This is a genomic window from Streptomyces sp. NPDC005784 (assembly GCF_042871525.1).
GTDB lineage: Bacteria > Actinomycetota > Actinomycetes > Streptomycetales > Streptomycetaceae > Streptomyces.
This window is the reverse complement of sequence record NZ_JBIAIQ010000003.1, coordinates 457,010-564,290: the sequence shown is the minus strand read 5'-3', so window position 1 is coordinate 564,290 and position 107,281 is coordinate 457,010. Positions and strand designations below refer to the sequence as shown.

Genomic DNA, 107,281 nt, shown 5'->3' with positions numbered 1-107,281 from the left:
GTGATGCCCTCCTGGGCCGGCACGGACAGGGTCACGATCTGCATGTTGACCTTGCGCAACCGGTCCACGAAGGGCACGACCATGGTGAAGCCGGGCGGGCGGACCTCTCCCGCGAGCCGTCCGAGGCGGAGCACGACCCCGCGTTCGTACTGCTTGACGACCCTCGCACCGGCCGCGACATAGACCACACCGGCGGAAGCGGTCACCGCGATCGCCGCGATGAGTTCCTGGATCATCAGGACCACCTTCCGGGTCGCCCGATTTACCTGACATTTCCACTTTACGTCGCGGAAGCGCGGTCCTTGCCGGGCCTGCCCGCGGGGAAGAGGGCAGGCGGGGCGCCAGGAAGAACGTTCGGTGGAGTGCCTGGAACCGGGCCCAGTGGAGGGCGGGCGGGGGTGGTGACACCCGCTCCTCGCGGGGCGGATCCGCAAGGAGGACGGATCCTAGGATCCCCCGCCCTCCACGAGCACCTTGGCGTCGCGGGCGAGCGCGGTCAGGCGGGAGATCGCGCGGAAGTACTTCTTGCGGTAGCCGCCGTTCAGCATCTCCTCGCTGAACAGCCGGTCGAAGGGCATTCCGGAGGCGAGGACCGGCACCTCGCGGTCGTACAGCCGGTCGGCGAGCACGACGAGCCGCAGCGCCGTCGACTGGTCCGGGACGGGCTGGACGTCGGTGAGGCAGACCGCCCTGATCCCGTCGGTCAGCGCGCCGTACCGGCTGGGGTGGACGCGCGCCAGGTGGTCCAGCAGATGCGGGAAGTCGTCCAGGGACGCGCCGTCGGTGGCGTACGCGGCCTTGGTGACCTGCTCGTCGGAGAACGGGGCGGGCGCCTCGGGCAGCCCGCGGTGGCGGTAGTCCTCACCGTCGATGCGCAGCGGGCGGAATCGAGCCGACAGGCCCTGGATCTCCCGCAGGAAGTCGGCGGACGCGAACCGGCCCTCACCGAGCTTGCCCGGAAGCGTGTTCGAAGTGGCCGCGAGTGCGACACCCGCGTCGACCAGCTTGCCGAGGAGTGTGGAGACGAGGACGGTGTCGCCCGGGTCGTCGAGTTCGAATTCGTCGATGCACAGGAGGCGGTGCCCGGAGAGGGTCTGCACGGTCTTCTGGAAGCCGAGCGCGCCGACCAGGTTCGTCAGCTCCACGAAGGTGCCGAACGCCTTGAGCGAGGGCTCCGCCGGGGTCGCGTGCCACAAGGAGGCGAGGAGGTGGGTCTTGCCGACGCCGTAGCCGCCGTCCAGGTAGACACCCCGCGGGCCGGCCGGAGTCTTCGGGGCCCTGCCGAAGCCGAACAGCCTCCGCTTGGGGGCGCCGATGGCGTGGGCCCCGCCGAGCCCGCCGGCGAAGTTTTCGAGGATGCCCACGGCCTCGGTCTGGCTCGGCTGGTTCGGGTCCGGGATGTACGTGGCGAAGCGGACCGAGTCGAAGCGCGGCGGCGGCACCATCTCGGCGACGAGCCGGTCGGCGGGGACGTGCGGCTCGCGGGCGCACAGGGACAGGGGGGCCGCTTCGGCTATCGGGTCGATCGCGGAGGCGGTGGAGGTGGACGACACGGTTCCCCACTCTATGCGCCGTGCCACACTGCACGGATGCGACGCCTGTTCCCTGTGACCTACGAAACAGCAGCCCAGGCCTCCGCCCAGGCCTCCGCCGAGGCCTCCGCGACGGATGTGGCGGAGCGCGAGTGGGAGCTCGGTGAACTCGCGGAGGCGTACGCCTACCCCGAGGTCCGGGAGCCCTGGCTGCGGGCCAACATGGTGTCGACGCTCGACGGCGCCGCCCAGCACGACGGGCGCTCGCAGCCCATTTCCAACGCCACCGACATGCGGATCTTCGGTGTCCTCAGGGGGCTCGCGGATGTCGTGGTCGTGGGAGCGGAAACGGTGCGGCAGGAGGGATACCGGCCGGCACGCGCGCGTGAGGCCTTCGCTGCTCTCCGGGAGGCCGCCGGGCAGGGCCCCGCGCCCGCGATCGCGGTGGTCACGGCGAGCCTCGACCTTGACTTCTCGCTGCCGCTCTTCACCTCGCCCCTGGTGCCCACGCTGGTGCTGACCGGTGCCGCGGCCGCCCCGGACCGCATCGCGGCGGCCGAGCGGGCGGGCGCGCAGGTGGTGATCGCCGGGGACGGCACGGGGATCGATCCCGCCCGCGCCGTACGGGCCCTGGGCGACCTCGGGTACACCAGGCTGCTGACCGAGGGAGGGCCCCGGCTGCTGGGCCAGCTGATCGCGGCCGGTGTGCTGGACGAGATGTGCCTGACGCTGGCCCCGATGCTCGCCGCGGGCGACGCGCAGCGGATCGCCGGAGGACCCTCGGTGCCGGTCCCGCGGCAGTTCGAACTAGTGTCTTTGCTGGAAGAGGCCGGGTTCCTGTACAGCCGATACCGTCGGCCCTGACCGGCGGACGGAACAGTCGGTTCCGTTTATCTTCCGCCGGGCACACTAAATCGCGCAGTACCCGTGCGATCACGGGGCAGGATGGTTTCCGCAGGGGCCGGGACGGCCCACGGACGAGAAGGGCGCCTGTCGTGTTCACAAGCGTATTGATGATCGAGAAGGCCCTGACGTCCGCCGACGTGGAGTTCGTCACGACCTTGCACGGTGACGAGGCGGTCGCCTTCCACGTGCTGCTCCAGCCCCGGGGCGACCAGGCGGACCGGCTGCTGCGGGCCATCGACGACGTAGCGCTCGGCGAGATCGACGAGGCGACACGCGAGGGCAGGACGCCCGAGGGCGAGGCGGCCGCCAGTCAGGGCGAGCAGGCGCTGGAGGTGTCGCTGCTGGCTCTGCGCGCGTCCGGCAGCACGGCCGAGGGACGGCTCATCGAGGACCACCCGCTCGACGCGCTGAAAGGCCTGGTCGACGAGGTGGAGGCCGATGAGGTCATCGTGCTGACCGACCCCCACTACGTGGAGGAGTTCTTCCACCGCGACTGGGCCTCCCGGGCCCGCCACAAGGTCGGCGTGCCGGTGCTGAAGCTGTTCTCGCACAGCAAGGTGTGAGCCGGCTCCGGATTCCGGGCCCCGTGCGACGCGTGAGTGCGGCGCGGTGCCGAGCCCCCGGGCGTGAGTGGCGTACCCCTGAGTCCCGGGGCCGGGGGGTACGCCCCGGGTGGTCGGGGCGCGTCCGCCGGTGTCCCTTGTGAGGCGCTGTCCGCCGCACCCAATAGGCTGGGTCCGCGTTCTCTTCGGGAGAGCGCGCCCACCTTCGTACCGGATCTTGGGGAGATACACGCATGGCACCCGGCCTTCCTACCGCGATGGACCGACCGCACTTCATCGGCATCGGCGGCGCCGGGATGTCGGGCATCGCGAAGATCCTCGCGCAGCGCGGAGCCCAGGTGGCGGGCAGCGACGCGAAGGAGTCCGCCACCGCCGAGGCCCTGCGCGCGCTGGGCGCCACGGTGCACATCGGGCACGCGGCCGACCACCTCGCCCCTGACGCCACCTGTGTCGTGGTCTCCTCCGCGATCCGCGCGGACAACCCGGAGCTCGCCCGCGCCGCCGAACTCGGTATCCCGGTGGTCCACCGCTCGGACGCCCTCGCCCGCCTGATGGACGGCCTGCGCCCGATCGCGGTCGCGGGCACCCACGGCAAGACGACCACCACGTCGATGCTGGCCGTGTCCCTGTCGTCGCTCGGCCTCTCCCCGTCGTACGCCATCGGCGGCGACCTCGACGCCCCCGGTTCGAACGCCCTGCACGGCGAGGGCGAGATCTTCGTCGCCGAGGCCGACGAGTCGGACCGCAGCTTCCACAAGTACGCGCCCGAGGTCGCGATCATCCTCAACGTCGAGCTCGACCACCACGCCAACTACGCGTCCATGGAAGAGATCTACGAGTCCTTCGAGACGTTCGTGGGCCGCGTCACCGAGGGCGGCACGCTGGTGATCTCCGCGGACCACGAGGGCGCCCGCGAGCTGACCCGCCGGGTCACGGGCCGTGACGTGCGCGTGGTGACGTACGGCGATGCCGCCGACGCGGACGTCCGGGTGCTCTCCGTGGTCCCGCAGGGCCTGAAGAGCGAGGTGACGGTCCTGCTGGACGGCGCCGAGCTGACCTTCGCGGTCTCGGTCCCCGGCCGCCACTACGCGCACAACGCGGTGGCGGCACTGGCCGCGGGTGTCGCCCTGGGCATCCCGGCCGCCGAGCTGGCCCCCGCGCTCGCCTCCTACACCGGCGTCAAGCGCCGCCTCCAGCTGAAGGGCGAGGCGGCCGGCGTCCAGGTCGTCGACTCCTACGCGCACCACCCGACCGAGATGACCGCCGACCTGGAGGCCATGCGGGCCGGCGCCTCGGGCCGCATCCTCGTGGTCTTCCAGCCGCACCTGTTCTCCCGCACCCAGGAGCTGGGCAAGGAGATGGGCGAGGCCCTGGCGCTGGCGGACGCCTCGGTCGTCCTGGACATCTACCCGGCCCGCGAGGACCCGATCCCCGGTGTCACCAGCGAGCTGATCCTCCAGGCCGCACGGGCCGCCGGCGCCGATGTGACCCCGGTCCACGACAAGGCCGAGGTGCCGTCCGTCGTCGCGGGAATGACGAAGCCCGGTGATCTCGTTCTCACCATGGGCGCGGGCGACGTGACGGATCTCGGACCGGAGATCCTCGCCCGGCTGTCCGAGTGACCGTGGCCCCCAGTGGGCCTCCTTGAGCGTGAGGGGTTGAGCTTCATGTCGTACGACATCGAAAAGCCGGACGAGCAGTGGCGCGCGGAGCTGACCCCGGCCGAGTACACGGTGCTGCGCAAGGCGGGCACCGAGCCCGCCTTCACCGGTGAGTACACCGACACCAAGACGACGGGTGTCTACTCCTGTCGCGCCTGCGGCGCCGAACTCTTCACCTCCACGGAGAAGTTCGAGTCGCACTGCGGCTGGCCGTCCTTCTACGACCCGAAGGACTCCGACGCGGTCGAGCTGATCCAGGACAGCTCGCACGGCATGGTGCGCACCGAGGTGCGGTGCGCGCGCTGCGGATCGCACCTCGGGCATGTCTTCGAGGGCGAGGGGTACGCGACGCCGACGGATCAGCGGTACTGCATCAACTCGATCTCGTTGCGGTTGGCTCCGGACGAGACGTGAGGATTTGAGAGCAGGTGAAGCGGGGTCGGCTCCAGCCAGGGCCGACCCCGTCGCTGTCTTCCGGTGCTGGATCCGTCGGCAGCCCGTGATCACGGTCGGGCCGGAGTCGATCGCGTTGTCAGTCCCCTCTGCCACTATCCCGCCATGCTGTACGACGCCTTGGTGGCCGAATCCCGTAGGAACGACTCACTCGACGACGTGAGGTCCGCCGCGCTCGACCGGGTCCGCTGGCTCGTCGACCTCCTGGAACGTCAGCGGACCGAGTTCCGGCGATCCATCTACGACGACCACCGGCGATACGAGGCGGCAGGGGCGGCGACCCGGGCCGAGATCGACGGGCGGCTCGCGGTCTGCGCGGACGAGGAGGGCAGGGCCGCGATCCTGTGCCTCATACTGGCCGCCTGCCTCGACGACACGAGCTTGTGGCAGTACGACGCCGAGATCGGGCCTCTGATCTCCCGGGTGCGCGGCTGGACGCCCGACGAGATCGCGGTGATGCTGCTCCGCGCCACCGAGTACGGCATGGGCTTCTGGTTCGCCGATTCGCTGGGGCTGGTGCTGAACGCCGCCGGCCGACTCGACGCCGACGGCCGCCGTGCTGTCATGCCCTGGCTGCGGCACGCACACACGGAACTCATGGAAACCACTGTCGACGCGCGCCTGCGCGCGTCGCTCGCCCAGCGCCTCCGCGCGCTGCTCGCGAGCGTGGACGAGGCGCACATCCCCGAGGGACTGATCCCCGCATACGCTCCCTGGGCCTCCCCGCTGAGCGACCGTGCGAAGACCTCTCCGACTCCGGAACTGGCTGGTTTCGTGCGGCACTTGGCGAGCCTGTCGGGGCCGCGCCCCACGCAGAGGTGGCGGCGGACGTGCCTCGAACTCGCGGACGCGGCGTCGGCGCGGGACCTCGTGGCCGACGTCCTACGGGCGCTGGCCGAGGACGATCCGCTGTGCAGCGGGGGAAGCGGTGCGCACACCGGCCTGCCCCACGGCGATCACTGCTACCACTACGTCGTCCACCGGAACGACGGTGACCTGGCGCGCGGCGTCGTCTGGGCGGCCGCGCTGACCGGCGGACCGGCCGCGGTGCGGCACCTCGACGCGCTCGCCGTCCGGACCGGCCGTCTCGGAACCGGCGTGATCGAGGACATCAAGCTCGCGGGCGCGGCGATCAACGCGCTGGCCGAGACCGGCGATCCGGCCTCTCTGGAGGTCCTGTGGCGGTTGCGGTCCCGGATCAAGCACCGGGCTCTGCGCAAGCAGCTCGACACCGCGCTGGTGACGGCAGCCGGGAAGCAGGGCATCACGGCGGAGCAGCTCATCGAGCGCAGCGTGCCGGACCACGGCCTGGCGCCGGACGGTTCGCTGGCACGGGAGTTGGGCGGACACCGGGTCCGGGTGGCGATCGAGGAAGCGGCGGCCGTGCGGCTCACCTTCACGCGCCCCGACGGAGGGACGTCCCGCACGGCTCCGGCGGCGGTGAAGGACGGCTTCCCGGACGAGCTCAAGGAGTTGAAGGCCCTGGCCAAGGAGGTGCGGGCGACGCTGTCCGGTGAGCGGGCCCGCGTCGAGGCGCTGATGTCGGCCGGGCGCGAGTGGCCGTACGACGAGTGGTGCCGCCACTACCGCGACCATCCGGTCACCGGGGGTCTCGTCCGCGGCCTGATCTGGGAGTTCCAGGACACGGACGGCACACGGCGTGCGGTGGCACCGACGGCCGAGCCGCCCGGACGGCCCGAGCGCGTCCGGTTGTGGCATCCCATCCGGGCGTCGACGGACGACATCAGGGCGTGGCGGGAGCGGCTCCTCGCCGAACGACTGCGGCAGCCGTTCAAACAGGCCTTCCGGGAGATCTACCTGCTCACCCCGGCGGAGGAGGAGACCGGTGTCTACTCCAACCGGTTCGCCGCCCACATCGTCCACTACCGGCAGCTCTACGCGCTGTTCAAGGAACGCGGCTGGCAGGCCAACTTCCTCGGCCGGCACGACGGCGGCTACGACGGGGAGGCACGGGCCGAGTTCGGCGACGGCGAGTGGCGGGCCTGCTTCCACCACGAGCCCGCCGCGGACGACGACGGCAGCGGCTACACGCCCGAGCACGCCGCGACGGACCAGGTCCGATTCGAGCGGCGGGACGGCCGGCGTTGGCGGGAGGTCCCGCTGGCGGAGGTGCCCCCGCTGGTGTTCAGCGAGGCGATGCGCGACGTGGACCTCTTCGTCGGCGTGACCTCGATCGCCGCCGATCCCGACTGGACCGACCGGGGCGGGGACCGCTACGCCGGGTACTGGCGGACGGCCACGTTCGGTGCGCTGACGGCGAGCGCCGAGGTCCGCCGCGACGCCCTGGAACGGATCCTGCCGCGCCTGAAGATCGCCGGCCGGTGCACGCTCGACGGCCGCTTCCTGATCGTCCGCGGTGAGCTGCGCACGTACAAGATCCACCTGGGCTCGGCCAACATCCTGATGCAGCCGGACGACAGCTACCTGTGCATCGTCCCGGCGCGGCGCTCGGGGGACGGCAAGGTGTTCCTGCCGTTCGAGGACGACCGGCTCTCCCTGATCCTCAGCAAGGCGTTTCTGCTCGCCGCCGACACCGAGATCACCGACGAGTCCATCCTCAGGCAGATCAAGCGAGGTGCCTGATGGCCATCGCGACGTTCCGGGAGGAGACCGCGACGGGCAAGCCGCTCACCGAGTGGGAGGTCGCGCGGCGCCCCGAACGGATGACCGTGGGGAGCTGATCGCCCGCGGTGATCCGGCGCGCCCCGCGGTGGTGGTGGCGATCGCCCAACGGCTACGCCCGTTGTCGGCCGGGACGTTGGTGTGGGCGGTGTGGGCGGCCGACGGTGATCTTGTCTCCAGCTCCCGCACCGACCTTGATTCACAGCACCTTGCGGTGGACCAGGGCCGAGAGGACGAGCGTGCCCGGGAGCAGCGGGATCCATACCGTCAGGACGCGATAGCCGATGACGGTGGCCGTCGACAGGCCCATCGGGGCACCCAGCGCGACCATGGTGAACACCAGGGCCGCGTCCACCGGGCCGATACCGCCCGGCGCGGGCACGGCACCGACGGCGGTACTGGCGATCAACAGCGCGAACACCACCTGCGCCCACGACAACGGAAGCCCGAGCGAGAAACCGACCGACGCGATCACGCTTCCCTGGAGCAACGGGGTGGCTGCAGACCCGCCCCATAGGGCGAGTACGCGGCTGGGCCGGGTGTGCAGGATCCGTACATCGGTCAGCGCGGTGCGAAGGAAGTCGACGGCCGGGCGGCGCAGCGGACGGACGACCGCCAGGAGCAAGGAGGCGGTCGCGAGGCCGAGCGTCACGCTTCCCGCCGCCAGGAGCAGCGTCCAGCGGTCCGGGGCCAGTCCGCCGAGCTGGAGGGTGTCCTCGAAGGCCACCAGGAAGAGGATGAGCACCGGCATCTTGGCCACCGGCTTGGCCAGCGAATACAGGGCGAGCGAGGCGGTCGCGCGAGCCAGCGGTATGCCTCGGCCCTGCAGGAAGCGCAGAGTGACCGCGTGGGCGCCGATGCTCGCCGGCAGCACGTGGTTGGCGGCGCCGGCGGCGAACTGCGACGCCAGCAGCAGGCCGGGCGGCAGCCTTTCCGGCAGGGCGCCCTGCCGGACGCACGCCGCGGCCACCCAGCCCAGCAGGGTGAAGAAGACCCCGGCGAGCAGCCACCAGGGATCGGCCGCACCCAGCCGAGTGACGCCGTCGCGCAACGCGCGCCAGTCCACCGCCGCCCACGTTCCGATCAGCAGCAGGGGGAGCAGAGCCAATACCAGGCGCGTGAGGGATGTGAGGCGGGTGGTGGAAGGGGGGTGGGTGGTGGAACGGAGGGTGGCGCAAGGTGAATCGCCGGGTGCGGGTGCGGGTGCGGGTGCGGGTGCCGGGTCGGGTGCCAAAGCGGGTGCGGGGACGGATGTGGTGACGGACGTGGCGACGGAGGCAGGTGTGGGCGTGGGGGCGGGGAGGCTGTCGAGCGGGGGCAGGGACACGGCGCACGTTGTCCTTCCGCGTCACGCCCGCGTACGGACGGACGGATCCAAGGCGATGCGACGGGGACAGGGGAAACGTTCCCGTTCGATGTGACGCCACGGTGTCCGGCAGTGGAAGGGGGACCAGCGCGTGCGCGACACGGCCGGAGGCGCCCCACCCTGACGGCGGAAGGACGCCCGTCCGGGCTCCCCGGGGTGGCCGGGACGGCCGAAGACGGCCGGGGAGCCCGTACGGGTGGTGGGGCCGTGGGGTCACAGGCGGTCGAGGATGCTCCGCAGTCGGCTCACCTCGGCGGACTGGCCGGTGACGATGTCGTCGGCCAGCTTCTTCGTCTCGGTGTTCTTCCCACCGCTCCGCTCGGTCTTCGCCATGGTGATCGCGCCGTTGTGATGGTCGATCATCATCCGGGCGAACATCGTGTCGAACGCCCGGCCCTTCAAGGCCTTGAGCCGCGTCATGTCCTTGTCGGACATCATGCCGTCGCCGCCCATGTCCATCCCGCCCATCCCGTCCGTTCCGGCCATGGAGCCCCCGTTGGTGGGCTTGTTCCAGGACTTCAGCCAGCCGGTCATGGTGTTGATCTCGGGGTCCTGGGCCTTCTCGATCCTGCCGGCCAGGTCCTTGATCTCGGCGTCGGCGGCGCGGCCGTCGGCCAGCTCGGCCATCTCCACGGCCTGCCGGTGGTGCGGGATCATCATCTGCGCGAACGTGACGTCCGCGTCGTTGAAGCCACCGGAACCGGCTGCCCCGGCGGTGGCCGTCGCCGAGCTCGTGTCGCCGCCGTGGTGCATGCCACGCATGCCTTCGTCGTCGCCGGCACTGCCACAGGCGGCCAGCAGCAGGGCTCCCACGGCCACGAGCCCGACGGCAACCACTCGGTGACGGGCGGGCGTGCGGCGGGTGGGCATCGGACGGGTGGGCATCGGACGAGCGGGCAGGTGGTGCTCAGTGTGCGAGGCGTGCGGGGCGCGCGTGAGGGTGGTCCGCCGGAATGCGGTCATGGTCGATTCACCTCGTGTGTCGGTCGTTCTACGGCTGTTTCGGCGTACGCGTCGTCGCGGGGCCGCGCGTGGAGCGCGTCCGCGAAGGCGTTCGGCCTACTGCCGCAGGACCGACAACCGGGTCGGGTCGGGGCCGCGTGGCGGAGGGTTCGGCCGCAGGGAGACCGGCGCGTCGGCGAGGAAGTCAGCCCACCGGTCCGGCCGGCGTCCGAGCGCTGTCCTCAGGAGCGCGGCGAGCACCCACACACCGAGCAGCACCGCCATGCACAGCGACATCATGTCCATCGCCATGGCGGGCCCGTGGGGGCAGGACGGGTGTCCGCAGTCCTCGGTGTGGCCGCGTTCCCGCGACGCGGGGGCTCCCATCGGGTCGTGACCGGCGGACGGCACCCGGGACGCGTGCGACGCGGCGGCCGTCCCATGTCCGGACGATCCGTCGGGATGCCCCAGGGTGTGCATCACGAACACGCCGAGCGCGAGCACCACGATCAGCAGCAAGTGCCCGAAGGTCCCCGCGACCCGCTCGTGTCGGCTCACCCGCACCCGGTCCGCTCCGTTCGCCCGTTGACCACTCCGGTCCTGTCCGGTCCCGTCCGACGGTACCGAACGCGGCGACCGCCATGGCGAAGGGGGTGCCGCCGTGGCGGCGGGAGTTGACGACGCGTCATGACCGGGCCGTACGAAGGTGTCCGTGACCCGGCGCGCCCTGGCCGGGTCACGGACGGCACCTTCGTACGGCCACACGGTTGACCTGCATGCCGCGACCGGCCGTACGTCCATGGCGTGAACCGGTCCGTCAGGATTCGGCCGTACACCCCGGGTGCGAAGCCGCGGCCCGCCGCCGGGGATTCGGCGAGTCGCCGTCCGTGACACCCGCGCACAGCCGATCCTGACGTGACGCGCGGCCCCGGACTCCCCGGCCGGGGGCGCGCTCCCACCGCCGCTCCCGTGCCGCCCCGGAACCTATGGAGAACCATGGACGCCGACAGCAATCACCCCGCGGACGACGGCGCCGAGGACGCCACGGGCACGGGCAGCGCAGACGCCACGCGCACCGGCGGCCGTGGCGGTTCGGACCCCGGCCGCGGTGACCGTGCCGATGCCCCCGCCCAGGCGCGCGCCTCCGCGCTCCTGCGCCGTCCGAAGCTGTGGCTGGTGCCCACCGTGCTGACGGGGCTGCTCGCGCTGCTGCTGTCGTTGCTCTACATGGGAGGCATCGTCAGCCCGAACCGGCATCTGCACGACCTGCCGATCGGCCTGGTCAACGAGGACACCGGCAAACCGCCTCCGGGCCAGCGGCAGAACGTGGGCACCCAGGTCACCGCGGCCGTCGTCGCGAGCGACACCTCCGGCACGGCCGACTGGCGCAGACTCACCAGCGCGCAGGCCCAGGACGAACTCTCCTCCGGCAAGATCTACGGCGCCCTCGTCGTCCCCAAGGACTTCACCGACTCCCTGACCGCGCTGACCACCGCGAACGCCAAGGTCCGGCCCACCATGACGGTGCTGACCAACCCCGGTATGGGCAGCCTCGGTTCGTCGCTGGCCGGCCGGATCACCACGGCGGCCGCGCAGCAGGCCTCCGCGTCCATCGGCAAAGAGCTGACGGCGTCGCCCGTGACCGCGAAGACGGACTCCACCACGCGGCTGCTCCTGGCCGACCCCGTCCAGGTCGTCACCCGGGTCGGGCACCCCATCGGCGAACACAGCGGTCTCGGGCTGAGCGCGTTCTACTACACCCTGCTCCTGGTGCTGGCCGGCTTCCTCGGCGGCAACCTGATCAGCACCGGCGTCGACACGGCCCTCGGCTACGCCGACAACGAGATCGGCCCCTGGCACACCCGACGCCCGACCGTCCCGATCAGCCGCACCCAGACCCTGCTCCTGAAAATGGCCATGACCGCCGGGATCACCGTGCTCACGGTCTCCCTGGTCATGGTGGCCACCGTCGCGATCCTCGGCATGGACGCCACCCACCTGCCGTTGCTGTGGATCTACTCCTACTGCGCGAGCCTCGCCGTCGGACTGGGCGTCCAGGCGATCAACGCGGCGTTCGGCGGGATCGGGCAGCTCGTGTCCATGTTCGTGTTCATCGTGCTGGGCCTGCCGTCCTCGGGTGCCACCGTGCCGCTCCAGGCAGTCCCCGGCTTCTACCGCTTCCTGTCCGTCTTCGAGCCCATGCGCCAGCTCAGCGACGGGGTGCGCGCCATCCTCTTCTTCGACGCGCGGGCCGACGCCGGTCTCGCCCGCGCCTGGCTCATGATCGGCATCGGTACCGTGCTGGCCCTCCTCTTCGGCTTCGCGATGACCCGCTACTACGACCGCAAGGGCCTGCACCGCCTGACCCCCCAGCCCGCCTGACCCCCCAGCCCGCCTGACCCCCCAGCCCGCCTGACCCCTCGGCCCGCCTCACACCTCCGCCGGATCCGCTCGACCGGCACCCCGCCCCCACCGAACCGATGGAGCAGGCCCTCAGGTCATGTGGCGTAGCAGTGCGGTGACCGCCGGCGGGGTGTCGCCGCGGGGGTGGACCAGCATGATCTTCCAGTGGGGCGCGTGCCGGGCGAAGGCGTGGGTGCTGAGGTCGGGGAACTGTTCGGCGATCGAGGCGGGCATGACGCAGACGCCCAGGTCGTTCCGGACGAGTTCGGCCGCGGCGACGATGTCGTTGACCTCGAAGGTCGTCTCCCGTTCCACGGCGGCGGCACGGAACGCCCGGTCCACTGCGAGGCGGACGGCCCAGCCCGGGGTGAAGTCCACCAGCGGCAGCCGGGCGGTCTCGGCGAGCGTGACCGTGCCGCCCGGTCCGGTTCCGGTGAGCGCCCGCCGCGGGGCGGACACCAGCACCATCTCCTCGTACGACAGCAGCCGGGTCACCAGACCGCGCTGCTGCTGCCGGTCGAGGGCGACCACGGCCAGGTCGACGGTGCCCTCGCGCAGCGCGTGCCGGATGTCGGTCACGGACGCCTGTCGCAACCGCACCACCACGCCCGGATGCTCGGCGCGCAGCGCGGCCAGCGGCCGGTGGAGGTCGGCCCAGACGCCCTGCGTCGTGCCGATCGTTATCCTGCCCCGCAGCTGTCCCCGGACCAGGTCGACGGTCGCCCGCGCCTGTTCCGCCGCCCGCAGCGCGGCGCGCGCCGCCGGGACGAAGACCTCGCCCGCCGGGGTCAGGAACACCCGGTGCGTGGTGCGGTCGAACAGGGGGGTGCCCAGCTCCCGTTCCAGCGCGAGGACCGTGCTCGACACGGCGGACTGCACCACGTGCAGCCGCTGGGCCGCCGCGGTGAAACCGCCCTCCTCGGCCACCGCGACCACGACCTCCATCTGCCGCAGATCCATCTCCACTCCCGTAGCAGCAGCCCGTCTCCGACCGAGAACCCGTCCTTCGTCGATTGTCCCAGGCCGCGGGCGTCGGAGGGGGTTCCGGCGAGGTGCCGACGGGGGACAGGCCGACGGTGGGCCCAGGGGGCGCAGACGGTTGGCCCACTGGGGACGCGTGGACGGCGGGCCGACGGTGGACCGGTGGACGTACGGGCGAGGGAGGTCCGGGGGAGCGCATGGTCATGTCCCGCGGACACCGTTGCGCATCTCCCGTGGGCTCACTCCGAAGCGCTGCCGGAACGCGGTGCTCAGGGCGCTCGCCGACGAGAACCCCGAGGCGTAGGCCAGATCGGTGATGGTCAGGTGTTCGCAGTCGCCGCACTGGAGGCGTTCGCGGACCAGGCGCAGGCGCTCCTCGCGGATCAGGTCGCGGGGGGTGGTGCCCGCCTGCTGCAGGGCCAGTTGGACCTGGCGCAGCGACCAGCCGAGGGCGCGGGCCATGGACGTACCGGTGAGGCCGGGGTCGGCGGCGTTCTCGCGGACGTGGCGGCGGACCACCGTTTCCACGTCGGACAGGTGGCGGGCGCCGTCGGGGCGGTCGTCGCCGGTGGCGAGCATGCACAGCAGCTCGACCACGCGGTCGGACACGGCGTTGAACTGGGAGTCGGTGAGGTCGTCGCGCTCGGCGTACAGACCGTCGAGCATCGAGCGGACGACGCGGCCGAGGCCCCTGCTCAGGTCGAGGCCGGTGGCCAGCGGCGACTTGCGGTTCAGCGGGCCGTCCACCTCGCGGGCCGGGATCGTGAGGACGAACGCCTGGGCGGAGGCGTCCTGGAGGCACTGGAAGGGCGACCCGAAGGAGACGAGCGTGCCCGTCCCCGGGGTCAGCCGTGCCTCGTGGCCGTCCTGGCGCAGGACGATCTCCCCGCTCAGTGGCAGCAGTAACCGGTAGTCCCCGTCCGGGTCCTCTCGGATCTGCCGCGCGGTCCTGCTGTACTCGATCTCGTCCGACCGGAACCTGACGAGCTGATACGCCTCCGTGCGCTGCCGCACCGTCTCACCGCGGAAGTCGTCGGTACGGCTGTACCGGTAGCCCATCCGGGACTGGTACGACCCGATGTGCTCGCTCCAGAAGTCGGTCCGCTCCCACGGTTCCACCGCACCCGTCGACCGGGTCTCCACCAGGTAGTTCCGCGCAGGCAACGACACCATCGACTCCCGCGTGGGTGAGGGTAGTTACGCGGTGTCAGCCTAGTGCACACAGCCGGTGCGCATGACGGCAACTTCCTTGCGCGCCGGGGCAAGCGCGGAGGCCGTCGCGCGGCTACCGTCATGCGCCGCGCCAACTCGCGTCCCACCCCTCACTTTTCTTACTTTCGCCCCAGCAATGCGTCTCTGCATACGAGGACTTGAGGACCATGACCGAACGGATACCGGAGGCCGCGTCCTGGTGCCTGGCCGCCGGCCTGCTCGCCGTCACCGTGCTGCTGCTGCGCCAGCGCGGGATCAGTACCCGGCAGCGCCGCCGGACCGTCGTGCTCGCGGAGGACCTGCGGGTCCGCGACGAGGAGCTGCGCCATCTGGCCGAGGTCCGCCTGGCCGCCCTGGAGGACGCTCCCCACCAGCACGTTCCCACGGGTGTCCCGGCCGCAGGCCTGCTCGACGCCCGGCTGGCCGGCACGGACTTCGCGAAGCACCTCGACAATGTCCTCGAACGTTTCTCGGAAGCGGTGGGGCACGCGCAGGCGCGCGCCGACCAGTCCGCGAAGTCCGCGCTCAAGGCGTCGATGCGTTCCATCCAGGCCCTCGCCAATGAGCAGCAGGTGTCCATCGCGGAGATGCAGGACCGGCACGACCACCCCGACGTCCTGCGCGACCTTCTCGAAATCGACCACACCAACGCCCAGTTCGGCCGTCGCGCCCAGGCGATCGCCGTCCTGTGCGGCTCCTGGCCCGGACGGCAGCGCAGCACCTCCGCGCTGATCGATGTGGTGCGCGGCGCGACCTCCCGTGTCCGCGACTACCAGCGCGTCCGCGTCAACGGACAGGTCGACATCGCCGTCGAGAGCCGCGTGGTCGAACCGGTGGTCCTCGCCGTCGCCGAACTGCTGGACAACGCGGCACGCCACTCGCAGCCCAACACGACCGTCGAGGTCACCGTCCAGTCGGCGCACAACGGCGCCTGCGTGGTCATCGACGACGCCGGTGTCGGTATGGACGGCCAGGCGACCGACCGGGCCGCCGCGCTGCTGACCGGCCGCGACCAGGTGGACGTGACCCGGCTCGACGATCCGCCGCAGTTCGGCTTCGCCGTCATCGGCGTACTCGCCGCACGGTACGGGTTCAGCGTCTCGGTGGACACGCGGTCCCCGTACGGCGGGGTCCGCGCCGTGGTGTTCCTTCCGGTGGCGCTGCTCACGCATCTGGCCCCGACGGTGGAGGTGCCGCCGCGGGCCGAGCCCCCGCGGACGGCCGGGCGGCCGGCGGGTCAGGGGGGTCCGGGGACGGCGCCGGTGCGTCCCACGCGTCGGGCGGCCGAGCCCGTCGAGACGACGACGGCCGGTGGCCTGCCGAAGCGGCGGCGCCGGGGCCCGCAGCTCGCGGCCCCCGCCGAACAGCCCGCCGCCGTGCCCGCCGAGGACGTCAGCGCGCGGTCGGCCGAGGAGAACGCCCGGCGCATGGGCGCGTTCGCCCGCGGGACCCGCTTCGGCCGCGCGGAACGGGACACCACCGGAACACCTGCCGCCCCGCAACCGCCTGCAGCCCCGCAACCACCTGCCGCCCCCGGAATCCCGGAAGCCTTCGCGCCGACGGACGCCGTCGTGACTTCGTACGGAACACCCCACGAGATCGAAGGGAGCACACAGGGATGACCGCGCCCATGACCAACGAGCTGGGGTGGATGCTCGACGAGGTGCTGAAGGTGCCGGAAGCGCGGCACGCGATCCTGCTGTCCGCCGACGGCATGCTCCGCGCCCACTCCGCGGACATCGGCCGGGACGACGCCGAACGGCTGGCCGCGGGCCTGTCCGGGGTGCAGTCGATCAGCCGCAGCACCGCCGAGTTCTGCGGCAGCCCGGACACACCGTGGCGGCAGACCCTGATCGAGTTCGCACACGGGTACGTCTTTCTCGTCGCCGCGGGCGAGGGCACCCATCTCGCGGTGTCCACGACCGAGGACGTCGACATGGAGGCGGTCACCTACCGCATGCACAAGATGGTCGACCGGCTCGGCAAGGAGCTGACCAGCCCGGCCCGGCAGGACACCGGCAGTCCGGCATGACACCGCCCGGCCGTCGTCCCGGGGAGCGGCTGGTGCGGTCGTACGTCGTCACGGGCGGCCGCTCGCATCCGTCGCGCAACACCCTCGACCTCGTCACGCTGCTGATCGCCGCCGGCCCGCCGCTCACCGGACTGAGCCCCGAGAAGCGGCGGCTGATGGAGCTGTGCCGGCCCGGGGCGCTGTCGCTGGCCGAGGTGGCGGGCCATCTGGAGCTGCCCGTCAGTGTCACCAAGGTGCTGGTCGCCGACCTGATGGACAGCGGTCACCTCGTCACCCGCACGCCGATCCCCTCCGCCGGGCCGCCGACCGGCATCCGTATCCTCCAGGAGGTGCTCGATGGACTCCGCTCCCGCCTCTGAAACCATGTATCTGTCCGAGGGAGTGCGGACCGCGGTGAAGCTGCTGGTCGTGGGCCACTTCGCGGTCGGCAAGACCACGTTCGTCGGCGCGCTGTCCGAGATACGGCCGCTGCGCACCGAGGAGGTCATGACCCAAGCCGGCGCGCTCGTGGACGACTTGGCGGGTACGCGGGACAAGACCACCACCACGGTCGCCCTCGACTTCGGCCGTGTCACCCTCAACGACAGCCTGGTGCTGTACCTGTTCGGCGCCCCGGGACAGCGGCGTTTCACCCGGCTCTGGCAGGACCTGACGCGCGGAGCGCTCGGCGCACTCGTTCTCGCAGACGCCCGGCGCCTGGACCAGTCCTTCGAAGTCATGGGCGTGCTGGAGGAGTTGGATCTCCCGTACGCCGTCGCCCTGAACGACTTCGCCGACGGGCCGGGGCACAGCCTCGACGAAGTGCGCGAGGCCCTCGACCTGCTGCCCTCCACCCCGCTGCTGCGCTGCGACGCCCGCGACCGCGTCTCCGCCACCGAGACACTGATCGCCCTCGTCGCCCATCTGCTGGCCCGCACCGGCGAACTGGAGCACGCGTGAACGCCGTACCGCCCCCCGGCTGCCCGGCCCACCAGTCCCTGTACGGACCGGAGTTCGCCGCCGATCCCGCGGCGGTCTACCGGCGGCTGCGGCAGGCCGGACCGACCGCGCCCGTCGAACTCGCGCCCGGCGTCCGGGCCACCCTGGTCACCGGGTACGAAGCCGCCCTGCACGTCCTGCGCAGCCCGGAGACCTTCTCCAAGGACCCGCGGCACTGGAAGGACCTGGCCGACGGCACCGTCCCGATGGACAGCCCGGTCGTCCCGATGATGATGTACCGGCCCAACGCCCTGTTCACCGACGGCGAGGAGCACAGCCGGCTGCGCGGCGCCATCACCGATACGCTCGCCCGCGTCGAGTCCAGCACCCTGCGCGGCTGTGCCGAGCGCAGCGCCGACACGCTCATCGACCGGTTCGCGCCGCTGGGCACGGCGGATCTGCTCGGCGAGTACGCCCAGGTCCTGCCCCTGCTCGTCTTCAACCATCTCTTCGGCTGCCCCGTCGGCCACGGCGTCCGGCTGGTCGAGGGCATGTCCGGGATGTTCGACGGGGTGGACGCCGAGAAGGCGAACGAGCTGCTCACCACCACCCTGCTCGACCTGGTCGGGCTGAAGCGGCGGCGGCCCGCGCCGGACATGACGTCCTGGCTGATGGAGCACCCGGCCGCGCTGACCGACGAGGAGATGATCCACACCCTCGTCGTGCTGATGGGCGCGGGCACCGAACCGCAGCAGAACCTGATCGCGAACAGTCTGCGGCTGCTGCTGTCCGACGACCGCTTCGCGGGCGACCTGTCCGGCGGCACCCTGCCGGTCGAGGACGCCCTCGACGAGGTGCTGTGGACCGACCCGCCGATCGCCAACTACGCCGTGCACTACCCGCGCCACGACGTCGTGTACGAGGGCGCGCTGCTGCGCGAGGGTGATCCGCTGGTGGTGAGCCTCGCCGCAGCGAACACGGATCCAACGCTGACGAGCCGTCAACGAACCGGCAACCGCGCCCACTTGGCGTGGAGTGCGGGCCCGCACACGTGCCCTGCCCAGGGTCCGGCGCGGCTGATCGCGGCCGTCGCGGTCGAGAAACTCCTCGACCGGATCCCCGACATCGAACTGACCGTTCCCGTCGAGGAGTTGCGATGGCGTCCCGGCCCGTTCCACCGCGCTCTCGCCGCGCTGCCGGTGAGCTTCCCGCCCGCCCCGGCCGTCGGTCGGTCCGAGGACGGACGGCCCCGGGGCGGACGGTCCGGGGGCGGGGGCCCCGAGGGCGCGTGGCAGACATCGGCCGAGCCCTCCGCGGCGCCGGCCGCGGAGCCCTGGGCCCCCGCGCCCGACCGCCCGAGGAGCGGCTGGGCGCGCTCGGCGGCCTGGTGGCGCGGGGAGTGACCTGACCCTGGGCGCCCGGAGACCGGACGTCAGAGATCCGGGCGCGAGGAGATTCCGCGCCCGGAGATCCCAACAGGCCCGAGACCGGGACGCGAGGAAATGCGGGCGTCCGGGGATTCGGAACGCCACAGGAGTCCGGACGTCAGAGGAGCCAGATCCTAGGAAATGCGGACCGGAAGGGCGCGGTGGCCGTTGGAGATGAAGGAGTCCACCGACGTCAACTCCTCCGCCGGGACCGCGAGTCGCAGGCCGGGGAAACGGTCGAACAGAGCCGGGAGCGCGATCAGGGCCTCCAGGCGGCCCAGTGGGGCCCCCAGGCAGCGGTGCACTCCGTGGCCGAAGGCGAGGTGTTCCTTGTCGGCGCGGGTGACGTCGAACTGATCGGCGTCCTTCCCGTGGCGCCCGGCATCACGTCCGGCGGCGGCGTACGCCGCGAGGATCGCCTCACCCTTGGTGATCACGGTCCCCTCGGGGCCGCCGAGCTCGGACAGGACGATGTCCTCCACGGCGTACCGCAGCGGCAGGCTCGCGACCGGCGCGTCCGCGCGCAGGGTCTCCTCGACCACGTCGTCCCAGCCGGCGCGGCCCTCCCGGACGTGCGCGAGCTGTTCGGGACGGGTGAGCAGGGCGTGCACGGCGTTGTCGATGAGGTTGACCGTCGTCTCGTGACCGGCGCTGACCATGAGCACCAGGGTGTCCAGCAGCTCCTGTTCGCTGAGCGCGGTGTCGTCCTGATCGTCGCGGGCCGCGATGAGCCCGGAGGTCAGATCGTCGCCGGGCGACTCCCGCTTGGCGGCGACGAGTTCGGTCAGGACGACGCACAACCGCTCGTAGGCTGCCGTCATCTCACCCGGGTCGGCGGAGGTGTCGAAGACGCGATCGACCAGCTTCCGCAACTCGGGGCCCCGCTCCTCGGGCAGTCCGAACAGATCACTGATCACCTGGATCGGCAGCGGATAGCAGAATTCCTCGCGCAGGTCGACGACCTGGAAGCCGCGCCCGGCCTCTTCCACGCGGTCCAGCAGCTGCCGGGTGATCTCCTCGACGCGCGGCTGGAGTGCGGCCGTCCGGCGGGCGGTGAACGCCTTGGAGACCAGAGCGCGCAGGCGCCTGTGTTCACCGCCGTACGCGGTGAACATGTTCTGCACGGCCACCCAGGCGAACAGCGGCCACTGAGGCGTGATCTCGCCGCTCGCGAGCAGGGGCCAGTGCTGCCGGGCGTCCTTGGACACCCGGGGATCGGTGAGCAGCCGCTTCAGCAGCTCCGGACCGCTCACCGCCCAGGCCTGGACGCCACCGGGAAGCTCCACCCGGGCCAGCGGTCCGCTCTCGCGGATCCGGGCGGCCTCTTCGTGGATGTCGCGTCCGGTCGCGTCGATCACTAAAGGACGTGGATCTTCCATCAGGAGCCTCCCGGCAGTCGAACCTCGATTCGGCATACGCCGCGCCACGCTACGCGAGGACACGGGTCCGCCGAGATGCGTCCGGCGCCGGATGCGTACCTTGCGAACTTCCCTGCGCGTACAGGCAAGTCGGACTTGCCCGCGCGTACGGGAAGCCGGACGTCCCCGCGCGTACGGGAAAGTCGGTGAACGGTCCGGTTCCGTGCCGTGCCGCCCGCCTCAGACGGGCTCGCGACGCAGCAGCCGCCTGCGCGGCTTCTGGTCGGGGAGCCAGCCGAAGGCGAGGCAACTGCCGACGGCTCCGAGGAGCAGACCGACGAAGAAGCCGCCGAGGTTGGAGGTGAGCCAGGTGCCCAGGGACAGCAGGATGCCCAGCAGGGAGTAGAACAGGCGCTGGGCCGGGTTGAAGAGGATCAGCAGGCCGCACAGCAGCATCATGGTGGGGAGCAGATAGCCCGCCAGGCCCTGCATCCCGATGTGCAGGACGACCTTCAGCGACGCCTTCTCGGTGAGCAGGATCTCCGCCCCGGCCAGGGTGAGCAGCAGCCCGCCCCAGAAGGGGCGGTGCGCACGCCACTGCCGGAACGCGGCCCTCAGGTCCCGGGAGTCGTCCGTCGGCGCGTCGGCGCTCATCAGCAACCCTGGTCGCTGAAGCGGAGCTTGAGGCCGGGGAGCTTGAACACCGCCGCCGTCGTCGCGTAGTTGGTCTGGCGCAGGTTCGCGATGCGCACGGTGTCGGCCTGCTGACTGAACACGCCCTTGGGTCCCTGGACCCCGGCCTTGTCGAGAGTGCTGGCGTCGTTGCCGATCTCGATGTTGTCGAAGGAGGCGTCACCGGACAGTTCCGTGGAGTCGGTGGTCAGGTGGGTCGCCTGCACCTTGTTCGTCCCGCTGCCCGCCGTGATGAGCAGGTTGGTGCCGCCCAGGTCGACGCTCTGGCACAGGTGGTCCAGGGTCGCGTTCTTGATGGCCGAAGTGACGATGAGGACCTGGCCACCCGTGTCGCCGGCGTTCGGGCTGTCCTCCGCCATGTTGTCGAGGCCGCCGAACTGCTCGAAGCCGGTGCCGTTCAGTTCGGTCGCGGTGACCGTGAACGGCATGCCGGAGATGGCGAACTGGACGCCCAGGGCGCCCTGGGCCGTGAGGATCATCAACCCCGCGGCGACCGCGGTGGCCGGCACCGCCATCACGGCGGCGCGACGCAGACGGACCCGCCCGCGTCTGTCCTGCCCGTCGGCGGCTGAACCGCTTTCCGGGGTCTCGGGCGTGGAACCGTTGGACGCCGTGGCGTCCGGGGACGAGGCCATGTCTGCTCCCTGGGCACGTTCGATGCGGGTCTCTATGCGGGTTGGGCTCCAGTGGCGCGTTGTCCTGGCGCGGACAGCGGCTGCGGCGCACGCCTCCTCGCGCCTCCCGGCGGATGCAAGGGCTTTCTCGTTACGCAGCAGTAGCCGTCGAGGAAGTTACCGGGGGTTACATCTACGGGTCAAGGTGCGTGTGGGAAAACCGTGCCAGTTGTGCCCCACCTGTGAACACGCGCCGACGGAAGTGCCTCGCTGACCTTCAACTTCCTTACTGCGCCTTGACGTTGACCATTCATCAGGTCTACAACTCTCCCTGTTTCCCCGGATCCGTGGCGCCGGATCCGTCGGTCGACGCGCCCGTCACCTCCCGGACCCCGTTCTGCGCGGGGCGGTCATGGCGCGTTCCGGAGCGGCCCTGGCGCGTACGCCGAAACGGCGCGCTCCCTGGGCCATTCCCCGTTCCCGTGGCACCGGCGCGGTCGCCTTCCCCCCGAGGGCCGTGCCGGTCGCCCGGCTGTCGTTGCCGGCCCGTGGCGTACGGAGAAGGCGTCACGGACCGGCAGCGGTCTCTCCTCGCACCAGTCCCGCATCACGCGCTCAGGCGTCTCAACGCGCCATCGCGCGCGGCCCGTTCCACCCCGCACACCCGCGCCACCTTCTCGACCCGCACCGCCGCGCCCCGGCGCGGTCAGGCACCCACACCCCCATCGGAGAAGAGGCACCCCCCATGCGTACTCGATCCCTGCTCGCCCTTGCCGGCGTCGTCGCGGCCCTGTCGGCGTCCGCGGTCCTCCCCGCCTCCGCGGACGACGTCCCGGTGCTCACCACCGGCAGTGCCGCGGGAACCCCCGTCGCCGTCGGCGACGTCCTCGCCGCCTCGCTGGCGACCGGCACCACGGCCACGCTCTACTCCAGCGCCACCGGCACGAGCGGTGTCTCGTGTTCCGCGTCGACCTTCACCGCGACCGCCGCCGACAACCCGGCGTCCCCCGGCACGGCCACCGAGTCGCTCACCGGGCACACCTTCGCCAGCAGCTCGTGCAGCAGCAACGTCGTCGGCGTCCTCGGCGTCACGAGCATCACGGTCGACAACCTTCCGTACAGCACCGTGGTGGGCTCCGACGGAAGCGTCACGGTCACCCCGGCCGCCGGCTCCACCATCCAGACCACGGTCAAGCTGCGCTCCCTGCTGGGCACGCTGACCTGTGTCTACCGGGCGGCGAGCCTGTCCGGCACGGCGAGCAACACCGACAACAGCATCACCTTCACCAGCCAGCAGTTCACCAAGTTCTCCGGCTCGTCCCTGTGCTTCAGCAGCGGCTACTTCACCGCGAAGTACGCCCCCGTGACCGACACCAGCCAGCCGGGCAGCCCGGCGGTCTACGTCAACTGACGCACACCGGACACGAATTCACTGCCGGCGTCGCAGAGTGACAGCGACGCCGGCAGTGAGAAGCAGCGCCGCCGCCGCTCCCCCGGCGACCAAGGGGAGGGCGGGACCGCTGCCCGAGGTGCTGTCGGCGGCGGGCGTCAGATGATCGGGACCCGTCTCCCCGGTGGATGAACCGACCACCGGGGAAGGCGAGTCGGTGGCCGGGGACGCCGGCTTGGGGCTGGGCGGCGAGGTCTCCAACTTGGTCGACGGGGAGGGGCCCCCAGTGCTCTTGCCACCGGAAGTGCTTCCGGTGCTTCCCGAGGCCGCGGCGTTCGGAACCGACTTCGACGCCCCGCTTCCGCCGGAGAACACCACGTCCGAGCACGAGTAGTACGTGTCCGTCGTGCTGGAGTTCTGCCAGATCGTGAACAGCATCTGGCGGCCGGTGCGCCCGGACGGCAGCGTGGCCTTGATGCGGTAGGCGCCGTCGACCATCGCCGGGTCGGTGGCCGTGGCGAACGGCTTCTCCGGCAGGTCGGACCACTTCAGGGGGCGCGTCGCGCTGTAACCCTGCTTGGTCAGATAGAGCTTGAAGGTCCCCGTGTGCGCGATCGTCGAACTGTACTTGAGGGTGAGGGCCGCGCCGGACGTCAGACGCGTCGACGGAAAGTCGGCGCGGGCCAGGTCGAGGCCCTTGTAGGCGGGCAGGCCCCCGCTGCACAGCTTCCCGTCCGGTATCACCGAGCGGTCCCGGCCGTTGACGTCGGCCACCCGCAGGTTGTCCCACGCGGTGAACGGCGCGCCGTTCGCGGCGATCGCCGCCCGGCAGGCCGACGTCCGGATCAGACTGCCGCCCTCGGGCGAGCACGCGACCACCCGGCTGACCGGGGACGTCGGCGCGCCGTGCGCCGATGCGGTCCCCGCGGCCCACGTCGTGAGCAGCAGCGGAGCCGCCAGGGCGACAGCGGCCGCGGTGGCGGTGCGGTAGGCGGTCATCCGGAAGGTCTCCTCGATGCGTGGGCGAAGCGGCGTGCCACCGAGCGCGGCCGGGACGCACACCTCGCACGGGGCACCGTGAGATACGGGGCCGGAGCCCCGGATGTTCAGATCCGCAATCCGCGCGAAACGGGACCACCTCGCCGAACTGCGGGCGGGAAAGGGCCGAACGGCGGCCGGATCGAGGGTTTTCCCGCTATCCCTCCCGCGCGCGGCCTGCCTATCGTTCAGCGCGACCGTCGGCGGCAGCCGACCACGCCGTGTCCAGGACAGGGCCGCGCAGGACACCGAGGCGGTCGACAGCTCGAAGCCGACCGACCTAGGCCGACCGCTGGGCTCTACGGGGGGAGGGGCCGCCCGGCGCGCAGCGCGTCGGACGGCCCCTTCTGTTCAGCCGGTACGGTGAGCCGCATGCCCGATCCCGCCGCAGCCGCCCGCTCCGCCGCCGATCCCGACGACGCTCCGGTGGTCGTGAGTTCGGTGCGGGGCTCGTTCCCCCGGAGCGTGCTGGCCGAGCGGCATCCCGCGCTCATCCGGAAGGTGCGGGACGCCTTCCCGTACGGCCCCGAACAGCGCCACGCGCTCGACGCCCTGCTCCGGAACTGCGCCGACGGGGTCGTCGAACCGCTCGCGGCGCCGGCCGCGGACCGCGGGCAGTGGGATGCCTGGGGCGGTCGGGAGTACTACGGCCGGTCCTGGTTCGACGTGCCCTTCCTCTGGTCCGAGAGCTATTTCTACCGCCAACTCCTTCAAGCCGTCGGCTACTTCGAGCCGGGCCCCTGGCAGGGCATCGACCCCTTCCGCCCCTTCAAGCTCGCCGAACTGGACACCCCGGAGGCCGACGAGGAACTCGCCGCGCTGGACGACCTCGCGCGGCAGCCGGCCGAGGAGCAGGAACAGGCGCTGCTGTACGGCTCCCTGTGGGGCAACCGCGCGGACCTCGGATTCAAGCTGGCGCGCGCCGAGGGCGGGACGGCGGCCGAGTCCCAGCTCGTGGCGAACGACGGAGAGGTACTGCGATCGTTCTTCACCGGCGGCACCCTTTGTCTCGTCGCGGACAACGCGGGCCGGGAACTCATCCCCGATCTGCTCCTCGCCGACCACCTGCTCCGGCACGGCCGGGTCGAGCGGACCGTCCTGCATGTGAAGCCGTACCCGTACTACGTGTCCGACGCCACGGCGGCGGACGTGCTCGACGCCCTGCGCCGCCTGACCGCCGCGAAGGGAGCGGCCGGCGAGGCCGGGCACCGTCTCTGGGCCGCCCTGTCCGAGGGCCGTCTCACCGTCCGGGCCCACCCCTTCGCCTGTGCCCCGCTGCCGTACGCCGACCTGCCCGACGACCTGCGCCAGGAGTTCGCCGCGGCCGACGTGACCCTTCTGAAGGGCGACCTGAACTACCGCCGTCTCATCGGCGACCGGCTGTACCCCGCCACCACCCCGTTCGCCGTCGCCACCGCATATTTCCCCGGTTCGGTCGCGGCGCTGCGGACCCTCAAGTCCGATGTCGTCGTCGGACTGACCTCCACCGTCGAGGCGGCCCTCGACGCCGCCGAGGGCCACCGCTGGCGCACCGGCGGCACCCACGCGCTGATTCAGGCGAGGCGCTGACGGCCCAGCGTCTCTGGTTCATCCGGTTCCTTCGGCTCCTCCGGCCGGGCCACGGGGTGATGATCGTGTCGGCCCCGATCCGACGGAGGCGCCGTCGGGTGTGGCTTTCGCCCCGGTTCACGCGATGGTGTGATCATGTCCTGGCCTGCGGATGTCCGCGCGGGGCCATGGGTAGGGCCCGGCCATGACGCAGCCGTTCGAACTCCCGCACTTCTACATGCCGTACACCGCCCGGCTGAACCCGCACCTCGACGAGGCGCGGGCCCACTCGGTCGAGTGGGCCCGCGGAATGGGCATGCTGGAAGGCTCGGGCATCTGGGAGCAGTCCGACCTCGACGCCCACGACTACGGCCTGTTGTGCGCGTACACCCACCCCGACTGCGACGGACCGGCCCTCTCCCTCATCACCGACTGGTACGTGTGGGTGTTCTTCTTCGACGACCACTTCCTGGAGACCTTCAAACGCACCCAGGACCGCGCCGGAGGCAAGGCGTACCTGGACCGGCTGCCCCTCTTCATGCCGCTCGACCTGTCGACTCCCGTACCCGAGCCCGAGAATCCGGTCGAGGCGGGACTCGCCGACCTGTGGGCGCGCACCGTGCCCTCGATGTCCACCGAGTGGCGCAGGCGGTTCGCCGTCTCCACCGAGCATCTGCTCAACGAGTCGATGTGGGAGCTGTCCAACATCAACGAAGGGCGGATCTCCAACCCCGTCGAGTACATCGAGATGCGCCGCAAGGTGGGCGGCGCCCCCTGGTCGGCGGGGCTCGTCGAGTACGCGACCGCCGAAGTGCCCCCGTCCGTCGCCGAGTCGAGGCCGCTGCGCGTCCTGATGGAGACGTTCTCCGACGGCGTCCACCTGCGCAACGACCTGTTCTCCTACCAGCGCGAGGTCGAGGAGGAGGGTGAACTCAGCAACGGCATCCTCGTCCTGGAGACGTTCTTCGGCTGCACGACACAGGAGGCCGCCGAGACCGTCAACGACATCCTCACCTCACGCCTCCACCAGTTCGAGCACACGGCGCTCACCGAGGTGCCCGCACTGGCTGTGGAGAAGGGGCTCACCCCTGAGGAGGTCGGCGCCGTCGCCGCGTACGCACAGGGTCTCCAGGACTGGCAGTCCGGGGGCCACGAATGGCACATGCGCTCCAGCCGCTATATGAACAAGGGTGCCGTCGAGGAAGCGCGGCCCCTCGGCATGAGCGGGTTCGGTACCTCCGCCGCGGACGTCGGGGCGCTGCTCTCCGCGGCCGGCGCGGAGCGGCTGCGCGCGTACACCCATGTCCCGTTCCAGAAGGTCGGACCCTCCCGACTCCCCGACTTCCACATGCCGTTCGAGGTCACCCTCAGCCCGCACCTCGCGGGCGCCCGGGACCGCCTCGTCACCTGGATGCACGCCACGGGCATGCTCCAGGAGGGCGTCTGGGACGAGGACAAACTCATCGCCTACGACCTGCCGCTCTGCGCCGCCGGCATCCATCCCGACGCGACTCCGGAGGCCCTCGACCTCAGCTCGCAGTGGCTGGCCTGGGGCACCTACGGCGACGACTACTACCCGCTGCTCTTCGGCAACCGCCGCGACCTCGCCGCCGCCAAACTGACCACCGTGCGCCTCTCCGCCTGCATGCCCCTCGACGGCGAGGAGGTCCCCGTCCCGGCCAACGGCATGGAGCGCGGCCTGATCGAGCTTTGGCGGCGCACCACCGCGGAGATGACCCCGGACGCCCGGAGCACCCTGCGCGCGGCCGTTGACGTGATGACGGAGAGCTGGCTGTGGGAGCTGTCCAACCAGATCCAGAACCGCATCCCGGACCCGGTCGACTACCTGGAGATGCGCCGGGCCACCTTCGGCTCCGAACTCACCATGAACCTGTGCCGCCTCGGTCATGGCCCCGAGGTCCCGCCGGAGGTCTACCGCAGCGGCCCGGTCCGGTCCCTGGAGAACGCGGCCATGGACTACGCGATGCTGCTGAACGACGTCTTCTCGTACCAGAAGGAGATCGAGTACGAGGGAGAGGTCCACAACGGCATCCTCGTCGTGCAGAACTTCTTCGGCTGCGACTATCCGACCGCGCTCGGCATCATCCACGACCTGATGACCCAGCGCATGGAGCAGTTCCAGCATGTCGCCGCCCATGAACTGCCCATCCTGTACGAGGACTTCAAGCTCTCGGAGGAGGTGCGCGGGATCATGCAGGGCTATGTGGTGGAGCTGCAGAACTGGCTCGCCGGAATCCTGAAGTGGCATCAGGACTGCCGCCGTTACGGCGCGGCGGACCTGGCCCGGCGCGCCCACGGCTTCGTACCGGACCAGGCGTCCGCGCTGCCGTTCGCCTGGCGCGCGGAACCCGTCTCGCTCTGACCGGTTCCGGAAGTCCTCCGGATACCGGCGGACCGGTCGCCCGCGTCCCGCGGACGGGTTCACTCCGCGCTCCCGCGGACCGGTTCATTCCGCGGGGCTGTGGACCGGTTCACTCCGCGGGAGCGTGGACCGGTCGGCCCCCGCTCCCGCCCACCGGGCACCCTGTACGCCCCGGCGGGAGCGGGAGTCACGGCCGGACGGGTGGATCGCCGCGTGGAGCGGCGACGGCGACGGCGGAGTCGCTTCTCGAGCGAGGATCACAGTCTCACTCGTTAGGGGATCGTCGCGCGCCGGAGCGAGGGGTAGATCAGGAGCCGAAGGCGGTCCGTAGAACATCTGCCGGAGGCGATTCATGGAACAGACCGCGTTGCGTCCCAAGCCGATGCCCGGTCGGAACCCGGGCGGCGGCGGCGCGCGTCCTTCCGACGGCGACCGTCCCTCCGACGGCGACCGTCCGCCCGGCGGAACCCGGCGCCCGCACGCCGCGCGGCGTCGCGGCAGGCGGCTGGTCACCCTGCTGTTCGGCCTGTTCGTCGGGACGGTCCTCGTCCTGTCCGGCGTGGGCCTCGGCACGGTCGGCGTGACCGTGATCGGCATGGGCAGACTGGCGGACCTTCAGAAGCAGGCCGGTGCAGCCGAGCACGCACGGCAGCCCTCCGTCGGCTCCGGCGCGCCGCGGACCGGGGGATCCGGAGCCACACGACCCGGCGCACCGCGACCCGGTGGCTCCACGACGGAGTCCGGCAGCGGCAGTCCGAATTTCTCGGGGGAGTCCGAGCGGCAATCCGCACGGGGGACCCTCGGGGTCGAGGCGGTCGACGCCCCCGGCGGCGGAGGCGCGTTGATCGTCGCCGTGCACATCCCCGGCCCCGGCTACACCGCGGGCCTGGTACGCGGTGACGTCCTGCTCGCCTTCGGCGGGACCGAGGTCACCTCGGCCGCCGACCTCGCGCGCGCGGTGGCGGCCGCGCGGCCGGGCAGGGAGGTCACCCTCCGCGTGCGCCACGCGAACGGCAGCCGACGGCACCTGTCCGCGATTCCGGGCATCGTGACCTGAGGCGACCCGACCGGACAACCCGTTCGCATGCCCCGGCGCCCTGCGGGTGCGGCTCCCCGTTCTGCCGGGTGCAGTGGAAAGGGGCTGGTCAACCGTGCCGCGGACCGTCACGATGGCCGCATGCTGAGCACCCTCGTCGCCTTCCTAGGCGCCTGCACCCTGATCGCGGCCTCGCCCGGACCGAGCACCGTGCTGATCATCAAACGGTCACTGGGCAGCAGGCGGTCCGGCTTCCTGACCGTGCTCGGCAACGAGACGGGGGTGTTCCTGTGGGGCGCCGTCGCAGCGTTCGGCCTCACCGCGCTGCTCGCCGCCTCCGAGATGGCGTACGACGTCATGCGGATCGTCGGTGCCGTCGTGCTCGTCGGCTTCGGGGTCCGGACACTGTGGCAGGCGCGCCGCTCCAAGGGCGCCGCCGACGGAGGCTGGGAGGGCGCTGAGAGGAGCGGCTGGGCGTCCTACCGGGGCGGGCTGCTGCTCAACCTCGCCAACCCGAAGGCGGCCGTCTTCGCGATGTCCTTCCTGCCGCAGTTCGTGCCCGAGGGCGCCCCGCACCTGCCCGCCATGCTCGGCCTCGCCGCGCTCTGGGCGGTCTACGAGGTGGGCTACTACGGCCTGTACGTGTGGTTCGTCGGCCGGATGAAGACCGTCCTGTCCCGGACGGGCGTACGTCGGCGCCTGGAGCAGGTCTCCGGAGGCGTCCTGCTGCTCCTGGGCGTCCGCCTCGCCCTGGAGGGCTGACCCGGGCCGGCGCGACCGGCTCGCGCACACCCCACCGGAAGGGCAGGATGCTGCCGTAGCCCCCTGGGGAACTCCGGACACGGAGGCATGGATGACCGCCGCCACACCCGCGCCCTTCACCGCCGACGACTACGAGGCCCGGATGCGGCGCGCCGCCGAGGCCGCGGCCGATGCCGGGCTCGACGGCGTCCTCGTCGCGCCGGGGCCCGACATGGTGTGGCTGACCGGGTACCGCCCGGTGGAGACCGAGCGGCTCACCCTGCTGGTGCTGCGGGCAGGAAAGGACCCGGCCCTCGTCGTGCCCACCCTGGAGGCCCCCGACGCGGCCAAGTCGGCCGGCGCGCCCGCGCTGACCCTCCACGACTGGACCGACGGCACGGACCCCTACGAAGCGGCCGCGCCCCTCCTGGAACGCACCGGCCGCTTCGGTATCAGCGACAACGGCTGGGCCCTCCACCTGCTCGGCCTCCAGAAGCGGCTGCCCGACAGTCGCTACTCCGCGCTCACCGACGCCCTGCCGATGCTCAGGGCCGTCAAGGACGCGGCGGAACTGGAGCGGCTCGCGGCCGCCGGAGCCGCCGCGGACGAGGCGTTCGAAGAGATCAGGAAGGTCCGCTTCGCGAGCCGCCGGGAGTCGGAGGTCTCCCGCGACCTCGCCGACCTGCTGCGCCGGTTCGGGCACTCCCAGGTCGACTTCACCATCGTCGCCTCCGGCCCCAACGGAGCCAACCCGCACCACGAGGCCGACGAGCGCGTCATCGAGCAGGGCGACATGGTGGTCCTGGACTTCGGCGGCCTCAAGGACGGCTACGGCTCCGACACCTCCCGCACGGTCCACGTCGGTGAGCCGGACGACGAGGAACGCAAGGTGCACGACATCGTGCGCGAGGCTCAGGAGGCCGGGTTCCGTGCCGTGCGGCCGGGAGTCGCCTGCCAGGACATCGACCGCGCGGCGCGCGCCGTCATCAAGGACGCCGGGTACGGCGAGTACTTCATCCACCGCACCGGGCACGGCATCGGCGTCACCACGCACGAACCGCCCTACATGGTCGAGGGCGAGGAACAGCCCCTGGTCCCCGGCATGTGCTTCTCCGTGGAGCCGGGCATCTATCTGCCCGGCCGCTTCGGGGTCCGTATCGAGGACATCGTCACGGTCACCGAGGACGGCGGACGCCGGCTCAACACCACATCCCGCGAGATGGTGATCGTCGACTGACGTGCGTCCACCGACCGCGCGGCAACCGCTTCGCCCCCGCACCCGGACGACAAGGGCGCGACCATGAGCCAGACCCCGACCCCGACACCGACACCGACCCCGGAAACCGTCCGCCGACTGGTCCGCTCCCTGCTCGCCGACGACGCCGCACCGGGCCCGGGACCGGACGTGCGGCCCGTCACCGAGGAAGGCGGGCACTTCACGTGGTGGGTGGGACGGCGCCATGTGCTGCGGCTCGCCCGGGACCGCGAGGCATCCCTGCGCCAAAGCCGTGAGCTGCGGCTGCGCGATCTGATCCGCCCGCACATCGGGGTCGCCGTCCCCATGAGTGTCGCGCGGGGCGAGTGGGCGAGCGGACTGAACTACACCCTGGACACCTTGGTTCCCGGCGCGTCCGGCGAGCAACAGGCCGTCTCGGCCGTCGGCGAGGCCGACCTGGCGGGGCTGCTGACAGGGCTGCGCGAGGTCCCCGTACGCCAGGCCGAGACGCTCGGGGTGCCGCGCACCCCGCCGCGCTCCCTGGCGACCCTGCGTGCCGCCGCCGTACGGGCCGCCGAGCGGCTCCCCGCCGAGGAGTTCGACCCCGCGCGGTTCGACCAGCTCGCCGCGCCCGCCGCCGTCCAGCTCGGCGCGCAGACCGGCGCCGCGGTCCTCGTGCACCACGGCCTCCTGGGCGAACACCTCGTGGTCAGCCCCGACGGGCGGGTGCGGGGCGTTCTCGACTGGACCGGCGCGGTGATCGGCGATCCCGCCGAGGACATCGCAGGGCTCGCCGTCGCCGTCGGCGCCCCCGCGGCCGTACGCGCCGCCACCCTCGCCGGATACAGCGCCCGCCCCTGCCTGCGGGGCCTGTGGCTCGCCCGCTGCGACACCGTCGTCCGGCTCGCCGACCGTCTCCGCGGCCGTGACGACAGTCGACTCCCACTCCTGGAAGCCCAGTTGGGGCACTCCTGGGAGTCGATCCTGCTGGAGCGGGTCACGGACCTGCGCGACGGAACGGAAGAACTGCCCTAGGGGCGCGCCCTGCGGGGAGGCCTGTGGGGTGCTGCGGGCCTGCGGGGAGGCCCGCGGGGAGGACGCGGCCCGCGCCGGGCTGCGCCCCGGGTGTCTCAGGCCTGGGTCAGCACCACGCACGACTCGCCCGGCACGTTCAGCACCCCGTCCGGGCCCGATGCCTCGACCGGGTCCCAGGCCGCGAGGACGCGCGTGTGACGGATGCCGAGGGGAATCGCCGCGGGGTCCTTGGCGAGGTTCACGGCGATCCGGACGTCCCCGCGCCGGACGGCCAGCCAGCGGGCCGCCGGATCGATCGCGACCCTGACCGCCGCGAGATCGGGATCCGAGAGGTCGGCCTGGCGGTGGCGCAGGGCGATCAGTTCGCGGTACCAGGCCAGCACGCGCGCGTGAGGGGCCGCTTCGGGCTCCGACCAGTCGAGACAGGAGCGGTCCCGGGTCGCCGGGTCCTGCGGGTCCGGCACGTCCTCCTCGGCCCAGCCGTGTGCCGCGAACTCCCGCCGCCTGCCCCGCCGTACGGCCTCGGCGAGCTCGGGGTCGGTGTGGTCGGTGAAGAACTGCCAGGGCGTGCCGGCACCCCACTCCTCGCCCATGAAGAGCATCGGCGTGAACGGCGCGGTGAGCGTCAGCGCGGCGGCGCAGGCCAGCAGCCCGGGCGAGAGGGAGGCCGAGAGCCGGTCCCCCTGGGCGCGGTTGCCGATCTGGTCGTGGGTCTGCGCGTAGCCGAGCAGCCGCTGCGCCGAGACACGCGCACGGTCGAGCGGGCGCCCGTGATGCCGCCCGCGGAAGCTGGAGTACGTGCCGTTGTGGAAGTAGCCCGACGTCAGCGTCTTGCTCAGGGCCGCGAGCGGGGCGTGCGCGAAGTCCGCGTAGTAGCCCTGCGCCTCGCCGGTCAGCGTGGTGTGCAGCGCGTGGTGGAAGTCGTCGTTCCACTGCGCGTGCAGCCCGAGGCCGCTCTCCTCGCGGGAGGTGATCAGCCGCGGGTCGTTGAGATCCGACTCGGCGATCAGGAAGAGCGGCCGGGCCAGGTCGGCGGCGAGCGCGTCCACGGCCGTCGACAGCTCCTCCAGGAAGTGCAGGGCACGGGTGTCCCGCAGCGCGTGCACCGCGTCCAGACGCAGTCCGTCGAGCCGGTAGTCGCGCAGCCAGGCCAGGGAGCTGCCGACGAGGTACGCGCGCACCTCGTCCGAGCCGGGCGCGTCGAGGTTCACCGCCGAGCCCCAGGGCGTCTGATGGGTGTCCGTGAAGTAGGGCCCGAACGCGGGCAGATGGTTGCCGGACGGGCCGAGGTGGTTGTGCACGACGTCGAGGACGACTCCCAGGCCGAGTTCGTGCGCCCGGTCGACAAAGCGCTTCAGCGCCTCGGGACCGCCGTACGGCTCGTGCACGGCCCACAGGGAGACCCCCTCGTACCCCCAGCCGTGCCGGCCGGGGAACGGGCACAGCGGCATCAACTCGACGTGTGTGACGCCCAGTTCCGCCAGATGTCCGAGCCGCTCCGCCGCGGCGTCCAGCGTGCCCTCGGGCGTGTACGTACCCACGTGCAGCTCGTAGAGGACCGCGCCCGGCAGGGCGCGGCCGGACCACTCGGCGCGCCACGCGTACCGCCCCTGGTCGACCACGGCGCTCAGTCCGTCGGGGCCGTCCGGCTGCCGGCGTGAGCGCGGATCGGGCAGAACGGGACCGTCGTCCACCGCGAACCCGTAGCGCGTCCCTTCCGGCGCCTCCGCCTCGCCCGTCCACCAGCCGGCCCGCCCGGGATCCTGTTCCAACGCGCTCGTGACACCCGCGCAGTGGATTGTCATCCGGTCGGCCCGCGGTGCCCACACCTCGAATCGCACAGCCGGTTCCCCCTTGTCAGTTCGCCGTGACCCAACCCGTCCATGGTGCTTCACAGGAGATCAATTCGCTTCAGGATCCACCCTTTTGCCGCGTGTTCGTCGCCCTTTGGTCGCGCGAACGGCCGCAACCGGCCCCACCAGCCGTTTCCGGGTCTTCTGGACACCCCGTCGTTACTGCCCGACAATCACGAACGTGACGTCGTCCTTCGAGTTCCACACGTACCCCGCGCGGCTGTCCGACGCGGAGCGCGACCGGGCGCTCAAGTCCCTCCGCGACGGCGTCGCCCTCGGCCGCCTCTCGCACGACACGTTCATCCACCGCATGGAGCTGGCACTGTCGGCCCGCCGGTCCGAGGAACTCGCCGTGCTCACCGCCGACCTGCCCACCGGCGACGAGCCCGCCGGGCGCCGCTGGTCGAAGCTGGTGTTCGGCACCGTGGAGGCCGTCTCCGGCTTCACGGTACGGCTGCGCAGGGCCTGGCAGGCCGAACGGCTGCCCAAACTGCAACTGCCCGACGCCGGCAGCCCCTACCCGCTGCGCATCGGCCGCGACCCGGCCAGCGGACTGCGCCTCAACCACGAGACGGTGTCCCGGGTGCACGCCGAACTGCGTCGGCAGGGCGGCGCGTGGGTGCTGCGCGACCTCGGCTCGACCAACGGAACGACCGTCAACGGACGGCGTGTCATCGGCGCGTCCGTCGTGCGGGACGGCGACCAGATCGGCTTCGGCCGGATGATGTTCCGCCTCGCCTCTGACTGAGCTTTGCGTCTGGCTGAGCGCGCCTCTGGCTGAGCGCGCCTCTGGCTGAGCCGCGCCTCTGGTTGAGCCTCGCCTCCGACTGAGCCGTGGGTGCGGACTGAGCCGCGCCTCTGGTTGAGCGCGCCTCCGGCTGAGCCGCGCCTCTGGTTGAGCCTCGCCTCCGACTGAGCCGCGGGTGCGGACTGAGCCGCGCTGACGTGCGGCGTGGCCGGGGAGTTCCGGCGTGTCAGGTGACCGGCCCCCGGACCGGGGTTCACGCGTCGATCCCGTCGATCCCCCAACATCCGGCGCGGCCCGCGGTGTTGACGTACCCCCTCAGCCGTGACTGACTGTGCGTACGTCATGCACATCAGGTGAACCGACGGCGCCGTCCGAGTGGAGGTGTGCTCTGCCGCCCCTCCGCCGCTACCCGACCGTGGACGAACTCGCCGTCCGAGCCGCCGCGCTGGTGACCCGGCGCCCCGACAGCGCCCGGCTGCGCCGCGTGGGCACCTCCCGGGCGGGCACACCGATGCTGCTCCTGTCCGTCGGACACGGAAGCCGCCAGGTCCTCGTCGTCGCCGGACCGCACGCCAACGAACCCGTGGGCGGCGCCACGGTCCTGCGGCTGGCCGAACGGGCGCTCGCCGACCCGAGGCTGACCGAGGGCGCGGACGCCACCTGGAACCTGCTGCTCTGCCTCGACCCCGACGGCTCCCGCCGCAACGAGGCCTGGCTCCGCGGCCCTTACACGCTCGGCCACTACTTCCGGCACTTCTTCCGGCCCGGCTTCCTGGAACAGCCCGAATGGCTGCCCGAGGGCGCGGACGCCGCCGTCCTGCCGGAGACCCGCGTCCTGCTCGGCCTCCAGGACGAACTGAGGCCGTTCCTCCAGTGCTCCCTGCACGGCGTCGACGTCGGGGGCGCCTTCGTCGAGCTGACCCGCGACCTGCCCGGCCTCGCCCAGCGCGTCGCGCACAGCGCGGCCCGCCTCGGCATCCCGCGCGAACTCGGCCCGTACGACACCCTGTACTGGCCGACGCTCGGGCCCGCCGTCTACCGTGTCCCGCCGCCGCGCGGCGGAGATCTGGCCGCCGCCATCACGGAGGCCGCGGTCGATTCCACCTGGTTCCACCCGCAGCCGCACGGCACGGTCACCGCGATCGTCGAGGCGCCCATGTGGGGTGTCGGCGCCGTCGAGGACCCGGCGCGCCCCGCCGATCCCGACGCGGTGCTGCGCTCCGTCAGCCGTACGCTGCGGCACGACACGGGGGTCCTGGAAGACATCCTGGCCCGGGTCCGGCCCGGCCTCGGCAGCTCGCCGGACGTGAGCAGTCTCCTCGCGCCCGTCGACGACTATTTACTGGTCGGCCCCGGACTCGCCGACTCCTGGGACCCGGACGTGCGGGACGCCGGGGCGCGCGCCCTGCTGCCGCTCGACACCGCCAGGCTCACCGCCCTGCGCCTCGCCGGGCGCCGGGTCGCGCTGCGTACGGCCGGGCTGCTGCACCAGTTGGTCACCGCCTCCGCTCAGGACCCGCGCGACGCGCTGCCCCAGCTCGACCGGCTGATCGACGCGTGGTGCGCCGACTACCGCGACGGCTGCGGGGCGCGCTGGATACCGGTCGCACGCCAGGTCGAATACCAGGCGCGCGTGGTGCTCGCCGCGTTCGAACTCGCGGGGCGCGGCACGAGCATGCGCAGCCGTTCGGGTGACTCCGGCTGGACCGCGCAGGCCGCCGTGCCGATGCACCTGGAATGACGAAAATCTTTCAGGCGATCCGCGCCGGCCTGCTCGTCCCGCTCGCGCTCCTCGTGGCGGGCGCGGCCCCGGCAGCCCACGCGGCACCCCGACACGCCCTGCCCGGCAACTGGCTCCGCCTCGCCGTCACCAGGGGCGACGCCCGTTCCGGCGACACCCTCGACACCCTCGGCGTCCTGCTGCTCTGCGACCCGCCCCGGGGCCACGCCCACGCGGCGCTGGCCTGCGGGCAACTCGGCGCCGCCGGGGGTGACTTCGGGCGGATCCCGCGCCGGTCCGGCGTCATGTGCCCGATGCTCTACGCACCGGTCACCGCGTCGGCGTACGGCGTGTGGGACGGTCGCCGGGTCGACTACAGGCACGCGTTCTCGAACTCATGCACGATGGGGGTCGAGACGGGCGCGGTGTTCGACCTGTCGAGTTGACTCAGGCGGCGCTGTCGCGCGCGTGACGGGCGGCCGCCACCACCGTACGGGCCTGGTGCTCGACCTGGTTCTCCAGCGGCACCCAGCGCGCGCGGAAGCGTTCGGCGAAGGCGTCGCTCCAGCCGGCGACCAGCTGTTCGAGGTGGGGTGCCTCGCGGTCGTCGGCCTCTCGCAGCACGCGCAGGAGCATCGAGGCGGCCCGCAGCGGGATCCGCCGGCCGAACGCGTCGACGCTGCCCACGTACGCCATCGTCGTGTCCACGGGGAGCGGCTGCGACCAGTCCGCGGCGAGCCCCGGAACCAGCGCCAGCGCCCACTTCGCGGCCCGCAGAAGGGGCCCGTCGGGTCCCCGCAGCCGGGGCAGAGCCCGTCCGAGCACCGCCTCCACCTGGTACGCGTCCGCCAGCAGCCGGTGTGCCAGGCGTCGCATCGCCGCCGTGGGGTCGGGGTGCGGCGCCGGATCGTCCACCAGATCGCTGGCCCACATCGGCACCTCCACGACAGCGGTCAGTCCGCCGTACCGGTGGGCGTGGTACCAGGTGCTGTGCCGGGCGTCGTCCGGCATGCTCGGGTACGCCGTGTCCGAGCCGGGCGCCGGCATCACATGCACCCCGGGCCCGGAGGCGGGCCAGCCCGCGGCGTCCGACGCGGCCGTCTCGACCGGGATGCGCAGCTCCGCCGCGGACTTGGCGAACGGCTCCGCGAGGCCCGGGATGTCCTTGGTCAACTGCACCCAGCTGCCGCCGAGATCGGTCCCGTGGAGCGTCACCTGGAGGTAGGGCCGCACTTCGTCGATGACCCCGGTCAGCGCGCGGGTCTCCGGCGGCAGCCGGTCGGGCGGCAGGACGGAGGGCGACCACTCCGGCTGCTCGGGGCCGGCCGGGCGGAAGAAGCCCAGGTGGTAATCGAGCAGGGTCCGCGGCGCGGGCGTCACATGGAGGCTCGCTCCGTCGGGGTCCGCGCAGAGCAGAAAGTGCCAGGAGGTGTCCCGTCGCAACTCCCGCTGGTGGAGCACACGTTCGGCCAAGGACAGGAGCGTCGAACCGCCCGTCGGTTCGTTGGCGTGGGCCCCGGCCACGACGAGGACCGCGCGCCGGGCGTGGCCGACGGACAGCAGGTGGAGGGGCCTGCCCGCACGGGAGGCGCCCACTTGTCTGAGAAGGCAGAGGTCGGGTCGATGGGCCGCCAACGCCCAGGCGGACGAGACGATTTCGGTCACACTGGGGTAGCGCAACTCCGGCAGGTGACTCACCCCCGACTTGTCCGCCCTGCGTCGCTTTTGGCAGTACTCCACGGTCTCGGGGAACTGTCAAGGATGCGACGGGGCGGCTCCTAGGGGCGCCGGGTGGCACTTTCCCCTGGCAACGGGCGGTGGCGGGTGCGCGAGCTGTCCCTTCCGGATCGGACCGCGTCCCGCAGGCCTGCGGAGAACCCGGGCGGGGCTCCCGGAACGGCCCTCGGGAGGCGGTGACCGGCGTACGCGCGTGCCACGGGCGGCCGCGCCGGGGCGAGGCACGCGATTCACCCGTACGGGTGCACGGGAACTGCGGTCCCGGCCGGGCGGTGGTCGACTCGGAACAACCGCGCGCGGGTCCGGCGCGCAGACCCGAGGTGGTGGCCCGCGGTGCTGTGTCCTCACGGCCTTCCCGGCGAAGGCGGCCCGACGGCGACACCGGCGAGCCCACCGGCCGCCGCCCCGCCCCCGACCGTCACGGGCGAGCCGCCCTCGGCGGTCGAGGGCCTGCCGCCGTCCGCGCCTGCCGCGGGTGCGCCGTCCCGGTACGTCGCGGCTTTGCGATCGTGGCCGCCCGTCACGGGCGGGCCGCCGCCGACGGTCGAGGGCCTGCCGCCGTCCGCACCTGCCACGGCTGCGTCGCCCCGGCCCGTCGCGGCCCTGCGGCCGTCGCCGCCCGTCATGGGCGGGCCGCCCCCGGCGGTCGAGGGCTCGCAGCCGTCCGCGCCTGCCACGGCTGCGCCGCTCCTGCCCGTCGCGGCTCTGCGGCCGTCGCCGCCCGCCGAGGGCGAGCCGGCCTCGGTCGTCGCGGACCTGCGGCCGATTCCGCCCGGCACGGGCGCGTCGCTCCCGCTCCTCGCGTGCCCGGCGCCGCCCCTCGTGCCGGGGTGTCCTTCGCCGGTCACGCCGGTGACGCCGTACATGCCGCCGCGTGTCCCGTCCGCGCGGGTGACCGCGCGGGTGACCGCTCCGCCGAGCCTGCTCGATCCGGGTACCGAGCGCGATCCCCATCCGCTGTACCGCACCCTGCGCGGCAACTTCCCCCTGGTGTACGACGAGCCGTTCGGCGCCTGGCTGATCAGCAGGTACGCCGATGTGCGTGCCGCGCTCGCGGACCCGCGGCTCGTCCCGCCGTCGCCCGGACCCGCACCGGCCCGCCGGGAGGACGGAACGCACGGCACGCACGGTGCGTACCGGGCCCTCGTCTCCTCGGCGCTCGGGGACCGCGTGTCGGCCGCCCTGGCAGCGGGCGTCGAGCGCACCGCGTACGTCCTCGCCCGGCGCCTGGCGTCCCGTCAGGAGGCCGATCTCGTCGCCGAGTTCTGTCAGTGGCTGCCCGCCGCCGCGGCCGTCGCCGCGCTCGGACTGCCGTACGAGGACACGGCGCGCGTGCACGCCTGGTGCCGTACGGGACTCGACCACCTCGGCGGTCGGCGCCCCGGACTCGACGCCTACCTGCGCCCCCACATCGTCCGCCGCCGTGCCCACCCCGGCGACGATCTGCTGTCCGCGCTGTGCACGGCCGGGCCCGACGGACGTCCGCTGCCGGACGAGGCCGTGACGGACCTGGCCGGGACGGTGCTGGGCGCGGCCGGCGAGACGACCGCACGCGCGCTCGCGTCGTTCCTCGCCAACCTTCTCGACCACCCGCGCCAGTTGGACCTGATCCGCGCCCGTCCCGAGCTGACGGGCGGCGCCTGGGCCGAGTCGCTGCGTCGCGATCCGCCGCTGCAGATCGTGCCGCGCCGCGCGCTCGAACCGATCGGCCCGATACCCGAGGGCGCCACCGTGGCGTGCCTGCTCGGTGCCGCGGGCCGCGACCCGGGGCGCTTCGCGGACCCGGACCGCTACGACGCCTTCCGCGCCGACCCGGGCGAGCTCGCGTACGGCTCGGGACGGCACCTCTGCCCGGGCGCTCCGCTGGCCCGGCTGACGGCGGAAGGCGGTCTGCGCGCCCTGCTGACCGTCCTGCCGGACCTCCGCCGGGCGCCGGGGCCCCGGCCGCGCGCCGAGGGGCTGGTCAGCCGGTCTCCCCGGACCCTGCCGGTGTGTCCGCGCTGACGCGCTCCAGCAGCACGACGGGCGACCTCCCGAAGAGGTCCGCCACGCGCGCGTGCCCCGTGAACTCCCTCTCCGGCGCGTCCGGGACGAGCACATCGGCCCAGCGCCCGTCGGGGAGCGCGAGACGGGTGTCGCGCCAGCCGCCGGCCTCGGCCAGCCCCAGCGAAAGGCGGGTGACGGCCGTGATCACCTCTGCCGACCGCACGAACGCCACACAGTGCTCGGCGCCGGGCCCCTCGGCCGCCAGCGGCGCGTACGTCGCCGCGTCGCCGAAGACAGCGGGCCGCCGGGCGCGCAGCCGCAGCGCGGCGGCCGTGAGCGCCACCTTCTCCGCGGACATCTCGCGCGGCGCGAACGCCCCCCGGTTGTCCGGGTCCACCAGCGCCCGGTACTCGTCCTCGGTGCCCTGGTACACGTCCGGCACCCCGGGCATCGTCAGATGGACCAGGGCGGCCCCCAGGACGTTCGCCCGCACATGCGGTGCAAGGGAGGCCCGCAGGGCGGCCACGCGCCGTCCAGGAGGCCCGCAAGGCCCGTCGGTGACGAACGCCGCCACCGCGTCCTCGTACGCGGGATCCCGCTCGGTCCAGGCGGTGCGCGTCCCGGCCTCCCTGATGTGCTTCAACAGGGCGTCCCGGACCCGCTCCGCGTAGGCCTCCCCGTCCTCCGGCTCGCCCCCGTCCTCGCCGGTGGCCGGGCCGAGGCCGAACACCGTCTGCCACGCGGCCCACGCCACCTGCGGGTCGGGCGTCCCGGCTCCCTCGCGGGTCACCTCCGCCAGGACGTCGGACCAGGCCTCCGGGCACTGGGTGAGGACCGAGACGGCGGCGCGCACGTCGGCGCTGCGTTTCGTGTCGTGGGTCGACAGGACGGTTCCGGTGGCCGGCCAGTCGCGCTGCACGCGCGCGCAGTACACGTGGAAGTCCTCCGGGGACACCGCGGGGCTGCCCGGGTCGCCGCCCACCTCGTTCGCGGACAGCAGCGGCACATAGCGGTAGAACGCCGTGTCCTCCACGGACTTGGCCCGCAGCGCCGACGACGTCTGCGCGAACCGGGCCCGGAACCCGGCCGCCCCGGGCCCGTCGCCGTCCCGCCCGAGCACCAGATCCCGTACGACGTCCACGGCATGCGCCTCCTCGGGCACCGTGAACGCCGTCCTGGCCTCGGCGGCGGCCCGCTCGGTGACCACCAATGACGCGTCCGTGGACGGATAGGGCCGGTACACCTCCAGCCGGACCAGGAGTTCCCGCAGCGCGGCGCCCAGGGCCCAGGGGGCGTGATCGCGCAGAGCGGGGTCGGGGGACGCGGCGCACAGCGCGCTCACCTCGCGCGTGAGGCGCTCGACCTCCGTGGCCAGCTCGTGCGTGACCACCTTGTACGCCGCCCGGCGCACCGTGCTCTCCCAGTGGCCGCCCCGGTCGGCCTGCGGGCCCGCGAACCGCCGGTAGCGGCCGAGGAGCCGGCTCGCGCCCGCCGCGTCCGTGAAGAGGCCGTCGACGTGCCGCAGCGCGTCGTAGCCCGTGGTGCCCGCGACGGGCCACGCGGGCGGCAGCGGTTCACCGTCCGCGAGGATCTTCTCGACCACCGTCCAGCGGCCTCCGGTCGCCTCGTGCAGCCGGCGCAGATACGCGTCCGGGTCCGCCAGCCCGTCCGGATGGTCGACGCGCAGTCCGTCGATCACACCGTCGCCGAGAAGCTCAAGGATCTTCGCGTGGGTCGCCGCGAACACCTCCGGGTCCTCGACACGCACCCCGATGAGCTCCGAAATGCTGAAGAAGCGCCGGTAGTTGAGCTCCGTGCGGGCCAGCCGCCACCATGCCGGGCGGTACCACTGGGCGTCGAGGAGCCGGGGCAGCGGCAGCTTCTCGGTGCCCTCGCGCAGCGGGAACACATGGTCGTAGTAACGCAGTATGTCGCCGTCCACCTTCAGGTGGCCGATCTCGGCGCCGAGGCGGTCCCCGAGCACCGGCAGCAGGAGTCGGCCGCCCTGGGCGTCCCAGTCGATGTCGAACCAGCGCGCGTACGGCGACTCGGAGCCCTCGCGCAGCACCTCCCACAGGGCGTGGTTGTGGCGCGGGGCCATCGCCATGTGGTTCGGCACGATGTCCACGACGAGGCCGAGGCCGTGCGCCCGCGCGGTGCGCGCCAGGGAGCGCAGCCCATCCTCGCCGCCCAGTTCGGCCCGCACGCGCGCGTGGTCCACCACGTCGTAGCCGTGCGTCGAGCCGGGGACGGCCTCCAGGACGGGCGACAGGTGCAGGTGGGAGACGCCGAGCGAGGCCAGATACGGCACCGCCGCCTCGGCACTCCGGAAGGGGAACCGCGGCTGGAGCTGGAGCCGGTAGGTGGCGGTCGGTACGACGGGAACCACCGGGCCGGGGACGACCGAGTGCGCGATCGCCGGTTCGGGACGCTCAGGTGTCATGCGAATCTACGTACCCGTCCGGCCGGCTTTCTGTCACCGGCGCCCGCAGAAGGGCACGCACGGCGTCCCGCTCCGGAGCACGAAACCCGCGCCCCGCGCGCGTGGGCCCCTGACGGAAGCCCACGCGCGTGTGGGCTCCTGACGGAAGCCCACGCGCGCGTGACCCGGGGAAGGCCCCGTCCTAGGCGGGCCGCTGCAGCACCGTCATGCTCCGGTCGACCAGGGGCAGCCGGTCCCCGGCCTCGACCTTCGCGCCCGTACCCGGGGCGACGCCCTCAGAGCGGGACGTGTCGACGACGACCTGCCACTGGCGGCCGTGGTCGACCGGCACGACGAAGTCCAGGGATTTGGGGGATGCGTTGAACAGCAGCAGGAAGGAGTCGTCGGCGATGCGCTCCCCGCGGGCGCCGGGCTCGGAGATCGCGTTGCCGTTGAGGAAGACGGACAGCGCCCTGGCCTGTGCGGAACCCCAGTCGCGCTGGGTCATCTCCTGGCCCTCCGGGGTGAACCACGCGATGTCGGAGAGCTCGTCGTGGGTGCCCTGGACGGGCCGCCCGTGGAAGAAGCGCCGCCGCCGGAAGACGGGATGGTCCCTGCGCAGCCACACCATCGCGCGCGTGAAGTCGAGGAGCTCGGAGCCGTCCTCCGGCCACGGCACCCAGGCCAGCTCGCTGTCCTGGCAGTACGCGTTGTTGTTGCCGCCCTGGGAGCGCGCGAACTCGTCGCCGTGGCTGAGCATGGGCACGCCCTGGGAGAGCATCAGCGTGGCGATGAAGTTGCGCTGCTGCCGGCCCCGCAGCGCCAGCACGCCCTCGTCGTCCGTCTCCCCCTCGGCGCCGCAGTTCCAGGACCGGTTGTGGCTCTCGCCGTCGCGGTTGTCCTCGCCGTTGGCCTGGTTGTGCTTGTTGTTGTACGACACGAGGTCGTGCAGCGTGAAGCCGTCGTGGCAGGTCACGAAGTTGATGGAGGCGAGCGGACGGCGTCCGTCGTCCTGGTACAGGTCGGAGGAGCCGGTCAGCCGGGACGCGAACTCGGCCAGCGTGCGCGGTTCGCCCCGCCACATGTCGCGGACCGTGTCGCGGTACTTGCCGTTCCACTCGGTCCACAGGGGCGGGAAGTTGCCCACCTGATAGCCGCCCTCGCCGACGTCCCAGGGCTCGGCGATCAGCTTCACCTGGGAGACCACCGGGTCCTGCTGGACCAGGTCGAAGAACGACGACAGCCGGTCCACCTCGTGGAACTGCCGCGCCAGCGTGGCCGCGAGGTCGAAGCGGAAGCCGTCCACGTGCATCTCGGTGACCCAGTAGCGCAGCGAGTCCATGATCAGCTGGAGCACGTGCGGGGAGCGCATCAGGAGGGAATTGCCGGTCCCCGTGGTGTCCATGTAGTAGCGGGGGTCGTCCGCCAGACGGTAGTACGAGGCGTTGTCGAGGCCCCTGAAGGAGAGCGTCGGGCCCAGGTGGTTGCCCTCGGCCGTGTGGTTGTAGACCACGTCGAGGATGACCTCGATGCCGGCCTCGTGCAGCGCCCGTACGGCCGACTTGAACTCCAGGACCTGCTGGCCCCGGTCGCCCCAGGAGGCGTACGCGTTGTGCGGGGCGAAGAAGCCGATCGTGTTGTAGCCCCAGTAGTTGTTGAGGCCCATGTCGACCAGCCGGTGGTCGTTCACGAACTGGTGTACGGGCATCAGTTCCAGTGCCGTGACGCCCAGTTCCGTCAGGTGTTCGATGATCGCCGGGTGTGCGAGCGCCGCGTAGGTGCCGCGCAGCTCGTCCGGGAGCGCCGGATGCTGCATCGTGAGGCCCTTCACGTGGGCCTCGTAGATCACCGTGTGGTGGTACTCCGTACGGGGGCGCCGGTCGTCGCCCCAGTCGAAGTACGGGTTGACCACGACCGACGACATGGTGTGCGGCGCCGAGTCGAGGTCGTTGCGCTTGTCCGGTGACCCGAACGGATAGCCGTACACCTCCTCGCCCCAGGTGACGGAGCCTGCGATCGCACGCGCGTACGGGTCGAGGAGCAGCTTCGCGGAATTGGCGCGCTGTCCGCGCTCGGGCGCGTACCGCCCGTGCACCCGGAAGCCGTACCGCTGTCCGGGCATGATGCCCGGCAGGTAGGCGTGCCGAACGAACGCGTCGGTCTCGCGCAGTTCAACGGCCGTCTCCGAGCCGTCGTCGTGCAGCAGACACAGCTCAATACGGTCGGCGGCCTCCGAGAAGACCGCGAAATTGGTACCGGCACCGTCGTACGTGGCACCGAGTGGATACGCCTCGCCAGGCCAGACCTGCATGGATATGACTCTTCCAGTAGTGCCGTGCCCCTGGGGGCGAGTCCGTGCCGAGTCTCCAGGAAAGTGATGGAACCTCCTATGACCTACACCCCTCTTACCCCGCGACCAGGCATATCTCTTATGCCGAACCAGTGGGGCTCAAGCGACTCCTGAGGGCATAGGAGGAGTAGGGGGAAATGTGCGCAAGATAGTGCACCGCCATCTGGGCAAGGTGGTGGCAGGTGCGGCCATCGCGGTGGCCGGGACGGCCGTGATGATCGGCATCACTCTTCCGGGGTCGGCGGGGGCCGACGAATCGGGCGGGGGACTCGGGGCCGGCGGACCCGCACAGCAGGCGGCGCAGGACGGGCAGGGCGGCGCGGTACGGCCCGGCGTCGTCGAGCGGGCGCCGGCCGAGGGGGAGAAGGGCAAGGGCCGTGACCCGCTGACCGACGACGAGATGAAGCGCGTCGAACAGATCGCGGTGAACCGGCAGCTGCTCAACTCCAGCGAGAACGTCGAGGGCGCGCGCGGACCGCAGCGCATCGGTGTCGACCTCACCGAACCCGAGACGGCCGAACTGGACGACCCGAACGCGCCGCGCCGGGCCGACGTCACGTTCTACGACTACAAGGACGACACGCTCGTCACCAAGACCGTCGACCTCGACACCGGGAAGGTCGAGCGGACGGGCGTCCAGCACGGGGTGCAGCCGCCGATCAGCCGCGACGAGATGACCGAGGCCGCCAAGCTGCTCATCGCCGACCCGCTCGGCGCCGGCCTGAAGGCCGACTTCAAGGACGCCACCGGCAAGGAACTCACCTCGCCCGACCAGCTGGTGCTCAACAGCATGGTCTACCGCGCGACGCCCGGCGCCCAGCCCGCCGTCCTCGACGCCTGCGGCGAGCACCGGTGCGTACGGCTTTTCCCGAAGGTCAAGAACGGGCCCTGGATCGACAGCCGTGACCTGGTGATCGACCTGAGCGCCCGCAAGGTCGGCAAGCTCGGCTGAGTGCCGCCCTTCTCTCCTTCCCACCCTTTCAGCTTTCCGCAAGGAGTCACTTCTTCATGCGCGTCAACAGAAACAGCCGTGCCCGCAGCCGGGCGGCGGTGGGCCTTTCGGCGCTCGCCCTGGCCGCCGGCGCTACGACGGCCGCGGGTCCGGCCGTCGCCCAGCCGAAGGCCGCTCCCGCCCCGCCCGCCGACTGCAGCGCGGCTTATCGGATCGAGCAGAAGCTCGCCACCGGCACCACCTGGCGGATGTGCTGGCACTACGAGAGCGAGGCCGGGCTCGTCCTGGAGAACATCTCCTACCAGCCGCCCGGTGAAGCCCACCCGATCAAGGTCCTCAGCAGCGCCAAGCTCGCCCAGATCGACGTCCCCTACGACGACGGCTCGGTCGAGTACAGCGACCTGACGGGCGCCGGCTTCGGCCAGGGCCTGGTCGACATGATCCCCGCCGAATGCCCCGGCGGCGCCATCAAGACGGTCAAGGTCCCCGACGCCTGGGACCCGCAGCACGCGAACGTCAAGGGCCTGTGCACCACGACCCGTTCACGCGGCCACGCCTACCGGATGGAGGCCGACACCGGGAACAAGGTCTTCCAGAAGCAGGGCAAGGACCTGCTCGTCTACACCGTCAACAAGGTCGGCTGGTACGAGTACATCACCGAGTGGCGCTTCCAGGACGACGGCACCGTCAACATGAACATCGGTGCCACCGGCAGCCTCTCGCCCGGTGACTACGACGCGGGCGACGGCCGCGGCTGGCCGCTGGGCAAGGGCGCCAAGGACTACGCCACCAGCCACAGCCACAACGTCTTCTGGCGGCTCAACTTCGGCCTGGACGGCTCGTCCAAGGCGAAGATCGAGCAGTACGACTCCGTGGTCAGCCCGCCCGCGCAGGGCCACGAGGCCCCGAGCAACAAGACCACCGTCACCAAGGTCACCAAGGAACTCGCGGGCGACGCAAAGAACATGCGCTGGTGGCGCATCGTCAGCAACTCCGGCAAGAACAAGGACAATCACGCACGCTCGTACGAGATCGTCCCGGGCGCGACCACCAAGTACCTCGGCCGTTCCTTCACCAAGCACGACGTCTACTTCACCGAGTACAACAAGTGCGAGCAGTTCGCCAGCGACAACCTGCGCAACTGCGGTGCCGGACACGGCACATCCGTCGACAAGTGGGTCGGCGGGCAGACGCTCACCCACCCCGTGGTCTGGGTCAACGTGGGCTTCCACCACATCGCCCGCGACGAGGACCAGCAGCCGATGCCGGTCCACTGGCAGGGATTCTCCATCGCCCCACGGGACGTCACCGCTATGAATCCGCTCACTCCGCCGGAGCTGGCGAACCAGAACGGGCATGTCGAACCAAGGTAGTTGGGAAACGACCTGTGCATCGGGCTGCACCGCTCGCCGCTCCCGGAGTACCCTTCCTTGATCGTTGATTGGGGCCTGGCCCCTGGGGAGTGCTCGGGGGAGCGGAAGGCGGTGCGTGGGTGGGCTCGGGAGGGCTGGAGCTGCCTCCTGGTGACGAGAGTCACGAGGGGAACTCCACAGATGTCCCACCCGGCGCGGTGTCCCTGGCACGGCCGATGGAAATGGGATCCATTGGACCGGAACTGGACTGGGGCGCCGACGCCTGGCGCGAGGTGCGTACGCGCGCCCAGCGAGCCGGGCGTGCCTACATCTGGCTGAACCTGGTCGAACAGCGGCTGCGCGCGGTCGTGGCCGCTGTTCTCCGTCCCATCTACGAACCCGTCCACGGCGACGAGTGGGTGGTCGCCGCCGCGGGACCGGCGGGCCAGGAGTGGGTGCAGCGCGCCGTCGCCGTGCGCGAAGTCAGCCGCCGCAAGGGGTACTTGCTCGACCCGGCCGACGACAACGTGCTCAGCTTCCTCACGTTGCCCCAGCTGCGCGAGCTGATGGTGCAGCACTGGCCGTGCTTCGAGCCCTACTTCGACGAGCGCAGGGATGTCGAACTCGCCCTGGACGAGCTGGAAGTGACCCGGAACGTCGTGTCGCGCAACCGCGCTCTGTCCGAGGCTGTGCTGGGCCAGGCCGAGCGGGCCGCGGCGAAACTCCTGGAGATCCTCGGTGCCGGGAGCGATGTGCCCTCCGCGCGCCGGCTTCCCGTGGACGCCGTCGAGAACCTCGTGGGCGACCGTTACGCGGACGTCGTCGGTGTGCACTCCGACCGGGTGCGGCTGCTGCGCCAGTTCCCGGCCGAGGACCTCTTCGGCGGAGCCCGCCGGCTCGACGCGATCGGCATCGGCCTCAACCTGCTGGTGCAGAACTTCTCCGGGCGGCGGCTGGTCCGTCTCGCCGAGTCCGGCTGCCGGACACGGCTGCTGTTCCTGAACCCGGCGTCCAGTGCGGTCAAGCGACGGGAGCGCGAACTCGGCATCAAGCGCGGCGAGTTGAGCCGTGCGGTCGAGATGAACATCCTGCACATGCGGCGGGTGAGGTCCCGGCTCCGCGACCCGGACGCCTTCGAGATCCAGGTCTACGACGAGACACCCCGCTTCACCGCGTACCTCGTGGATGGGGACGGCTCCGACGGCGTCGCGGTCGTGCAGTCGTATCTGCGCCGTACCCGCGGCATGGAGGCCCCGGTTCTGGTGCTGCGCGGCGGAAGCCGATTGCTCAAACCGGACGAAAGCAATGAAGAGGGGCTTTTCCCAACCTATCGCGAGGAGTTCGAGGTGGCTTGGGCCGATTCGCGGCCGGTGTCCTGAAGGCCGTTCTCCGCGGCCGAGTGGAACGCGGTCCTCGGATTGTCAGTGGCTCATGGGATCGTGGAGACCACTGGGGGAAAGCACCACGAAGAAGGGGGGCCACCCATGGGCTGGCACCGGGAGCTGCTGATCGGCTTCGACCTGGAGACGACCGGGACGGATCCGCGCGAGTCGCGCATCGTCACGGGGGCCGTGATAGAGGTCAAGGACGGAGAGCCGCTGGGGCGCCGCGAATGGCTGGCCGATCCGGGCGTGGAGATCCCGGTCGACGCCGTGGCGGTGCACGGGATCACCAATGAGCGGGCGGCCGGCGAGGGCCGGCCCGCCGACGAGGTCGCCGACGCGATCGCGGGCGTCCTCGTCACCTACTGGCGGACCGGCGTCCCGGTCGTCGCGTACAACGCGGCGTTCGACCTGACGCTGCTCTCCGCCGAGCTGCGGCGGTACGGACTGCCGTCACTGCGCGAGCGGCTCGGCGGCATCGACCCGGCCCCGGTCATCGACCCGTACACGATCGACCGCTCCGTGGACCGCTACCGCCGGGGCAAGCGCAACCTCGAAGCGGTCTGCACCGAGTACGGCGTGGTTCTCGACTCCGCCCACGACGCCTCGGCCGACGCCCTCGCCGCGGCCCGGCTCGCCTGCGCGATAGCCGGCCGCCACCCCAAGGTCGCGGCCCTCGGCCCCGTCGAGCTGCACCGACGCCAGATCGAGTGGTACGCGGAATGGGCGACGGACTTCCAGGCCTTCCTGCGCCGCAAGGGCGAGGCGGACGCGGTGGTGGACGGGACCTGGCCGCTGCGGGACCTGGCGGACGAGCGGGTCTGACACGATCCCGGGGACCGTCCGCGCGCACCCGGCCACCGGCCAGGTAACGACGTCCGGACGTGGCGACAGAGGCCCGTGCGCGTGCACCCCGTCACCGGTCACGGCAACAAGGCCCGGTCACGGCGCCGGACGCGGGCCGGGAACCTGGACGTGCCGGCGGGGTCCGGTCACCGTGCCGGGGCTTCGGGCGGCGCCGGGGCCGGGACGGATGCCCGGTGTCAGGTCAGAACGGGTACCAGCGCACCGTCTCGTCGCCGTCCCGCAGCGACGCCACCCGGCGCTCGAACTCGGCCAGCGCCTTGGCGTTCGTCGGCGCGTGCTGGGCGACCCAGGCGCAGCTGGCGGTCTCGCGGGCGCCCCGGAGGACGGAGCAGCCCTCCCACGCCCGGACGTCCCAGCCATAGGCGGCGGTGAAGGAGTCGTACGCCTCGGCGGGAAGCCCGTAGCGGTCGCGGGAGAGGGCCATGACCACCAGGTCGTGCTCGCGCAGATCGGCGGAGAAGGTCTCCAGGTCGACCAGGACCGGGCCGTCCGGGCCGACATGGACGTTGCGGGGCAGCGCGTCGCCGTGGATCGGGCCCGGCGTCAGATGCGGGGTGAGCGCGGCGGCGGCCGTCGCGAAGCCGTCGCGCCGCTCCCGCAGATACGCCGCGTCCACGGGGTCGATCGCGTCGCCCGCGAGACGCAGCCAGCGCTCCACTCCGTCGAGGAGTTCGCGGGGCGGCAGGGTGAAGGAGGGGGAGGGCAGCGCGTGCACCACCCGCAGGAGTCCGGCCAGATCGCCCGGCTCGGCGGGGCGGACGGGATCGGGCAGCCGGTGCCACACCGTCACGGGGTGTCCGTCGACCAGCAGTGGTTCGGGCTCGGCGGCCCGCACCGCGGGGACGTCCGACGCGGCGAGCCATGCGGCGATGTCCAGTTCCCGGCGCGCGCGGTCGAGGAGTTCGGCGTCGCGCCCCACCTTGACGACCAGGCCGCCGGCGGCGAACACCGCGTTCTCGCCGAGGGCGAGGAGTGATGCGTCCCGCACCAGCCCCGGCAGTACCTTCGCCGCGGCCAGTACGTCCCGCGCCCGTGCCTCGTCCATGGCCCGCCTCCGTGTCCTCGCGCGCCGCCCGCGCGGCCCTCGTGTTCGACGGCGTCGGGTTCACGCCATCCGTCGGCCAGTGTCGCATTCCCACAGGTCGGACCTGGTGCGCGATGCCTTGACGACCCACAGGGACTTCACGACCATGGCGGGGGCCGCCGGGACGGCAGGGACGGCCGGACCACCGCGCGCCGCCCGAAGGAGCTGACGCCATGACCGTGACGGCCGCGACCGAGCCGTCATCGAAGCGCGCGCCGCGTCCCGTGGGCCGGGAAGGCCGTCCCCTCGACCACGGCGCCTGGTTCCTGGTGCTGCCCGCGCTGATCCCCATCCTGGTGCTCAGCGCCGGACCGCTGCTGTACGGGATCGGGCTGGCGTTCACCGACTCCCAGTCGGGGCGGACGTCGCCCACCCAGTGGGTCGGCGGCCTGAACTTCCAGGACCTGCTGCACGACACCCTGTTCTGGGACTCGTTCCGGATCGGTCTGGTGTGGGCGGCCGGTGTGACCGTGCCGCAGTTCCTCCTCGCGCTCGGACTCGCCCTGCTGCTCGACCAGGATCTGCGGCTGCGCCCGCTCGCCCGCGCCCTCGCGATCATTCCCTGGGCCATGCCCGAGGTCGTCGTCGGCATCATGTGGCGGCTGGTCTACAACCCCGACGCGGGCATCCTCAACGAAAGCCTGCGCGACCTCGGTCTCGGCGGGGGCCATGACTGGCTGAGCGGAATCGGCACCGCGTTGCCCGCGGTTGTTGTCGTCGGCGTCTGGGCGGGCATGCCACAGACCGCGGTCGCCCTGCTCGCCGGACTGCAGAACACCCCCCGCGAACTCCACGAGGCAGCCGCGATGGACGGCGCGGGTGCCTGGCGCCGCTTCCTGACGGTCACCTGGCCCGCCCTGAGACCGGTGGCGCTCGCCATCACGGCGCTCAACTTCATCTGGAACTTCAACTCGTTCGCGCTGGTGTATGTGCTGACCAACGGGGGGCCGGGCGGACGTACCCGGCTGCCGATGCTCTTCTCCTACGAAGAGGCCTTCCGCTACGGACAGTTCGGCTACGCGGCGGCGATGGGCTGTGTGATGGTGGCGGTGATCTCGGTGATCCTCGCCGGGTATCTCGCCGGCCGCCTGAGGGGAGGCGAGGACGCGTGAGGACGCGCAAGAGTGCCCGCGTGGGTCAGTACGCGGCGCTGCTCGGCTACCTCGTCTTTCTCGCCTTTCCCTTCCTCTGGCTGCTCTCCACAGCCTTCAAACCGGCGCGGGAGCTGGCCAGTCTGCATCCCACCTGGATTCCCCGGGACCCGACGCTCGCCAATTTCCGGCAGGCCTTCGACGAGCAGCCGCTGCTGCGCGCCGGGCTCAACTCCCTGATCGCGGCGCTCGGCGCGGCACTGATCGCCGTACTGATCGCGACACCGATGGCGTATGTCATGGCGCGGCACCGCACGCCGCTCGCGAGGGCCGCCACCGGGTGGGTCGTGGTCAGCCAGGCCTTCCCCTTCGTGCTGGTGATCATCCCGCTGTTCCTCGTGCTGAAGAACCTGCGGCTGATCGACTCGATGCCCGGACTGATCATGGTGTACGTGGTGTGGGCGCTGCCGTTCGCGCTGTGGATGCTGGTGGGGTACGTACGGGCCGTGCCGGCCGAGCTGGAGGAGGCGGCCGCGGTCGACGGGGCGGGCCGGGCGCGCACGCTGATCTCCGTCACGGCGCCGCTGCTGGCGCCCGGGATCGTGGCGACGGCGCTCTTCGCGTTCATCAGCGCGTGGAACGAGTTCTTCTTCGCCCTGGTCCTGCTCAAGAGCCCGGAGAAGCAGACCCTGCCGGTCGTCCTCACGCACTTCATCGGGGCGGAGGGCGCCGCGGACCTCGGGCCGCTGGCCGCGGCGGCGTTCCTGGCGACGCTGCCCTCGCTGGTCGTCTTCGCGATCATCCAGAAGCGGATCACGGGCGGCATGCTCGCCGGGGCGGTGAAGAGCTGATGAGGACCCGACTGCTGAGCGTCCTGGCCGTGCTCGGCCTGCTGCTCACCGGCTGTACGGACGGCGACGGCGGGGTGCGAGGCGTGGTCACCCTGCGATTCCAGTCGCTGGCCTGGCAGCAGGACTCCGTCACCGTCAACAAGGAACTCGTGAAGGAGTGGAACGCGAGCCACTCCGACATCAAGGTCGATTACGTGCAGGGGAGTTGGGACAGCGTTCACGACCAGCTGCTGACCTCCTTCGAGGGCGGTGAGGCGCCCGACATCATCCACGACGCCTCGGACGACCTCGCGGACTTCGCGTACGGCGGCTATCTCGCCGACCTGCGCGAACTGCTGCCGACGCGGCTGAAGTCGGACATCCCGCATCAGAGTTGGGAGACGGCCACCTTCAAAGGCGGGGTCTACGGCGTGCCCTTCCTTCAGGAGCCGCGTGTTCTGATCGCCAACGCGCGCTGGCTGAAGGCGTCGGGTGTCCGCATACCGACTCCCGAAAAACCCTGGAGCTGGAGCGAGTTCCGTACGATCGCCGAGCGACTGAGCGACGGGGGCAAGTACGGCGTCGCGTGGCCGCTCAAAGAACCCGTCTCGGCGACGCTCAACCTGTCCCTCTCCGCGGGCGGCCGGCTGTTCCACCGGGGTGCGGACGGCAAGGTGACGGTGCGCTTCGACGCGGCGGACGCCGTGGTGCCGCGGACCGTGCGCGACGAGGTGAACGAGGACCGCAGCGCGTCGAGCGCCACGCTCGGCATGGGCGGCTCCGACACGCTGCCCGGGTTCTTCGGCGGCAAGTACGCGATGGTCCCGCTCGGCTTCTCCTACCGTCAGCAGATCGCGCAGCAGGCGCCGAAGGGCTTCGACTGGCAGGTACTGCCCGCGCCGGCCGGAGCGGACGGCCTTGCCCAGGGGGTCAGCCCGCAGACGCTCTCGATCGCCGAGGACAGCCCGCACAAGAAGGAGGCGGCCGCGTTCCTCGACTTCCTGCTGAGGCCGGGGAACATGGTCCGGCTCGCCCTCGGTGACTGGATGCTGCCCACCGGCACGGAGGCGTTGAGGGACCCTGCCCTGCACACCACCAAGGACGACTGGGCCACCGGTACCGCGCTGGCGGCCCACCTGCGCTCGGCGCCCGCCCAGTCCGTCCGCGGCTACCCGGAGTGGAAGGACAAGGTCGCGACCCCGGCGTTCCAGGACTACTACAGCGGGGCGATCGACCTCGGCGAGCTGCGCCGACGGCTGGTGAAGGACGGAAACCTGGTGCTGGCCCGCTATCAGCGCTGAGCGCCTGACCCGGCCCGGCAGGATCCCGGCACATCCCGGCTCGGCGCGACCCGGCCTGACACGACCGGCCCGGCAGGACGCGACCAGGCGGGACCCGCCGGCGGGGCGATCTCGGGGACGTGCGTCTAGATCCGGTAGATGCCGTCGGCGATCTCGTCGAGACGCGTCCGCACGGTGAGGCTTCCCTGCATGACGGAGGGGCCCCGCTCTCCGTACTACCCGATCAACGGGTGCGCCGCGACCGCGGGTGCTCACGGGTTGGACGAGACGTGCCGTCTCGCCAAGGGGCGGGATCGTCACCGCTTGCGCGAAGGGCCTGCCGGCCCCCTCCGGGAGGAGAAGGCCGGCAGGCCCTGAAAGGTACGCGGTGGTTCCGGTCGGTGGCTCGGGTCCGGTGGTTCCGGTGGTTCGGTCGTCGATTGTTCGGGCGGGTGGTTCGGGCCGATGGTTCGAGCCGGTCGTCGCGGTGGCCGGGTGCGGCCGGTCGTGGCCGGCTATACCCCGGCCCGCTCGCCCCGAGGCACCGGCGGTGCGACGGCCTCGGGCGCCTCGTCGTGCGTGAGGTCGGGCATCCGGTTCAGCCACTTCGGCAGGTACCAGTTGCGCTCGCCGAGCAGCGCCATCACCGCGGGGAGCAGGACACCCCGGATGATCGTCGCGTCGATGAGCACCGCGGCCGCCAGGCCCACACCCATCTGCTTCATGGACTGCATGGACAGCGTCCCGAAGATCGCGAAGACGGCGACCATGATGACGGCGGCGCTGGTGACGACACCGGCCGTGGTGACGACCCCGTGCCGGATCGCCTCCTTGGTGCTGCGGCCCCGCAGTCGTGCCTCACGGATCCGGGAGACCACGAACACGTGGTAGTCCATCGAGAGCCCGAAGAGGATCACGAAGAGGAACAGCGGCAGCCAGGCGACGATCGCGCCGACGCCCGCCGCGCCCACCAGCGACGCGCCCCAGCCGTGCTGGAAGACCGCGACCAGGATGCCGTAGGCGGCCGCCACCGAGAGGAGGTTGAGCGCGATCGAGGTGATCGCGATCGTCAGCGAGCGGAACGAGAGCAGCATCAGGAGGAAGGCGAAGACGACCACGAAGGCGAAGACCGGGGTCACCGAGCCGATGAGCTGGTCGTTGAAGTCGTGCGATCCCGCGACCTGTCCGGTGATCGGCGCCTGCAGGCCGTCGACCTTGCCGAGCGTCTGCGGGCGTACCTTGTCGCGCAGCAGTTGCAGGCTCTTCTCCGCCTTGTCCTGGTCGGAGCCGCCGACCAGCGGGACGAAGACGAAGGCCACGTTGTGCTCCGCGTGCACCTTGATGTCGACCGGACCGCGCGAGGCACCCGAACTGACCGCCGCCGCACGGAAGTCGGCGAGCGCGGCCTTCACATCGGGGGCGTTGATGTCCCGCGCCTTGACGACCACCTCGGCCGGCTCGGAGCCGCCGGGGAAGGCGTCGTTGACCCGGTTGTACGTGCCCACGATCGACAGCGAGTTGCCGAACTCCTTGTCCAGGGTGAGCTGTTGGGTCTTCATGCCGAGTGCCGGAGCGGCGATGGCGAGCAGCACGCCGGTCGCGACGACCAGGGAGATCGCGGGCCTGGCGAGCACCACGCGCAGGACGGCACCCCAGAACCGGCTGCCCTCGTCGGCCGGACGGCGGTTGCCCCGCCCACCGTTCGCGCCGCGCCGCTTGGCCCGGTGCAGGAACGGGATGCGGCCCTTCTCGACGCGCTCGCCGAGCAGGGAGAGCAGAGCGGGCAGCACGGTGACCGAGCCGACCATGGCGACGGCGACGACCATCAGTGAGGCCAGGCCCATCGCCTCGAACTCGGCGAGCCCGGTGAAGAGCATGCCCGCCATCGCCACGCACACGGTGACACCGGAGACGATGATGGCGCGGCCGCTGGTCGCGGCGGCTATCCGCAGCGCGGTATCGGCGTCGCGGCCCGCCTCGCGCTCCTCGCGCTCACGCCGCAGATAGAAGAGGCAGTAGTCGACGCCGACGGCCAGACCCACCAGCAGCATCACGGAGTTGGCCGTGTCGCTCATCGGCATCAGATGGCTGACGACGCCCATCAGGCCCATCGTGGCCATGATGGCGGTGACCGCGAGCGCCACCGGAAGCAGCGCCGCCACCAGCGCGCCGAACGCGATCAGCAGGATGCCGAGCGCCACGGGCACGGCGGAGAGTTCGGCCTTCTGGAAGTCGTCGCCGAAAGCGTCGTCGTACTGCTTCTTCATGCTGGCGCCGCCGATCTCCTCGATCCGCAGCCCGGCGTGGTCCTTCTGCACCCCCTGGACGGCCTTCAGTACGGGCGCGACGCGGTCGCCCGCCGTCTCGGAGTCGCCGCGCATGTCGAACTGCACGAGCGCGCTGCGGCCGTCCTTCGAGATCGTCCCGGTGTCGTACGGCGATGTCACGTCCGCTACCTTGCCGGTGGCGTCGACCGCCTTGACGACCGCGGCGACCGCGCTCCTGAACTCGGCGTCCGTGGCCTTGGCGCCCGCGTTCTTCGCCTGGATCAGGACCGTCTCACTGGCCGGCTCCTTGATGCCGGCGTCCTCGATGATCTTGGCCGCGGTGTGCGTCTCGCCCTTGAGCTGGTCGCTCTCCTTGACATCGACGCGGCCCGCCGCGGAGCCGAGGCCCATCGCCAGGACGACGAACAGCACCCAGATTCCGACGGCCGCCCATCGGTGCCGGGCGCTCCAGCCGCCTGCTCGGGCGGCGATGCCCCGCACCCGTGTGTCTCCGTTCCCCATGACGGGCCAGCCCCTTTGTGCACGGTGACAGCCCCCTGCCGTCACCTTTGTATCGAAGGTATGGCCCCGATAAGAGCGTCTCGTCGTGCTGTCCGGTGACCCCTCGGCACTCCGGCTCCTCCCCGCGGACCCCGGGGTCTCCGCACTGGGGAGGACGGAAGCCCCTTACACCTAACGGCACTTCTCGGGGACACCGCTCAGGGATCGGCGGGGCGTGACCTTGTCCGTCCTCCGGAGGAGAAGCCCCCCGGGGAACGCGGCCGTCGTGCCCACGCCCGCGGGGCGGTGCGGCCGTTTTATGGTGTGCGGATGACGACGACGTACGCGGCGCTGTTGCGCGGCATCAATGTGGGCGGCGCGAAGAAGGTGCCGATGGCCGAGCTGCGCACCCTGATGGAAGGCCTCGGGTACGGCGACGTCCGCACGTATCTCCAGAGCGGGAACGCGGTGTTCAGCAGCGACGGCGGCGACGAGGAGTCCCTCGCCGAGGAGCTCTCCGGGGCCATGGAGAAGCATTTCGGCTTCGCCGTCGGCGTGCTCGTCCGTGATCACGGCTATCTGAAGGCCGTCCAGGAGGCGTGCCCCTTCCCGGCCGCCGAACTGGAGGCCAAGCAGTTGCATGTCACGTACTTCTCGGACCCCGTCGACGCCGAGCGCTTCGCCGCCGTCGAGCCCGCGGCCTTCCTCCCCGAGGAGTTCCGTCTCGGGGACCGCGTCCTCTACCTGTACGCACCCGACGGTCTCGGCCGCTCCAAACTGGCGGAGGCCCTGGCGAAGCCCAGAGTGCTCAAGGGCGTCCTCGCCACCACGCGGAACTGGAACACCGTCGTCAAACTGGAGGAGCTGACCGGTGCTTGAGCGCAATGCCGCCGTCGAGGCCGCCATCGAGGGTGAACTGCGCCTGCTCGACCCGGCGGTCCGCCGTTCGGCCGACCTGGTCGGCGCGCTGCTGCACCCCGACTTCTACGAGTTCGGCGCGTCCGGACGCATCTGGGACCGCGCCTCGACCCTCGCGATGCTGGACGCGGAGTCGGAGACCGGGGGCCGCAGCACGACCTCGCGCATGAAGGGCGTCCAGCTCGCCGCCGACCTGGTCCATCTGACGTTCGACACCGACAACAACGGCCGCCGGGCACACCGGAGTTCACTGTGGCGCCGCACCGGCACCGAGTGGCTCCTGTACTTCCACCAGGGCACCCCGTTCAGCTCCGAGGACGAGTGATCCGTCGTACGCCCGTGTGGGTTGTGTACGAGGCCATCTCGTCCGGGACGATCAGCCGCGCTGTCGCGTTTGTTCAAGAGGTGCGGGCGCCGCGTCCGTAGCGTGGGACCCATGAACGATGCGTACAAAAATTCTTATCCGCACATGGTGGAATGTGCCGCCGAGGCCGCCCGCGTGGCCCGCGGTGTCACGGCGGAGCGGCTGTCCGAGCCCTCGCACTGCACGGACTGGGACGTCCGCGCCCTGGTCAACCACTGGGTCCTCTACACCTCGCACGGCCTGGAGCACCGGGCCCTGCGCAAGCAGCTCCCCGAGGAGCTGACCGCGCGCGACTTCACGGCCGAACCCGGTTGGGCCGGGGCCTACGCCGAGCAGCTCGACCGCGCGGTCGCCGCCTGGGACGACCCCGCCGTATGGGACGGGGAGGTCGACCTCGGGACGGCGAAGATGCCCGCGGCGGACATCGCCTCGATGATCGTCAAGGAGTTGGCGCTGCACGGCTGGGACGTCGCCGCGGCCACCGGCCAGCGCTTCGACGTCTCGGACGGCGCGGCCCGGTTCGTCCTCGACGTCGTCGACACCCATGCCGAGCTCTACCGTCGGTACGACGGCTTCGCCGAGCCGGTGGACGTACCCGACGACGCGCCGGCGTTCGAGCGCGCCCTCGCCCACAGCGGCCGCGATCCACGCCGGTCCACGGTGTAGGAAGCCTGGGCCGACGGTGGAAGGAGCCTGGGCCAGGGTGGAGGAGACCCCCTGGTCCGCTCCACGTCTGCCCGGAGTCGGGTATGGCCTGTCCGGCCGCCGCGCGCGGGGTGGTTCCCAACCGCCGCACGCGGATCGTTCCGCCGGGAAGGCCTCAGTCGTCAGGGGCGTCCGGCCGCGCCTCGAAGGGAGCCGCGGACGGCGGACGGGACCGGCTCCGCCACAACTGCCGCGCCTCCCGCTTCCGCTGCTCCAGGCGCTCCCGCCGTTCCCGGCGTTCCCGCAGGTCCTCGGACACGGTCATACCGAGCGGGAAGGGCCATGCGACGGACATGAAGACCCATAGCATCAGCGCCAGAGGGAGCCCGGAGGCGTCCGTCGGCATCCGATCCTCCACAGCCTCCCGCAGACCCCAGGGGGTCAGCCAGAGTGCCTTCCCGTCCTTGATCCAGCCGTACAGAACCCATGCGCACTGGCCGGCGACCAGATACCCGACGACGCAGACGGCGACGATCACCAGGATCTTCACGAACTCTCGCTCCTCGCCCGTTTGCGGTGCCGCCCGTGACGGGCCCCGCCGGATCGCCCGTCGGTCCGCCCGTCGGTCCGCCCCGCGGTTCCGGGAATTGCACCACACACGGGCGTCGGGCGGCAGCCGGGTTTCCGGTGCGCCATCCGCGGGCCGCAGCGAAGGCCCGCCTTCGAGTCAGGCGCCGATCGCCGCCAAGGACGGCATCCGTGCCTCGTCGTAGCGGTCCAGCAGGACCCGCGCGACCTCCGGCGCGGGGCCGAGGACATCGGCGAGGACGTCCGCCCCGGCGGCACCCCGGGCGATACGGTCCGGCAGGAAGCCGGGGGCCAGTACGTACGGGGCGACGGCGACGCGTTCGCAGCCGAGGGCGCGCAGTTCGCGGACCGCGTCCTCGGTGCGGGGAAGGGATGCGGAGGCGAACGCAGGCCGCACGGCGCACCAACCGGTGTGCCGCCACTCCCGCGCGATTTCTGCGATCACTGCGATCGCCTCCGGGTCGGTGGACCCCGCCGAGGCTAGGACGACCCCGGTCCGGGACTTGTCGGCGGGCGTCAGCCCGGCCTCGTACAGACGGCGTTCGAGCGCGGCCGTCAGCAGCGGGGACGGGCCGAGCACCTCCGCCTGCCGGACGCGCAGCCGCGACGGAGCCTGGCGCAGCACCGCCGGGATGTCCGACTTGGCATGGAAGGCGCGGGTCAGCAGCAGCGGCAGCGCCACCACATCGCTGACGCCCTCGGCCGCCAGGGAGTTCAGCACCCCCTGCACGGACGGGATGTTGAAGTCGAGGAACCCGGTCTCCACGCGCAGGCCGGGGCGCTGGGCGCGCACCCGTCGTACCAGGGCATGCACCGTCGCGGCGTGCCGCGGATCGCGGCTGCCGTGGGCGATGACGACGAGGACGGGACGCTCCGGCCTGTTCATGACGGGGTCAGCCCTTCACCAGGAGTCCGCGGCTGCGCAGCACCCACCGCTCCACCGGGCTGAAGACGATCAGGTCGATGGCGATACCGACGAACAGGATGAGGAAGATGGCGAGGAAGACCATCGGCATGGAGCTGGCGTTGCGGCCGTTCTCCAGCAGTTGGCCGAGGCCCACACCGAGGTCGGGGGAGGAGGCGATGATCTCCGCGGCCATCAGGGAGCGCCAGGAGAACGCCCAGCCCTGCTTCAGACCGGCCAGGTAGCCGGGCAGCGCGGCCGGCATCACGATGTGCCAGGTTCCGCGCAGGCCCGTCGCGCCCATGGTGCGGCCCGCCCGCAGGAACAGCGGCGGCACCTGGTCCACGCCCGACACCAGCCCGTTGGCGATCGACGGGACCGCGCCGAGCAGGATCACCGCGTACATCATCGAGTTGTTCAGGCCCAGCCAGATCACGGCCGGCGGCACCCACGCCACCGACGGCAGGGACTGCAGGCCCGACAGCATCGGGCCGATCGCGGCGCGCACGAACTTCACCCGGGCCACCAGCAGGCCCAGCGGGGTCCCGATCACCAGCGCGAACAGGAAGCCGAGCAGACCGCGCGAGACGCTGGTCCAGATGTAGTCGAGCAGGGTGCCCTGGAGCCAGGCGTTCTCGACCTCGCCCCAGACGGCGGACGGCGAGGGCAGCTTGGTCGGGTCATCGACGATCTTGAACGTGATCAGTGCCTGCCAGGCAGCCAGGACCACCACGGCCGCGACGAGCGGCGGCAGCAGCTTCTGCCGGAACGTCGTACCGAAGGAGCTGCGGCCGGCGACGGAGGACTCCAGCGCGTCGAGGCCCGCCTCCAGTCCGCCCAGCCCGTCGTTCTCCTTGACGGCCGCGGCGGACTTCGTCTCAGTGCTGGCCATGGCGGCGGATCTCCCCACGCAGTTCTTCGGTGATCTCGATGGACAGTTCCGCGACGGGGGCGTCCTCGATGCGGCGCGGCTGCGGAATGTCCACGGTCCACTCGCGGGCGATGCGCCCCGGGCGGGAGGACAGCAGGACCACGCGCTGCGCGAGCCGCACCGCCTCACGGACGTTGTGCGTGACGAAGAGGACGGACAGGCCCGTCTCGCGCCAGATCCGGGTCAGCTCGTCGTGCAGCACGTCCCGGGTGATCGCGTCCAGCGCCGCGAACGGCTCGTCCATCAGCAGGATCTGGCTGTCCTGAGCGAGTGCTCGCGCGAGCGCCACACGCTGGCGCATACCGCCGGACAGTTCGTGCACCCGCTTGCCGTACGCGCCGTTCAGACGGACGAGTTCGAGCAGCTCCTCGGCCCTGCCGCGCCGCTCCGCCTTCGGAACTCCCCCGAGTTTCAGGGCGAGTTCGATGTTCTTGCCCGCGGTCAGCCACGGGAAGAGGGCGTGCTCCTGGAACATCAGAGCCGGGCGCCCGTTGGTCGTGATGGTGCCGGCGGAGGGCTTGTCGAGCCCCGCCACCAGGTTCAGCAGTGTGGACTTGCCGCACCCCGAGGCCCCCAGGAGGGTGACGAACTCGCCCGGTGCGACATCGAGGGTGATGTCGTCGAGGACGAGCTGGGGTCCCGCGGGTCCGGCGAAGGACTTCGAGACGTGCTCGATGCGGGCGGCGTACTCCGTCGTGTCGGCGCCGTCGGCGGCCTTGGCGAGCGTCGTGGCCATGGTCGTCACCTCCTGGGAACTCATCGGGATCCGGGCTTACTTGACGCCGAGACCGGCGTCGTCGACCGGGCTCTCGCCCGCGGCCTTGAGGACCTTGTTCAGGAGCGTGAGGTCGTAGATGCCGGTCAGGTTCGGCTTGTCCAGGAGACCGGCCTTCACCGCGTGGTCCGCCTCGGTGTGCAGCGTGGAGGCCAGCGGGTCATTGGTGATCTGGATGGACTTCCAGGCCGGGTCGAGGACGGCGGCCGGCAGCGCCTTGCCCGAGTCGGCCTCCAGCTGCTTGTTCGCCGCGGCCTTGGCGTCGTCCGGGTTGGCGTTGATCCACTTGTTGGTCTCGACCGAGCCCTTCAGGACCGCCTCGACGACCTTCGGGTGCTCCTTGAGGAACTTCTGCGACACGATGATGTTCGTGATCACGAACTTCTTGTCGGGCCACAGGTCCGACTCGTCGAGCAGTACCTTGGCGCCCTCGGCGACCAGCTTGGACGCGGTCGGCTCCGGCACCCAGGCGCCGTCGATGGAGCCGGACTTGTAGGCGTCCGGAGTGATCTTGTTGTCGGTGCGGACGACCGAGACATCGCCCTTGCCGCTCTGCGGGTCGACCTTGTAGCCCTGCTCCGAGGCCCAGTTGAGGAACGCGACGTCCTGCGTGTTGCCGAGCTGCGGCGTCGCGATCTTCTTGCCCTTGACGTCCTTCAGGGACTTGATCTTCTTGGGGTTGACCACGAGCTTGACGCCGCCCGAGGCCGAACCGCCGATGATCCGAAGGTTCTTGCCCTCGGACTTCGTGAAGCCGTTGATCGACGGCGAGGGGCCGATCCAGCCGATGTCGATGGAGCCCGAGTTGAGCGCCTCGATCTCGGAGGGGCCCGCGTTGAAGATCTGGTACTTCGCGGCGGTGGCGCCGAGCTCCTTCTGGAAGTAGCCCTTCTGGTTGCCGACCAGCGCGGTGGCGTGCGTCAGGTTGCCGAAGTAGCCGATCTTCACGGAGTCGAGTCCGTCGATCTTCTTCGACCCGGCGGCGACCTTCGCCTTGGTGTCGTCCTTCGCGTCCGAGCCGTAGCTGCAGGCGGCGAGAGCGAGCAGGGGCAGAGCGGTGGCGAGGGCTATGCCGCGGGTCAGCAGCTTGGAGCGCGTGGAGCGGATGGCAGGCACGGGAGGGTTTCCTCTCGGTGGCCCGGCGGTCACGCCTTTCTCAGGTCGTGGCCGGGAAGTCGGCAGGTCTTCGGACGCTCAGGCTGTGGGGGGACGGGGCGCGCAAGCAGTGCGCGTACGTCATCACGCACATCGCCCGACCCCGCCCTGCCCGCTGCCGAGGGCGCCGCTGCCGACGCGGCCGCCCTCCTTCGCGAACGTGGAGTAGAAGTCGACAGGATTCATGTCAGAAGTCCCAGCCGTCGTCGTCGGACTCGTCCTTGACCGGCTGCGGCGCGGCGAAGGACTCGCCGACCATGCCCGCGGTCAGCGTGGTGCCGTCGGCCGGGTCGATCAGGATGAACGCGCCCGTGCGCCGGGAGTCGGCGTACGCGTCGAGCGGGAGCGGCTCGGCGGTGCGGATCTTGACGCGGCCGATGTCGTTGGCGACGAGCCGGCCCGGGTGCGGGTGCAGCGAGAGGTCGTCCAGGGTCAGCCGGGACGGGATGTCCTTGACGATCGCCTTCACCGTGCGGGTGCCGTGCTTGAGCAGCACCCGGTGGCCGACGGTGAGCGGTTCGTCGGCCACGTGGCAGACGGTCGCCTCGACGTCCTGCGTGGTCGGGGGCGCGTCCTTGCTCGGCACGAGCAGATCACCGCGCGAGACGTCGATGTCGTCCTCCAGCAGGAGGGTCACCGACTGCGGCGTCCACGCGATGTCGACCGGCTTGCCCAGCAGGTCGATTCCGGCGACCTTCGTGGTGCGCCCGGACGGCAGCACCGTGACGCTCTCGCCGACGCGGAAGGTACCGGCCGCGATCTGACCGGCGTACCCCCGGTAGTCCGGGTGCTCGGCGGTCTGCGGGCGGATCACGTACTGCACGGGCAGCCGCGCGTGGCAGTGCGCCAGGTCGTGGCTGACCGGCACGGTCTCCAGGTGCTCCAGGACCGTCGGGCCGCCGTACCAGTCCATGTTCGCGGAGGGGTCCACCACGTTGTCACCGGCGAGCGCCGAGATCGGGATCGCGGTGATCTCGGGGACGCCCAGCTCGGAGGCGTACGCCGTGAACTCCTCGGCGATCGCCGCGAAGACGGACTCCTTGTACTCGACGAGATCCATCTTGTTGACGGCGAGGACGACGTGCGGGACGCGCAGCAGCGCGGCGACGGCGGCGTGCCTGCGGGTCTGCTCGATGACGCCGTTGCGGGCGTCGACGAGCACGACGGCGAGGTCGGCGGTGGAGGCGCCGGTGACCATGTTGCGCGTGTACTGCACATGGCCGGGGGTGTCGGCGAGGATGAAGCGGCGGCGCGCGGTGGCGAAGTAGCGGTAGGCGACGTCGATGGTGATGCCCTGCTCGCGTTCGGCGCGCAGGCCGTCGGTGAGCAGTGCGAGGTCCGGGGTGTCCTGGCCGCGGCTGGCCGAGGCGCGCTCGACGGCCTCCAGCTGGTCCGTGAGGATCGACTTGGAGTCGTGCAGCAGTCGTCCGACGAGCGTGGACTTGCCGTCGTCGACGGAACCCGCGGTCGCGAAACGCAGCAGGGTGGTCGCCGACAGCTGTTCGACCGACAGGGGCTCGGTGGGTTCGGTGGTGCTGGTCATGTCTAGAAGTACCCCTCGCGCTTGCGGTCTTCCATCGCGGCCTCGGACATCTTGTCGTCGGCGCGGGTGGCGCCGCGCTCGGTGAGCCGGGAGGCGGCGATCTCGGTGATGACGGCGTCCAGCGTGGTCGCGTCGGAGTCGACGGCGCCGGTGCAGGACATGTCACCAACCGTCCGGTAGCGGACGAGCCGCTTCTCGACCGTCTCGCCGTCCTTCGGGCCGCCCCACTCACCGGCGGTCAGCCACATGTTCGACCGCTGGAAGACGTCACGCTCGTGCGCGAAGTAGATGTCGGGGAGTTCGATGCCCTCGCGGGCGATGTACTGCCACACATCCAGCTCGGTCCAGTTGGACAGCGGGAACACGCGCACGTGCTCGCCGGGCGCGTGGCGGCCGTTGTAGAGCTGCCACAGCTCGGGCCGCTGGCGGCGCGGGTCCCACTGCGAGAACTCGTCACGCAGCGAGAACACCCGCTCCTTGGCGCGGGCCTTCTCCTCGTCGCGGCGTCCGCCGCCGAACACGGCGTCGAAGCGCTCGGACTGGATCTTCTCGGTCAGCGGCAGGGTCTGCAGCGGGTTGCGCGTCCCGTCCGGGCGTTCGCGCAGCACACCGCGGTCGATGTAGTCCTGCACGGAGGCCACATGGAGCCGCAGGCCGTGCTGCTCCACCGTCCGGTCGCGGTACTCGAGGACCTCGGGGAAGTTGTGCCCGGTGTCGACGTGCAGCAGCGTGAAGGGAACCGCGGCGGGCGCGAACGCCTTCAGCGCGAGGTGCAGCATGACGATGGAGTCCTTGCCGCCGGAGAAAAGGATCACCGGCCGCTCGAACTCACCCGCCACCTCACGGAAGATGTGGACGGCCTCGGACTCCAGCGCGTCCAGATGCGACAGCGCGTACGGGGTGCTCTCCGTCTCCTCGGAGACAGCGGCGACGGTCGTCATGCGAGACCCCTCTCGGTGAGCAGCGCATGCAGCGCGGCAGCGGACTCCTGCACGGTCTGGGTGTGCGACTCGATGCGCAGATCGGGCGACTCGGGTGCCTGGTACGGGTCGTCGACGCCGGTCAGCCCCGAGATCTCGCCCGCGGCCTGCTTGGCGTACAGCCCCTTCACATCGCGTACGGAGCAGACCTCGACCGGGGTCGCCACGTGCACCTCCAGGTACGGGGTGCCCCCGGCCTGGTGGCGCCCTCGTACGGCCTCGCGGCTGTCCGCGTAGGGCGCGATCACCGGGACGAGCGCCTTGACGCCGTTGCGGGCGAGCAGTTCGGCGAGGAAGCCGACGCGCTGCACGTTGGTGTGCCGGTCCGCGCGGCTGAAGCCGAGGCCCGCCGAGAGGAACTCGCGGATCTCGTCGCCGTCGAGGACCTCGACACGGTGGCCCTCCTCGCGCAGCCGGCCGGCCAGTTCGTACGCGATGGTGGTCTTGCCGGCACTCGGCAGACCCGTGAGCCAGACGGTGGCTCCGGTCGTCACTTGCTGCTCCTGGGAATTCGTGGGGTCCGCGGCGGGCGCGGTCGTCGTGGTCGTCATCCGTGCAGCCCGCACTCGGTCTTCGAGCGGCCCGCCCAGCGGCCGGCGCGCGCGTCCTCGCCCTCCAGCACCCGGCGGGTGCAGGGCGCGCAGCCGACGGAGGCGTAACCGTCCGTCAGCAGCGGGTTGGTGAGAACCCCGTGCTCGGCGACGTACGCGTCCACGTCGTCCTGCGTCCAGCGGGCGATCGGTGAGATCTTGACCTTCCGCCGCTTCTCGTCCCAGCCGACGACCGGGGTGTTCGCCCGGGTCGGGGACTCGTCGCGGCGCAGCCCGGTCGCCCAGGCGTCGTACGAGGTCAGGCCCTCTTCGAGCGGCTTGACCTTGCGCAGCGCGCAGCACAGGTCCGGGTCGCGGTCGTGCAGCTTCGGGCCGTGCTCGGCGTCCTGCTCGGCCACGGTCCGACGCGGGGTGAGGGTGATGACGTTGACGTCCATCACCGCCTCGACCGCGTCGCGGGTGCCGATGGTCTCCGGGAAGTGGTAACCGGTGTCGAGGAACACCACGTCCACGCCGGGCCTGGCGCGCGAGGCGAGGTGGGCGACGACCGCGTCCTCCATGGAGGAGGTCACGCAGAACTTCTCGCCGAACGTGTCCACCGCCCAGCGGAGGATCTCCAGCGCGGAGGCGTCCTCCAGGTCGCGCCCCGCCCGCTCGGCCAGACTCTTCAAGTCCTCGCCCGTACGCTCTTCCTGAATGGCCGTCATATCTCCGCCCCTCCACGGTCTTCCTGCCGAACGCCCCGGGACAGCAGCCCGAGGAACTTCAGCTGGAAGGCTCGGTTGCACGCCGCGCATTCCCACGCGCCGTGACCTTCTTCGCTGGGTCGCAGGTCTTCGTCTCCGCAGTACGGGCAGTAGAACGGCGCGGCACGCTCGCTCACGACAGCGCCTCCTCGGAGGCACGCGCGGCCCAGGTGGCGAAGCGCTCGCCGTCCTCGCGCTCCGCCTGGAAACGCTTGAGGACACGCTCGATGTAGTCGGGCAGCTCGTCCGAAGTGACCTTCAGACCACGGACCTTGCGGCCGAATCCGGCCTCCAGACCGAGCGCGCCGCCCAGGTGCACCTGGTATCCCTCGACCTGCTCGCCGTTCTCGTCGAGGACCAACTGGCCCTTGAGACCGATGTCCGCGACCTGGATACGGGCGCAGGCGTTCGGGCAGCCGTTGATGTTGATGGTGAGGGGCTCTTCGAACTCGGGGATGCGGCGCTCGAGTTCGTCGATCAGGGAAGCACCGCGCGCCTTGGTCTCGACGATCGCGAGCTTGCAGTACTCGATACCGGTGCAGGCCATCGTGCCGCGCCGGAAGGTGGAGGGCCTGGCGGTCAGGTCGAGCGCCTCCAGGCCCTCGACGAGCGAGTCGATCCGTGTCTCGTCCACGTCGAGCACGATCATCTTCTGCTCGACGGTGGTGCGCAGCCGCCCCGAACCGTGCGCCTCGGCCAGCTCGGCGATCTTCGTCAGCGTGGCGCCGTCGATGCGGCCGACGCGCGGGGCGAAGCCGACGTAGTACCGGCCGTCCTGCTGTCGGTGGACACCGACGTGGTCGCGCCAGCGGGCGACCGGCTGGTCGGGGGCGGGGCCGTCGACCAGCTTGCGCTGGAGGTACTCGTCCTCCAGGACCTGGCGGAACTTCTCCACGCCCCAGTCGGCGACCAGGAACTTCAGGCGGGCGCGGGTGCGCAGCCGCCGGTAGCCGTAGTCGCGGAAGATCGAGAGGACGCCGATGTGGACGTCCGCGACCTCGTCGAGCGGGACCCAGGCGCCGAGGCGCTGGCCGATCTTCGGGTTGGTGGAGAGGCCGCCGCCGACCCAGAGGTCGAAGCCGGGGCCGTGCTCAGGGTGGTTCACGCCGACGAAGGCGACGTCGTTGATCTCGTGCGCCACGTCGAGCAGCGGCGAGCCTGAGATCGCGGTCTTGAACTTGCGGGGCAGGTTCGAGAAGTCCTTGTTGCCGACGACCCGGCGGTGGATCTCCTCGATGGCCGGGGTGCCGTCGATGATCTCGTCCTCGGCGATGCCGGCGACGGGTGAGCCGAGGATGACGCGGGGCGTGTCACCGCAGGCCTCGGTGGTGGACAGGCCGACGGCCTCCAGGCGGTCCCAGATCTCCGGGACGTCCTCGATCCGGATCCAGTGGTACTGGACGTTCTGACGGTCCGTGAGGTCGGCGGTGCCGCGCGCGAACTCCTGCGAGATCTCGCCGATGACCCGCAGCTGCTCGGTGGTCAGCCGGCCGCCGTCGATCCGGACGCGCAGCATGAAGAACTTGTCGTCCAGCTCCTCCGGCTCGAGGATCGCGGTCTTGCCGCCGTCGATCCCGGGCTTGCGCTGGGTGTAGAGACCCCACCAACGCATCCGGCCGCGCAGGTCATTGGGGTCGATCGAGTCGAAGCCCCGCTTGGAGTACACCGTCTCAATGCGTGTCCGCACGTTGAGACCGTCGTCGTCCTTCTTGAACTGCTCGTTGCCGTTGAGCGGGGTGAAGTGACCTACGGCCCACTGACCCTCGCCGCGGTGACGGCTCACCTTGCGGCGGGGCGCGGCGGCGGGATTCTGCGGGGTGGCGGCCATGGTTGATACGTCCTTCGAGACTGCGGGACAGGTTTGACTGCGACTCTGACCTGCGCATACGGGTGCATACGGAAGAATGGGCGCAGCACTGCGCAAGGGTCGCAAAAAGGGAGGGGGTCGGGCGCTGCTGGGCTGGTCAGCTCGCCGGACAGATGGCGCTGGACATGCGGCCGAGGTCGACGTGCCGCCGACTCACCAAGGCAATTCCAGTTCCGGACATGACGGAAGCGTGTCACGGGGATCTCCGGGCAGTCCACCGTCATCCATCATGTGGACACCCTTGTCCCGTATCGCGAGACAAGGGTGTTGTCGATCACACGATCGGGCCTCCCGCGGTGCCGCGAGGAGGCCCGGGAGGCCGCGGTCACCGCGGCCCGGAGCCCTTCAGAGGGTGTGCGCCCCCGGCCACGGACCCGGGGTGGCGACCTCCGCCTCCTCCTCGACCCGGGTGTCGAAGAGCCTGAAGCCGCGGCGCAGATAGTTGTCCATCGCGTGCTCGCCGTCCTTGCTGCACGTGTGCACCCAGACGCGCTTCGTCCCGTCCCGTCCCGGCCAGCGTTCGGCCAGGTCCCAGGCGCGCGCGGCACCGTACGAGAGGAGGTGGCCCCCGATCCGGCGGCCGCGGAACGCGGGGATGAGCCCGAAGTAGACGATCTCCACGGCCCCGTCGTCCTGCGCGCCGAGCTCGACATAGCCCGCGGGCGTCCCCCGGTCGTAGGCGACCCAGGTCTCCGCGCCCGGCTGGGTCAGAACCTCCTGCCACTGGGCGTACGTCCACGCGAGCCGGTCCGTCCAGCGGATGTCTCCGCCGACCGAGGCGTACAGGAAGCGGCTGAACTCGGGCGAGGGGATCTCGGCGCGGACGATCCGCAGATCCCCGTCCGGCGCGCTCGCGGGGAGCAGGTCGGACGGGGCCGTCTGCTCCAGGGACCAGGTGGTCACACTGACGTTGCTCATGACCGCCAGGGAATCACGGGGCCGGGCGCCCTTCCAAAAGTGTCCGCAGGTCGGGCCGCTGTCCGAGCGAGTCCGCAGGCCGGGCCGCTAGTCGAGCGAGCCGTCGACCGACGACAGCGGCACCGCGTAGAGCACCCGCCGGTCCGCCGCGCCGGTGAGGGTCCACAGCTCGCCGGTCCGCTGCCAGTAGGACAGCGACCCGGAGCCGAGGCTCCAGCAGGCGTGCGACTGGTCCGCGGTGCACGTGGCCGCCTGGGCGCCGTGCCCGCTCTGCCGCCACAGGGAGCCGTGCTGGGTACGGCTGTCGGAGGGCCGCGCGATGTACCACTGGGCGTCGCGGGTGCCGTCGGACCGGTGCGAGACGGCGCCGGAGATTCCGGAACCCCTGGTCGTGTAGGCCTCGACCGCGTTCACATGTCCCTGGGCGTCGGCGAGCAGCCCCGTGCGGTACGCGGCGGTGCTGAACGCGTACCGCCAGATGCGGGTCCGCTCCGGACGGTCGGCCGCGGCCTCCGTCGCGACCAGGCTGTCCGGGTTGGTCGTACGGTCCAGGGACAGCGAGCCGAAACAGGGGACCGCCCGGTCACGGCCGCGCGTACACGCGCCGCCCTCCGGGTCGTATGAGCCGATGGCGGGGAGTACGTACTGGTAGCCCGCGGCCGAGTAGCCGTGGCCCACCCGGCCCACGGCGCCGCTGTCCACGTCGGCCCGCAGCAGCCGGTGCAGGTCGAAGACGAGCAGGCCCTCGCCGTGCGCCGCGGTGACGATCAGCTTGTCCTGGTACCAGACCATGCCAGCGAGGCCCGAGTGGACCGCCGTGAAGTCCTTGCCGCCGGCGCGCGGGGCGACCAGCAGGACCCAGCGGTAGCTGAGGGCGTCGGGGTCCGTCGCGTCGACGAAGGCGATCTTGGCGAGGCTCTCGTCCCGGGTCGGCGCGGCCGCCTGCCCGTCGCGGTGCGTCCAGCCGGCCAGGATCACCTGGTGCGTGCCCCACAGGCCGTCGTCGGCGGCGTCACCGGACGTGGTCAGGGAACGCGGCTGCCACTGCCCGGTCCGCGCGTCGGCGTCGCCCCAGCAGTACGCACGCGTGGCCGTCGGCTGGACGGGCAGCGCGCCCCGCTCGTCCGTGGTGCAGTCGGCGGTGTTCCGCATCGAGCGGTCGGCGTCGCGCAGGACTCCGTCGACACCCACGTTGCCGCCCATGTTCCCGCTGAGCGTGTCGAGCGCGTCCCGGGAGGTGAGGTTCTCGTGGAGGCGCAGCTGCTGCCCGGCGGAGGTGGAGCGGAGCGCGGTGAGCCCGCCCGGACTGTTGGCGCCGGTGGCCTGCGAGGTGCTGATCAGGGTGGCGGCCGCGGTGAGCGCGAGCGCGGTTCCGGCCAGGGTGGCGCGCAGCGCCTGACCCCTTCTCCGACGACGATGCCTGCCGCGCTGCTTCATACGTCCTCCCGAGTAGGCCAACTGCCTCCCCCGCCGAGGGCGTTGACGGAGAGACGGGTGGGGTGGCCTGTGAAGTGGATGCTACGGCAGAGACCTCCGGGCCAGGACAAAGACCGCGGAAGACGCTCACGAAATACGCTCGCTCCGCCGTTTCCCCGGACTCAGGACGGCGTCGGTTCGGCCGCCGCCCGTGCTCCGAGCACCGCGGGCGCCGTCGAGTGCGGCAGCAGGTCCCGGGGGTCGCCGGGCAGCAGCACCTCGACCTCCACCTCCTCGCGGAAGCGGTACGGCCGGTGGTCGAGGAGCCCGATGAGCCGACGGCGTACGCGGGACAGCTCGGCGCGGACCGTGACCGTGCGGGTCGGATCGCCGAAGAGGTCGACCGCGAGCTGGGCGGCGCTGCGCCCCTGCCGGTGCACGGCGAGGACGTAGAGCAGCTCAGCGTGGCGCGGGCTCAGATCCTGCGCCCAACTGCCCGCCGTGCCCGAGACGGTGACGTGCGGCCGCCGGGGTTCGCCGAGGTCGAGGACCAACCGGCCGGCGCTCCCCGTGTCGTCGGCACCGGTGACGCGCAGCAGCCAGCCGCCGGGCATCGGCTCGGCCACGCACATGCCGAGAGAGGGCAGCCAGCTCCGGCCCGGGCCGAAGGAGTCGGGCAGCGGGACCCGGTCCACGGGCGGCATTCCGGTGACGGCGGCGAGCCAGCCGTGGGTGTCCACCACGAGGGCCGGGCCGGCCAGTCGGCAGAGCAGGGGAGCGGCCACCGCGCGCAGCCGCTCGATGGCTGTCAGATGTGTGGCGCGCAGTTCGCTTTCGGCCAGTCTGGACACCGAGTCGACCAGGGCGAGCGTCGCGGGATGAAAGGTGTTGTCCGGGCCGCTCACGTCGATGATCCCGAGCAGCCGCCCGTCGCGAGGGTCGTGGACGGGCGCGGCGGCGCACGTCCAGTCGTGCAGGGTGCGCACGAAGTGTTCGGCGGAGTGCACCTGGACGGGGGTGCCCGCCGACAGGGCGGTTCCGATGGCGTTGGTGCCGGTGGTGTCCTCGCTCCAGGCCGCGCCTTCCTCCAGGCAGATGGCGTCGGCCCGGCGCAGCACCCCCGGGTTGCCCTCACGCCACAGCACCCGGCCCTCGGGGTCGGTGACCACCATGATCTGCAGGGAGGCGTCGGCGACCGCCCCGAGTCCGCCGTGAAGGGTCGGCATCACCTTGGCGAGCGCGGTGGATGTCCGCCGGTGTTCGAGTTCGTCCGTCTGTAACAGGATGCTGTCCGTTCCCTGTTCGGGATCGACGCCGAAACGTTTCGCTCGCTGCCAGGACTGTCCGATCAGCGGACGCGGGGCGATCGGGCCACGTTCGCCCTTGACGGACGCGGCCCAGGTCTCCTTGAGGTGCCCGGCCGTTTCGGACGCGTCCGACGGGGCGAAACGGGCGGGGTTGAACGATGTGATCTTCACAGGGCACTCCCGGAACCAGGACCGCGTACGGGCAGCCGCGACACCGCCGTCATCCCACATCGTGCCTGCTCTCGGCCGGGTCCGCCGGACCTTCGCCCAACGTGCACAAAGGAATGCAACGGTCTGCAACTCTCGCCAACGGTCACAAGGTTCCCTGAAACTGACAGCGACGCCGCCTGTGCGGTGTCCGAGCTCCTGAACGGGGCCAGCGACGGGGGTGGTGCCGTGTCGGCGCGGCACCACCCCCGCGTCAGCGCCTCCTTCAGGACACCGGCCGGGCCCGCTCCACCACCGTGGCCAGATCCAGACTGTGCGGCAGCGTGCCGAACGCCGTACCCCAGTCACCACCCAGGCGGGAGGCGCAGAACGCGTCGGCGACCTCCGGGGGCGCGTACCGGACGAGCAGCGAACCCTGGAGCACCAGCGCGATCCGTTCGACCAGGCGGCGGGCACGCGCCTCGATGCCGTCCAGGTCGGCGAGTTCCGTCAGCAGGTTCTTGATGGCCCCGTCCAGCCGGTGGTCGGCGCCGCGGGCCCGGCCCACCTCCCGCAGATACGCGTCCAGGGCCCCCGGCTCCCGCTGCAGCGCGCGCAGGACATCCAGCGCCTGCACATTACCGGCGCCCTCCCAGATGGAGTTGAGCGGCGACTCCCGCAGCAGCCGCGGCATGCCCGACTCCTCGACGTAGCCGTTGCCGCCCAGGCACTCCAGCGCCTCCACCGCTACCGGCGTACACCGCTTGGTCACCCAGTACTTGGCGGCCGGCACCGCGAGCCGCAAGAACGCCCGCTCCTGCTCGCTCCCGTCGTCGTACGCCGCGGCCAGCCGCATCGCCAGGGTGGTCGCCGCCTCCGACTCCAGCGCCAGATCGGCGAGGACGTTGCGCATCAGCGGCTTGTCGAGCAGCCGGCCGCCGAAGGCCTCACGGTAGGTGGAATGGTGGATCGCCTGCGCGACGGCCTGCCGCATCAGCGAGGCCGAACCGAGCACACAGTCCAGCCGGGTCGCCGCCACCATCTCGATGATGGTGCGCACCCCGCGCCCCTCGTCGCCCACCCGGCGCGCCCAGGTCCCGTCGAACTCGACCTCGCTCGACGCGTTGGACCGGTTGCCGAGCTTGTCCTTGAGTCGCTGGATACGGAAGACGTTCCGGGTGCCGTCCTCCAGGACGCGCGGCACCAGGAAGCAGGTCAGTCCGCCCGGGGCCTGCGCCAGCACGAGGAAACCGTCCGACATCGGTGCCGAGCAGAACCACTTGTGCCCGGTCAGCGCGTACGTCCCGTCCTCGGCGAGGGGCCGTGCCTCGGTCGTGTTGGCGCGTACGTCGCTGCCGCCCTGCTTCTCCGTCATGCCCATACCGAAGAGCACGCCGGCCTTCTGGGACGCGGGCCGCAGTTCCTGGTCGTAGACCGTGGACGTCAGGCGCGGCTCCCACTCGGCGGCGAGCGCCGGGTCGGTGCGCAGCGCGGGCACCGCCGCGTGGGTCATCGACAGCGGGCAGCCGTTGCCCGCCTCGGCCTGCGTCCAGATCACGAAGCCCGCCGCGCGCCGGAGGTGCCCGCCGGGACGGCTCCAGGCCGAGGTCAGCCCGGCCGACACGCCCTTGCCGAGGAGGCGGTGCCAGGACGGGTGGAAGTCGACCTCGTCGATCCGGTTGCCGTAGCGGTCGTGGGTGCGCAGCTTCGGCGGGTTCTCGTTGGCCAGCGCACCCCACTCCTGGACCTGGGCGGAACCGGTCGTCCGGCCGAGCGCCGACAGTTCCTCGCGCGCCTCCTTGAGAAGCTCTGGATCGAGATGCCGGTCGACCGCCTCGACGAGGGCCCGGTCGGCGGCGAAAACGTCATATCCCACCAGGGGCGGAGCCTGGTTGGTCACTGTGTGGGTGCTGGCTGCCATACCGCTACCGTAAGGACGTGCACCAGGCAAAAGAAACCTCTGAACGGCCTCGCCCCGGCCGCATTCACCGTGCTCGCGCGCTCTACAGGAACGTTTCCAAGCGCAGGACCGCCTGGCTGCTGATCAAGGACACCGTCAACTCGTGCATGGAGTACCGGATCCTGGGACTGGCGGCCGAGGCCGCCTTCTTCACGCTCCTGTCCGTGCCGCCGCTGCTGCTGAGTATGGTCGGGCTGCTCGGATACGTGGACGCCTGGACCGGCGCCGACACCATCGCCAGCGTGGAGTCCAACATCCTGGACGCGTCCCGCAGGGTGCTGACGCAGAAGGGCGTGCACCAGATCGCCGAGCCGATCCTGCACGACGTGATGAAGGGCGGCCGGCCCGACATCATCTCCCTCGGCTTCCTGTTCGCCCTGTGGTCGGGCTCGCGCGCGGTCAACGTCTTCGTCGACACCATCACCGTGATGTACGGCCTCGACGGCACCAGGGGCATCGTGAAGACGCGGGTGATGTCGTTCCTGCTGTTCATCGTGGCCCTGCTGATCGGATCCGTCCTGCTCCCGCTGATGGTGGCGGGCCCGGACGCCGTCGTGCACGTCGTGCCGTGGTCGACGACCGTCGTGCAGATCCTCTACTGGCCGGTCGTCATCGTCCTGTCGGTGGCCTTCCTGACGACGCTCTACCACGTGTCCGTCCCCGTCCGTTCCCCGTGGGTCGAGGACGTGCCGGGCGCCCTGGTGGCCCTGGCCATGTGGGTGCTCGGCAGCTTCCTGCTCCGCATCTATCTGACCAACGCCATCGAGGGCCCCAGCATCTACGGCTCGCTCGCCGCGCCGGTGGCCGTCCTGCTGTGGATCGGTGTCGCCGCCTTCGCCGTCCTGGTGGGCGCAGCCGTCAACGCCGCCATCGACCGGGTCTGGCCGGCCGCGGCCACCGCCGCGGCCCGTGCCGCCAACGAGCGGCTGCGCGAGGCCCAGGCCGCCGAGTACGTGGCCCGCGTCGCCTCGCACCGTTCCTACGACGCCGATCCCGACGACCCCGACATGCCCTCGGAGTTCCCGGAACGCTGGTCGCGCTTCCTGCCCCCGGAGGACGTGACGTCCCGCCTGCGCACACACGCCAAGAACCCCCATCACACCCCCCGCGCCCACAAGAACGGCGAGGAGCACCCTCCGCAGGAGTGAGCCCGTCGCGCACGGCCGGCCGTGCGTTCCCTCGGCAGAGGGGTGAGCGCTGCCGGGCCGAGGGCTGCCGGACGCCGTCCGAGAGCCGAGGGACCACCGGCCGGAAGATCCGCCCGACGCCGTCCGGGAGGGCCTCCACGGCCTTCCGGACCCTCGCCGCGGAGATGGTGCGCGACGAGCCCGGCCAGGAGGTGGTCCTCGACCGGTTCCTCGACCTGCTGATGATCACCGCCTCGCCCGCCTGGTTCTCCCGGCCCGAGGTCGCAGCTCCCCCCTGGTACCCGGCCCTCGGGGACCCGGTCGTGGGCCGCGTGCTCCGGCTCCCCCCCAGGACGACCCGGCCCATCCCTGGACGGGCGTCGCGCTCGCTACGGAGGCCCGCGTGTCGCGCGCCGCCCGCGCCAGGCGCTTCGCCGGACTCGTCGGGGAGCCCCCGATGACACAGCTGACCGGCCGGCGCCTCGCCCTCGCCGCCGACCGGCTCCGGGAGAGCGGCGACACGCTCGAAACGATCGCCCGCCGTGCGGTCCCCGGCAGCGCCTTCGCGCCGGCGGGCGCCTTCAAACGGTGTACGACGTCAGCCCGCAGGAGTACCGGGTTCGCCCGGCGTAGCCTGGCGTGCATGTACGCGGAACGGGCGTCCCGGCTGAGGGGCGCGGTCGTGTGGTGCCGCGACCTGCCCGGTCCCGCGCCCGGCGGGGGCGACTCCCGAGACGAGTCCGGGGGCGCTCGGGGAGCCGTCCTTCCCGACGGCTGCATGGATCTGCTGTGGACCGAGGGACGGTTGCTCGTCGCCGGTCCTGACACACGGCCCTTCGTTCCGGACGAGGTGCCCGGCGGCTGGGCGGGCGTCCGTTTCTTCCCCGGCACCGCGCCCGCGTACCTGGGTGTACCGGCGCACGAGCTCCGTGACCAGCGCGTGGAGTTGACCGAACTGTGGCCCGCCTCCGAGGTGCGCCGTCTCACCGCGCGGATCGATGCGGCCGCCGACCCCGTGGACGCGCTCGAAGAGGTCGCGCTGCTCCGGGCGGCCGATGCCGAACCCCCCGATCCGCTGCTCCGGGAGGTGGTGGCCGCCCTGGACGCGGGCCGCCCGGTCGCCGAGACGGCCGACGAACTCGGCCTGGGCGCAAGGCAGTTGCACCGCCGTTCGCTCGCCGCGTTCGGCTACGGCCCCAAGACCCTGGCCCGCGTCCTGCGACTGCAACGGGCGCTCGGCCTCGCCCGCGACGGCGTGCCCTTCGCGGAGACCGCCCTCCGGGCCGGGTTCGCTGACCAGGCCCATCTGGCGCGAGACGTGCGGGAGTTGGCGGGGGCGACGCTCGGTGAACTGGTCGGTCACCGGTAGGGAGCCGGACTTCGGGGGAGCCGGACTTCGGAAGGGAGCCGGACTACTGTGCCGGGTTCTGCTCCCCGGGCAGCCGGGCGAACAGGTCGACGCCGTTGCCGTCCGGGTCGTGCACGACGGCGTACCGCATGCCCCAGAAGGCGTCCCAGGGCTTGAGCTCGCCGTGGTGTCCGGCGCCGACGAGCTCCTCGTACACGGAATCCACCTCGGCGGGGCTGTCGCAGAGGAACGCGAGCGACACTCTGCCGCCGCCGCTCGGGGGCCGCCACCCGGCGTGGAACGACCGGATGGTGTCCTCCGTGTCCAGCGCGAGGCGCAGCCCGCCGGGCAGCTCGGCCTCTACGTGCGGCTCGTTCTCGGCGCCCTCGGGGAAGACGAGCCCGAGACGGCGGTAGAAGGCGAGGGAGGCGGCCATGTCGGAGACCGCCAGGCCGATCACATCGAATCTTGGAGTCATACGGTCACCGTAGGCGGGGACCGGCTGGCCGGTCTTGAACGAATCGGACACCCCTCGCACCCACCTTGTCAGCCCGGCACCACCTCGTCAGCCCTGGCCTGCCCCGGCCCGGCCTGCCCCGTTTCGGCCCGCCTGCCTTGCCGCGCACGCATCGGCCAGTCGGCCGTGCCCGGCATTCCTCGGCCTGCCTGCCCCGTTTCGGCCTGTCGGCGGTGCCCCGAATTTTCCGGCCCACCTGCCCAGTTTCGGCCCCGGCCTGCCCGTCCCGGCCGCGCCGCTTGCCCGGCGGGGCCGCCTGCCCGGCCCGGCCACCCTGCCTGGTTTTGTTCGCCCCGCACGTCCTGCCTCGACCCGCCCGCCCGCCCTGCCCGGCTGCCTGCCCCCCGCCCGTCCGGTGGCCTCGCGCCGTACCGCCCGGAGCAGGGGCCGTCCTAGGCTCCGGGCATGGTCTTTCGCGTTCTCGTGTACACCCGTACGACCGGCTACCGGCACGACTCCATTCCGGCCGCCGTCGCCGCCGTGCGCGCCCTCGGTGACGAGCACGGCTTCGCGGCCGACGCCTCCGAGGATCCAGCGGTCTTCGAGGCGCCCCTCGACCCGTACGCGGCCGTCGTCTTCCTGTCGACGAGCGGCGAGGTGCTGACGCCGACGGGCCGCGACCGGCTCGCGGCCCACGTCGAGGGCGGCGGCGGCTTCGTCGGGGTGCACGCCGCCGCCTGCACCGAGTACGAGTGGCCCCACTACGGCGAACTGCTCGGCGCCCGCTTCGACCGGCACCCGGACCTCCAGCCGGGCAGGGTCCTCGTCGAGGACCACGGGCACCCAGCCACCCGGCACCTGCCGCCCGTCTGGGAGTTCACGGACGAGTGGTACGACTTCCGCTCCAGCCCCCGAGGTTCGGTGCGCGTGCTCGCCTCCGCCGACGAATCCTCCTACGAGGGCGGAGGAATGGGCGACGACCACCCCCTGGCGTGGTGCCGGGAACAGGGCGCGGGCCGGGTCTTCTACACCGCGCTCGGGCATGCCGCGCGGGCGTACGAGGACCCGGACTTCCGCGGACACCTGCTCGGCGGCATCCTCTGGGCGGCGCGAAGGCCCTCGGACGCCGGTTCGGACTCGGCGCGCTGACTCGCCCGCACAGGGGTACGGGCCGGTTCGGGCCCGGCGCGCGCCGAGCCGTGCCGACCCGCACCGACCTTGCCGCACGGCGATATCGGCCGAACGGGGGACATCCGCAGGAATACCGGGAAGTGATGTGGTGCTCTGATCTTTACGACTCGCGACGGTGAGGAGCTGGTCCCGGATGGCGGTGGACACGATGGATCCGGTGGCCGGGACGAGGGACCCGGTGGTCGCAACCCCGTACGGGGCGGTGCGCGGCCGGTACGAGAACGGGATCGCGGTCTTCCGGGGCATCCCGTACGCAGCCCCGCCCTGCGGCGCCCGCCGCTTCCGCCCGCCCGTGCCCCCCGAGCCCTGGGACGGGGTCCGGGACGCCGGCGCGTTCGGGCCGACGCCGCCGAAGCCGCCGTACTCCGAAGCCTTCGCCCGGCTCCTCGCCGACCCCGTCGTGCCCGGCGACGACTGCCTCAACCTGAACGTGTGGACCCCTGCGCCGGGCCCCGGCGCCCGGCTCCCCGTCATGGTGTGGATCCACGGCGGAGCCCTGACCCGCGGCTCCTCGGCCGTTCCCGTGTACGACGGGCGTGCCTTCGCCCGTGACGGCGTGGTCTTCGTGTCCGTCAACTACCGCCTGGGTGTGGAGGGTTACGGCCTCTTTCCGGACGCGCCCGCCAACCCCGGGCTGCGCGACCAACTCGCCGCGTTGGAGTGGGTACGGGAGTCCGTCGCCCGGTTCGGCGGCGACCCCGACCGGGTGACCGTCTTCGGCGAGTCCGCCGGAGCCATCAGCATCGGCGCGCTGCTCGCGAGCCCGCCCGCCCAGGGACTGTTCCACCGGGCGGTCCTGCAGAGCGGGCCGCCCGAGGCGAGTGACCGCGACAAGGTGCGCCGGATGGTGCGCAGGATGGCCACCCGGCTGAAGATCCCCGCGACGGCGGAGGCGTTCGCCGCCGTCGACCGCGACCTGCTCCTGCGCACCCAGGCCGATGTGGGCAGACTCAGCAGCCCGGTGCTCGGTGGCCCCGCCTTCGGCATCGTCGTCGACGGCGACCTCGTGCCGCGCGACCCGCTGGAGGCCCTCGTCGAGGGCGCCGCGCCGGACGTCGGCCTCCTGCTCGGCTGGACCCGTGACGAGTACCGGCTGTGGCTCGTACCGGGCGGGCTCCTGGAACGCGTCGACCGGCTCGGTCCGGTCGCCCTGGCCGGTGCAATGGCCCGCTGCCACTGCGGCCACGAGGTGCCACGCGGCTACCGCGCCATCCACCCGGAAGGAGGCACCGCCGATCTCGTGGGCCAGATGATCACCGACCATCTCCTACGGGTCCCGCTGCACCGCCTCGCCGAGGCGCGCAGTGGCCGGCCCACCGCGTCCCTCGACGCGGACGTCCCCGGCGGGGGACGGGCCTCCGCGCACGTCTACGAGTTCGCCTGGCCGTCCAACGTGCCCGGCCTAGGTGCCTGTCACGCCCTGGAGCTGGGCTTCGTCTTCGACACCGCGGGCACCCCGGAGTCGGCGAAGCTCGCGGGCGAGGGCGCCCCGCAGGAGCTGGCGGACGCCATGCACGGCGCGTGGGTGCGGTTCGCGGTCGACGGCGACCCGGGGTGGGCCGCCTGGGACGACTCGCACCCGGTCCGGATCTTCGGCGCCGGTGACCCGCACACCGTGCACGGTCCGCGAGACCGCGAACTCGCCCTGTGGGAAGCCGAATCGGCCAGAGCGGCGGCCAGGCCCGCGACGAGCCCCGCGGCCAAGCCTGCCGACAAGTCCTTGGTCAAGCCCGCAACCAAGCCCGCGGACGATCCGGCCGGTTCGGTGGCGGGAGCGCCCACGTCGCTCCCGCCCGTCGAGCCCTCCGCGCGCATCACGACGCCGCTGTCGGCCGTACGACGCTTCCGCCGCTCGGGCGGCGCGGAGCGGCCCTGGGATCGGCCCTGAAGTCGGCCGTGAGATCGGTCCGGAGATCGGCCGTGAGAGCGGTCATGACTCGGCCGTGGTCTCTCCGGTGCGAACCGGGGTGTCGCGCAGGCGCTCGGGGGTGCCGCGCCGGCCTACGCGGCGGGCCGCAGCGCCGCCGTGATCCCCGTGATCGCCTCCGGGCCCACCCGGCAGCACCCGCCGATCAGCCGGGCCCCCGCCCGTTCCCACTCGCCCACCTGCGCGGCCGTGAACGTGGAGCCGCCGGTCCAGGCGCGGGCCCGGGAGTCCCAGGCCTCGCCGCTGTTCGGATAGACCACGACCGGCTTTCCGGTCACCCGCGTGGCCGTGGCGACCGCCGCGTCGGCATCCTCGGGGGCGCAGCAGTTGACCCCGACCGCGACGATCTCGTCCGCCTCGGCGGCCAGGGCGAAGGCCTCCTCCAGCGGCTGCCCGGCCCGCGTACGGTCGCCGGCCACGCTGTACGACAGCCACACCGGTACGCCGAGCCCGCGCACCCCCCGCAGCAGCGCCCGGGCCTCGTCCGTGTCCGGGACCGTCTCCAGGGCCAGCACATCGGGCGCGGCGGCGGCCAGCACCTCCAGGCGAGGCCGGTGGAACCGTTCCAGTTCCGCGACGCTCAGTCCGTACCGCCCCCGGTACTCGGAACCGTCCGCGAGCATCGCTCCGTACGGGCCCACCGACGCGGCGACCCACAAGGGCCGCGCGACGCCCTTCGCGTGCGCGCGCCGAGTGGCCTCGCGCGCCAGCTCGACGCTCAGGCCGAGCAGTTCGGCCACCCGCTCGTGCGGGATGCCGTGCCGCGCGAATCCCTCGAACGTCGCCTGGTAGCTGGAGGTGATCGCCACGTCCGCGCCCGCCTCGTAGTACGCGAGATGCGCATCGACGATCGCCTCGGGCCGGTCAGTGAGCAGCCGCGCGGACCACAGCGCGTCACTCAGGTCGTGTCCGGCCGCTTCGAGCTGGTTGGACATGCCTCCGTCCAGTACGACCGTGCCGGAGGACAGTGCGGCGGCGAAGGTGAGGGCGTTGTCGCTGGCCATGTCCTGACGCTAGCCGAAACGGGGTGCCACGCCCGGCCCCGTCCACTTGCTGAGCGGCCGTCCCGCGCAATGAGATGCAGGCGGCCTGCCCGGCTGCCCGGCGCCGCTCGTGGCACCGGAGCCGCGACAACGCTCGGTCCGGCGATCCACAGGTCCGTCGATCCACAGGTCGGTCGATCCACAGGTCCGTCGGTCCGTCGGTCCGCGAGGCCTGATCCGGACGGCTCCCGGCCGCCTCCGGCCCGGCCCCTGGCAGGATCAGGCGACATGGAATTCTCCGAGGTGGTCCGTCGCCGGCGCATGATCCGGCACTACTCCGACAAACCGCTGGCCCCCGAGGCGGTGGAGAGAATCCTCGCCTCCGCGCTGCGGGCCCCGTCTGCCGGCTTCTCCCAGGGCTGGGCGTTCCTGGCGCTCACCGACCCCGCCGACCGCGCCCGGTTCTGGCCATTCGTCCCCACCCGCACCGAGCAGACGCCGACCATGCAGGACGCCCCGCTGGTCGTCGTGCCGCTCGCCCACAGAGCGGCCTATCTGGAGCGCTACGCCGAACCCGACAAGGGCTGGGAGGACCGCGCGGAGGCCCGCTGGCCCGCCCCGTACTGGTACATCGACACGGGGATGGCCGCCCTCATGATGCTGCTCAGCACGGTGGACGAAGGACTCGACGCCTGCTTCTTCGGAATCATGCCCGAGCATCTGGAGCCCTTCCGCGCCGAGTTCGGGGTCCCCGACGAGTACGCGCCGATCGGCGGCATCACGGTCGGCCACCGGGCGGACGACGTTCCCCCGCAGGGCTTCCGTATCGCGGAACGCCGGCGTGGGGCCGCCGAGGTCGTCCACCGGGGGCACTGGGGCCTGCACAGCTGACGGGACTGCGGATCACCGCGGTCGAACTCTGTCCCTCGCCGGCGTCTCACATCGCGAACGCCGTGTCCCGCGCGGCCTTGTCCCAGGCCGCGATCTCCGCGCGCTGGGCGTCCAGGTGACCGAGGACGGCGTCCACCCCGTCGCCGCCGAGCGGCAGTCGCAGCGGAGTGCGGGCGTCGGCGAGGGCGGCCAGAACCACGGCCACGGCCTTCGCGGGGTCGCCGGGCTGGTCTCCGTCCCCGGCGGCCACGGCCCGCCGGGTCGGGCCGACCGTGTCCGCGTAGTCGGTGATCTCCTCGCTCGTGCCGGCCGCTCCCATCAGGTTCGTACGGAACGCTCCCGGCTCGACGATCAGCACCTTGACGCCGAGCGGCCCGACCTCGGCCGCCAGCGCGTCGGAGAAGCCCTCCAGCGCGAATTTCGTGGCGCAGTACGCGGAGAATCCCGGGTACGTCATCTGCCCGCCCATGCTGCTCATCTGGACGATCGTCCCCGAGCGCCGCTCCCGCATGTGCGGCAGCACGGCCCGTACCAGTGCGGCGGGCCCGAAGAAGTGCAGCTCGAAAAGGGACCGCAGTTCCGCGTCCGTGGTCTCCTCGGCGGCGCCGACATGGGTGCGGCCCGCGTTGTTGACCAGCACGTCGATCCGACCGTGCCGCTCGACGACATCGGCCACGACGGAGTCGATGCCCGCCGGGTCCGTCACGTCGAGGGCGAGCGCCTCCACCTGGTCGGGGTGAGCCGCCACCAGATCGGCCAGCGCCTCGGGCCTGCGGGCCGTGGCCACCACGACGTCGCCCCGCCCGACCGCTGCCTCGGTGAACGCCCGGCCGAAACCGCTGCTCGCACCCGTGACCAGCCACACCTTGCTCATGTCCGACTCCCTCAACCGTTCCTTCGTACGGGCGTCCCGCTTCCGACGAGTCGAGCCTCGCCCCGCGCCCACTCGCCTGTCCAAGACCCTTCGTGATAACCCATGGTTATGGTCATGGACGTTCACGGGCGGGACCTGCGCTACTTCGTCGCCGTCGCCGAGGAACTGCACTTCACACACGCCGCCGAGCGCCTCTTCATCTCGCAGCCCGCCCTCAGCAAACAGATCCGCATGCTGGAACGGCAGTTGGGCGCCGATCTGTTCGAACGGGACCACCAGGGCGTGCGGTTGACCGTCGTGGGTGCCGCGCTGCTGCCGCATGCGCGCCGGGTGCTCGACGAGTGGGCCGCCGCGGCAGAGGCCGTGGAGCGGGCCAAGGCCGATCAACTGGCCACCCTGGTCGTCGGCATGAGCACGAGCCCGGGGCGGGGCGGTCTGCTGCCGGCCATCCGGTCCCGGTTCGGTGAGGCGTGTCCGGCCGCCAGGATCGAACTGCGGCAGGTGAGCTGGGCGGACTCCAGCGCCGGACTCGCGGACAGTTCGGTGGATGTCGCATTCGTGTGGCTGCCGTTGCCGGAAGAGGAGCGCTACGCGTGGGTGGTGGTGGCCGAGGAGCCGCGCCATGTCGCACTGCCGGACACGCACCCCCTCGCGGACCGTGCGGAGATCGACTTCGCGGACCTCCTCGACGAACCGTTCATCGCCATCCCCGAGTCCGCCGGTGTGCTGCGCGCGTACTGGCTCGCCCTGGACGACCGCGCCGGGCGCCCGCCTCGGATCGGCGCCGAGGCCGCGAGCGCCGACGAGACCTACGAAGCCCTGGTGGACGGCCGGGGTGTCTGCCTGCTCGCCGCCGGGAACGCGCCGCTGCTCACCCGGGGCGGTGTCGTGACCCGCCCGGTGCTCGGCATCGCGCCGAGCAGACTGGCGCTCGCCTGGCGCGCGGACGACCGGCGCCCACTGGTCCGGGCCTACGCCGAAGCGAGCCGTCTCGCCTCGGGGCACCACCCGGGCCGGCCCACGAGCCCCACCCCGAAGGACCAGTCCCGTCCGCCCCGTTGACCTCGCCGTAGTACGCGCTTACTTTTTCGGCGGCAGCGTTCGTAATCGCAGATAATGTTCGGCATACCGGACGGACGGTCACCGCATGAGCCGCATGAGCCGCATGAGCCGCATGAGCCGCATGAGCCGCATGAGCTATACGAGCCGCGTGAGCGGTACGAGCAACGTGAGACGCGTGTACGCCCTCCTTGTCGCCCTCTGCCTGGCGGTCGCCGGTGGACTCCTCGCCGCCGGGCCCGCCCAGGCAGCGCCCCAGACCATCATCAACGGCACCCGGTTCACTGACACTTCGGGAGCCGCGGTGCACGCGCACGGCGGCGGGGTCGTCAAGGTGGGCACCTACTACTACTGGTTCGGTGAGAACCGCAACGCCGACAACACCTTCAAGTACGTCGACGCCTACCGCTCCACCGACCTGAAGAACTGGGAGTTCCGCAACCACGTCCTGACCCGGTCGAGCGCCGCCGAGCTGGGCACGGCCTATATCGAGCGGCCCAAGGTGATGTACAACGCGTCCACCGGCAAGTTCGTCATGTGGATGCACAAGGAGAACGGCGTCGACTACAGCGAGGCGCGGGCCGCCGTCGCCGTCTCGGACACGGTGGACGGCACCTACTCGTACCAGGGCAGCTTCCAGCCGCTCGGCCAGTACATGTCCCGTGACATCACGACCTTCGTCGACACCGACGGCACCGGCTACATGGTCTCCGCCGCCCGCGAGAACTACGACCTCCAGATCTACCGGCTCACCGCCGACTACACCGGCATCGCGGCCCTGGTCGCCGACCCCTGGCACGGCGGACACCGTGAGGCACCCGCGCTGTTCAAGCGGGGCGGCGTCTACTTCATGCTGACCTCGGCCGCCACCCGCTGGAGCCCCAACCAGCAGCAGTACGCCACCGCCACGTCGCTCGCCGGCCCCTGGACCGCGATGACGAACGTCGGCGACTCCGCGGCGTACGGCTCGCAGACCGCGTACGTCCTTCCCGTGCAGGGGACTTCGGGCACCTCGTACCTCTACATGGGCGACCGCTGGGGCGACTCCTTCGGCGGCACCGTCGACGACTCCCGGTACGTCTGGCTGCCGGTCGCCTTCCCGACGACGACCACGATGTCCCTGTCCTGGTCCCCGGAGATCACGGTCGACACGACCACCGGGACCATCGGTGGGACGAGCGCCACCTACGAGTCCCTGACGGCCCGTCACTCCGCCAAGTGCGCGGACGTGCCCAACCAGTCGCTGTGGCAGGGGGTCGCGCTCGCCCAGTACACCTGCAACGGCGGAGCGAACCAGAGGTTCTGGTTCAAGTCCCTGGGCAGCGGCTACTACGAGCTGATGGGCCGGGGCAGTTCCCTGTGCCTGACCGAGAACGCCACCGGCGTCACCCAGGAGAGCTGCGCCGGCGCCACCACCCAGCAGTGGTCGGTGACGGCTTCCGGCAGCTATGTGCTTCTCAAGGCCAGGGCGTCCGGCGAGTGCCTGGACGTGTCCGGCGCGTCCACCGCCAACTCGGCACCCCTCATCACGTACACCTGCAACGCGGGCACCAATCAGCAGTGGACACGCGGCACTTGAGTTCCCGCATCACCGACACCGGCTTCATGCCAGCAGGTCCAGCGCGTCGACCGACGTGCCGGCGCTGAGATACGACGTGGTCCCCGAACCGCTCACCACGTCGATCTTCAGCACGTTGTACTGGCTGGTGTCGGTGAGCCAGGCACTGGCCGGGACGCTGTACGTGAACGTGTTGTTGTTGCCACGATACGAACCGACCGTCAGGGAACGGGTGCTCGGCTGGGTGGGCGGTGAAGGGATCGCCGACACCCAGCTGTTGACCGTGACCTGCGGTCGGCCGTTCGCGTAGGCGGTGGTCACCCCGATCCGCAGGGTGTGCGCGGCGGCGGCCTGCGCGGCCGTCAGCGTAGACGTTGTTCTCACCGCTGCGGGCCGCGTAGTAGTGCTTGAGCGTGCCGTAGGCGACGGACACAAGGATCGTCCTGCCGGACTGCGTGATCGTCGCGGTGGAGGTGCCGAGGCCGGACTCGACGTGCGAGTTCTTGCCGCCGTAGCCCTGGTACTCGGTGCCCTTTTGAAGTGCTCTCCCGGCTGAAGCCGGGAGATTCCTGCTTACCTTGCGGCAGCGGGCTTGACGCCACGGGTGCGCCTGACGACTGCCCTCCCGGCAGCTGGGACGAGCGCGAGGCCCGTCCGGTACAGGTACAAGACGTTCCGGGCCGCGTTGTGGTCGGCGTTGCCCGACCAGCCGCAGTTCGGGTTCTTGCACACGAACACGGCCTGGCTCTCCCGGCTCCCGGGCGTGATGAAACCGCATGCGGAGCATCGCCGGGATGTGTTGGGGGCCGGTACCTGATGGAGGGTGCCGCCATGCCTGGCGGTCTTGTAGGTCAGCATGGTGACCGTGCAGCCCCACGCTTCGCCGCTGATGGAGCGGTTCAAACCGGACTTCTGGGCCACGTTCTTTCCCGGCTCCTCGACGGTGCCCCTGGCGGACTTGACCATGTTCGTGATGGCGAGTGCTTCGACCACGACGGTGCCGTACTGCCTGGCGATGACGGTGGTCGTACGGTGCTGCCAGTCCAGGGCCCGGCGCTTGGCTTTCGCGCGAAGTCCCGCGATCTGGTCGTAGGTGCGGTGCAGCCGGCGGCTGGTGCGCTCGCCGGGCCTGCGGTGCCGCTTACGCTGCGCGGCGCACTGCTCTAGGTGCAGGAGCCTGGCCTTCTCCTTGGCGGTCAGCCACTCGCCGTGCTCGTAGGTTTCGCCGTCGGAGAGGGCGATGGGCACGTTGATCCCGACGTCGATACCGACTTCGGGGCCGGTGTGGGGTTCGGGCTTGATCTCAAGGGTCTGGACGCGGAAGGCGATGTGCCATCCGAGCGCGTCTTTGACCAGCCGGGCCCCCGTGATCCGGTTCTCCGCGCCTGCGTGCTTGCCTACCGGCAGGTCCTTGGTCCAACGGAAACGGACCCGGCCCACCTTGGGAATACTGGCCATGCCCCAGCGTCGGTGCACGCGGACGATGTTCAGGTCCCGGCCCTGCGGAACGTCCACCGACATCACCGACCGCAACCGGCCCTTGAAGTTCGGTGCGTCTGCCCGCCCGTCCCAGCAGTTCTTCCATGCCTGGAAGTACGTCTTGAGGACCGCTTGCGCGGCCTGGGCGGGGAGGACTGCGAGGAAGTCGATGTCTTTGCGGGCTTGTCGGATCGCGGCGTCCGCGTTCGCGAGCGTCCGCTTCTCCTTCGGCATCATCTGCCACCACGCGTGCAGACAGTTCCACATCGTGCGGGCGGCGTGCGCCTGGTCGTCTGTCTTCAGCACCTCCGCAGGCGACAGCGCAAGCCGGGCACGGTGCCCGAACTGCCGCTTCGCCAGACCGCGCTCACTCACGGTAGCTACTCTACTACAGTTGGTTTATGTCGCCGCGCTGGAATCCGAATCCTGACGTACGCACCGGACGTCACGTCGTCTACAACCTGCACGTTCACTTGGTTTTTGTCACGAAGTACCGGCGGAAGGCATTCACCGACGCCATGCTGACCCGCACCGAAGAGATCATGCGGGAGGTCTGCGCCGACTTCGAGGCCGAGCTGAAACAGTTCAACGGCGAACAGGACCACGTCCACCTGCTCGTGCACTACCCGCCCAAAGTCCAGCTCTCCAAGCTGGTCAACTCCCTCAAGGGCGTCAGCTCGCGCAGACTCCGCCAGGAGTACGACACGCATGTCCGCCGGTACCTGTGGGGCGGACACTTCTGGTCCGGCTCCTACTTCGCCGGATCATGCGGCGGCGCACCGCTCACCGTCGTCCGCCAGTACATGGAGAACCAGCAGCGACCCGCCTGACCGTCACCACCCAGCCGCAGAGAACTCCGGCGCTTCGCGCCTCCGTACCAAGGATGCGCCTCACCCCCGCCCTAAAGGACGGAGCACTGCGCAAGATCAGAGGTAGACCAGCGAGGTCAGGTCGCCGTTGGTCTTGCTCACCTTGAGGACGAGGTTCGCGCCGGTGTCGACGACGTAGTTCGAACCGTCGTCGCTCCAGCCGGAGGCCGCGGCGGACGCGGCGATCGCCAGCGGCCCGGCGAGGGCGGTGGTGCCGGCGACGGCGGCGCCGCCGAGCACGAAGGCGCGGCGTCGGACCGGCCGGTTCAGGGATCCGGACATGGGGGTGCCTCCTTCGGGGTGGGGAGGTGGGGGGTGGGGGTGCGGGTGTTTCGCAGAGTGACAGTCGAACCGCGATCGCGAAAGAGCTTTCGCCAGTCGGAAGTTGGCAGTTGTGTGAAATTCGGCCGACCTCTAGTAAGCGCTTGCCCATGAGCGGTACCGTCCTGCCGCCAGGTCCTGCCGCTCTCTCGCTCGCCCCGCTCTGTCGCTTGCCCCGCTCTCTTCCTCGCCGCGCAGTTCCGTCGTCGCAGTCCCGTCTGTAGTCCTGCCGTCCCACCGTCGTCCGTCGTCCCGTTGGAGGAGCCGCACATGAGACGTCTCACCATCGCCGTGCCGCTGCTGGCGGTGGCCGCCGCCGGTGTGCTGTCGGCCGGCCCGGCCCAGGCCCGCCCGGGGCGCCCCGTCCTGGGCGCGGAGAACTGCACGGCGACCGCCTGCCACTTCGACGTCCCGCCGGGCACGTACGACGTCAGGGTGCTGCTCGGCGGCGCCACCGCGGCCAGTACGTCCATCAGCGGCGAGACCCGCCGCTCCCTGCTCCCCGAGACCGTCACCGAGGCCGGCCGGCCCGTGGCGCGCGGCTTCACCGTGAACGTCCGTACCCCCGAGGGCGAGCCGACCGGCCCCGAGGGCACTCCGGGCCTGGATCTCGTCTTCGGCGGTTCGGCGCCCGCCCTGGCCGACATCCGGGTGACCCCGGCCGCCCTCCGGGGATTCGGCTCCGCCCGGCCGGGGGACGGCCGTACACGCACCCGGCAGATCTTCCTGGTCGGCGACTCGACCGTCTGCGACCAGCCCGGCGACCCGTACTCCGGCTGGGGCCAGCAACTGCCGCAGTACTTCAGGAAGGGTCTCTCCGTCGCCAACTACGCCGATTCCGGGGAGAGTACGGTCACCTACCTCGCCGACCCGGCGCTCTTCCCGACCGTCCAGCCGCTGATCCGCCCGCACGACCTGGTGCTCATCCAGCTCGCCCACAACGACAAGACGACCGACGAGGCGACGTACCGTACGAACCTCGAGACGCTGGTCGCGGGCGTCCGCGCGCGGGGCGGCGAACCCGTCCTCGTCACGCCGATCGTCCGCCGCTGGTTCAACGCGGACGGCACCCTGAACAACGGCACCGCGCTGCTGGTGAACGGCCTGGGCGTGGATCATCCGGCCGTCATCCGCTCGGTCGCCGCCGCCGAGAACGTGCCGCTCATCGACCTCACGGCGAAGACCAAGGCCCTCGTCGAATCACTCGGCGTCGAGGGCTCGAAGGCGATCTACCTCTACAACGAGAAGCGCGACAACACCCACACCTCGGTGCACGGCGCCACGGTGTACGCGGCCCTGGTCCGCGACGAACTCCTCGCCCTGCATCTGGTGCCGAAGGGCCTGGTGAGGGTGGGATGAGCACCTGGGGCGTCCCGACCGGAACCGGGGCGCCCCAGGTATCCCTCACCCCGGAGGCCCGACGTGCCGAGACGCCCAGTGTGCCCGGACGCCGGGCACGCGAGACGCCGGGCACAGCCCGGACAGGAGGCCCCTGTGATGCCCGCCGACCCTTCCGAGGACCGCTCCCTGAGCCCGTACACCGGCTGCACGCGCGCCCATTGGGAGGCGGTCGCCGATTCCCTGCTCGCCGCGGTCGCTCCGTACGCCACCGGCGACGGAGCCCTCTACCACTTCCCCGGACGGCACACGAGCACGTCCGGCAGGCTCTCCGACGGCCTGGAGGGCTACGCCCGTACGCTGCTGCTGGCCGGCTTCCGCCGTGACGAGAAGGTCCTGGAGCGGTACGCGGAGGGCCTCGCCGCCGGAACGGCCGGCGTCTGGCCCCGGGTCGAGGACCGCGGCCAGCCGCTCGTCGAGGCCGCGTCGATCGCGCTCGCGCTGCGGCTGACCCGGCCGCTGCTGTGGGACCGCCTGGACGACGGCGTACGGCAGCGGGCCGCAGAGTGGCTCGGCGACGCGCTGACGGCCGAACCCTGGGCCGGCAACTGGGAGTTGTTCCCGGTGACGGTCGGTGGCTTCCTCCAGGAGATCGGATACGAACCCGAGGCGTCACGCGCCGCGATCGACCGCGGCCTGGAGCACATCGAGCAGTGGTATCTCGGCGACGGCTGGTACACCGACGGCCACGGGCGCAAGTTCGACTACTACAACGGCTGGGCGATGCACCTCTACCCGGTGCTGCACGCGTGGCTGGCGGACGACACCCGGCTGCTCGACCTGTACGCCGGCCGACTGGAGGCCCATCTCGCCGACTACGCCCGCCTGTTCGGCGGCGACGGCGCGCCGATGCTCCAAGGCCGGTCGCTCACCTACCGCTTCGCGACCACCGCCCCCCTGTGGCTGGGCGCGCTCACCGGTCGCACACCTTTGTCCCCGGGCGAGACCCGCCGCCTCGCCTCGGGTGCCCTGCGCTACTTCCTCGACCGGGGCGCGGTGGACGACAACGGCCTCCTCACGCTCGGTTGGCGCGGCCCCGACGAGGCGTTCCTGCAGCACTATTCCGGCCCCGCCTCGCCGTACTGGGCGGCCAAGGCCTTCGTCGGTCTGCTGCTGCCCCCGGACCACGAGGTGTGGACCGCCAGGGAGGAACCGGGCCCGGCGGAACGCGCCGACGCCGTCACCCAGATCGGTCCGCCCAACTGGCTTCTCCAGTCGACGAGTTCGGACGGCCTGGTCCGCCTCCACAACCATGGCAGCGAGGACGTCCGCTACGACCCCTTCTACACGCGGCTCGCCTACTCGACGGTGACGGAGCCCTCGCCGTCGTACGACAACAGCGTGATCGTCGGTTCGGACGCGAGCCGCACGGGGATCGAGCCCTTGGGGGTCGGGGAAGGCTGGGCGGCGTCCCGGCACACCGTGACGGAGGGCGTCGGGGTCGCCTCCCTCGTGGTCGCGCGGGGTGCCGTGGAGGTGCGAGCCCATCTGGTGTCGGGCGCGGCCCCCGGGACGCCGGTACGGGTCACGGGCTGGGCCGCGCAGGACGGCGCGCGCTCCGAACTCCTGCCCGTGCACGGCCTGTCGGGAGCGGGCGAGGGCGTCACCCGTGACGCCGCATCCCTCTTCGTCGTCCTCGTCCGCCTGACCGCCGAGCCGGCCCCCCTCCCGCTCACGGAACTGGTGTCCGTACGGGTGGCGGCGCCCGAGGACGGGAGACCGGGAGCGTACGACTTGACGGTGACCTGGACCGAGGGGGAAACGGCGGGCTTCCGCTTCGAGGTTCCGGCGGCCTCATCGGTTTCGATGGTCTCGACGGTTCTGCCCGTCGGGAAGGTGGGGCCTCGGGTCCCTCGGTGATGGCGCGACGACGAGTCAGGGGAGATGGGGCCCCGAGTGGCAACGGCACATCGGGGACTCCCTAGAGTTCGGAATGAGGCGGAAAGGGATCCGCCGGGGGAGGGGGAACGTGCCATGAGCGGGTCGGACGAAGGTCGGGTCCAGGGCGGCAGAGGACCGGTCGGCGCGGAGCAGATGATCGCGGAGGCGCGGAAGGCCTTCTTCGTAATGTTCGGATTCCTCGTGATCGTCTGGCTGGTACAACTGGCCAACTACGCCGACGGCTACGCACTCTCGCGGGACTACGGGGTGGTGTCCGGCGACTTCGGTACGTTGCCCGACATCCTCAGCGCGCCCTTCCTGCACTGGAGTTGGGCGCACATCGAGAGCAACTCCGGACCGCTGTTCGTCTTCGGATTCCTCGCCGCCTACCGGGGTGTGGTCCGCTTCCTCGGGCTGAGTCTGCTCGTGGCGGTGAGCAGTGGGCTCGTGGTGTGGTTCTTCGAACGAGGCAGCGTGGACACCGTGGGTGCCAGCGGTCTGATCTTCGGCTACTTCGGCTATGTCGTGGTCCGCGGGATCTTCGACCGGCACCTGATCGACACGCTGATCGGTGTCGTCATGGCGGCGTCCTTCGCCTATTTGCTCACCGTCGCCGTACCCGGGACACCGGGGGTGAGCTGGCTCGGCCACCTCGGAGGCCTGATCGGCGGCCTGGCAGGCGCCTGGCTCTTCCGGGACCGCCACCCACGCACCCTCCCGCCCACCCACTCCGACGCCGGCAAGGGGGTCGCCCCTCCCCGCGCCCCAGGAGCAGCCGCCGACAACCCGCGCGCGGACCTGCACAAGGAACTGGGCGATCTGGGGCTGCTCTAGGGCCTGTCCGACAATTCCCGCCGGGCCCGCGGCGCCGCGGTTCGCACCGCCTGCCGATGCGTGTCCTCGGGATGCCAGGGCCAGGACGTGCGCGGGGGCGTGTGCCGGGGCGTGCGAAATAGCTCTGCTCCTCACCTTCACCACCCGATCTCCCGTGCGCCGTCTGGCTCCCCACCAGGCTTCTTCACGCCCTTCCGTCACTCTTCCGAACCCGTAACCGGCCCCGCGACAATGGTTGCTCGTGCCGTCGCCGCACGCAGCGGTGGCCGCGTTTGCTCCGCGCCGGGGGAAGGCGGCGGGCAGGCGCACGGCAAGAGGGCGGCCCGACGGCCGTCGAGGCAAGAAGCGGCAATGAGCCGCCGGGGGGCAACAAAACCATGTCCGATCACGGGACCACCGCCACCGATTTTCCGGTCTCAGGGGCGAGGGCCTCGACAGGCCCCACACGCAGCGACGGAAACCACCGCCGGGGCAGACCCGACAACGGTGGGCGACGTGCGCGCGGCGTCCACCGGCGACGCCTGGTCTCGCAGGGAGCGGCCCCGCTTCTGGAGACAGCCGTCATTCTGCCCGCTCGCAACGAGGAGGCCGGCGTACTGCCGGCACTGGAATCACTGGCCGCGCAAAGCACACCACCGGACCTGATCGTCGTCGTGGTCAACAACTCGTCCGACGGGACCGAGGCAATCGCCCGCGAGTTCGCCGAGCGCCCCGGAGTGCCGCGCACGGTCGTCTTCAATCTGCCGGACAACCCGCACAAGAAGGCGGGCGCCCTCAACCACGCCATCGGCTGGCTGCACCGTTCATCGGGCGGACTCGCCGCGGCGGCGAAGTACCTGCTGGTCATGGACGCGGACACCAGCCTGCATCCGAAGTTCCTGGAACGGGCACGCAACGTCATGGCCTCCGACCGGCGCGTCGGCGGACTCAGCGCCACCTGCCTGGGCCGTACCGGGCTGTGGAAGAACCTCTGGCAGCGCTACCTGCTGGGGATGCAGATCATGGAGTACGGCCGCTACGCGCGGGGTCGCTACCGCTTCGGGATCCACAGCATGTCGGGCGCCGGCTCCTTCTACCGCACCGAAGCATTGTTGAGCATTCTGCGCTGGCGCGGCGAGGTGTTCTGGGAGGACCACGCCAACCTCGTGGAGGACTACGAGACGACGCTCGCGCTGAAGGAGGCGGGCTGGAAGGTGACGGCCAACCAGCACTGCATCGCCTACACCGACCTGATGCCCACCCTGCGCGAGCTGATCGGCCAGCGGGAGCGCTGGGGGCGCGGGACCGTCGACACCCTGCGCCGCCGGGGCTGGACCAAGTACACCTGGTTCTCCATCACCAACATGGTGCTCGGCTTCGCCGGGTTCATCTACACGCTGTGCTGGCTGGCCACCTGGACCGGCGTGATCGCGAGCACGGGTTTCGCCCTGGATCCGGTCTGGCTGTGTCTGGTCGCCTTCTGGATCGTCTACGCCGCCTTCCGCACCCGGCACCTCGGCTGGAAGGGAGTCCTGGTCGACGTGCTGATGCTGCCGGGACTCGTGTTCTCCATCGTGCGCGCCTACTGGTTCCTCTCCTCGGTCGTGAAGTCGTACGCCACGCGCGTCTCCGCCTGGAAGTGACCTCGGCCGTCACACAGCAGGAACTCACCAACCCACCCGACCCACTTGACCCACCCGAACCGCCTGAACCACCGGATCCGATGTGGCCGGAAGGCCACCGAGAGGAAATTGATCGTGAACTACCTCAGCGGTACAGGAGTCGGAATCGTCGCCGGGAGCGCATCCCTCGCGGCCACCGGGGCCTCCTCCACCGTTCACCTGATCATCGCAGCGAGTCTGACCCTGGTCCTGGGCGGATTGACGACCTACGGTGCGGCGGCCCGCCGTCGACGGCGCGATGCCAGCGCGGCCGGCAACTGAGCAACTCACCCGTGCCAGTGGTGGAGGGGCGGACCATCAGCGGTCCATCCCTCCACCCCGCCATCCCTCCACCGCGCCATCCCTCCCGGAGCGAGCACTACGACGAGCAGCGGCCAGATCCGCCTGTGCCCCCAGCCTGCGGCTGCGCACAACGGTGTGCCCCCGCGCCGATGCCGCTGCTTTCGGTGTCAGGGGGAGGCTCCGGCCGCCAGGAGCAGGCGGGCGATCTCGGCCCTACCGTTCACGGATGCCTCGTAGCGAGGGGTGGTCCCCTCGTTGTTCCCTCGCTCCGGGTCGGTTCCCGCGCGCAGCAGCGCAGTCACGCGGGCCGTGTCACCCCGCAGAATCGCGCTGAAGAGATGCCGGGAGAGCTTCTTCCGCCGCCGGTTCTTGGATGCCGAGGTTGGCGACCGGGTGCGCGGCGAGGTCATTCTTGCCGGGGCCATGCCCGTACCGGTCGACGGCGGAGATTGGAGACGCCCAGGACAGACGAGCCACCGATCGCCCATTGGCCTGGGATCTGGACGCGGCATCCTGGGAGACTGCACTCCAGTGCCGGTGCCGTGCTTCGAGGAGATGTCATGCAGGTAGCAGTGGTCACCTTCGACGGGTTCAACGAGCTCGACAGCTTCATCGCCTCCGCGCTGATCAACCGGTGCCGGAAGGACGGCTTGGAGGCCTTCATCACGACACCGACGCCGGTGGTCATGTCCATGAACGGCGTCGAGGTCACCGGACAGCGCCCGATGGAGTTCGTGACCGAAGCCGACGTCGTGCTGATCGGTAGCGGCGTGAAGGCGCGCGAGGTGGTCGCCGACGACCGGCTGATCTCCAGGCTGCCGCTCGACCCATCGCGACAGCTGATCGGTGCGCAGTGCTCCGGCGCGCTGGTGCTCGCCCGGCTCGGGTTGCTGGATGACATGCCTGCCTGCACGGACATCAAGAGCCGGCCCTTCGTGGAAGCTCGCAACGTCACCGTGCTGGACGCGCCGTTCCACGCCGAGGGGAACATCGCCACGGCGGGCGGCTGCCTGGCATCGCAGTATCTCGCGACGTGGGTGATCACCCGAATGCTGGGAGAGGACGCCGCGCGGGACGTCCTCGGTTACGTGGCTCCGGTCGGCGAAAGCCAGGAGACTGTCGAGCGTGCCCTGCGTGCCGTCCACGCGGGCGAGGTCGTACGGCACTGATGCGCGCGAAATCCTGCCTCAGGGCCCGCCTCTCAGTGGTCCGGGGCTGAAACCATCGCGAGTTCACGCCATCAGGAGAACTGGTGCGGCGCGGCATAACATGGCGAAACCGGGTGGAATGTTCGCTGTCGAGCCCCGGGCGATCCGACGCGGCGCGATGAGCTTCGGCCTCGATGACAGGAGGACCCGAGATGACCGCCTCGTACGAGACCATCAGGACCAGGCTGGACGGCACCGTCCTGTGCGCCACATTCGACGCGCCGCCGATGAACCTCATCGGTCCCGAGGTCGTGCGGGACCTGGTGGCACTGCTGGAGGAACTGTCGCACCCGACCGCCCCGCACGTGGTGATCTTCGACAGTGCCGACGCCGATTTCTTCTTTCCGCATGTCGACATGACGAAAGTCCCCGAGTACACCGCTGAGGCCGCGAAGGCCGGAGGCCCCGGCGATGCCTCCCTGGGAATGCTGTTCCGCAAGCTGAGCCGGCTCCCGGCGGTCACCATCGCCAAGCTGCGTGGCCGTGCCCGGGGAGCCGGCAGTGAGTTCCTCCTCGCCTGCGACATGCGCTTCGCCTCCCGGGAGGGAGCCGTCCTGGGCCAGCCCGAAGTTGGAATCGGAGCACCTCCCGGCGCGGGCGCGATCCAGCACCTCACCCGGCTGATGGGCCGGGGACGTGCACTCGAAGCCGTGCTGGCGTCGTCGGACTTCGACGCGGACCTCGCCGAACGTTACGGATGGATCAATCGTGCGGTCCCCGACGCCGAACTGGACGAGTTCGTCGCAGGCATCGCCGCGCGCGTGAGCGGTTTCCCCCGTGACGCGTTGATCGCGGCCAAGTCGGCGATCAACGCCGTCAGCCTGCCGACTCCAGCCGAAGTACGCGCAGACGCCGCCCTGTTCCAGCAACTCGTCCGGAGCGGGAACGCACAGCAGCGAACAGCTGAGTTGTTCGAGCAGGGCTTCCAGACCCGTGGTGCCACCGAACTCGACCTCGGAGACGCACTGGGCCACTTGAGGGCCGCCGACTGACAAGGGTGCCGAGCCCCGGGTAACCGGTTCGGACAATGGGCCTCGACGGCGGACGGAAGATCCGATCGTCGGACGATCTGCCGAATTCAATTCGGTGGATTGGGAAGAGTGCCGGTCATGGATGAACTTGATTCGGCGATCGTGGAACACCTTCAGCGCGATGCGCGGCAGACCAACCGGGACCTGGCCCGCAAGCTCGGCATCGCCCCGTCGACCTGCCTGGAGCGGGTGCGGGCGCTGCGCAATCGCGGCGTGATCACCGGGTATCACGCGGCCGTCGACCTGCGCGCCCTCAACCGCCCTGTCCAGGCACTGCTGTCCGTGCAGGTGCGGCCGCTGAGCCGCGAGGTCGTCGAGGGCTTCAAGCAGTACGCCGCCGGTCTCCCCGAAGTACTCTCGGTCTTCGTCGTCGCGGGCAGCGAGGACTTCCTCGTCCATGTCGCCGTCCCGGACGTCGACCGGCTGCACTCCTTCCTGCTGGACCGGTTCAGCAGGAGACCCGAGATCGTCGACTACCGCAGCTCGGTGATCTATCAGCATCTGAGCAACCCGGTGACGAGCCCGCTCGAACCCGCCGGCACGTCGTGAGGGGTGTGGGTCAGCCGCTGTCGGCGTCCTCGGCTCGGGGCCAGTTCGCCAGGGCCACGTGCAGTGCGTCCAGCGCATGCCTCCAGGACGTCTCCACGGAACGCGGGGCGCCGAATCCGCCGATCGCCTCAAGGTTGCAGTAGCCGTGGAAGGTGCTGCGCAACAGGCGTACGGCGTCGGTCAGATCGGGCTCGGACAGCCCGTAGGCGCGGAGCATGCCGTACGTCACCTCGGTGGTGCGGCTGTAGGTCGTCGTCCCGGCGACGAGGGACGGGTCGAGCTGTGTGTGGGTGGCCCGGTAGCGGCCGGGCCGCTCCAGCGCGTACGACCGATAGGCGTCGGCGAAGGCGACGAGCGCGTCCTTGCCGGCCCGTCCGGCCACAGCGGTGGCGATCCGGTCGATCATCTCCCCGGACGCCAGCAGCGCGATGCGCTCGCGCAGCTCCCGCACGTTCTTCACATGCGCGTACATGCTCGCGTCCTTGACCCCGAACTGCCGGGCCAGGGCCGCCACGGTGACGTTCTCGAAGCCGATCTCGTCGGCGAGATCGGCCGCGGCCAGCACGACCCGCTCGGTCGTGAGCCCGGCACGAACCATGAGGACCACCTTTTCGCCACAGAGTATTTCCTAGGGAACCCAGGCGGAACCCTAGTCCCGGCGGACCGTCAACTCCACGGAAGTCCTGACGCAACGGACATCCGGAATGTCACCAGGCCTTTAGGTAAGGGCAGTTGACCGACCCAGGTCGCCCCGCGAACACGAGGGCGCCGCCCGCCGTTCATGCTCCGCGTCGAATGTCCTCATGACGCGCCCGCAGGGGCGGGGCGGGATTCAGGAGGCGGTCATGGGGCACACGCACGGACACGAGCACGGGCATCACCATCACCACGATCACGACCACGAGAAGACGGGCGCCCCGCTGCCCGCCGCCTTCGACACCTCCGTGCCCGACGAGGCCCTCACCCCGGAGCAGCAGTCGCGCCGCTCGATGCTGCGCCGCGCGGGACTGCTCGGCGCGGGCCTCGCCGCCGGCGGCGTCCTCGCCGGGGCCGCCACCCCCGCGTACGCCTCCACGGGCGGCCGGCGGAGAGACGGCTTCCTGTGGCTGGCCGGGGACCACCACATCCACACCCAGTACAGCAGCGACGGCAAGTACCGCGTCCGCGACCAGGTCCGGCAGGGTGCCGCGCACGGCCTGGACTGGATGGTCATCACCGACCACGGCAGCGAGACGCACGCCAAGATCGGTGTGGACAAGGTCAACCCGGACATCCGGGAGGCCCGGGACGCCTACGAGGACACGCTCGTCTTCCAGGGCCTGGAGTGGAACATCCCGGCCGCCGAGCACGGCACCGTGTTCGTCCACCCGGGCCGCAACGAGGTCGCGGTCCTCAAGCAGTTCGAGACCGACTACGACGGCAGCGTCAAGAACGCCTCCGACTCGACGCCCGCCAACGAGGCGCTCGCCATCGCGGGCCTGAACTTCCTTTCCGAGCAGGTCCAGCGGCGCCGCGTCAAGGACATCCTGATGCTGGCCAACCACCCCGCCCGCAAGGGCCTCGACTCCCCGCACGAGATCCGTGCCTGGCGCGACGCGACGCCCGCGTCCCACCAGATCGCCGTCGGCTTCGAGGGCGCGCCCGGTCACCAGGGCGGCGGTATCGAGAAGACGTACGGCATGGGTGTCGCGCGCGGTCTGTACGACAACAGCCCGAGCGCCAACTCCTTCGCCGGGTACCCGCTGGAGAGCTACCGCACCTGGGGCGGCTTCGACTGGATGACCGCCACCGTCGGAGGTCTGTGGGACAGCCTCCTCGCCGAGGGCAAGCCCTGGTGGATCACCGCCAACTCCGACTCCCACCAGGTCTACACGGACACCGCCGTACGCGGCGGACCGGACAGCGACTTCACCGCCAACGGCCGGCACACCGACCCGGTCTACGGCGGCAGGATCGACCTCACGCAGGGCGACTACTGGCCCGGCCAGTACAGCCGTACGCACGTCGGCTCCGACGGATTCTCGTACGCCGCCGTGATGGACGGCATCCGCGCCGGACGTGTGTGGGTCGACCACGGGCAGCTCCTGAGCGGTCTCGACGCCCGGGTCTCGGGCGGCGGACGCTGGGCCACCCTCGGCGGCGCGCTGCACGTACGCAAGGGCACCCGGGTCACGCTCACCGTCGACGTGGGACTGGCCGGCGTCCCCAACTGGGCCGGCTTCGTTCCCAAGCTGGCCCGCGTCGACGTCATCCAGGGCGATGTGACGGGCGCGGCCGCGGACCGGGACACGATCACCGCTCCCACCGCGCGGGTCACCAAGTCCTACGAGGTGAACAAGTCGGCCGGCACGGTCCGCCTCACCTACGACCTCGGCGCCGTCGACCGCCCGGTGTACGTCCGTCTGCGGGGCACCGACGGCAACCGTTCCGGCGTCGGTCTGAGGGGCGCGGCGGTCGACCCGGTGGGCCCGGCCGTGGACGTCCTCGGCGACGCCGACCCGTGGAAGGACCTGTGGTTCTACTCCAACCCGGTGTGGGTCCTCCCGTCGTGAGCGAGTGGTACGTCGTCGGGGTCGACACCGGTCATACGGGAGCTCTGCGGGAGGCCGACCACCTGCTGCGTGCGCTCGCCGCCGAACTCGGGCTGACGGACCACGTGTTGGGCTGCACGCATCACGTACGGGACGGACGGCGGCCGCACACGGCGCTGTCCTTCGCCGTGCCGTCGGAGCGTGCGGCCCGCGCGATCTGGCATCGGCTCACGGAGAACGGGTCAGGCGGGTCCGGAACCGGCACGATCCCCGGTGTCGGTGTCGGTGTCGGTGTCGGTGTCGGTGCCGGTGAGGACGAGGGCAGCGGGGTGGGGGCCGGTCCTGATGCCGGCCCCGGTGCACTCCTGGGTGCCGCCTTCGGCGGTGAGCGGCACGGACCCGCCGACCTCGCGGCCGGAGCCGTCCACGCCGCCGCCGAACACACGGCGCGCACGGGTGGCCGCGCCGTCCTGTACCCGGGGGCCGACGCCGTCACCGGCGTCCTGACCGTCGCACGACTGCTGGAAGTCTCCGCGGTGGAACAGGTCGCCGTACTCGGCGCTCCCGAAGGCGCGGATCCGGAGGCAAAGTTGGTCACCCGCGACCACGTACGTCCGGAGTGGCGCGACGGTCGCCTGGTCCTCACGGCGATGCCCGCCGCGGGCGGCTCCCTGGTCCCCTTCGAGGTGCCGGACCCGACACCCTGCTGCGCCGACCACTGAGTCCGGCGGGCGCGGCGCGGGACACGAGCGCGGCAGGACGGCTGAAGAGCCGTCCGGCCGCGCTCGGTAGGTGCGTGTCAGTCCTGGATCTCCGAGAAGACGAACGAGAACTCCGCGGGCATTGCCCGCAGTTGGTACTGGGGAAGCACGCCGGGACCGCACGACTGGGAACCGATGCCCTGCTGGCCGTGGTCGAGGTTCACCCAGACCGTGTCACCGGGGCGCAGATCCGGCAGATGGTCCGCGGCGTCCAGTTGCTCGGTCGTCCAGCGGCGCGCGGTGAACCAGAAGGCCGGGTCGCCCTCGATCCGCAGGCCACCGATCTCGGCCCAGCGGACCTCGGGCCGGGCGCCGTTCTCCTGCGGGCGCACGTACGGCGTCTGCATCGCGTCGACCGTCGACTCCCAACGGCTGTTCATGCAAGCCGACTTGGTGTCCGGGTATCCCTCGCCGGGACCGCCGCCGAACCAGGTCACCCGGTCCGCGGAACCCGGGAGCCCGAGCCGGACACCGAGCCGAGGCAACGGCAGCTTCCACTGGCCCTCCGGTGCCACGGACACGGTCAGCCGCAGCCGCGTACCGTCGGAGGTCCACCGGTACACCGTGCGCAGGCCGACCTCCCGGGCCGCGGGTGCCACCCGGGTGCGTACGGTCAGGGCGTCGTCGCCCGGCTCCACCCCGTCAAGGCGGTGCCGCATCCGGTGCAGGCCCAGCGTGCGCCAGAGCGGGCCGAAGCGGGCGTCCGGCTGCCAGTGCGCGCCGTTGTCGTTGTCGGTCGGGGCGCGCCACACGTCGAGGCGCGGGCCGGTGACCTCGACCCCGCCGACGGTCAGCAGCGCACCGGTGCGGGCGTCGAAGGTGCCCGGCCCGAGGGTGATCACCCGCTCGCTCCGCACCGGACCACCGGACGGCGTGAAGCGCGGCACAGCCGCTTCAGTGACAGGTAGTTGGGTCCATGCGACGACATGGCCGCGCGGCCCCCACGCCGTCTCCTCGGCCAGCACCGCCCGGACCGTCCACTGGGTCTCGGCGCCCCTCGGGTCCGCGGGCGGCGTCGGCAGCTTGACGTCGGCCGACTCGCCCGGCGCCAGCGCGGGCACCGGGAGCGGCCCCGACTCGACCGTCTCGCCGTCCACTTGGTACGACCACTCGAAGGCCAGCGCGGAAAGGTCCGCGAAGTCGTACCCGTTGGTGACGCGCACGGTGCCGTCCGAGCCCGAGATCGGTTCCCGGCCCCGCTCGGACGAGGAGGGCGAGCCCCCACCGTCGATGCGGACGGGCTCGATCACCTTCTTGTACTCGACGAGTCCGGGGGACGGCGTCCGGTCCGGGAAGAGCAGTCCGTCGCAGACGAAGTTCCCGTCGTGCAGTTCCTCGCCGAAGTCGCCGCCGTACGCGAACCCGTGCCGCTCGTCCTTGATGCCGTGGTCGATCCACTCCCAGATGAAGCCGCCCTGGACGCGGTCGTACGAGGCGAAGAGGCGCTGGTAGTCCGCGAGTCCGCCAGGTCCGTTGCCCATGGCGTGTCCGTATTCGCAGAGGATGAGGGGGAGTTGACGTCGCCTCAGGCCGCCGCCGTCCAGGCGTCGGCCGATCCGCTCGACCTCGGCGTGATCGGCGTACATGCGTGAATAGACGTCCGTGTCACGGCAGTCGAGGTCGCCCTCGTAGTGGATGAGCCGTGAGCCGTCGCGTCCCCGGATCCACTCGGCCATGGCGGTGAGTCCACGCCCGGTACCGGCCTCGTTGCCGAGGGACCAGACGACGACGGACGGATGGTTCTTGTCGCGTTCGACCATGCGCGCGGCCCGGTCGAGCAGCGCGGGTGTCCAGCGGAGGTCGTCGACGGGGTTGTCCCGCCAGGCCTGTTCGGTGAAACCGTGGGTCTCCAGGTCGCACTCGTCGATGACCCACAGACCGTATTCGTCGCACAGGTCGAGGAAGGCGGGGTGCGGCGGGTAGTGCGAGGTGCGCACGGCGTTGATGTTGTGCCGCTTCATCAGCAGCACGTCCGCGAGCATGGTCTCCGGATCGAGGGCGCGGCCGTTCTCCGGATGCCATTCGTGCCGGTTGACGCCCTTGAAGAGGATCGCCGTGCCGTTGACCTTGATCAGACCGTCCTCGAGCGCGACGGTACGGAACCCGATGCGCAGAGCGACGCGCTCGCCCTCGGTGACCAGTTCGCCGTCGTACAGCCGGGGTGTCTCCGCGGTCCACGGCAGTACGGGCACCGTGACCGGCGTGCCGGTCTCGACATCGATGTCCAGGGCGGGCACGAGGACCCGCCCGTCGACGTCGGAGTCGACGCGCAGGGTCCCCAGGCCTTGGTGATGGTCGTAGGAGGCGTGCACGAAGAAGTCGAGCGCGCTGCCCGCCGGGCGGTGCAGCAGGGTCACGTCACGGAAGATGCCCGGCAGCCACCACTGGTCCTGGTCCTCCAGGTAGGAGCCCGCCGACCACTGGTGCACCCGGACCGCGAGGACGTTGCCGCCCGGTTTCAGCAGCTGGCCCACGGCGAACTCGTGCGGCAGCCGCGAGCCCTTGAACTCGCCGAGGTCCGTTCCGTTCAGCCAGACCCGGGCGCAGGACTCGACCCCGTCGAAGCGCAGGACCGTCCCGCCGTCCGCCGGCCAGTCGGGCGGCAGGTCGAAGCGGCGCAGGTGGTCACCGGTCGGGTTCTCGGTCGGCACGCGCGGCGGGTCGACCGGGAACGGGTAGAGGTGGTTGGTGTAGATCGGCGATCCATGGCCTTGCAGCACCCAGTGGCCGGGGACCTGGACCTCGGCCCAGTCACCGGGCTCGTACTCCTCGGCCGCGAAGGAGTCGTCCTCGGCGTCGGCGGTGGGCGAGAGCCGGAAGCTCCAACTGCCGTTCAGGGACAGGGACCTGGCGTCCGAGGCCGGGTACCAGGCGCGTGGTGGAAGGGTGCCGCTGCCGGGGGAGACGTCCTCGACGTAGTCGGTGGTGGTGGGAGAGGCCGGTAGTCCGGGAGAGGTGCGGAAAGACATGCGTCTCCTAGTTCAGCCCTTGATGCCGGTCTGCGCGATTCCCTGGACCAGCCAGCGCTGGAGGAAGAGGAACACGAACACCAGGGGCAGGATGGAAATGGCCGTGGCCATGAAGATCAGATGGAAGTTGACGGTCTGGTTCGTCATGTACGAGGACAGGGCGACCTGGACCGTCCAGGCGTCGGGGTTCTGGCCGATGACCAGCGGCCACAGGAAGGCGTTCCAGCCGCTGATGAACGTGATGGTCGCGATCGCGGCGAAGAAGTTCAGCGAGTTGGGCACGACGATGCGCCAGTACGCGCCCCAGTAGCCGAGCCCGTCCATGCGCGCAGCCTCCTCCAGTTCTCTCGGGAACCCCAAGAAGTACTGCCGGAAGAGGAAGCACGTGAAACCGCTGAAAAGCCCCGGAATGATGAGACCGCGAAGACTGTCCACCCAGCCGAGCGACGAGACGAGCACGAAGCTCGGCACGAACGTCACGGCGGAGGGGACCATCAGGGTGACCAGCACCCCGTAGAAGACCTTGTTGGCGTGCTTGTACGGGATGCGCGCGAGGCCGTAGCCGGCGAGCGAGCAGACCAGCAGGGTGCCGAGGGTGTGCAGCACTCCGACTACGGCGGAGTTCCACAGGGAGCGCGCGAAGGGGACGGTCGGGTCGTCGAACAGCTCCCCGATGTTGCCCCACTTGAGGTCGGTGGGGAAGAACTGCCAGTTCTCACCGGTGATTTCGGCGTCGGTCGACAGGGAGTTGCGCACGAGCAGATAGAAGGGGACGAGGAACAGCAGACCGGCGACGCCGGTGGCGACGTACAAGCCGGTGCTGCCGAGGACACCGCCCCGGTCCCGACGGCGCTTCCGCGGCGCGGCGGCGTGGGCCTTGCGGCCCGGCACGACGGTGGTCACTCGGCCTCCTCCCCGCGTCCGAATCCCATGAACTTGCCCTGGAGCAGCGTCACCATGCAGATCAGCAGGGTGAGGATGACCGCGCCCGCGCTGCCCGCGCCGTAGTCCTGGGCCTGGCCCAGCGCCGTGTAGTACAGCTCGACGAGTGGCGGGCGGCCCCAGGTGGTCTTCGAGAGCAGATTGAAGAACTCGTCGAAGGCCTGGTAGGCGGCCACGAGGAGCAGCAGGATCACGGCCGTCGAGGTGGCGCGCAACTGCGGCAGGGTGATGTGGCGGAAGGTCTGCCAGCCGGGCCTTGCACCGTCGATCGCGGCGGCCTCGTACAGCTCCGGCGGGATGTTCTGCAGGGCGGCCAGGAAGAGGATCATGTAGAAGCCGGCCTGGAGCCAGAGCCGGGCGCTCACGATGACCAGCCAGTACCAGGGCGGATCGGGGTTGGCCAGCCAGGCGATGTTCTCGACCCCGAACCAGCCGAGGACGGTGTTCATCAGTCCGAAGCGGACCCCGCTGAAGATGGACATCTTCCAGATCAGCGAGGCGGCGACGTAGCTGCACGCGGTCGGCAGGAAGAACACCGACCGGAAGAACGCCCGCATGAACCGCAGCCGGTTCACCAGCAGCGCGAGGCCGAGGGAGATCGCCCAGGTGAGCGGCACGATGAACGCGGCGAACACGGTGAACGTCACCAGTGACCCGGTGAAGTTGCTGTTCTCCAGCATCTGCCGGTAGTTGTCGAAGCCGACGAATTTGTCGGGGGTGACCGTGAAGCGTGCCTCGAAGAAGCTCAGCCACAGGCTCCAGCCGATCGGCACGTAGACGAAGACCAGCAGGCCGATGAGGAAGGGGCCGGTGAAGAGCCAGAAGTTGAAGGTGCTGCCGCCCCGCAGCCCCCGCCTCGGCCGGGCCGACGCGGCCTTGGCCGGGGCGGGGTGCGAGACACCGCGTGAGGTGGTGGTCGACATGTCGCAGCCCGTCCGTCGGTCTATCCGAAGAGCTTCTTGAGCTCGCGATTGACGGTCTGGTCGGCCTTGTCGAGCGCGGCCTCCGGGTCCCCGTTCTTGCGGACGCAGTTGGCGAAGACGTCCTCAAGGGCGGTGATCATGGACTGGGTCCAGCCGATGTTGTCGAAGTGCCCGTACTCGCCGAAGAGTTTGACGCCCTCGGCGGGCAGGCCCGACTTGAGCTTGGTGGCGGAGGCGGCGAGCGAGGAGCGCGGCGGGATGTGGAACCCGTACGACAGCGACCAGTCCTCCTGGTACTTCTTCTGGTCGATCCAGAGCCACTTCACGTACTCCTTGGCCAGGTCGACGTTCTTGCCCTTGGCGTTGACGAACATCGACCAGCCGCCGTTGTAGACGGAGGGCTTGCCGGAGTCGATGACCTTCGGGAAGGCGAAGACCCCGATGTCGTCGCCGAGCGCCTGCTGCATCTGCGGCATCGCCCACATCCCGCAGAACTGGATGGCGCACAGGCCCTGGTTGATCGCCGAGGGGTCCCAGTAGTCGGCCGGGGCGTCGAGGAGCAGATGGCCGCTGGTGAAGAGTCCCCGCATCTTCTTCAGACCCTCCTTGACCCCCTCGGTGTGGTAGGCGATCTGGTTCTTGGCGTCGAGGGTGTCGGCGCCCGCCGACCAGATCAGCGGGTTGATGACCGCGTGCAGGTCGTTGCCGATGAACAGGCCCTTGACCTTGCCGGTCGTCAACTTCGCCGCGGCCTCGATGAGTTCGTCGAGTGTGGTCGGCACCTTGACGCCGGCCTTCTCGAGCAGGGAGGGCCGGTAGAAGAAGAACTGCGGGTCGTCGATCATCCGGACGCCGTATATCTTCCCGTCGACGGTGTGCGAGGCGATGTCGGCCGGGTTGAAGTCGTCCTTGACCGGATCGATGATGCCGCTCAGGTCCGCCACCTGGCCGCTCTTGACGAGCTGGATCTGCGGGTGGAACTCGAAGAGGTCGGGCGCGTTCTTGGTGAGCAGCGAGGCGAACAGCTTGCTCTCGAAGTCGCTGCCGGTGATCCACTGCGTGGTCACTTGGGCCTTGTCGTAGGCACCCGCGTACTTCTTGATGGCCTGCTCGGTGCCCGCCTCCCCGTAGGCGTGGAAGTACTGGACCAACTCCTTGCCCGAACTTCCACCCCCGGAACGCCCGTTGTTGCTGCCGCACGCGGCCAGTGGCCCGAGGGCGGCGAGGCCGGCGGCGGCCCGCAGTACGGATCGACGGTCCCAGTTGCTGCTCAATGCCGACATGGTGACGTCCTTGTCTTGGATGCGGTCTGAGTGCGGCTGCGGCTCGAATTCGCGGTGCGGTGCGGGACGTTAACCTTCTGCTAAGGCTTCGGCAAGGGGTTAGACGAAGTCGGTGCGAAGCGTTGTAGGGGGTTCGGGATACCGGACGCGCGGGGTCGCGGTCCACCGCCGCGGCGGACCTTCTCGGACCAACTCACCTCGGCGCGGCCCTACTTGGAGCGGGTCGCGCCGATGGCGTCGATGCCTTCGTCAGACCGGAGGCGCGGTGCGGCTCCTCGCGGGGGTGGACCGTTTGGCCGGCCGCTGGCCGACCGACTGCAGTGCCCCTTCGAGGGCGAACGTGGCCGCGCCGAGGCAGACCGGGTCGGTCGGAATGGGCGAGAGGACGATCTCGGTGGCCGCGAGGGGACGCCGCAACGCGTGCCGGGCGACTGCCTCGCGCACCTCGCGCAGCAGCGGTTCCCCGAGCGTGGCCGCGACCCAGCTGCTCAGCACGACCACTTCGGGGTTGAGCAGGTTCACCAGGTCGGAGATCCCCGCCCCGAGGTAACGGGCGGTGTCGCGGACGACCTTGAGGGCCACCGGGTCCCGCGCGGCGACGCCCGCCGCGAGGGCGTCGATGGTGGCGGTCTGGTCCTCCGGGTGCAGCAGGGCGCTCCCGGGGCTCAACTCCCGCAGATTCAGCATGATGCCGGGTGCCCCGACATACGTCTCCA

The 107,281-nt window shown here is 71.2% G+C and carries 94 protein-coding genes and 4 pseudogenes (1 of these 98 only partly in view); 51 read left to right on the top strand and 47 right to left on the bottom strand.

Features of this window, described 5'->3' with window-relative positions; genetic code table 11:
* Both ACFYR3_RS07915 and zapE read right to left on the bottom strand, forming a co-directional pair.
* Nucleotides 1–236, bottom strand: a 236-nt coding sequence (locus ACFYR3_RS07915; RefSeq protein ID WP_355840019.1) for an SPFH domain-containing protein, incomplete at its 3' end; no start/stop codon positions are given.
* A 210-nt stretch (nt 237–446) separates the two neighbouring features.
* Nucleotides 447–1,553: a cell division protein ZapE gene (gene zapE, locus ACFYR3_RS07910; protein ID WP_355840021.1), complete on the bottom strand. Its 1,107-nt coding sequence runs from the start codon at nt 1,551–1,553 to the stop codon at nt 447–449.
* 36 nt (nt 1,554–1,589) lie between these two features.
* Between zapE and ACFYR3_RS07905 the strand changes: the two genes are divergently transcribed.
* The 5 genes from ACFYR3_RS07905 (at nt 1,590) to ACFYR3_RS07885 (ending at nt 7,719) form a co-directional block, all read left to right on the top strand.
* Complete coding sequence (locus ACFYR3_RS07905; RefSeq protein WP_389282005.1) at nt 1,590–2,396, top strand: pyrimidine reductase family protein; 807 nt, start codon at nt 1,590–1,592, stop codon at nt 2,394–2,396.
* 131 nt (nt 2,397–2,527) lie between these two features.
* The gene (locus ACFYR3_RS07900) at nt 2,528–3,001 is read left to right on the top strand and encodes an indole-3-glycerol phosphate synthase (RefSeq protein ID WP_389282003.1); all 474 of its coding nucleotides are present in this window, start codon (nt 2,528–2,530) and stop codon (nt 2,999–3,001) included.
* Between the two features lie 233 nt (nt 3,002–3,234).
* Nucleotides 3,235–4,623, top strand: coding sequence for a UDP-N-acetylmuramate--L-alanine ligase (gene murC, locus ACFYR3_RS07895; protein ID WP_355840024.1), 1,389 nt, complete (start codon nt 3,235–3,237; stop codon nt 4,621–4,623).
* A gap of 45 nt (nt 4,624–4,668) precedes the next feature.
* The gene (gene msrB, locus ACFYR3_RS07890) at nt 4,669–5,076 is read left to right on the top strand and encodes a peptide-methionine (R)-S-oxide reductase MsrB (RefSeq protein ID WP_355840025.1); all 408 of its coding nucleotides are present in this window, start codon (nt 4,669–4,671) and stop codon (nt 5,074–5,076) included.
* A gap of 144 nt (nt 5,077–5,220) precedes the next feature.
* Complete coding sequence (locus ACFYR3_RS07885) at nt 5,221–7,719, top strand: DUF4132 domain-containing protein (protein WP_389282001.1); 2,499 nt, start codon at nt 5,221–5,223, stop codon at nt 7,717–7,719.
* Nucleotides 7,720–7,957: 238 nt separating this feature from the next.
* On the opposite strand, the gene ACFYR3_RS07880 is transcribed toward ACFYR3_RS07885, so the two are convergent.
* From ACFYR3_RS07880 to ACFYR3_RS07870, 3 genes are all read right to left on the bottom strand, one after another.
* Complete coding sequence (locus tag ACFYR3_RS07880) at nt 7,958–9,085, bottom strand: YbhN family protein (protein WP_389282000.1); 1,128 nt, start codon at nt 9,083–9,085, stop codon at nt 7,958–7,960.
* Nucleotides 9,086–9,337: 252 nt separating this feature from the next.
* Nucleotides 9,338–10,009 (bottom strand): DUF305 domain-containing protein, encoded by a 672-nt coding sequence (locus ACFYR3_RS07875; RefSeq protein ID WP_389282041.1) that lies wholly within the window; start codon nt 10,007–10,009, stop codon nt 9,338–9,340.
* 174 nt (nt 10,010–10,183) lie between these two features.
* A complete protein-coding gene (locus ACFYR3_RS07870) occupies nt 10,184–10,624 on the bottom strand; it encodes a DUF6153 family protein (protein ID WP_355840028.1) in 441 nt (146 codons plus the stop codon).
* Between the two features lie 438 nt (nt 10,625–11,062).
* Here ACFYR3_RS07870 and ACFYR3_RS07865 point away from each other — a divergent pair, with 438 nt between their 5' ends.
* A complete protein-coding gene (locus tag ACFYR3_RS07865; protein WP_355840029.1) occupies nt 11,063–12,448 on the top strand; it encodes a DUF3533 domain-containing protein in 1,386 nt (461 codons plus the stop codon).
* Nucleotides 12,449–12,559: 111 nt separating this feature from the next.
* Here ACFYR3_RS07865 and ACFYR3_RS07860 read toward each other — a convergent pair whose 3' ends face one another.
* Nucleotides 12,560–13,429 (bottom strand): LysR family transcriptional regulator, encoded by an 870-nt coding sequence (locus tag ACFYR3_RS07860; RefSeq protein ID WP_355840030.1) that lies wholly within the window; start codon nt 13,427–13,429, stop codon nt 12,560–12,562.
* 222 nt (nt 13,430–13,651) lie between these two features.
* Entirely contained in the window at nt 13,652–14,623 is a 972-nt protein-coding gene (locus tag ACFYR3_RS07855) for a helix-turn-helix domain-containing protein (RefSeq protein WP_389281998.1), read from the bottom strand.
* A gap of 206 nt (nt 14,624–14,829) precedes the next feature.
* On the opposite strand from ACFYR3_RS07855, the gene ACFYR3_RS07850 reads away from it, so the two are divergent.
* Genes ACFYR3_RS07850 through ACFYR3_RS07830 form a run of 5 tightly spaced genes read left to right on the top strand, consistent with a single transcriptional unit; the run spans nt 14,830 to nt 19,015 of the window.
* Nucleotides 14,830–16,284 carry an ATP-binding protein gene (locus tag ACFYR3_RS07850; RefSeq protein WP_355840031.1) on the top strand — a complete coding sequence of 485 codons (1,455 nt, stop codon included), beginning with the start codon at nt 14,830–14,832 and terminating at the stop codon, nt 16,282–16,284.
* Nucleotides 16,281–16,694, top strand: coding sequence for a roadblock/LC7 domain-containing protein (locus ACFYR3_RS07845; protein WP_355840032.1), 414 nt, complete (start codon nt 16,281–16,283; stop codon nt 16,692–16,694). Before ACFYR3_RS07850 ends, ACFYR3_RS07845 begins: the two co-directional genes overlap by 4 nt.
* Nucleotides 16,691–17,053, top strand: a complete 363-nt coding sequence (locus ACFYR3_RS07840) for a DUF742 domain-containing protein (protein WP_355840033.1) — start codon at nt 16,691–16,693, stop codon at nt 17,051–17,053. Before ACFYR3_RS07845 ends, ACFYR3_RS07840 begins: the two co-directional genes overlap by 4 nt.
* Complete coding sequence (locus ACFYR3_RS07835; protein ID WP_355840034.1) at nt 17,031–17,633, top strand: ATP/GTP-binding protein; 603 nt, start codon at nt 17,031–17,033, stop codon at nt 17,631–17,633. The genes ACFYR3_RS07840 and ACFYR3_RS07835 overlap by 23 nt, the downstream gene beginning before the upstream one ends.
* Before the next feature lie 38 nt (nt 17,634–17,671).
* Nucleotides 17,672–19,015 carry a cytochrome P450 gene (locus tag ACFYR3_RS07830; RefSeq protein ID WP_389282039.1) on the top strand — a complete coding sequence of 448 codons (1,344 nt, stop codon included), beginning with the start codon at nt 17,672–17,674 and terminating at the stop codon, nt 19,013–19,015.
* A gap of 158 nt (nt 19,016–19,173) precedes the next feature.
* Here the strand turns inward: ACFYR3_RS07830 and ACFYR3_RS07825 are convergent, their stop codons facing one another.
* From ACFYR3_RS07825 to ACFYR3_RS07815, 3 genes are all read right to left on the bottom strand, one after another.
* A complete protein-coding gene (locus ACFYR3_RS07825; RefSeq protein WP_355840036.1) occupies nt 19,174–20,418 on the bottom strand; it encodes a cytochrome P450 in 1,245 nt (414 codons plus the stop codon).
* A gap of 219 nt (nt 20,419–20,637) precedes the next feature.
* Nucleotides 20,638–21,051 carry a DUF6114 domain-containing protein gene (locus tag ACFYR3_RS07820; RefSeq protein WP_355840037.1) on the bottom strand — a complete coding sequence of 138 codons (414 nt, stop codon included), beginning with the start codon at nt 21,049–21,051 and terminating at the stop codon, nt 20,638–20,640.
* Complete coding sequence (locus ACFYR3_RS07815; RefSeq protein WP_355840038.1) at nt 21,051–21,725, bottom strand: DUF6230 family protein; 675 nt, start codon at nt 21,723–21,725, stop codon at nt 21,051–21,053. Before ACFYR3_RS07815 ends, ACFYR3_RS07820 begins: the two co-directional genes overlap by 1 nt.
* 724 nt (nt 21,726–22,449) lie before the next feature.
* Here ACFYR3_RS07815 and ACFYR3_RS07810 point away from each other — a divergent pair.
* Nucleotides 22,450–23,115 carry a Tat pathway signal sequence domain protein gene (locus ACFYR3_RS07810; protein ID WP_355840039.1) on the top strand — a complete coding sequence of 222 codons (666 nt, stop codon included), beginning with the start codon at nt 22,450–22,452 and terminating at the stop codon, nt 23,113–23,115.
* Between the two features lie 18 nt (nt 23,116–23,133).
* On the opposite strand, the gene ACFYR3_RS07805 is transcribed toward ACFYR3_RS07810, so the two are convergent.
* Complete coding sequence (locus ACFYR3_RS07805; protein WP_389281994.1) at nt 23,134–24,093, bottom strand: lytic polysaccharide monooxygenase; 960 nt, start codon at nt 24,091–24,093, stop codon at nt 23,134–23,136.
* A 411-nt stretch (nt 24,094–24,504) separates the two neighbouring features.
* Here ACFYR3_RS07805 and ACFYR3_RS07800 point away from each other — a divergent pair, with 411 nt between their 5' ends.
* The 6 genes from ACFYR3_RS07800 to ACFYR3_RS07775 all read left to right on the top strand — a co-directional run bounded on the left by ACFYR3_RS07800 (nt 24,505) and on the right by ACFYR3_RS07775 (nt 32,091).
* Nucleotides 24,505–25,701: a damage-control phosphatase ARMT1 family protein gene (locus ACFYR3_RS07800; protein WP_355840041.1), complete on the top strand. Its 1,197-nt coding sequence runs from the start codon at nt 24,505–24,507 to the stop codon at nt 25,699–25,701.
* A gap of 184 nt (nt 25,702–25,885) precedes the next feature.
* Nucleotides 25,886–28,063: a germacradienol/geosmin synthase Cyc2 gene (gene cyc2 / locus ACFYR3_RS07795; protein ID WP_355840042.1), complete on the top strand. Its 2,178-nt coding sequence runs from the start codon at nt 25,886–25,888 to the stop codon at nt 28,061–28,063.
* Between the two features lie 352 nt (nt 28,064–28,415).
* Entirely contained in the window at nt 28,416–29,120 is a 705-nt protein-coding gene (locus tag ACFYR3_RS07790; protein ID WP_389281991.1) for a PDZ domain-containing protein, read from the top strand.
* Nucleotides 29,121–29,240: 120 nt separating this feature from the next.
* A complete protein-coding gene (locus ACFYR3_RS07785; RefSeq protein WP_355840044.1) occupies nt 29,241–29,861 on the top strand; it encodes a LysE family translocator in 621 nt (206 codons plus the stop codon).
* A gap of 91 nt (nt 29,862–29,952) precedes the next feature.
* Nucleotides 29,953–31,077: an aminopeptidase P family protein gene (locus ACFYR3_RS07780; RefSeq protein ID WP_389281989.1), complete on the top strand. Its 1,125-nt coding sequence runs from the start codon at nt 29,953–29,955 to the stop codon at nt 31,075–31,077.
* A gap of 63 nt (nt 31,078–31,140) precedes the next feature.
* Nucleotides 31,141–32,091, top strand: a complete 951-nt coding sequence (locus ACFYR3_RS07775) for an aminoglycoside phosphotransferase family protein (RefSeq protein WP_389281987.1) — start codon at nt 31,141–31,143, stop codon at nt 32,089–32,091.
* A gap of 95 nt (nt 32,092–32,186) precedes the next feature.
* Here the strand turns inward: ACFYR3_RS07775 and treZ are convergent, their stop codons facing one another.
* Nucleotides 32,187–33,932, bottom strand: coding sequence for a malto-oligosyltrehalose trehalohydrolase (gene treZ, locus ACFYR3_RS07770; protein ID WP_389281985.1), 1,746 nt, complete (start codon nt 33,930–33,932; stop codon nt 32,187–32,189).
* A gap of 193 nt (nt 33,933–34,125) precedes the next feature.
* Here treZ and ACFYR3_RS07765 point away from each other — a divergent pair, with 193 nt between their 5' ends.
* The 3 genes from ACFYR3_RS07765 (at nt 34,126) to ACFYR3_RS07755 (ending at nt 36,858) form a co-directional block, all read left to right on the top strand.
* Nucleotides 34,126–34,692: a DUF1707 and FHA domain-containing protein gene (locus tag ACFYR3_RS07765; protein WP_355840048.1), complete on the top strand. Its 567-nt coding sequence runs from the start codon at nt 34,126–34,128 to the stop codon at nt 34,690–34,692.
* A gap of 415 nt (nt 34,693–35,107) precedes the next feature.
* A complete protein-coding gene (locus tag ACFYR3_RS07760) occupies nt 35,108–36,433 on the top strand; it encodes a M14 family zinc carboxypeptidase (protein ID WP_389281983.1) in 1,326 nt (441 codons plus the stop codon).
* A complete protein-coding gene (locus ACFYR3_RS07755) occupies nt 36,430–36,858 on the top strand; it encodes an SSI family serine proteinase inhibitor (RefSeq protein ID WP_389281981.1) in 429 nt (142 codons plus the stop codon). Before ACFYR3_RS07760 ends, ACFYR3_RS07755 begins: the two co-directional genes overlap by 4 nt.
* Nucleotide 36,859: 1 nt before the next feature.
* Here ACFYR3_RS07755 and ACFYR3_RS07750 read toward each other — a convergent pair whose 3' ends face one another.
* On the bottom strand, nt 36,860–38,110 hold the full coding sequence (locus tag ACFYR3_RS07750; protein WP_355840051.1) for a M14 family zinc carboxypeptidase: 1,251 nt from the start codon (nt 38,108–38,110) through the stop codon (nt 36,860–36,862).
* Nucleotides 38,111–38,493: 383 nt separating this feature from the next.
* On the bottom strand, nt 38,494–39,015 hold the full coding sequence (locus ACFYR3_RS07745; RefSeq protein ID WP_389281979.1) for a hypothetical protein: 522 nt from the start codon (nt 39,013–39,015) through the stop codon (nt 38,494–38,496).
* Between ACFYR3_RS07745 and ACFYR3_RS07740 the strand changes: the two genes are divergently transcribed.
* Nucleotides 39,014–40,153, top strand: a complete 1,140-nt coding sequence (locus tag ACFYR3_RS07740; RefSeq protein ID WP_389281977.1) for a cytochrome P450 — start codon at nt 39,014–39,016, stop codon at nt 40,151–40,153. The two genes, ACFYR3_RS07745 and ACFYR3_RS07740, sit on opposite strands and share 2 nt — an antisense overlap.
* Here ACFYR3_RS07740 and treY read toward each other — a convergent pair.
* Together treY and glgX are read right to left on the bottom strand one after the other, a co-directional pair.
* Complete coding sequence (gene treY / locus ACFYR3_RS07735) at nt 40,113–42,578, bottom strand: malto-oligosyltrehalose synthase (protein ID WP_389281975.1); 2,466 nt, start codon at nt 42,576–42,578, stop codon at nt 40,113–40,115. The genes ACFYR3_RS07740 and treY overlap by 41 nt on opposite strands.
* Before the next feature lie 181 nt (nt 42,579–42,759).
* The gene (gene glgX, locus ACFYR3_RS07730; RefSeq protein WP_389281973.1) at nt 42,760–44,868 is read right to left on the bottom strand and encodes a glycogen debranching protein GlgX; all 2,109 of its coding nucleotides are present in this window, start codon (nt 44,866–44,868) and stop codon (nt 42,760–42,762) included.
* Nucleotides 44,869–45,046: 178 nt separating this feature from the next.
* Here glgX and ACFYR3_RS07725 point away from each other — a divergent pair, with 178 nt between their 5' ends.
* The 4 genes from ACFYR3_RS07725 to ACFYR3_RS07710 all read left to right on the top strand — a co-directional run bounded on the left by ACFYR3_RS07725 (nt 45,047) and on the right by ACFYR3_RS07710 (nt 49,418).
* A complete protein-coding gene (locus tag ACFYR3_RS07725) occupies nt 45,047–45,859 on the top strand; it encodes a Tat pathway signal sequence domain protein (protein ID WP_356782605.1) in 813 nt (270 codons plus the stop codon).
* 56 nt (nt 45,860–45,915) lie between these two features.
* Entirely contained in the window at nt 45,916–47,232 is a 1,317-nt protein-coding gene (locus ACFYR3_RS07720) for a copper amine oxidase (protein ID WP_355840057.1), read from the top strand.
* Between the two features lie 119 nt (nt 47,233–47,351).
* Nucleotides 47,352–48,590 (top strand): SAV2148 family HEPN domain-containing protein, encoded by a 1,239-nt coding sequence (locus ACFYR3_RS07715; protein ID WP_355840058.1) that lies wholly within the window; start codon nt 47,352–47,354, stop codon nt 48,588–48,590.
* Nucleotides 48,591–48,695: 105 nt separating this feature from the next.
* Nucleotides 48,696–49,418, top strand: coding sequence for a 3'-5' exonuclease (locus ACFYR3_RS07710; protein WP_355840059.1), 723 nt, complete (start codon nt 48,696–48,698; stop codon nt 49,416–49,418).
* Between the two features lie 223 nt (nt 49,419–49,641).
* On the opposite strand, the gene ACFYR3_RS07705 is transcribed toward ACFYR3_RS07710, so the two are convergent.
* Nucleotides 49,642–50,505: a phosphotransferase enzyme family protein gene (locus tag ACFYR3_RS07705; RefSeq protein WP_389281970.1), complete on the bottom strand. Its 864-nt coding sequence runs from the start codon at nt 50,503–50,505 to the stop codon at nt 49,642–49,644.
* A 212-nt stretch (nt 50,506–50,717) separates the two neighbouring features.
* Here ACFYR3_RS07705 and ACFYR3_RS07700 point away from each other — a divergent pair, with 212 nt between their 5' ends.
* Genes ACFYR3_RS07700 through ACFYR3_RS07690 form a run of 3 tightly spaced genes read left to right on the top strand, consistent with a single transcriptional unit; the run spans nt 50,718 to nt 53,766 of the window.
* Nucleotides 50,718–51,656, top strand: a complete 939-nt coding sequence (locus tag ACFYR3_RS07700) for a sugar ABC transporter permease (RefSeq protein ID WP_355840061.1) — start codon at nt 50,718–50,720, stop codon at nt 51,654–51,656.
* Nucleotides 51,653–52,486 carry a carbohydrate ABC transporter permease gene (locus ACFYR3_RS07695; RefSeq protein WP_355840062.1) on the top strand — a complete coding sequence of 278 codons (834 nt, stop codon included), beginning with the start codon at nt 51,653–51,655 and terminating at the stop codon, nt 52,484–52,486. Before ACFYR3_RS07700 ends, ACFYR3_RS07695 begins: the two co-directional genes overlap by 4 nt.
* Entirely contained in the window at nt 52,486–53,766 is a 1,281-nt protein-coding gene (locus tag ACFYR3_RS07690; RefSeq protein WP_356782601.1) for a sugar ABC transporter substrate-binding protein, read from the top strand. The genes ACFYR3_RS07695 and ACFYR3_RS07690 overlap by 1 nt, the downstream gene beginning before the upstream one ends.
* A 494-nt stretch (nt 53,767–54,260) precedes the next feature.
* Here the strand turns inward: ACFYR3_RS07690 and ACFYR3_RS07685 are convergent, their stop codons facing one another.
* Nucleotides 54,261–56,534 carry an MMPL family transporter gene (locus tag ACFYR3_RS07685; protein WP_355840064.1) on the bottom strand — a complete coding sequence of 758 codons (2,274 nt, stop codon included), beginning with the start codon at nt 56,532–56,534 and terminating at the stop codon, nt 54,261–54,263.
* Between the two features lie 309 nt (nt 56,535–56,843).
* Between ACFYR3_RS07685 and ACFYR3_RS07680 the strand changes: the two genes are divergently transcribed.
* The 3 genes from ACFYR3_RS07680 to ACFYR3_RS07670 all read left to right on the top strand — a co-directional run bounded on the left by ACFYR3_RS07680 (nt 56,844) and on the right by ACFYR3_RS07670 (nt 58,461).
* Nucleotides 56,844–57,392, top strand: a complete 549-nt coding sequence (locus tag ACFYR3_RS07680) for a DUF1697 domain-containing protein (protein ID WP_355840065.1) — start codon at nt 56,844–56,846, stop codon at nt 57,390–57,392.
* Nucleotides 57,385–57,756 carry a nuclear transport factor 2 family protein gene (locus ACFYR3_RS07675; protein ID WP_355840066.1) on the top strand — a complete coding sequence of 124 codons (372 nt, stop codon included), beginning with the start codon at nt 57,385–57,387 and terminating at the stop codon, nt 57,754–57,756. The genes ACFYR3_RS07680 and ACFYR3_RS07675 overlap by 8 nt, the downstream gene beginning before the upstream one ends.
* A 111-nt stretch (nt 57,757–57,867) precedes the next feature.
* A complete protein-coding gene (locus ACFYR3_RS07670) occupies nt 57,868–58,461 on the top strand; it encodes a TIGR03086 family metal-binding protein (protein WP_389281966.1) in 594 nt (197 codons plus the stop codon).
* A gap of 154 nt (nt 58,462–58,615) precedes the next feature.
* On the opposite strand, the gene ACFYR3_RS07665 is transcribed toward ACFYR3_RS07670, so the two are convergent.
* The 16 genes from ACFYR3_RS07665 to ACFYR3_RS07590 all read right to left on the bottom strand — a co-directional run bounded on the left by ACFYR3_RS07665 (nt 58,616) and on the right by ACFYR3_RS07590 (nt 74,189).
* Nucleotides 58,616–58,990: a hypothetical protein gene (locus tag ACFYR3_RS07665; protein WP_355840068.1), complete on the bottom strand. Its 375-nt coding sequence runs from the start codon at nt 58,988–58,990 to the stop codon at nt 58,616–58,618.
* A 177-nt stretch (nt 58,991–59,167) separates the two neighbouring features.
* Nucleotides 59,168–59,914 carry a sirohydrochlorin chelatase gene (locus tag ACFYR3_RS07660; RefSeq protein ID WP_355840069.1) on the bottom strand — a complete coding sequence of 249 codons (747 nt, stop codon included), beginning with the start codon at nt 59,912–59,914 and terminating at the stop codon, nt 59,168–59,170.
* 7 nt (nt 59,915–59,921) lie between these two features.
* Nucleotides 59,922–60,824 (bottom strand): ABC transporter permease, encoded by a 903-nt coding sequence (locus ACFYR3_RS07655; protein ID WP_355840070.1) that lies wholly within the window; start codon nt 60,822–60,824, stop codon nt 59,922–59,924.
* The gene (locus ACFYR3_RS07650) at nt 60,811–61,599 is read right to left on the bottom strand and encodes an ABC transporter ATP-binding protein (RefSeq protein ID WP_355840071.1); all 789 of its coding nucleotides are present in this window, start codon (nt 61,597–61,599) and stop codon (nt 60,811–60,813) included. Before ACFYR3_RS07650 ends, ACFYR3_RS07655 begins: the two co-directional genes overlap by 14 nt.
* Nucleotides 61,600–61,635: 36 nt before the next feature.
* Nucleotides 61,636–62,754: an aliphatic sulfonate ABC transporter substrate-binding protein gene (locus ACFYR3_RS07645; RefSeq protein ID WP_355840072.1), complete on the bottom strand. Its 1,119-nt coding sequence runs from the start codon at nt 62,752–62,754 to the stop codon at nt 61,636–61,638.
* A gap of 226 nt (nt 62,755–62,980) precedes the next feature.
* Nucleotides 62,981–64,336 carry a GTP-binding protein gene (locus ACFYR3_RS07640; RefSeq protein ID WP_355840073.1) on the bottom strand — a complete coding sequence of 452 codons (1,356 nt, stop codon included), beginning with the start codon at nt 64,334–64,336 and terminating at the stop codon, nt 62,981–62,983.
* Between the two features lie 2 nt (nt 64,337–64,338).
* Nucleotides 64,339–65,277 carry a sulfate adenylyltransferase subunit CysD gene (gene cysD, locus ACFYR3_RS07635; protein ID WP_355840074.1) on the bottom strand — a complete coding sequence of 313 codons (939 nt, stop codon included), beginning with the start codon at nt 65,275–65,277 and terminating at the stop codon, nt 64,339–64,341.
* The gene (gene cysC, locus ACFYR3_RS07630) at nt 65,274–65,867 is read right to left on the bottom strand and encodes an adenylyl-sulfate kinase (protein ID WP_355840075.1); all 594 of its coding nucleotides are present in this window, start codon (nt 65,865–65,867) and stop codon (nt 65,274–65,276) included. Before cysC ends, cysD begins: the two co-directional genes overlap by 4 nt.
* Nucleotides 65,864–66,574: a phosphoadenylyl-sulfate reductase gene (locus ACFYR3_RS07625; RefSeq protein WP_355840076.1), complete on the bottom strand. Its 711-nt coding sequence runs from the start codon at nt 66,572–66,574 to the stop codon at nt 65,864–65,866. The genes cysC and ACFYR3_RS07625 overlap by 4 nt, the downstream gene beginning before the upstream one ends.
* On the bottom strand, nt 66,571–66,750 hold the full coding sequence (locus ACFYR3_RS07620; protein WP_328552809.1) for a hypothetical protein: 180 nt from the start codon (nt 66,748–66,750) through the stop codon (nt 66,571–66,573). The genes ACFYR3_RS07625 and ACFYR3_RS07620 overlap by 4 nt, the downstream gene beginning before the upstream one ends.
* Nucleotides 66,747–68,441 (bottom strand): nitrite/sulfite reductase, encoded by a 1,695-nt coding sequence (locus ACFYR3_RS07615; protein WP_356782596.1) that lies wholly within the window; start codon nt 68,439–68,441, stop codon nt 66,747–66,749. The genes ACFYR3_RS07620 and ACFYR3_RS07615 overlap by 4 nt, the downstream gene beginning before the upstream one ends.
* Before the next feature lie 136 nt (nt 68,442–68,577).
* Nucleotides 68,578–68,661, bottom strand: coding sequence for a putative leader peptide (locus tag ACFYR3_RS07610; RefSeq protein WP_309486338.1), 84 nt, complete (start codon nt 68,659–68,661; stop codon nt 68,578–68,580).
* Nucleotides 68,662–68,825: 164 nt separating this feature from the next.
* Nucleotides 68,826–69,398, bottom strand: a complete 573-nt coding sequence (locus tag ACFYR3_RS07605; protein WP_355840078.1) for a GNAT family N-acetyltransferase — start codon at nt 69,396–69,398, stop codon at nt 68,826–68,828.
* A gap of 87 nt (nt 69,399–69,485) precedes the next feature.
* A complete protein-coding gene (locus tag ACFYR3_RS07600) occupies nt 69,486–70,835 on the bottom strand; it encodes a hypothetical protein (protein WP_389281960.1) in 1,350 nt (449 codons plus the stop codon).
* Nucleotides 70,836–70,996: 161 nt separating this feature from the next.
* Nucleotides 70,997–72,292 carry a GAF domain-containing protein gene (locus tag ACFYR3_RS07595; protein WP_389281958.1) on the bottom strand — a complete coding sequence of 432 codons (1,296 nt, stop codon included), beginning with the start codon at nt 72,290–72,292 and terminating at the stop codon, nt 70,997–70,999.
* A gap of 262 nt (nt 72,293–72,554) precedes the next feature.
* Entirely contained in the window at nt 72,555–74,189 is a 1,635-nt protein-coding gene (locus tag ACFYR3_RS07590; RefSeq protein WP_389281956.1) for an acyl-CoA dehydrogenase family protein, read from the bottom strand.
* A gap of 17 nt (nt 74,190–74,206) precedes the next feature.
* Here ACFYR3_RS07590 and ACFYR3_RS07585 point away from each other — a divergent pair, with 17 nt between their 5' ends.
* The 3 genes and pseudogenes from ACFYR3_RS07585 (at nt 74,207) to ACFYR3_RS07575 (ending at nt 76,724) form a co-directional block, all read left to right on the top strand.
* Nucleotides 74,207–75,376 (top strand): YihY/virulence factor BrkB family protein, encoded by a 1,170-nt coding sequence (locus tag ACFYR3_RS07585; protein ID WP_355840081.1) that lies wholly within the window; start codon nt 74,207–74,209, stop codon nt 75,374–75,376.
* Between the two features lie 152 nt (nt 75,377–75,528).
* Nucleotides 75,529–75,988, top strand: a pseudogene (locus ACFYR3_RS07580) (helix-turn-helix domain-containing protein); the annotation flags it as partial.
* Between the two features lie 10 nt (nt 75,989–75,998).
* Nucleotides 75,999–76,724 carry a helix-turn-helix transcriptional regulator gene (locus ACFYR3_RS07575; RefSeq protein ID WP_355840340.1) on the top strand — a complete coding sequence of 242 codons (726 nt, stop codon included), beginning with the start codon at nt 75,999–76,001 and terminating at the stop codon, nt 76,722–76,724.
* A 43-nt stretch (nt 76,725–76,767) separates the two neighbouring features.
* Here ACFYR3_RS07575 and ACFYR3_RS07570 read toward each other — a convergent pair whose 3' ends face one another.
* Nucleotides 76,768–77,181, bottom strand: coding sequence for a VOC family protein (locus ACFYR3_RS07570; protein ID WP_355840082.1), 414 nt, complete (start codon nt 77,179–77,181; stop codon nt 76,768–76,770).
* 444 nt (nt 77,182–77,625) lie between these two features.
* Here ACFYR3_RS07570 and ACFYR3_RS07565 point away from each other — a divergent pair, with 444 nt between their 5' ends.
* Complete coding sequence (locus ACFYR3_RS07565) at nt 77,626–78,309, top strand: ThuA domain-containing protein (protein WP_356782590.1); 684 nt, start codon at nt 77,626–77,628, stop codon at nt 78,307–78,309.
* Nucleotides 78,310–78,484: 175 nt separating this feature from the next.
* Nucleotides 78,485–80,239 (top strand): carboxylesterase family protein, encoded by a 1,755-nt coding sequence (locus ACFYR3_RS07560; protein ID WP_355840084.1) that lies wholly within the window; start codon nt 78,485–78,487, stop codon nt 80,237–80,239.
* Between the two features lie 113 nt (nt 80,240–80,352).
* On the opposite strand, the gene mmuM is transcribed toward ACFYR3_RS07560, so the two are convergent.
* Entirely contained in the window at nt 80,353–81,282 is a 930-nt protein-coding gene (gene mmuM / locus ACFYR3_RS07555; RefSeq protein WP_389281953.1) for a homocysteine S-methyltransferase, read from the bottom strand.
* A 267-nt stretch (nt 81,283–81,549) separates the two neighbouring features.
* Here mmuM and ACFYR3_RS07550 point away from each other — a divergent pair, with 267 nt between their 5' ends.
* Nucleotides 81,550–82,152: a nitroreductase family protein gene (locus tag ACFYR3_RS07550; RefSeq protein ID WP_355840086.1), complete on the top strand. Its 603-nt coding sequence runs from the start codon at nt 81,550–81,552 to the stop codon at nt 82,150–82,152.
* Between the two features lie 46 nt (nt 82,153–82,198).
* Here ACFYR3_RS07550 and ACFYR3_RS07545 read toward each other — a convergent pair whose 3' ends face one another.
* A complete protein-coding gene (locus tag ACFYR3_RS07545) occupies nt 82,199–83,026 on the bottom strand; it encodes an oxidoreductase (protein ID WP_355840087.1) in 828 nt (275 codons plus the stop codon).
* 108 nt (nt 83,027–83,134) lie between these two features.
* On the opposite strand from ACFYR3_RS07545, the gene ACFYR3_RS07540 reads away from it, so the two are divergent.
* Together ACFYR3_RS07540 and ACFYR3_RS07535 are read left to right on the top strand one after the other, a co-directional pair.
* Nucleotides 83,135–84,088, top strand: a complete 954-nt coding sequence (locus tag ACFYR3_RS07540; protein WP_355840088.1) for a LysR family transcriptional regulator — start codon at nt 83,135–83,137, stop codon at nt 84,086–84,088.
* A gap of 166 nt (nt 84,089–84,254) precedes the next feature.
* On the top strand, nt 84,255–85,664 hold the full coding sequence (locus ACFYR3_RS07535) for an RICIN domain-containing protein (protein WP_389282037.1): 1,410 nt from the start codon (nt 84,255–84,257) through the stop codon (nt 85,662–85,664).
* A 24-nt stretch (nt 85,665–85,688) separates the two neighbouring features.
* On the opposite strand, the pseudogene ACFYR3_RS07530 reads toward ACFYR3_RS07535, so the two are convergent.
* From ACFYR3_RS07530 to ACFYR3_RS07520, 3 genes and pseudogenes are all read right to left on the bottom strand, one after another.
* Nucleotides 85,689–86,009 (bottom strand): annotated as a pseudogene (locus tag ACFYR3_RS07530) (polysaccharide lyase family protein); the annotation flags it as partial.
* Between the two features lie 61 nt (nt 86,010–86,070).
* Nucleotides 86,071–86,118, bottom strand: a pseudogene (locus ACFYR3_RS07525) (hypothetical protein); the annotation flags it as partial.
* 98 nt (nt 86,119–86,216) lie between these two features.
* The gene (locus ACFYR3_RS07520) at nt 86,217–87,497 is read right to left on the bottom strand and encodes an RNA-guided endonuclease InsQ/TnpB family protein (protein WP_389281950.1); all 1,281 of its coding nucleotides are present in this window, start codon (nt 87,495–87,497) and stop codon (nt 86,217–86,219) included.
* A 26-nt stretch (nt 87,498–87,523) separates the two neighbouring features.
* On the opposite strand from ACFYR3_RS07520, the gene tnpA reads away from it, so the two are divergent.
* On the top strand, nt 87,524–87,952 hold the full coding sequence (gene tnpA, locus ACFYR3_RS07515; RefSeq protein WP_355840090.1) for an IS200/IS605 family transposase: 429 nt from the start codon (nt 87,524–87,526) through the stop codon (nt 87,950–87,952).
* Between the two features lie 102 nt (nt 87,953–88,054).
* On the opposite strand, the pseudogene ACFYR3_RS07510 reads toward tnpA, so the two are convergent.
* Nucleotides 88,055–88,273, bottom strand: a pseudogene (locus ACFYR3_RS07510) (rhamnogalacturonan lyase B N-terminal domain-containing protein); the annotation flags it as partial.
* A 309-nt stretch (nt 88,274–88,582) separates the two neighbouring features.
* Here ACFYR3_RS07510 and ACFYR3_RS07505 point away from each other — a divergent pair.
* The 8 genes from ACFYR3_RS07505 (at nt 88,583) to ACFYR3_RS07470 (ending at nt 97,156) form a co-directional block, all read left to right on the top strand.
* Nucleotides 88,583–89,671: a rhamnogalacturonan acetylesterase gene (locus ACFYR3_RS07505; protein ID WP_355840091.1), complete on the top strand. Its 1,089-nt coding sequence runs from the start codon at nt 88,583–88,585 to the stop codon at nt 89,669–89,671.
* 138 nt (nt 89,672–89,809) lie between these two features.
* A complete protein-coding gene (locus ACFYR3_RS07500; protein WP_389281948.1) occupies nt 89,810–91,570 on the top strand; it encodes a DUF2264 domain-containing protein in 1,761 nt (586 codons plus the stop codon).
* A 114-nt stretch (nt 91,571–91,684) separates the two neighbouring features.
* Entirely contained in the window at nt 91,685–92,425 is a 741-nt protein-coding gene (locus ACFYR3_RS07495; protein WP_355840093.1) for a rhomboid family intramembrane serine protease, read from the top strand.
* 377 nt (nt 92,426–92,802) lie between these two features.
* Nucleotides 92,803–94,047, top strand: a complete 1,245-nt coding sequence (locus ACFYR3_RS07490) for a glycosyltransferase family 2 protein (protein WP_355840094.1) — start codon at nt 92,803–92,805, stop codon at nt 94,045–94,047.
* A gap of 114 nt (nt 94,048–94,161) precedes the next feature.
* A complete protein-coding gene (locus ACFYR3_RS07485; protein ID WP_355840095.1) occupies nt 94,162–94,347 on the top strand; it encodes a hypothetical protein in 186 nt (61 codons plus the stop codon).
* Between the two features lie 581 nt (nt 94,348–94,928).
* Nucleotides 94,929–95,537 carry a DJ-1/PfpI family protein gene (locus tag ACFYR3_RS07480; RefSeq protein ID WP_389281945.1) on the top strand — a complete coding sequence of 203 codons (609 nt, stop codon included), beginning with the start codon at nt 94,929–94,931 and terminating at the stop codon, nt 95,535–95,537.
* A gap of 191 nt (nt 95,538–95,728) precedes the next feature.
* The gene (locus ACFYR3_RS07475; RefSeq protein WP_389281943.1) at nt 95,729–96,568 is read left to right on the top strand and encodes an enoyl-CoA hydratase/isomerase family protein; all 840 of its coding nucleotides are present in this window, start codon (nt 95,729–95,731) and stop codon (nt 96,566–96,568) included.
* A 117-nt stretch (nt 96,569–96,685) separates the two neighbouring features.
* Nucleotides 96,686–97,156, top strand: coding sequence for an Lrp/AsnC family transcriptional regulator (locus tag ACFYR3_RS07470; RefSeq protein WP_389281941.1), 471 nt, complete (start codon nt 96,686–96,688; stop codon nt 97,154–97,156).
* Nucleotides 97,157–97,166: 10 nt separating this feature from the next.
* Here the strand turns inward: ACFYR3_RS07470 and ACFYR3_RS07465 are convergent, their stop codons facing one another.
* Nucleotides 97,167–97,754 carry a TetR/AcrR family transcriptional regulator gene (locus ACFYR3_RS07465; protein ID WP_389281939.1) on the bottom strand — a complete coding sequence of 196 codons (588 nt, stop codon included), beginning with the start codon at nt 97,752–97,754 and terminating at the stop codon, nt 97,167–97,169.
* A gap of 247 nt (nt 97,755–98,001) precedes the next feature.
* On the opposite strand from ACFYR3_RS07465, the gene ACFYR3_RS07460 reads away from it, so the two are divergent.
* Together ACFYR3_RS07460 and ACFYR3_RS07455 are read left to right on the top strand one after the other, a co-directional pair.
* Entirely contained in the window at nt 98,002–99,708 is a 1,707-nt protein-coding gene (locus tag ACFYR3_RS07460; protein WP_389281937.1) for a PHP domain-containing protein, read from the top strand.
* A complete protein-coding gene (locus ACFYR3_RS07455; protein ID WP_389281935.1) occupies nt 99,705–100,409 on the top strand; it encodes a hypothetical protein in 705 nt (234 codons plus the stop codon). Before ACFYR3_RS07460 ends, ACFYR3_RS07455 begins: the two co-directional genes overlap by 4 nt.
* 77 nt (nt 100,410–100,486) lie before the next feature.
* Here the strand turns inward: ACFYR3_RS07455 and ACFYR3_RS07450 are convergent, their stop codons facing one another.
* From ACFYR3_RS07450 to ACFYR3_RS07430, 5 genes are all read right to left on the bottom strand, one after another.
* Complete coding sequence (locus tag ACFYR3_RS07450; RefSeq protein ID WP_389281933.1) at nt 100,487–103,417, bottom strand: glycoside hydrolase family 2 TIM barrel-domain containing protein; 2,931 nt, start codon at nt 103,415–103,417, stop codon at nt 100,487–100,489.
* A gap of 12 nt (nt 103,418–103,429) precedes the next feature.
* Nucleotides 103,430–104,320, bottom strand: coding sequence for a carbohydrate ABC transporter permease (locus tag ACFYR3_RS07445; RefSeq protein ID WP_389281931.1), 891 nt, complete (start codon nt 104,318–104,320; stop codon nt 103,430–103,432).
* The gene (locus ACFYR3_RS07440; RefSeq protein WP_355840102.1) at nt 104,317–105,282 is read right to left on the bottom strand and encodes a sugar ABC transporter permease; all 966 of its coding nucleotides are present in this window, start codon (nt 105,280–105,282) and stop codon (nt 104,317–104,319) included. Before ACFYR3_RS07440 ends, ACFYR3_RS07445 begins: the two co-directional genes overlap by 4 nt.
* Nucleotides 105,283–105,302: 20 nt before the next feature.
* Nucleotides 105,303–106,565, bottom strand: a complete 1,263-nt coding sequence (locus tag ACFYR3_RS07435) for a sugar ABC transporter substrate-binding protein (RefSeq protein ID WP_355840103.1) — start codon at nt 106,563–106,565, stop codon at nt 105,303–105,305.
* Between the two features lie 249 nt (nt 106,566–106,814).
* Nucleotides 106,815–107,281 carry the 3' portion of an ROK family transcriptional regulator gene (locus ACFYR3_RS07430; protein WP_355840104.1) on the bottom strand. The gene runs 781 nt beyond the window's last position, so only the last 467 of its 1,248 coding nucleotides appear in the window; its start codon lies off the right edge, out of view — the gene reads right to left on this strand; the stop codon is at nt 106,815–106,817.

Bases quoted from the DNA above. Each gene is read 5' to 3' on its own strand.
- ACFYR3_RS07905 (WP_389282005.1), top strand. From the start codon at position 1,590: ATGCGACGCCTGTTCCCTGTGACCTACGAAACAGCAGCCCAGGCCTCC.
- murC (WP_355840024.1), top strand. From the start codon at position 3,235: ATGGCACCCGGCCTTCCTACCGCGATGGACCGACCGCACTTCATCGGC.
- msrB (WP_355840025.1), top strand. From the start codon at position 4,669: ATGTCGTACGACATCGAAAAGCCGGACGAGCAGTGGCGCGCGGAGCTG.
- ACFYR3_RS07885 (WP_389282001.1), top strand. From the start codon at position 5,221: ATGCTGTACGACGCCTTGGTGGCCGAATCCCGTAGGAACGACTCACTC.
- ACFYR3_RS07875 (WP_389282041.1), bottom strand. From the start codon at position 10,009: ATGCCCACCCGTCCGATGCCCACCCGCCGCACGCCCGCCCGTCACCGA.
- ACFYR3_RS07865 (WP_355840029.1), top strand. From the start codon at position 11,063: ATGGACGCCGACAGCAATCACCCCGCGGACGACGGCGCCGAGGACGCC.
- ACFYR3_RS07860 (WP_355840030.1), bottom strand. From the start codon at position 13,429: ATGGATCTGCGGCAGATGGAGGTCGTGGTCGCGGTGGCCGAGGAGGGC.
- ACFYR3_RS07855 (WP_389281998.1), bottom strand. From the start codon at position 14,623: ATGGTGTCGTTGCCTGCGCGGAACTACCTGGTGGAGACCCGGTCGACG.
- ACFYR3_RS07850 (WP_355840031.1), top strand. From the start codon at position 14,830: ATGACCGAACGGATACCGGAGGCCGCGTCCTGGTGCCTGGCCGCCGGC.
- ACFYR3_RS07845 (WP_355840032.1), top strand. From the start codon at position 16,281: ATGACCGCGCCCATGACCAACGAGCTGGGGTGGATGCTCGACGAGGTG.
- ACFYR3_RS07840 (WP_355840033.1), top strand. From the start codon at position 16,691: ATGACACCGCCCGGCCGTCGTCCCGGGGAGCGGCTGGTGCGGTCGTAC.
- ACFYR3_RS07835 (WP_355840034.1), top strand. From the start codon at position 17,031: ATGGACTCCGCTCCCGCCTCTGAAACCATGTATCTGTCCGAGGGAGTG.
- ACFYR3_RS07825 (WP_355840036.1), bottom strand. From the start codon at position 20,418: ATGGAAGATCCACGTCCTTTAGTGATCGACGCGACCGGACGCGACATC.
- ACFYR3_RS07820 (WP_355840037.1), bottom strand. From the start codon at position 21,051: ATGAGCGCCGACGCGCCGACGGACGACTCCCGGGACCTGAGGGCCGCG.
- ACFYR3_RS07815 (WP_355840038.1), bottom strand. From the start codon at position 21,725: ATGGCCTCGTCCCCGGACGCCACGGCGTCCAACGGTTCCACGCCCGAG.
- ACFYR3_RS07810 (WP_355840039.1), top strand. From the start codon at position 22,450: ATGCGTACTCGATCCCTGCTCGCCCTTGCCGGCGTCGTCGCGGCCCTG.
- ACFYR3_RS07805 (WP_389281994.1), bottom strand. From the start codon at position 24,093: ATGACCGCCTACCGCACCGCCACCGCGGCCGCTGTCGCCCTGGCGGCT.
- ACFYR3_RS07800 (WP_355840041.1), top strand. From the start codon at position 24,505: ATGCCCGATCCCGCCGCAGCCGCCCGCTCCGCCGCCGATCCCGACGAC.
- cyc2 (WP_355840042.1), top strand. From the start codon at position 25,886: ATGACGCAGCCGTTCGAACTCCCGCACTTCTACATGCCGTACACCGCC.
- ACFYR3_RS07790 (WP_389281991.1), top strand. From the start codon at position 28,416: ATGGAACAGACCGCGTTGCGTCCCAAGCCGATGCCCGGTCGGAACCCG.
- ACFYR3_RS07785 (WP_355840044.1), top strand. From the start codon at position 29,241: ATGCTGAGCACCCTCGTCGCCTTCCTAGGCGCCTGCACCCTGATCGCG.
- ACFYR3_RS07780 (WP_389281989.1), top strand. From the start codon at position 29,953: ATGACCGCCGCCACACCCGCGCCCTTCACCGCCGACGACTACGAGGCC.
- ACFYR3_RS07775 (WP_389281987.1), top strand. From the start codon at position 31,141: ATGAGCCAGACCCCGACCCCGACACCGACACCGACCCCGGAAACCGTC.
- ACFYR3_RS07755 (WP_389281981.1), top strand. From the start codon at position 36,430: ATGACGAAAATCTTTCAGGCGATCCGCGCCGGCCTGCTCGTCCCGCTC.
- ACFYR3_RS07740 (WP_389281977.1), top strand. From the start codon at position 39,014: ATGCCGCCGCGTGTCCCGTCCGCGCGGGTGACCGCGCGGGTGACCGCT.
- ACFYR3_RS07745 (WP_389281979.1), bottom strand. From the start codon at position 39,015: ATGTACGGCGTCACCGGCGTGACCGGCGAAGGACACCCCGGCACGAGG.
- treY (WP_389281975.1), bottom strand. From the start codon at position 42,578: ATGACACCTGAGCGTCCCGAACCGGCGATCGCGCACTCGGTCGTCCCC.
- glgX (WP_389281973.1), bottom strand. From the start codon at position 44,868: ATGCAGGTCTGGCCTGGCGAGGCGTATCCACTCGGTGCCACGTACGAC.
- ACFYR3_RS07720 (WP_355840057.1), top strand. From the start codon at position 45,916: ATGCGCGTCAACAGAAACAGCCGTGCCCGCAGCCGGGCGGCGGTGGGC.
- ACFYR3_RS07710 (WP_355840059.1), top strand. From the start codon at position 48,696: ATGGGCTGGCACCGGGAGCTGCTGATCGGCTTCGACCTGGAGACGACC.
- ACFYR3_RS07705 (WP_389281970.1), bottom strand. From the start codon at position 50,505: ATGGACGAGGCACGGGCGCGGGACGTACTGGCCGCGGCGAAGGTACTG.
- ACFYR3_RS07700 (WP_355840061.1), top strand. From the start codon at position 50,718: ATGACCGTGACGGCCGCGACCGAGCCGTCATCGAAGCGCGCGCCGCGT.
- ACFYR3_RS07690 (WP_356782601.1), top strand. From the start codon at position 52,486: ATGAGGACCCGACTGCTGAGCGTCCTGGCCGTGCTCGGCCTGCTGCTC.
- ACFYR3_RS07685 (WP_355840064.1), bottom strand. From the start codon at position 56,534: ATGGGGAACGGAGACACACGGGTGCGGGGCATCGCCGCCCGAGCAGGC.
- ACFYR3_RS07680 (WP_355840065.1), top strand. From the start codon at position 56,844: ATGACGACGACGTACGCGGCGCTGTTGCGCGGCATCAATGTGGGCGGC.
- ACFYR3_RS07670 (WP_389281966.1), top strand. From the start codon at position 57,868: ATGAACGATGCGTACAAAAATTCTTATCCGCACATGGTGGAATGTGCC.
- ACFYR3_RS07660 (WP_355840069.1), bottom strand. From the start codon at position 59,914: ATGAACAGGCCGGAGCGTCCCGTCCTCGTCGTCATCGCCCACGGCAGC.
- ACFYR3_RS07655 (WP_355840070.1), bottom strand. From the start codon at position 60,824: ATGGCCAGCACTGAGACGAAGTCCGCCGCGGCCGTCAAGGAGAACGAC.
- ACFYR3_RS07650 (WP_355840071.1), bottom strand. From the start codon at position 61,599: ATGGCCACGACGCTCGCCAAGGCCGCCGACGGCGCCGACACGACGGAG.
- ACFYR3_RS07640 (WP_355840073.1), bottom strand. From the start codon at position 64,336: ATGACCAGCACCACCGAACCCACCGAGCCCCTGTCGGTCGAACAGCTG.
- cysD (WP_355840074.1), bottom strand. From the start codon at position 65,277: ATGACGACCGTCGCCGCTGTCTCCGAGGAGACGGAGAGCACCCCGTAC.
- cysC (WP_355840075.1), bottom strand. From the start codon at position 65,867: ATGACGACCACGACGACCGCGCCCGCCGCGGACCCCACGAATTCCCAG.
- ACFYR3_RS07625 (WP_355840076.1), bottom strand. From the start codon at position 66,574: ATGACGGCCATTCAGGAAGAGCGTACGGGCGAGGACTTGAAGAGTCTG.
- ACFYR3_RS07615 (WP_356782596.1), bottom strand. From the start codon at position 68,441: ATGGCCGCCACCCCGCAGAATCCCGCCGCCGCGCCCCGCCGCAAGGTG.
- ACFYR3_RS07610 (WP_309486338.1), bottom strand. From the start codon at position 68,661: ATGTCCGGAACTGGAATTGCCTTGGTGAGTCGGCGGCACGTCGACCTC.
- ACFYR3_RS07605 (WP_355840078.1), bottom strand. From the start codon at position 69,398: ATGAGCAACGTCAGTGTGACCACCTGGTCCCTGGAGCAGACGGCCCCG.
- ACFYR3_RS07600 (WP_389281960.1), bottom strand. From the start codon at position 70,835: ATGAAGCAGCGCGGCAGGCATCGTCGTCGGAGAAGGGGTCAGGCGCTG.
- ACFYR3_RS07590 (WP_389281956.1), bottom strand. From the start codon at position 74,189: ATGGCAGCCAGCACCCACACAGTGACCAACCAGGCTCCGCCCCTGGTG.
- ACFYR3_RS07575 (WP_355840340.1), top strand. From the start codon at position 75,999: ATGTACGCGGAACGGGCGTCCCGGCTGAGGGGCGCGGTCGTGTGGTGC.
- ACFYR3_RS07570 (WP_355840082.1), bottom strand. From the start codon at position 77,181: ATGACTCCAAGATTCGATGTGATCGGCCTGGCGGTCTCCGACATGGCC.
- ACFYR3_RS07565 (WP_356782590.1), top strand. From the start codon at position 77,626: ATGGTCTTTCGCGTTCTCGTGTACACCCGTACGACCGGCTACCGGCAC.
- ACFYR3_RS07560 (WP_355840084.1), top strand. From the start codon at position 78,485: ATGGCGGTGGACACGATGGATCCGGTGGCCGGGACGAGGGACCCGGTG.
- mmuM (WP_389281953.1), bottom strand. From the start codon at position 81,282: ATGGCCAGCGACAACGCCCTCACCTTCGCCGCCGCACTGTCCTCCGGC.
- ACFYR3_RS07550 (WP_355840086.1), top strand. From the start codon at position 81,550: ATGGAATTCTCCGAGGTGGTCCGTCGCCGGCGCATGATCCGGCACTAC.
- ACFYR3_RS07545 (WP_355840087.1), bottom strand. From the start codon at position 83,026: ATGAGCAAGGTGTGGCTGGTCACGGGTGCGAGCAGCGGTTTCGGCCGG.
- ACFYR3_RS07540 (WP_355840088.1), top strand. From the start codon at position 83,135: ATGGTCATGGACGTTCACGGGCGGGACCTGCGCTACTTCGTCGCCGTC.
- tnpA (WP_355840090.1), top strand. From the start codon at position 87,524: ATGTCGCCGCGCTGGAATCCGAATCCTGACGTACGCACCGGACGTCAC.
- ACFYR3_RS07505 (WP_355840091.1), top strand. From the start codon at position 88,583: ATGAGACGTCTCACCATCGCCGTGCCGCTGCTGGCGGTGGCCGCCGCC.
- ACFYR3_RS07500 (WP_389281948.1), top strand. From the start codon at position 89,810: ATGCCCGCCGACCCTTCCGAGGACCGCTCCCTGAGCCCGTACACCGGC.
- ACFYR3_RS07495 (WP_355840093.1), top strand. From the start codon at position 91,685: ATGAGCGGGTCGGACGAAGGTCGGGTCCAGGGCGGCAGAGGACCGGTC.
- ACFYR3_RS07490 (WP_355840094.1), top strand. From the start codon at position 92,803: ATGTCCGATCACGGGACCACCGCCACCGATTTTCCGGTCTCAGGGGCG.
- ACFYR3_RS07480 (WP_389281945.1), top strand. From the start codon at position 94,929: ATGCAGGTAGCAGTGGTCACCTTCGACGGGTTCAACGAGCTCGACAGC.
- ACFYR3_RS07475 (WP_389281943.1), top strand. From the start codon at position 95,729: ATGACCGCCTCGTACGAGACCATCAGGACCAGGCTGGACGGCACCGTC.
- ACFYR3_RS07470 (WP_389281941.1), top strand. From the start codon at position 96,686: ATGGATGAACTTGATTCGGCGATCGTGGAACACCTTCAGCGCGATGCG.
- ACFYR3_RS07465 (WP_389281939.1), bottom strand. From the start codon at position 97,754: ATGGTTCGTGCCGGGCTCACGACCGAGCGGGTCGTGCTGGCCGCGGCC.
- ACFYR3_RS07460 (WP_389281937.1), top strand. From the start codon at position 98,002: ATGGGGCACACGCACGGACACGAGCACGGGCATCACCATCACCACGAT.
- ACFYR3_RS07450 (WP_389281933.1), bottom strand. From the start codon at position 103,417: ATGTCTTTCCGCACCTCTCCCGGACTACCGGCCTCTCCCACCACCACC.
- ACFYR3_RS07440 (WP_355840102.1), bottom strand. From the start codon at position 105,282: ATGTCGACCACCACCTCACGCGGTGTCTCGCACCCCGCCCCGGCCAAG.
- ACFYR3_RS07435 (WP_355840103.1), bottom strand. From the start codon at position 106,565: ATGTCGGCATTGAGCAGCAACTGGGACCGTCGATCCGTACTGCGGGCC.